This is a genomic window from Streptomyces sp. NPDC023573, from assembly GCF_055559735.1.
Window position 1 is genome coordinate 228,220 of record NZ_JBVHKB010000004.1, and the last position, 112,408, is coordinate 340,627.

Sequence of the window (112,408 nt, forward strand, 5' to 3'; positions counted from 1 at the left end):
TGGTGCTCGGACAGAAGCGGATGCAGGTCGTCAGCGACATGCTGCTCGGCTGGACCGAGGTCGACGGCCGGCCTTATCAGGTACGTCAGTTCAGGAACCGCAAGGGCAGCGTGGACCCGGCCGCACTCGCTGCGGACCAGGTGGACGACTACGGGCGGATGACCGGCGCCCTGCTGGCCCGGGCCCATGCGCACAGCGCCGACCCCCGGCTGCTCGCGGGTTACTGCGGGAAGAACTCCGAGCTGGACGCGGCGGTGGCAGATTTCGCCGTGACGTACGCGGACCGGACCGAGGCGGACCACGCCGAGCTCCTCCGGGCTGTCCGAGCCGGGCGAATAGCCGCTGAGCTCGGCGTCTGAGCGGAAGCGGCGGCCACCGCGTGTCTTCACAGCGCGGGCCGTGGCCATACGCTGGACGGGTGACCCACGAAGCCGCCGGGGTGCCGACCACCCGGAACGACGAAGACCGGCAGAACCAGGACCGGCAGGACGCGCCGCAGCACGCGCGGGATGTGCCGCGGCACGCCGAGGACGCGTCGCAGGGTGACGGCCTGCGGGCCGGCCCGGACGAGGCGGCGGAGGCGGGGCCCGCCTTCACCGGCGCGAATGGTGATCCGGCAGGTGGTGAGGCCGGCGGTGACGCGGTGGATGAGGGAGCGGCCCCTCGGCCCGAGGAGCGGCTCGCCAAGGCTGTGCGGGTGGCCGAGCAGGCGCTGATCGAGTTCGAGATCGCGGTGGAGACCTTCCGGGTCGAGGTGGAGAACTTCTCCCGGCTGCACCACCAGAAGCTCGGCCCGATGTACGCACGCCTCGATGAGCTCGACGCGCAGATCGCGGAGGCGCGGGCTGCGAAGAGCGGCGATCCGGAGGACCTGCGCAAGGCTCAGGAGGCACGGGCGATCGTCATGCCGATGCCTGGTGTCGAGGAGCTCTTCCACGACTGGATGGACTCGGACGGCCTGTCGCCCGAGGCCTCGGCCATGCTCACCGACCAGCCCGTCCGGCCGCCGAAGCGGGTCAGGCCGAGCGAGGAGGCGCGCAAGCTCTACCGGGAGCTCGCCCGTCAGGCACACCCGGACCTGGCGCCGGACGAGACGGAGCGGGCACGGCGGGACGAGTTCATCGCCCGGGTCAACGCGGCCTACGGGCGCGGCGACGTGGCTTTGCTGAAGGAGCTGGCCGCGGAGTGGGCGGCGGGGCCGGTGACGCCGGAGCTGCGGCTCAGCGAGAGCGAGGAGCTCTACGCACGGCTGGAGTGGCTCAGCCGCCGTAAGGAGCTGCTGACCGTTCTGGCCCAGGAGCTGGAGGAGAGCGCGATCGGTTCGATGCTGCGGATGGCACCGGATGACCCCGACCGGCTGCTGGACGACATCGGCGAGAAGCTTCTGGCGGAGGTGTCCCAGCGTGAGGGCGAGCTGGCAGGGCTGGTGCAGTAGCGTTCCGGATGACCCTGGCGTGTACGTACGAGAGAAGGCATACCCATGAATTTCCCTGCACTGCCCTCGGTGGACGTCGCGGCGATTCCGTCGGACGGCTTCGTGCTGGACGTCCGGGAGGACGACGAGTGGGCGGCCGGGCATGTCGAGGGTGCGCTGCACATTCCCATGAGCGACTTCGTGGGCCGCTTCGGTGAGCTGACCGAGGCGGCCGACGACGGTCGGCGTGTGCATGTGATGTGCCGCGTGGGAGGCCGGTCGGCCCAGGTCACCCAGTATCTGGTGCAGCAGGGCATCGACGCCGTGAACATTGAAGGCGGCATGCTCGCCTGGGACGGCGCCGGGCGCCCGATGGTCACGGACAACGGGAACTCGGCCTTCGTGCTCTGACGGCTTCCGCAAGGCCGTACGCAGCGCCCGTGCTGCTGGTAGGCACGCGACGGTCGTACGCACCGGCGCTGCCGGTGCGTACGGTTCCTGTCCGGCGAGGCCTTCTGTCGTCCTTGGCGGTTTCAGTGGCTGGGTGAGCTCGGCGGTTGGGCGGTCTCAGCGGTCGAAGTCGAGCTCGACCTCCGGGGTGACGGGGTGCGACTGGCAGGCCAGCACGAAACCTGCCCCGGTCTCCTCCGGTTCCAGGGCGAAATTGCGGTCCATCCGCACCTCGCCCGAGACCAGGAAGGCCCTGCAGGTCCCGCACACTCCGCCCTTGCAGGCATACGGAGCGTCCGAGCGGCTTCGCAGCACCGTGTCCAGCAGCGATTCGCCGTCCTGGACAGGCCAGCTGCCCGACCGGCCGTCGAGTGTTGCCGTGAGCCTGCTCTCGGAGGGCGCGGCCACCCTGGCGGCCGTCGGCATACCCGTCCCCTCGTCGGCGACGTGGAAGATCTCCTGGTGGATGCGTGACCGGTCGGCTCCGAGTGCGCGCAACGCCCCTTCCGCCCCCTGGACCAGGCCGAGCGGCCCGCACAGGAACCAGCCGTCCACGTCCGGAACGGACAGCAGCGCGGGCAGCAGGCCGGTGAGCCGCTCGCGGTCCAGCCGGCCCGAGGGGAGCCCGGCGGCCTGTTCCTCCCGGGACAGCGCGGTCACCAGCTGGAAGCGGTCCGGATAGCGGTCCTTGAGGTCAGCCACCTCGTCCAGGAACATCGTCGACGCAGCCGTCCGGTCGCTACGGATCAGACAGAAGCGCGCCGAGGACTCGCGTGCCAGCAGGGTCGCTGCCATCGACAGCACCGGGGTGATCCCGCTGCCGCCGACGATCGCGGCGAAGTGGCCGGGGCGCGGATCGAGGACGAAACGCCCCATCGGAGCCATCGCCTCCACCTGGTCCCCCACGGCCAGTTCCTTGAGGGCGTACGTCGAGAACGCGCCTCCGTCGACCATGCGGATGCCCACCCGCAGCAAGAGGTCGCCCGGCTGCTCGACGGCCGGGGCGCAGATCGAGTACGACCGCCGGATCTCCTCGCCGTCGACGCGGTAGCGCACGTTCAGGTGCTGGCCGGGGGCATGACGGAAGGTCTCGCGCAGTCCGGACGGCACGGCGAAGGTGACGGCCACCGCGTCGTCCGTGATCCGTTCGATCGCGCTGACCCGGAGCGGATGGAACATCTACAACTCCTTGAAGTGGTCGAACGGTTCGCGGCATGCCACACACCGGCGCAGTGCCTTGCAGGCCGTGGAGGAGAACCGGCTCAGCAGCTCCGTGTCCGTGGAACCACAGTGCGGACAGCGCACCGAGAGCGTCAGAGGAACCGGTCCGCCGGGCCCGCTCCCCGGCCGAGGGGGCGCTATGCCGAACTCCGCGAGCTTGCGGCGCCCCTCGTCGCTGATGTCGTCGGTGGACCAGGCGGGGGCGAGGACCGTGACCACGGACACCTCTCCGACACCGTGGTCATGCAGCACACGCTCGATGTCGGCGGACATGGCCTCGATGGCCGGGCAGCCGGTGTACGTCGGGGTGAGCCGCACAGTGACCTTGTCCGGGCCGTCGGCCCGCACCCCACGGAGCACGCCGAGCTCGTCCAGCGTGAGGACCGGAAGCTCGGGGTCGGGGACGGAGCCTGCCAACCGGTGGAGCTCCGCTTCCAGCGGGGTCTCGGTGGTCACCATGACGCCCCCGGGTGGCTGCGGTGCAGATGCTGCATCTCGGCGAGCATCCGCCCGAAAGGCTCCGTGTGCAGGCCCTGCCGGCCCGCTCCGGCCGCCCAGGCACCGGACTGCGGCCCCGTCGGCAGAGACAGGGTGGCCCGCTCCACCACGGAGGTGACCGCGGCCAGCCAGCCGCCGCGCAGGGCCTGCCGGTCGACGTCAACTCCTTCGACCGGTTCGAACAGCTCGCCGGTGTACCGCCACAGTGCGTCCAGCGCGAGCTGCATCCGCTCATGGCTTTCCGCGGTGCCGTCACCCAGCCGCAGGACCCACTGCTCCGCGTGGTCCCGGTGGTAGGCAACCTCCTTGACCGCCTTGGCCGCGAGATCCGCGAACTCGCCCTCGCCGGCGGCCAGCGCCTCGAAGAGCAGGTGTTGGTACACGGAGAAGTAGAGCTGGCGGGCGATGGTGTGGGCGAAGTCGCCGTTCGGCTGCTCCACCAGCTGGACGTTGCGGAAGGCTCGCTCCTCACGGAGGTACGCCAGCTGGTCCTCGTCCCCCACGAACGAGAGCAGTATGCGGGCCTGGCCGAGCAGGTCCAGGGCGATGTTGGCCAGAGCCACCTCCTCCTCCAGCACGGGAGCGTGGCCCGCCCACTCCCCCAGCCGGTGCGAGAGCACCAGGGCGTCATCGCCGAGGGCGAGAGCCGCGCTCACAGGTGCTTCACCCCTTCCGGGATCTCGTAGAACGTGGGGTGGCGGTAGGGCTTGTCCCCGGCAGGTTCGAAGAACGAGTCCTTCTCGTCCGGTGACGATGCCGTGATCGCCGTCGAGGGGACCACCCAGAGGGAGACGCCTTCCGAGCGGCGGGTGTACAGATCGCGGGCGTTGCGCAGGGCCATCTCGGCGTCCGGCGCGTGCAGGCTGCCCGCGTGGGTGTGGGACAGACCTCGCCGGGAGCGCACGAACACCTCCCACAGAGGCCAGTCGGTCGAGCTGCTCATGCGGTCGCCTCCACGGGCTGGGCGGCCGATCCGGCTGTGCCGGGCCGTGCCGCGTGCTTGTCTGCGTACGCCGCCGCCGCGTCGCGGACCCAGGCGCCCTCCTCGTGGGCCGTGCGCCGCTGGGCCAGCCGTTGTTCGTTGCAGGGGCCGTTGCCCTTGAGGACCTCCTGGAACTCGGTCCAGTCGATCGCCCCGTAGTCGTGCTGCCCCAACTCCTCGTTCCAGCGGATGTCGGGGTCGGGGAGGGTGAGTCCCAGCGCCTCCGCCTGCGGGACGCAGATGTCGACGAAGCGCCGGCGCAGTTCGTCGTTCGAGTGCCGTTTGATCTTCCAGGCCATCGACTGCGCCGAGTGGGCCGAGGAGTCGTCGGGAGGACCGAACATCATCAGGGAAGGCCACCACCAGCGGTTCACCGCGTCCTGGGCCATCTCGTGCTGTGCGGGAGTGCCCCGGCTGAGAGCGAGCAGCAGTTCGTATCCCTGGCGCTGGTGGAAGGACTCCTCCTTGCAGACCCTGACCATCGCGCGGGCGTACGGGCCGTAGGAGCAGCGGCACAGCGGCACCTGGTTGGTGATCGCGGCGCCGTCCACCAGCCAGCCGATCGCGCCGACGTCCGCCCAGGTCAGCGTGGGGTAGTTGAAGATCGAGGAATAGCGCTGCCGCCCGGCGTGCAGCTTGTCGAGCATCTCTTCGCGGCTGGTCCCCAGCGTCTCCGCCGCGCTGTACAGGTAGAGGCCGTGCCCCGCCTCGTCCTGCACCTTCGCCATCAGGATCGCCTTGCGGCGCAGCGAGGGCGCCCGCGTGATCCAGTTGGCCTCGGGCTGCATGCCGATGATCTCGGAATGGGCGTGCTGAGCCATCTGGCGGATCAGTGAGGCCCGGTACGCCTCGGGCATCCAGTCCCGCGGCTCGATCCGGTCGTCGGCCGCCACCGCGGCGTCGAAAGCCGCCAGACGCGCCTCGTCCGCCGCGTCCCCCGTGCCTGCTGTCCCCTGCGTCGTCTGGTCCGCAGTCACTGCCGCCATCCCGGGCTCCCTACCGACCGATCGTTCGGTTCATCGGCTTCAATGGTGAGCCGGAGGCCCGTAGGGTGTCAACCCTGTGGATAACTGAGTGGTGATCGACGGTGATCGGGGCGGAATGGACGGGGACCACGGTGGGCGCACCGGAAACGAGAAGAAGCTCGCCTGGCCCGGCGTGAAGAGCCGCCCGTCCGCAGATCAGGAGGGGGAGGCCGAACCCGCGGGAATACCGGACACCGGGGCGGCGGTCCGCGCCCCGGAGCAGACCCCGGACCCGCACGCGAGCCGGCATCCGGAGCAGGCCCCGGACCCGCACGCGAGCCGGCAACCGGACCCGGACCTGGACCCGCGTCCGCACCCTGACCCGGCCGCCGAGGCGCCGTCGCCGAACACCGCTTCCGCGGCCGGACCCGAACCCGGAGGGCCTGAGCCCGGTGCGGGTTCCGGAAGACCCGGACCCCTGCCGGCAGGACGCCGGCCGGGCGGCGGTATGGCGGCACTCTCGCTCCCGTACCAGGTCGTCGCGGCGCTCGCGCTGTCCGGCCTGGGGCTGCTGGCCTGCGTACACATAGCCATGATCTTTCTGCACGTCGCGCCGTCCAACACCCTCACGAAGCAGCACGGCGAAGTGGTCGACGACTGGGTCTATCCCGAGTTCGAGCAGAACTGGAAGCTGTTCGCCCCCAACCCGCTCCAGCAGAACATCTCCGTGCACGTACGCGCCGAGTTGGCCGACGACGGTGCCGACGGCAGCAAGGTCACGCGCTGGATCGATCTCTCGCGTGACGACGGCGAGGCGATACGCGGCAACCCCCTCCCCAGCCACGTCGACCAGAACGAACTGCGCCGTGCCTGGGACTTCTACTCCGGCTCCCACGACAGGGAGAACCGCCCCAACGGCCTGCGCGGTGAGCTGTCGGAGCGCTACATCCGCCGCATCGTCATGCTGCGTCTCGCCGAACACGGGTACGGCGGAAAGGTCGAGCGCATCCAGGTGAGGTCCGCCACGCGTTCCGTCGGTGCGCCTGCGTGGAGCGACGAGAACATCAGTACCCGGCCGAGGTACACGGAACTCCCGTGGTGGACGGTCACCCCGTCCGACCTCTCCGGTGCTGCCACGGCCGATCAGGCATCGAAGGCCGGAAAGGCGGAGCAGTGAGCGCCCCCGCCCCCGCCTCCGTCGGCCCTGTGCTCGCGCGCGCCGTCCAGCGCGTCACGGCCGCCCCCCTCGGCGCCTACCAGAGCGCCGTCGTCAGGATCGGTGTCTCCGCCACCTACCTGCTGTTCCTGCTGCGAGAGCTGCCCAACCGCCACGAGTTGTACGGTCCGGACGGTCCGTGGAGCTGGGACATGGCGCGTCGGCTCATCGCCAACAACGACGCCTTCACCGCCCTGATGTGGTCGGACTCCACGGTCTGGTTCGAGACCGTGTACGGGCTCACGCTGGTCTCGGCCGCGCTCCTGATGACCGGCTGGCGGACCCGGGCCATGTCCGTCCTGTTCATGGCCGGTGTCCTCTCCCTCCAGAACCGCAGCATCTTCATGGGCGACGGCGGTGACAACGTCATCCATCTGCTGGCCGTCTACCTGGTGCTGACCCGCTGTGCGCGGGTGTGGTCCCTGGACGCGCGCCGTGTGTCGCGGAACGCCGCACGTCTCGCGGCGGGCTCCCCGCCGGCGCGTGATGTCGCGGGGCCGGCCCTGTGGGTGGCCCTCGGCTGCGTTCTCCTGCCGGCCACCGTCATGCAAGGGCTCGGCGGCACATGGTGGCTGCAGGCCCTTCTGTGGGTTCTGTGGCTCGGAAACGGCGTTCGGTGGGCCCTGGACCGTCGCGCGCCGGACCATGAGCTGCGTGCCCTCCTCGACGTCCTGGCCAACCTCGCCCACAACGCCGCACTCCTCGTGATCATGGCGGAGGTGTGCCTGATCTACGCGACGGCCGGTTGGTACAAGATCCAGGGTTCTCGCTGGCAGGACGGCACCGCGGTCTACTATCCGCTCCAGCTGGACTACTTCACCCCGTGGGCCGGTCTCTCCGGACTGGCCGCGTCCAGCGCGCTGTTGATCATGGTGTTGACGTACGTCACGGTCATCGTTCAGGTCGCCTTCCCGTTCACCCTGTTCAACCGGCGGGTGAAGAACGTCCTGCTGATCCTCATGATCGGTGAGCACGCGGGGATCGCCGTCCTGCTGGGACTGCCCTTCTTCTCCCTGGCGATGATCGCCGCGGACGCCGTCTTCCTGCCGACGGTCTTCCTGGTATGGCTGGGGCACAGGGTGTCGCTCGGCCGGCAGCGGCTGTTCTCACGGACGGCCGGGCGGCTCACGCTCCCCGGGCAGCGGCGGGCAGGGCAGGACGACGAGGAGGCCGCGCGCGGCGCCGGTGGCGATGGCCATACGCTCGTCGGGTGACCAGCGAGACCGGCAGTGCAGAAGAGCCCGGGGCGGCAGCCGAGCCCGACCCCTCCGGGGAACCGATCCAGTACGACGACGGGTACGGCGTGATCGGGGTCGGTCCGCACCCGTTGCCCTGGCCCGAAGGGGAGCGCTACGACCCCGAACTCCTCGCCCATGGGGACCGGCGCAATGTGGGTGACGGCTACCGGTACTGGACACGGGAGGCGATCGTCGCCGATCTCGACCTGCGGCGGCACGACTTCCATGTGGCGGTGGAGAACTGGGGCCATGACTTCAACATCGGCTCGGTGGTGCGCACCGCCAACGCCTTCCTCGCGAAGGAGATCCACATCGTGGGCAGGCGGCGCTGGAACCGGCGGGGCGCCATGGTCACCGACCGCTACCAGCATGTGCGGCACCACCCGGACACTGCGGACCTGACGGCCTGGGCGGAGGCCGAGGAACTGCCGATCATCGGGATCGACAACCTCCCCGGGGCCGTGCCGCTGGAGCGGACCGAGCTGCCGCGCCGGTGTGTGCTGCTGTTCGGGCAGGAAGGGCCGGGACTGACGGAGGAGGCGCGCAAGCACGCCTCGATGGTCTGCTCGATCGCCCAGTTCGGTTCGACCAGGTCGATCAACGCCGGTGCGGCGGCCGCCATCGCGATGCACGCCTGGGTGCAGCGGTACGCGGACGTCCCGGACCCGCGCGACGGGTGACGGATGACGGAGCGGTGAAGTGCGGATCCCCGCGCGGGTCCACACTCCACCGGATACCGTCGGCCGGATCCGCCCTCAGGCCTGGCGGCGGACCTCCACCACCCGGAAGCGGTTGGAGACGAACGCGCCGTCGCACAGAGCCGCGTTGGCAGCCGGGTTGCCGCCCGAACCGTGGAAGTCGGAGAAGGCCGCCGTCTGGTTGACGTACACGCCGCCGGTGAGGTTCAGCGAGAGCTGAGCCGATTCGTCGAAGCAGACTTCCTCCACCGCGCGTTCCACCTCGGGGGACGTGGTGTACGCGCCGACGGTCATCGCGCCCTTCTCCCGGATCGTGCGGCGCAGCAGGTCCAGCGCGTCACCGGTCGAGTCGACGGCCACCGCGAAGGAGACCGGGCCGAAGCACTCCGAGAGGTAGGGCGCCCCGTCGTCGGGCTTCGTGCCGTCGAGTTTCACGAGGGCGGGTGTGCGGACCACGGCGTCGGGGAAGTCGGGGTTGGCCACCGGGCGCGAGGCCAGTGCGACGTCGCCCAGGGTCGCGGCCCCCTCCAGCCGGGCCTTCACGTCCGGGTTCACCAGGGCGCCGAGCAGCCCGTTGGCCCGGGCGTCGTCACCGAGCAGCCCGCTCACCGCGTCGGCGAGGTCCGCCACCACGTCCTCGTAGGACTTGGCGCCCGCGTCGGTCGTGATCCCGTCGCGCGGGATGAGCAGATTCTGCGGGGTGGTGCACATCTGGCCGCTGTAGAGCGAGAGGGAGAAGGCCAGGTTGGAAAGCATGCCCCGGTAGTCGGCGGTGGAGTCGAGGACGATCGTGTTGACGCCCGCCTTCTCCGTGTAGACCTGGGCCTGCCGGGCGTTGGCCTCCAGCCAGTCCCCGAAGGCGGTGGAACCCGTGTAGTCGATGATCTTGATCTCGGGGCGCACCGCCAGGCTCTTGGCGATGCCCTCGCCGGGCCGCTCGGTCGCCAGGGCGACGAGATTCGGGTCGAAACCCGCCTCGGTCAGCACCTCGCGCGCCAACTGGACCGTGAGCGCGAGCGGCAGCACCGCCCGCGGGTGCGGCTTGACCAGCACGGGATTGCCGGTCGCCAGCGAGGCGAAGAGGCCCGGATAGCCGTTCCACGTCGGGAAGGTGTTGCAGCCGATCAGCAGGGAGATACCGCGCCCCACCGCTGTGTACGTCTTGTTCAGCCGCAGCGGGTCGCGCTTCCCCTGGGGCTTCGACCAGTCGGCGCTGCGCGGCGTCCGCGTCTGTTCCTCGTACGCGTACGCCACGGCCTCCAGGCCGCGGTCCTGGGCGTGCGGGCCGCCCGCCTGGAAGGCCATCACGAACGCCTGCCCGCTGGTGTGCATCACGGCGTGGGCCAGCTCGTGCGTACGCGCGCTGATCCGGGCCAGGATCTCCACGCAGACCAGGGCCCGCGTCTCGGGGCCCGCCGCACGCCAGGAGCCCGTCGCGGCGCTCATGGCGGGGAGCAGGACGTCCGGGTCGGCGTGCGGATACTCGACGCCGAGCTCCGGGCCGTACGGCGAGACCTCCGCGCCGGTCCAGCCGTCGGTTCCGGGCTGGCCGAGGTCCAGCCGGGTGTTGAGCACGGCGTCGAACGCGGCCTTTCCCTCGGCCGCGCCGAGGCTGCCGGGAAGGCCTCCCTCGCCGTAGGCCTTGGGGTGCTCGGGGTGCGGGGACCAGTAGGCGCGTGTGCGGATCGCTTCGAGGGCCTGGTCGAGCGTCGGGCGGTGGATCTCGGACAGCTTCTCGGGGGAAAGCTCGGCGGCCATGACGGACCAACTCCTCGTCGAGCCGGGCAGGGACATGCTGACGGAGTTAGAGTAACCGAACGATCGGTCGGGACAAGGGGCCCCAAGGAACCTGTGGACAACTCATGGGGGAGGATCGCGGTCATGACCACGGCCAAGCGGGACACGTACACCCCGGAGACGCTCCTGACCGTTGCCGTCCGCGTCTTCAACGAGCGCGGCTACGACGGCACGTCCATGGAGCACCTCTCCAAGGCGGCGGGCATCTCCAAGTCGTCCATCTACCACCACGTGGCGGGAAAGGAAGAGCTTCTGAGGCGTGCGGTGAGCCGGGCGCTCGACGGGCTCTTCGGGATTCTCGACGAGGCGGGGGCCACCCGGGGGCGGGCGATCGCCCGGGTCGAGTACGTCACGCGCCGGACGGTCGAGGTGCTCATGGCGGAGCTGCCGTACGTCACGCTGCTGCTGCGCGTACGGGGCAACACGAAGACGGAGCGCTGGGCCCTGGAGCGCCGGCGTGAGTTCGACCAGCGGGTCTCCGAACTGCTGAAGGCCGCGGTGGCGGACGGCGACCTGCGTGCGGACGTGGACATACGCCTGGCGACCCGGCTCCTCTTCGGCATGGTGAACTCGCTGGTCGAGTGGTACCGCCCGCAGCCCGGCGGATCTCAGGAGGCGGAGCAGCTCGCGGACACCGTCGTCCAGCTCGCCTTCGAGGGGATGCGGGCCGGCTGACCGGGAAAGCCCTCAGCTGATCTCGGCCGTGCGGTCCGGGCGTGGGCCCAGGTCGGTCTCCTCGAACACCAGCAGGGTGCGGGTGGACAGCACCTCGGGTATGGCCTGGATCCTGGTCAGCACCAGCTCGCGCAGGGCCTGGTTGTCCGGGGTGTGGACCAGGAGCAGGACGTCGAAGTCGCCGCTCACCAGCGCGATGTGCGTCGCACCCGGCAGCGCCTGGAGCTGTTCGCGCACGGTACGCCAGGAGTTCTGGACGATCTTGAGCGTGATGTAGGCGGAGGCGGCCTGACCGGCCCGCTCGTGATTCACCCGTGCGCTGAATCCCCGGATCACGCCGTCCTCGACGAGCCTGTTGATCCGGGCGTACGCATTGGCCCGGGAGACGTGGACGCGCTCCGCGACGGCCCGTATCGAGGCGCGGCCGTCCGTCTGGAGGATGCGCAGGATGGCACGGTCGATGGAGTCCAGCGGCCGGGCGGGGGGAGTGCGGTCCTGGACGCCGCCCCCGTCGGCCATTTGTTCAGCTGCCATCTGCCCGCGCCTCCCTGTTGTGGACGACCTGCCTCTATCCCAGGCTGTGGAGAACCGTTTGTCCACAGGCTGAAGGCGCCTGTAGCCAAATTGCCCTCGCGACCGAACAATCGGTAGGTGAGGCACGCCACATCCGCGCCTTGCCCACGCCCGACATTCTGCAAATTTCGACACCCCTCGATATATCTCGATGCCAGGAGGTGCTTGTCATGACGGTCCAGGAGCTGCCCGGCGCAGCCGCCTACCGGCCCACGCCGCCCCCGGCCTGGAAGCCGCTCACCGATCCCGCGCCGCTGCTCCCGGACCCCGAGCCCCATTGCGTGCTCGGCACGGAGGCGGCGGCCGGGGCCGACCCCGAGCTGCTGCTGAGGCTCTACGCCGAGCTGGTGCGTGGCCGCCGGTACAACGCGCAGGCCACCGCGCTGACCAAGCAGGGCAGGCTCGCGGTGTATCCCTCGAGCACCGGCCAGGAGGCGTCCGAGATCGCAGCGGCCCTCGTGCTGGAGGACCGGGACTGGCTCTTCCCCAGCTATCGCGACACGCTCGCCGCGGTCGCGCGTGGTCTGGACCCGGTCGAGGCACTGACACTGCTGCGGGGGGACCGGCACACCGGCTACGACCCGCGGGAGCACCGCATCGCCCCGCTCTGCACCCCGCTGGCCACCCAGTTGCCGCACGCCGTGGGCCTTGCGCACGCGGCGCGCCTCAAGGGCGACGACGTGGTGGCCCTCGCGATGGTCGGCGACGGCGGGACGAGTGAGGGCGACTTCCACGAGGCGCTCAATTTCGCCGCTGTCTGGCGGGCCCCGGTGGTCTTCCTCGTACAGAACAACGGCTTCGCGATCTCCGTGCCGCTGGCCAAGCAGACCGCGGCGCCGTCCCTGGCGCACAAGGCCGTGGGCTACGGGATGCCGGGGCGCCTGGTCGACGGTAACGACGCGGTCGCGATGCACCAGGTGCTCAGCGAGGCGGTGGCCCGTGCCCGGCGGGGTGAGGGGCCGACGCTGATCGAGGCGGTCACGTATCGCATGGACGCCCATACGAACGCCGACGACGCCACCCGCTACCGCGGCGACAGCGAGGTGGAGGCATGGCGCGCGCACGACCCGATCAGGCTTCTGGAGCGGGAGCTGACCGGGCGGGGGCTGCTGGACGAGGACGGCATCGCGGCGGTGCATGAGGCGGCGGAGCGGATGGCGGAGGGGCTGCGGGAGCAGATGAACGCCGACCCGCCGCTCGACCCGATGGATCTGTTCGCCCATGTCTACGAGGAGCAGACCGGCCAGCTGCGGGAGCAGGCGGCGCGACTGCGGGCCGAGCTGGACGCGGGGAACGGTGCTCACGACGAGAGCGGCGCGGAGGAGGGGCGATGAGCACCGCTGCCGTGACGGCCGGTGAACGGACGGCGAGGGCCAAGCCGGCCACGATGGCGCAGGCCCTCGGACGGGCGCTGCGGGACGCGATGGCGGAGGATCCCACCGTGCACGTCCTCGGGGAGGACGTGGGCACGCTCGGTGGCGTCTTCCGCGTGACCGACGGCCTGGCGAAGGAGTTCGGCGACGACCGCTGTACGGACACGCCGCTGGCCGAGGCGGGCATTCTCGGCGCGGCCGTGGGCATGGCGATGTACGGGCTCCGGCCCGTGGTGGAGATGCAGTTCGACGCCTTCGCGTATCCGGCGTTCGAGCAGTTGGTCAGCCATGTCGCGAAGATGCGGAACAGGACCGGGGGTGCGATGCCTCTGCCGATCACGGTGCGTGTGCCGTACGGGGGCGGGATCGGCGGGGTCGAGCACCACAGCGACTCCTCCGAGGCGTACTACATGGCGACACCCGGGCTGCACGTCGTCGTGCCGGCCACGGTCGACGACGCCTACGGGCTGCTGAGGGAGTCGATCGCCTCCGACGACCCGGTGGTCTTCCTCGAGCCGAAGAGGCTCTACTGGTCCAAGGCCGACTGGTCGCCGGACGCGCCGTCCCGGGTCGAGCCGATCGGGCGGGCCGTGGTCCGGCGCCCAGGTCGCAGCGCGACCCTGATCACCTACGGCCCGTCCCTCCCGGTGTGCCTGGAGGCCGCCGAGGCGGCCACGGCCGAGGGGTGGGACCTCGAAGTGGTGGACCTGCGCTCGCTGGTGCCCTTCGACGACGGAACCGTCGCCGCGTCGGTGCGCCGCACGGGGCGTGCGGTGGTCGTCCACGAGTCGTCCGGGTTCGGCGGGCCGGGCGGTGAGATCGCGGCGCGGGTCACCGAGCAGTGCTTCCACCATCTGGAGGCGCCTGTCCTCCGCGTCGCCGGGTTCGACATTCCCTATCCGCCCCCGATGCAGGAGCGGCACCATCTGCCGGGCGTGGACCGGGTCCTCGACGCGGTCGCCCGCCTTCAGTGGGAGGCCGAGAGCTGATGGCGCAGGTGCTCGAATTCAAGCTGCCTGACCTGGGCGAGGGTCTGACCGAGGCCGAGATCGTGCGCTGGCTGGTGGAGGTCGGCGATGTCGTCGCCGTCGACCAGCCGGTCGTCGAGGTCGAGACGGCCAAGGCCATGGTGGAGGTGCCGTGTCCCTACGGGGGCGTGGTGACGGCGCGGTTCGGCGAGGAAGGTGCGGAGCTCCCGGTCGGCGCACCACTGCTGACGGTGGCAGTCGGCTCGATGGAGTCGGTGGACGGGCACGAGGTCCCCGCCGGTCCCTCCGGCGACGGTCCCGGAGGTGACGCGTCCGGCAATGTGCTGGTCGGTTACGGCACAGCCGCGCCGGCGGCGCGGAGACGCCGGGTCCGGCCCGCTCCGGTCTCGGCGCAGGCCCCTGCGGCGTCCGAGGAGGGGACAGCCTCGGGCCGGGCCCCGGCCCCGCAGCCGGCCCTTGCCGCAGCGGGGCAGCCGGCGCCTCCGACGGTGGCGCCTCCGGCGGGGCATGCTCAAGGGCCCGTCGCCGTCATCTCCCCGCTGGTCCGGAAACTGGCGCGACAGCACGGTCTCGACCTCCGGCAGGTCGTCGGTACGGGGCGGGACGGTCTGATTCTCCGTACCGACGTGGAGTGCGCGATCAGAGCCGCGGACGAGGAACGCGCCGCCGGCGCGTCCCCGTCCGTCCGTCCGGAGCCGGACCCATCGGCCGAGCGGATCGCGCTGCGCGGGGTCCGGGGAGCGGTGGCCGAGAAACTGTCCCGCAGCCGGCGTGAGATTCCCGATGCCACCTGCTGGGTCGATGCCGACGCCACCGAGCTGATGGCGGCGCGGGCCGCGATGAACGCCGCCGCGGGGCCCTCCGCAGGACCGAAGGTGTCGGTGCTCGCGCTGCTGGCCCGCATCTGCACGGCAGCCCTGGCGAGGTTCCCCGACCTCAACTCCACGGTGGATGCCGAAGCCCGGGAGATCGTGCGGCTGTCCGGGATCCATCTGGGGTTCGCCGCCCAGACGGAGCGGGGCCTGGTCGTTCCGGTGGTCCGGGACGCGCACACCCGTAACGCGGAGTCGATCGGGGCGGAGATCGCCCGGCTGACCGAGGCCGCCCGGGACGGGAAGCTGACCCCCGCGCAGCTCACCGGGGGGACGTTCACGCTGAACAACTACGGGGTGTTCGGCGTCGACGGTTCGACGCCGATCATCAACCACCCCGAGGCGGCCATGCTCGGCGTCGGCCGGATCGTGCCCAAACCCTGGGTGCACGAAGGGGAACTGGCGGTCCGACAGGTCGTCCAGCTCTCGCTCACCTTCGATCACCGGGTCTGCGACGGTGGCACGGCAGGCGGCTTCCTGCGCTACGTCGCCGACTGTGTGGAACAGCCGGCGGTGCTGCTCCGCACGTTGTAGCGAGCCGGCCGGTGCTGGGCCAGGGCCGGCATCGTGTGAGTTCGGTCCCCGGGGGCCCGTCATCGGCGGGCGGCCCTCATACTCAGGGGCATGACCACGTATGACGCCGTCGTGCTTGCCGGAGGGGCTGCGAAACGCCTCGGGGGGGCCGACAAGCCAGGGCTCCGCGTGGGCGGCCGCGCGCTGCTCGACCGGGTGCTCGCCGCATGTGCCGACGCCGGGTCGACCGTGGTGGTCGGCGGGCGCAGGCCCACCGTGCGTCCGGTCACCTGGACACGTGAAGTACCCGAGGGCGGCGGCCCCTTGGCGGCCCTCGGCGCCGGGGTCCGGCACACGGCCGCGGAGAGCGTGCTGGTGCTCTCCGCGGATCTGCCGTTCCTCGGGAAGCCGACGGTCCGCTCGTTGCTGACCGCGGCGGAGCAGGGAGACCGCGAAGGCGCCTTGTGCACCGACCAGGACGGCCGGGACCAGCCGTTGGTCGCGGTCTACCGGGCCGAGCCGCTCCGCCGGGAACTCGCCCTTCTCGCCACCGAACACGGCAGCCTGGCCGGTCTCCCCCTCCGGTTGCTGACCGCCGAACTGGATCTGGGCCGGGTCCAGGCAGGCCCGCTGGCCGCGTTCGACTGCGACACCTGGGAAGACATTGCCGCCGCCAGGGCCCGGATCAGGGAGCATGGGATCGTGCTGGACGAATGGATCACCGCAGTCAAGAACGAACTGGGCATCGAGCTCGACGTCGACACCGGCGTCCTGCTGGACCTCGCCCGAGATGCCGCGCACGGCGTGGCCCGGCCCGCCGCACCGCTGACCACCTTCCTGGTGGGGTACGCGGCGGCCATGGCGAGCAGCGGTAAGAGCCCGGAGGCCGCGGCTGGAGCCGTGGCTGAAGCCTCCCGCAAGGCCACCGCCCTCGCACTCCGGTGGGAGGAGGAAACGGCCGCGGGAAGCGGACCCGGCACGCCATGACCCCGCACGGACGCGACGCGCGCGCGGCCGAGGAGGAGCGTGCGGCCGAGGAGGAGCGGACGGCCGAGAGGAAGCGGGCGGCGGCCGAGGAGGAGCGGGCGGTCGAGCAGGCACTGGCCCTCGTGGGGCGGCAGCCGGGCACGCCGCATCGCGCACCGGACCGGCCCGGCGCGGGGGAGCCGCCCTCCAGGCCGGCACCGGCAGCGCCGGGCGTGCGCACCGGCCCGACTCCGGACGCCCCTGTGCCAGGAGGAGCGGAGCCGGGGGTCCCCGCCCCGGCCCCGAACCCGTCCAGTCACCGTGGACCGGCGCCGGCCCACGGTTCTCCCTCTCACGCCCACGGTTCTCCCCCTCACGCCCCCGGCTCCTCCTCCCGCGCCCACCGGGACGGTGCCACCACCTGGACCGCGGCGCGTGCCCTGGCCGACCGCCTCGGCCGGGCCACCCTCCCGGCCGCCCACCGGCTCCCTCTGGACCGGGCTCTCGGGCACGTCCTCGCCGAGGCCGTCGTCGCGCTCACCGACCTGCCGTCGTTCGACACCTCGGCCATGGACGGCTGGGTCGTCGCGGGGCCGGGGCCCTGGACCGTACGGGAAGGGGAAGGGCTGCTCGCCGGACGAGGCTCCGTGGAGCCGCTCCCCGACGGGCACGCCCTGCGGATCGCCACGGGCGCTCGCCTCCCGGCGGACGCCACCGCCGTGATCCGCAGCGAACACGCGCACTGTGACGAGGCCAAGGGGCTGCTGCACGCCACCCGCGAAGTGGTGCAGGGCCAGGACATCCGGCCCCGGGGCCAGGAGTGCCGGTCCGGCGACGAGCTACTGCCCGTGGGGACCGTGGTGACCCCACCCGTTCTCGGGCTGGCGGCTGCCGCCGGGTACGACGCCCTCGTCGCCGCGCCCCGGCCCCGGGTGGACGTCTTCGTCCTCGGTGACGAGCTCCTCACGGCGGGGCTCCCGCGGGAAGGCCTGATCCGCGACGCCCTCGGCCCCATGCTCGCCCCCTGGCTCCGTGCCCTGGGGGCGGAGGTCGCCGAGCCCAGGCGGCTCGGTGATGACGCCGACGCCCTCCGCCGGGCCCTCGTCTCCTCCGACGCCGACCTGATCCTCACCACGGGTGGCACAGCCGCCGGCCCGGTGGACCATGTCCACCCGGTCCTGGCCGAGATCGGGGCCGAGCTGCTGGTCGACGGGGTGGCCGTACGTCCAGGACACCCGATGCTCCTGGCGCGGCTCGCCGAGGGCGGCCCCTGCCTGGTCGGCCTGCCCGGCAACCCACTCGCCGCGGTGTCCGGACTGCTGACGCTGGCCGAGCCCTTGCTCCGAGGGCTCGCCGGCCGGCCCGCCCAGGACCTCTACCGCGCGCCCGTCCGCGAAGAGGTGCACGGACACCCACATGACACCCGGTTGATTCCCGTGGTCCATCGCGACGACAGCGTCGTGCCCCTGCACTACAACGGTCCCGCCATGCTGCGTGGGATCGCGGCAGCGGACGGGCTGGCCGTTGTGGGGCCCGGCGGGGTACGGTCCGGCACCGAGGTGGAGATCCTCGATCTACCGTGGGCCTCGGCATCGCCGTGGACGGAAGGGTGTTTCACGTGAAACTTCCCGGCCAGGACGCGATGGCCAGGCGGGCGGACGAACATGTCGTCCCGACCCGGGTGCTCCTGCCCCGGCGCGTCGTCGACAGGCCGCTGCGACAGGTGGCCAAGCGGCTGGCGATGGCTCTCACGGTGCTGGCCATCACGGTCTTCATCGTCTGGGCCGACCGGGACGGTTACCACGACAACGCCGACGAGAAGGTCGACTTCCTCGACGCCGTCTACTACGCGACGGTGACGCTGTCGACGACCGGCTACGGCGACATCGTTCCGTACAGCGACCCGGCCCGGCTCGTCAACGTGGTTCTGGTGACGCCGTTGCGGGTGCTCTTCCTCATCATCCTGGTCGGCACCACCCTCGAGGTCCTGACGGAACGGACCCGGGAGGACTTCCGGCTGAATCGTTGGAGAAGCAACTTGCGTGAACACACCGTGGTCGTCGGCTTCGGTACGAAGGGCCGCTCAGCCATCCAGACGCTCTGCGCCACCGGTCTGAGAAAAGACCAGATCGTCATCGTCGACCCGGCCGGCAAGGTGATCGAGGCGGCCAACGCTGAGGGCTTCGTGGGCGTCCTGGGTGATGCGACGCGCAGTGACGTGCTCTTGCGGGCCGAGCTCCAGAAGGCCCGCCAGATCATCATCGCCACCCAGCGCGACGACACCGCCGTACTGGTCGCCCTGACCGCGCGTCAGCTCAACCGGGGTGCGAAGATCGTGGCCGCGGTCCGCGAGGAGGAGAACGCGCCGCTGCTGCGGCAGTCGGGCGCCGACGCCGTGATCACCAGCGCGAGCGCGGCCGGACGGCTGCTCGGCCTGTCGGTCCTCAGCCCGAGCGCGGGCACGGTGATGGAGGACCTCATCCAGCAGGGCAGCGGGCTCGATCTCGTCGAACGGCCGGTGATAAAGGCCGAGGTGGGCAAGAGCGTCCGTGAGACCGATGACCTCGTGGTCAGCGTCCTGCGCGGCCACCGGCTGCTCGGTTACGACGATCCGGCGGCCAGCCCCCTGCAGCTGACGGACCGGGTGATCACCATCGTGCGCGCCTCACCGATCCACACGGCGCCGACGGGCTATCCGCAGCAGCCCAATCAGCGGCCGTAGGAGCGGGTCCCGGACACGACGCAGGCGGTTCCGCCTCCGTCCGGGACTCCGCACGGAGTAGCCTCGCGGCCATGTATGCGATCACGATCCCCGAACCCGGTGGCCCCGAAGCGCTCGTATGGGCCGAGGTCCCCGACCCCGTACCAGGCGAGGGCGAAGTTCTCGTCGAGGTCGTGTCCAGCGCGGTGAACCGGGCCGATGTCCTGCAGCGGCAGGGCTTCTACAACCCCCCGCCCGGCGCCTCCCCTTACCCCGGCCTGGAGTGTGCGGGCCGTGTCGCGGCGCTCGGCCCCGGGGTGACCGGTTGGTCCGTGGGCGACGAGGTGTGCGCGCTGCTCGCGGGCGGCGGATACGCGGAGAAGGTCGCTGTGCCGACCGGTCAGCTGCTGCCCGTGCCCGCCGGCGTGGACCTGGTCGATGCGGCGGCGCTGCCCGAGGTCGCGGCGACGGTCTGGTCCAACGTCTTCATGGTGGCCCACCTGCGCCCCGCCGAGACCCTGCTCGTCCACGGTGGTTCCAGCGGCATCGGCACGATGGCGATCCAGCTCGCCAAGGCCGTCGGCGCGCGCGTCGCGGTGACGGCGGGAGGCCCCGAGAAGCTGGCGCGCTGTCAGGAGCTGGGCGCCGACATCCTCATCGACTACCGCGAGCAGGATTTCGTGGAGGAGCTGCGGCAGGCGACGGACGGCGCCGGAGCGGACGTCATCCTCGACATCGTCGGAGCGAAGTATCTGGACCGGAACGTGCGTGCTCTCGCCGTGAACGGCCGTCTCGCCATCATCGGTCTCCAGGGCGGTGCCAAGGGTGAGCTGAACCTGAGCGCCCTGCTGAGCAAGCGGGCGGCTGTCACGGCCACCTCGCTCCGCGCACGACCGCTCGCGGAGAAGGCCGCGATCATCGCGGCGGTACGCGAGCACGTGTGGCCGCTGCTCGCGGACGGCGTCGTCCGGCCGATCGTGGACCGCACGGTGCCGATGGCGGACGCTGCGGAAGCACACCGGCTGATGGAGTCCAGCAGCCATATCGGCAAGATCCTCCTGGCCGCGCCGAAGGCCTGACGCGAGCGCCCAGGACCGAACAGCACGGACGCGGGGCCCGGCACACGGTGTGTGCCGGGCCCCGGTGCGTACCGCGGTCGGTGTGGGCTCAGGCCCCCAGAACCTTTCGTCCGGACGAGAGGCCTAGAGGTACGGGCCGGAGCGCGCCGGTCCGTGCGGGTCGACGCCGCCTTCCTCGTCCTCATGACCGACACCCGGAGGGAGGGCGCGGCGCATCTGCTCCAGCTGCGCACGGGCCGCCATCTGCTGGGCGAACAGCGCCGTCTGAATGCCGTGGAAGAGACCCTCCAGCCAGCCGACCAGCTGGGCCTGCGCGATCCGCAGCTCGGCCTCCGAGGGGACGGACTCCTCGGTGAACGGCAGCGAGAGCCGTTCCAGCTCCTCCACGAGCTCCGGCGCCAGGCCGTCCTCGAGTTCCTTCACCGAGCTCGCGTGGATCTCCTTGAGCCTGACACGGCTCGCCTCGTCGAGAGGAGCCGCCCTGACCTCCTCCAGAAGCTGCTTGATCATGCTGCCGATCCGCATGACCTTCGCGGGCTGCTCGACCATTTCCGTCACCGGCACCTCGCGCGACTCGTCGTCACCCCCACCGCCGCCGATGGCCATTCCGTCCTGCCCCACCACGAGGACTTGGGGGTGCTCCTGTGACCGTTCATTCCTCGGCATTTCCATGCCGACATTGTCTCCCACACCGGCTGTACAACACGGTGGTGCCCCCGGAAAGGCAAGATCCAACCTTTCCGGGGGCACAGGAGCAGCCGCTCATCTCACAAGGGGCTCACCCTGCGCGCCGCGCCAGGGCCAGCCGTGAGCCGGCGAAGGCGGCCGCCAGCAGCCCGGCCAGCACCGGTACGACCAGGGCCAGCAGCCCGATGGTCTCCCACGGCATCACGATGGGTGTGTACGCGGAGTCCATGGGCTCGGCACGCATCGCGTCCATCGCCGCCCGCAGGTCGACCAGACGCAGGGCCACCGCGGGAACGACTCCCGCGGCCGTGCCCAGCAGCACACCCGTGAGCGCGACGACCACGCACTGGAATCCGGAGAGTGAGCGCCGCACCCCGGGGGGTGCCCCCACCGCGCTGAGCGTGGTGAGGTCGGCCTCCGCGTCGGCCTTGGCGAGACCGGTGGTGATGGCGGCCGCGCCCAGGGTGACGACGCCCGCGAACAGCGCGAGGATCAGCAGGACCACATCCTCGTCGCGCGTCTCCTGCGGGTTCTCCGCCTGGAGGTAGACCCCGTTGCCGGCCTGGGTGAAAGCGGCCGCCACGGCCTGGCTCTCCGCGTCCGTCGGCGGATGCGTGACGGTGTAGACGCTTCCGTAGGCCGCGGTGTGCAGTCCGAGCCGGTCCGCGGTCTGCTGCGGCAGGATCATCCGGACCCCGGGGGTGGCGGCGAACTTCGCGGGAGCGACGTACACCTTCAGCCGGTCCGTGGTGGTCCTGGCCTTCCCCGGATGGAGCTTGCGGTTCTCCTTGTCGCGCTCGTTGTAGGTGTGTACCGCCTTGAGCGTGACCTGGCCTTCCTGCGCGTAGGCCGGGTTGAGCAGCACGGGAGTGCCGGCCGCGAGGGCTTCGGCCGCCGCCGGGTCGTCGAGTTTCACGTACGACCTGAGCAGTGCGGCGTCCCCTACGGCGATGTTGCTGTCACCCGTGGAGATCGCCTGCGCGCTGATGTACTCGTCGACGCAGGCGGGGGAACCCATCAGCTTCTTGTGCTCGTCGGCGGAGAGACTCTCGGCGAGCTTCTTGGCACCCGCCCCCTGGAGCGGGCAGCTGTGGCCCTTGCCGGTGGGCTTGACCAGTTCGAGCGTCCCGCAGCTGTTCTCCTCCTCGTAGTAGACCGTGCAGTCGGATCCGGCCCAGACCCGCCCTATGTCGGCGCGGCCGCCGCTGACCGCAAGATTCTGTTCCGCGGCGGTCCTGGCGAGGGGAAGCTGGTCCACGGCGTTCGGTTCGGAGGCCATGAGCGCGACCGTGCCCGGGGTGAGGGTGCGCACGTGGTCGTAGTCGTGTTCCGCCATGACGCTGGTGGTGTACGTGGCGATGGCGACGGTGCCCGCCACGGCCGCCATGACGGCGGCGACCGCCGGCGCCGTACGCCCTCGGTTACGCGCCGCGTCGCGCAGTGCCATGCGCGGGGAGAGGGGAAGGCGGGTGCCGAGCCGTCCGAGGAAGCCGACGATCACGGGAATGCAGGCGAGCACCCCGAGCTCGGCGACCACGGAGCCGCCGGCGACGAACCGGGTGTCGCCGGTCGTGCCGCCGAACACGGCGATCGCCACGCCGCCCGCCAGCGCCACGCAGCCCACGACGGGGAGGACGCGTGAGCTCCGGCGTGTTCCGCGACGCCCGGTGAGCGATTCGAGCACCGACTGCCGGCCGGCGACGATCGCCGGCGCCAGGGCCGCCAGGACTCCGGTGACGAGGCCGATGGCGGCGATGCCCAGCAGTTCCCAGGGGCGGATGTCGAACTCGCCGAAGCGGCTTCCCATCCAGCCCTCGATCATCGGGCGGAACAGGACGGTGAGGGCGAGCCCGGCGGCGACACCGGTCATGGCTCCCACCGCGCCGAGGACCAGGCCCCCCGACAGTACGACGGCCCGCACCTGGCCCCGGTCGCCGCCACAGGTGCCGACGAGGCCGAGCTGCCTGCGCGAGCGCCTGGCCCCCACGGCGAACGCGGGGCCCGCCAGCAGGACGATCTCCAGGACCGCCATGGCGACGACGGTGACGACCGCCGCGCTCAGCTCCGTGGAGCTCTCACCGTAGGAAGAGATGTCCTGGTGCGCGAGCAGCGGGACCTCGGAGTCCGGGGGCGGATCGAGAGCGACCTGGCGGGACAGCACCACGACACCCTTCTCGTTGGCCTCGAGCACATCCGGCCAGGAGATGCCGGCACCGGCGGGGCCGCGGACGAGCCAGGTCATGTCGCCCGGGTAGGGAGGGACGACCTTCTCGTCTCGCTCGGCCGCCGCCTTCCACGGGGCGAGCACCGCCCCCGGGTCGGCGTACAGGGCGCTCCTGTCGAGCTCCCCGGGCAGCTCGACGCTGCCGGTGATCGTGTACGTCTGCTCGGGTCCGCGCAGTGTCGTGCGGGAGCCGACACCGAGCCCGGCGGATTCCAGGAAGTGCTCGGTCGCGACGACCTCCCCCTCGCCGTCCGGGAACGCGCCGTCGACCAGGTCGAGCCTGCCCCGGACCGCCGGATCGGAGGTACGCAGCTCCACCATCTCGGTGTTGGCGACCCCGTGCCGCGTGGTGACCACGGCGGGTACGGACTGCTCGGTGAGATAGCGCGAACCCTTCGGGAACGTGGCTCGCACGTCGACGGGGTCGCGCTCGTCCTCGGCCGGGATCTCGGGACCGTCCTCGGGAGTGCCCCATGTACTGGCGTCCGGCATCTGTTCCAGCGGGACGGGTCCGATGCCGGGCGAACTGAACACGGCGTCCGCCGACCCCAGCTTGGCCGTCAGGTTCTCGGCGACGGTGGGCGCGGAACTGCGGTACGTCACGTCGGCGGCCGTCACACCGAGGACCGGCAGAGCGATCATCGCGACGACGAGAGCGCTGCGGCCCCTGGACCGCAGGGCATCACGCCGGGCGATCCTGAGGGCGGCGCGCCACCCGGTGAGGACGCTCACTCGGCACCTTCAGCGGCGAGCAGGGATTCGGCGGCGGTGGCCACCGTCTGGTCCACGATCGACCCGTCCCGGAGGAAGACCACCCGGTCCGCCCAGGCCGCGTACCGGGGCTCGTGCGTCACCATCACCCCGGCAGCGCCCTGGTCGCAGCGGTTACGGAGCAGGGCGAGCACCGCCTCACCGGTCTCGGAGTCGAGCGCTCCGGTCGGTTCGTCGGCGAGCACGAGGCGGCGGTCACCCACGAGGGCGCGGGCGATGGCGACGCGCTGCTGCTGGCCGCCGGACATCTCGTCAGGGAAGCGGTCGGCGACCTCCGTGAGGTGCATCTCCTCCAGCGAGGCCATGGCCTCCTTGCGCGCCTTGCGTACGGAGACGCCGTCGAGTTCGCGCGGCAGGGCGATGTTCTCCGCGGCGGTGAGGGCGGGGATCAGGTTGTAGTCCTGGAAGACGTAACCGACGCTGCGCCTGCGCAGCCGTGCGATGCCCTTGCGGCCGAGCGCGGAGATGTCCTGGCCCTCGATGACGACCTGGCCGCTGGTCGCGGTGTCCAGGCCGCCCGCCAGGGTCAGGAGCGTGGATTTGCCTGAACCGGAGGGTCCCATCACGGCGACGAGCTCGCCGGTGTGGACGGACAGGTTGATGCCGCGCAGTGCGTGGACCTCGGCGATGCCGGAGCCGTGGGTGCGGGTCAGGGCCCTCAGCTCGAGGACGGGAGCGTCCACGGAGAGACCGGTGGACGGTGTGGGGACGGACGAGGACATGGTGGGCTGTTCCCCCTGAGAACGATGTACGGAAAGGGGCCGCGGGCCGGAGTGGCGCGGGCCGGAGCGGCTGCCGTCGCCGGTGGTCAGCGGCGGGCGGACGGGCGCGCAGCGGTGGAGCGCGTGCTCCTGCGGCTCGTGGGCGCGGCGGGCTCGGTCGCGGCGGCCGCGGCGAGGCGCACGAGACGGGACTCGCAGTGGTCGAGCCAGCGCGCCTCCGCCTCGGCCTGGAAGATCAGCTGCTCCACCACGAGCAGCCAGGCGACCTCGTCACGGTCGGCGGGTACGTCGGCGAGGGCCTGGGCCTTCAGCCGGGTGTAGTCCTGCATCGCCTTCAGCGTGTGGCTCCGCTGGGACTGGATGACGGCGCGGATGTCGACGCCGGGCGCCCCGACCGCCATCGCGAGCTTGATCGCCAGCTCGTCGCGGGGCGGACTGCTGCGGTCGACGGGGGTCGCGAACCAGTTCCTCAGCTCGGTCCGCCCGTCGTCGGTGATCGAGTGGAGCGCGTGGCCCGCGTCGTCCTCACCGTCCTGGGTGACCATGCCGTCGCGCTCCAGACGGCTGAGTGTCGTGTAGACCTGCCCGACGTTCAGCGGCCAGGTGGAACCGGTGCGGGACTCGAATTCGGTGCGGAGCTGGGAGCCGTACCGAGGTCCCCGCTCAAGGAGGGCCAGCAGCCCGTGACGGATCGACATACTGAGTATGTATACCCAGTATGCTGCTCGGCGCAAGCGCCCCTCGGCCAAGGCGCCGACGGTCGGACGGGTCAGTTCGAGCGGCGCATGCGGAGGGCCAGGAATGCCAGTCCCAGCCCGACCAGGGCGATGCCGCTGCCCAGCGACACGTCCCGCACCTGCTCCAGCGCGGGCTCGTCAAGCGCCTGCCGCTGCCGCGCTGTCCCACCGGGCTCCGGGAACGCCTCGGGCGGTGGGGTGAAGGCAGGCACCTTCGCGGGATCCGGTTCCGGCGGCATCTCGTCCGCCGCGGCCTCGGACTCCGCGGCCTCCAGGGGGGAGAGGGACCTCCCCGGCCGCGCCCGCCCCTCCCCGGCCTGCCGCCCGGCCAGAGGCGATTCCCCGGCGGAGGCGGAGGGACTCGCGCTGGGCGAAGAGGGGCCCGAGGGCCTCACCGGAAGCGGAGCGGGAGCGAGAAGCGCAGCCGGAGCCCGATGCCCCGGGTGTGCCGACTGAGCCGGGTGTACGGACGCGACGCTCCCGTCTTCCGCGTAGGCCAGGGCGGGGAGCCCGAGGGCCACCCCGACCGCCGTCACCACACAGGCGACGCACCGTGACGACCGTGGAACCGGGAGTCCTGGAGGCATGGGATCAGCGTCACACGCACCGATATGTCCGGCATCCCGAGTGCGTCCGGACGCCGCACCTCACCCACCCCGGTCAGTGCGGGAGGACCAGGCAGCGGACGGAGGGGGGCGGGCGCCCGGTCAGGCCGGGTCGCCCGTCGCGATGCGCAGCTCGAAGTGGGCGCCCCGCTCGGCCACGGCCGCACCCGCGCTCGGGAACTGGTCGATGACCTGGTCCTCGGCGTAGGTGTTGCCCTCCACCTTGATCTCCTTGACCGTCCAGCCCGCGGCCATGGCGCACGCCTTCGCGGAGAGGATGTCCTTGTAGACGAAGTTCGGGGCCTGGACCTTCGCCGGGTCGTCCGAGTCCTCCGTGGCGTCGGTGCAGTCCTCCTCGTCCATCGTCCGGTTCCGCTCCGGCGGCTTGTGCTCGCCGGCCACGCTTGACTCGCTGGAAGTCGGGTCGCCGCCCTTGCCGTTCTCCGAGTCGCCACCCATGTTGAGGAAGGCGATCAGGCCGCCGATGGCGACCAGGGCGACCACGATCGAACCCACGACGACCGGCATGTTGCGCCTGGACCCGCCGCTGCCGCCCGCGCCCGTCGCGGTCTGCGGGGCCATCGTGTACGGCGGCGGGGTCTGGTGACCCAGCGGTGCCGGGGCGCCGTAGGGCTGGGCCGCCTGCGGGTAGCCGTAGCCCGGTGTGGGGGCGGGGGTCGGTACGCCGTAGGGGCCCGGCTGCTGGGGGTGCGGCTGGTACGGCGTCTGCACGCTGTGCGGCGCCGGGGTGGCCTGGTCGACGGGCGGGAAGACCGCCGATCCGACGCCCGAGCCGCTGTTCGCCGGGGCGCCGCCGCCGATGATCACCGGGGCGCCCGCGGGACCGCTCGCGTTCAGGACGCGGGTGATCTCGTCCTGCATCGCCGCGGCGCTCGGGAAGCGCTCGTTCGGGTTCTTTTTCAGCGCACGGGCGACGAGGGCGTCCATCGCGGGCGTGACCGACCGGTTGATGCCCGACGGGGCGCCCGGCTCCTCCTGCACATGCGCGTACGCGATGGCGAGTGCGGAGTCCGCGTCGAACGGGATGCGTCCCGTGAGCAGCTGGAAGAGCATGATGCCGACCGAATACAGGTCGGAGCGCGCGTCGACGCCGCGGCCGAGCGCCTGCTCGGGGGAGAGGTACTGCGGGGTACCGACGACCATGCCGGTCTGCGTCATCGAGGTGACGCCCGACTGCATGGCACGGGCGATACCGAAGTCCATGACCTTGACGACGCCGCGCTTGGTGATCATCACGTTGCCGGGCTTGATGTCGCGGTGGACCAGACCCATCTCGTGGCTGGTCTCCAGAGCGGCGAGCACGTCGGCCGTCACCTTGAGCGCCTTGTCGGCCGGCATCGCGCCGTACTGCTGGATGTCCGACTGGAGCACGGAGCCGAGCGGCTGCCCCTCGACGTACTCCATGACGATGTACGGCATCAGCGCGCCGCCGAGCTCGTCCTCGCCCGTGTCGAACACCGAGACGATGTTGGTGTGCTGCAGCTTCGCGACGGCCTGCGCCTCGCGCCGGAAACGCTCGCGGAAGGACTGCTCGCGTCCCAGCTCCGTGTGCAGCGTCTTGATGGCGACCTGGCGGTCGAGGGCCGAGTCGTACGCGAGATAGACGGACGCCATGCCGCCCTCGCCGAGCAGGTCGCGCAGCTGGTAGCGGCCGCCGGCCACGGAACCGCCCGCGTAGCGCCCCTGTGCGCCGTGTGCCCCGTCGTGGCTCATGACTTGCATCCCCCTCGGCGCCCGACGGACGCGATCATCCCTATTACGGGCCAAGTCTGCCCGAGGGGTACGACACGTCAAGCCGGGTGCCCGTTCCGTGACCCTACGCACAAGAAGCGTCTCGGAAGCGTTACAGGAAGCGCATGGAATTTGCGCGTACGGCACGCGAGCCGATTGGATGACCGGTCACTCTGGAAAACCGGTGTGCCGGACAGAGGCTGTAGCGTGACCTGGCAATGCAGCAAGGCACCGTGAGAACCCGCGGACGCGCGGACAGATACGACGGCGAGGACTGATGGCACCCGGATCCGAAGCAAACGGCGGCGGAGTTTCGGATGGCACCGACTCCTGGGGTGTCGGCGGTGTGGTCGGGGACGGCCGTTACCGCATGACCCACCGGCTCGGCCGCGGCGGCATGGCCGAGGTCTACGCCGCGGAGGACGTCCGTCTGGGCCGCACGGTGGCGGTGAAGCTGCTCCGTTCCGACCTTGCCGAGGACCCGGTCTCCAAGGCCCGCTTCACGCGTGAGGCGCAGTCGGTCGCGGGACTCAACCACCACGCGATCGTCGCCGTGTACGACTCCGGTGAAGACGTCGTGGGCGGTTCGACCGTGCCGTACATCGTGATGGAGCTCGTCGAGGGCAACACCATCCGCGATCTGCTGCTGGAGGCCGAGGCTCCGCCGCCCGAGCAGGCGCTGATCATCGTCTCGGGGGTCCTGGAGGCGCTGGCCTACTCCCACCAGCACGGCATCGTGCACCGTGACATCAAGCCGGCGAACGTGATCATCACGCACTCCGGCGCGGTCAAGGTGATGGACTTCGGCATCGCCCGTGCGCTCCACGGCGCACAGTCGACGATGACCCAGACCGGCATGGTCATGGGCACGCCCCAGTACCTCTCCCCCGAGCAGGCGCTCGGCAAGGCCGTCGACCACCGTTCCGACCTGTACGCCACCGGCTGCCTGCTCTACGAACTGCTCGCCCTGCGGCCCCCGTTCACGGGCGAGACCCCGCTCTCCGTCGTCTACCAGCACGTCCAGGACACCCCGGTGCCGCCCTCCCAGGCCGCCGGAGCCGTCCCGCCGGAGCTGGACGGGCTCGTCATGCGCTCCCTCGCGAAGGACCCGGACGACCGGTTCCAGAGCGCCGAGGAGATGCGCGGCCTCGTCCAGTACAGCCTGCAGATGCTGCAGGTCCAGGGTGGGCACACGGGCACGTGGAACACCGGCCCGGTCAACGTGCAGGACACCGGCCACACGGCGGCGATGAACGTCGCCGGCAGCACGGCGGCCATGAGCCACCCCATGCACGGGGACACCTCGCAGGGCCCGATCCTGCCGCCCATGAACCCCGACGACGGGGCGTACGCGGGTGGCAGTCATCGCGAAGGCGGCGGTCGCGGCAAGATGTGGCTGTTCGTCGTGCTGGCGCTGATCGCGATCGGCGCGGGCGTCGCCTTCGCCCTCCAGGCGGCCGACGACGACGGCGGCGAGAAGAAGGCTCCGGTCGCGCCCACCACGTCCTCCAGCCCGTCGCCGACCCCGTCATCGGCGGAGCCGACGGACGAGGAGACGGAGGAGACCGAGGAGCCGTCCGGCTCCACGGGCGGTCAGACGTGGCCCACCGAAGACCCGACGTGGACCCAGACGAACGAACCGACCGAGCCGACGCAGGAGCCGACGGTCACACCCACGACGCCGGCCCCGGGCACGGGCGGAACGACGGACGGCGGCACGACGACGGACGGCGGCACGACGACGGACGGCGGCACCGGCGACGACGGTGGCACCGGTGACGACGGTGGCACCGGCGATGACGGGGGAACGACCACGGAGGGAAGCACCACCGGCACCTCGGCCGGCGCCGCGGAGGGCGCCGCCGCAGGAGCTGCGGGCGCCACCACCGGCTGACCGAGGGCCTGGAGGCCGAGGGCCCTCACCCCGTGAAGGCCTCGCCGACCGCCTCGTACTCACGCGTCCACCACACCGCCAGGGCCGACACCGCAGGGAACTGCGGGTCGGCCCTGCGGTCGTGGAGGCGGTAGCGCCAGCGCAGTATCCAGAAGTCGTTGAGGCGCTCCCACCACACCCGGTGCACCGCGGCCGCCAGCTCGGCCGCCCCGGCGCCCGCCGACCGCCGGTAGGCGCGGGCGTACGCCCGGACCTTCTCCAGCGCCAGCTCGCCGTCCGGCCGGACGAAGAAGATCGCGGCCGCCCGTACGGCCTCCTCGGCGCGCGGCTGCACACCGAGCCTGTCCCAGTCCACGATGGCGACGGGATCGGCGCCCCGGTAGAGGAGGTTCAACGGGTGGAAGTCGCCGTGCACCCACCCCCTGGCAGAGCCCTCGGGCATGGGCGGGCGGCGGTGCGCGTGCTGCTCCAGCAAGGCGCGGCGCTCGACGAGACGGTGCACGGCGAGCTCGTCGAAGGCGTCCCGGGGGCCCATGTGCCGCGCGGCCGTCAGGAGCTCGTCGATCAGCGTGAACGTGTCGGCGGGATCAGGGCTCTGGCCGCGGACCGGTGGCGGTGGCGGGTCCGCCTCCATGACCTGCTCCAGGCCCGTGTGTACGGCGCCGAGGAGCGCCCCGAGCCGGCGCGACTGGGCGGTCGTCAGCTGGGCGCCGTCCCGGTGGAGGCCGTCCACCCACCGGTGCAGGGCATAGCGCTCCCCGTCGATCACCGTGACCGTGTCACCCTCCGTGTCCGAGAGCGGCGGGGCCACCGGTACACCTAGGGAGTGCAGCTGCTGGGTCGCCCGGTGCTGCCGGACGATCGTGGCGTGATCGCCGCTGGCGTCGTCGAGGTGGTGCTTGTCGAGGTGGTGCTTGAGGAAGTACGAGCCGCGGGTGGTGGACACGCGGTAACCGTGGTTGAGCAGGCCCTTGCCGATCGGTTCGCACGCGAGGGGCTCACCGGCGTCCGGGTAGCGGCGCAGGACCTCGACGACCGGAGGGACAGGCGGAAGGGTCACAGATGAGCGCAGCACTCGCCACATGTTAGGTGACGCTGAGTGGCCGGTTTTACGGACTTGCGTCGAAGGTCAGAGTGTGCATGTGGGAGAGGTGCGGATCGATCCTCAGATACACCGGATCGAAGTGCTCGCCGTTCACCTCGGCCGGGCCGTCCCCGAAGCGTTCGCACTGGTCGGAGGCGGGTTCCACGATCTCGGCGGGGCCTGTGAACTGCACCGACCAGAGGTCCTCCACGCCGCCCTGCGCGGGGGAGTCGAAGTTGTCCGCCCCGTAGGCGATGACGCTTCCGTCGCAGGACTCGTGGAAGCCGAGTCCCCTGTGCATCCGGAGGAGGACACCGCCCTCGATCACCAGGTGCCGGGCCACGGCCAGGAAGGGCAGGGCCCGCATGCTCATGGCCAGCCGGCCGTACCGGACACTGCCGAGCAGCTCGATGGCCCGGCGCTTGTCCGCCACGGAGGAGACGGAGGAGGCCGACGGACCGGAGGGGCCGAGGGCGCCGGAACCGGCCGCGGTACCGGAACCAGGCACGGTTCCGGTGTCGGAGGGGCGGGAAGAAAGCATGCCCCCCACTCTCCGCCACGGGTAGGAGCCGTGTAAGGGTCCGCCGCCCCCGGCGGCCAGGGACCAAAGTCCCCCCGCGGGCCAGGGGACCGACGACCCTGCCGGTGCCCCGTCAGCGCTTCTCGGCCTGGAGCCTCGCCACGTACGCCGCAGCCTGCGAACGCCGCTCCATGCCCAGCTTGGACAGCAGGCTGGAGACGTAGTTCTTGATGGTCTTCTCGGCGAGGTGCAGCCGCTCGCCGATGACCCGGTTCGTCAGCCCCTCGCCGATCAGGTCGAGGATCTTGCGCTCCTGCTCGGTCAGCCCGGCGAGCCGGTCGTCGCCCTTGCCGTCCTTGCCCTCCCGCAGCCGCTCCAGCACGCGGGCGGTGGCCGCAGGGTCCAGCAGGGACTTGCCGGCCGCCACGTCGCGCACGGCGCCGAGCAGTTCGTTGCCGCGGATGGCCTTCAGGACGTACCCCGAGGCGCCCGCCATGATCGCGTCGAAGAGTGCCTCGTCATCGGCGTACGAGGTGAGCATGAGGCACCTGATGCTCTCGTCCCGCGAGCGGACCTCGCGGCAGACCTCCACCCCGCTGCCGTCCGGAAGCCGGACGTCCAGGACGGCGACGTCGGGGCGGGTCGCCGGGATCCGTGCGAGCGCGTCCGCGGCCGTGCCCGCCTCGCCGACGACCTCGATGTCCTCCTCGGAGGACAGCAGCTCGTGGACTCCGCGCCGGACGACTTCGTGATCATCGAGCAGGAATACCGTGATTTTTCCTTCTTCGCGCACATTCGCAGTCTCACATACTCCTTGGTCGCCCGCCCTTCCCTGGGACTGCCGGCCGGGATAACGTGCCGTTGTTCCGGCCGCCTGCAAGGCTGTTACCAGTGCTGTGACCAGCGGGACTTGGCGATTTTCTGGATTTACTTGGAAATCCAAGCAAAATCGCAGGTCACAAGGTGTTTCGCAGTTATGCGATGCACTGGGTAACGTGCTTATGACAGGACGCTCGCCGGGGCACCTGTCACGCCTGTTCCCGGCCGAGTGGCACCCACCCCGTGCACGGGTCCGGACACAGGCGAGCCGCACTGGTTCCCGGCCATCCCGGGGGCCGGACCGACGGAGGAGCACGCACGTGACCGTGGAGAGCACTGCCGCGCGCAAACCGCGACGCAGCAGCAAGCGGACCAGCGCCGCGAAGACGCCCGCGAAGACGCCGGAGGGTTCCGACCCCCAGCTGGTACAGCTGCTGACGCCCGAGGGCGAGCGCGTCGAACACCCGGATTTCGAAATCGACCTGAGCGCGGACGAGCTCCGCGGTCTCTACCGGGACATGGTCCTGACCCGCCGCTTCGACGCCGAGGCCACCGCACTCCAGCGCCAGGGCGAGCTGGGCCTGTGGGCCTCGCTGCTGGGCCAGGAGGCAGCTCAGATCGGCTCCGGCCGGGCGCTGCGCGACGACGACTACGTCTTCCCGACCTACCGGGAGCACGGCGTCGCCTGGTGCCGGGGCGTGGACCCGACCAATCTGCTCGGGATGTTCCGCGGTGTGAACCACGGCGGCTGGGACCCGAACACCAACAACTTCCACCTGTACACGATCGTCATCGGCTCGCAGACCCTGCACGCCACCGGCTATGCCATGGGCGTCGCCAAGGACGGCGCGGACTCGGCCGTGATCGCGTACTTCGGCGACGGCGCGTCCAGCCAGGGCGATGTCGCGGAGGCCTTCACCTTCTCCGCCGTCTACAACGCCCCCGTCGTGTTCTTCTGCCAGAACAACCAGTGGGCCATCTCCGAGCCCACCGAGAAGCAGACCCGAGTGCCGCTCTACCAGCGTGCGCAGGGCTTCGGCTTCCCGGGTGTCCGGGTCGACGGCAACGACGTACTCGCGTGCCTCGCCGTCACCAAGTCGGCGCTGGAGCGGGCCCGGCGGGGCGAGGGGCCCACCCTCGTCGAGGCGTTCACCTACCGGATGGGTGCCCACACCACCTCCGACGACCCGACGAAGTACCGGGCGGACGAGGAGCGGGCGGCCTGGGAGGCCAAGGACCCGATCCTCCGGCTGCGTACGTACCTGGAGAAGCAGGACCTCGCCGACGCGGCGTACTTCACCGCGCTGGAGGAGGAGAGCGAGACCCTCGGCAAGCGGGTCCGCGAAGCGGTGCGGGCCATGCCCGACCCGGACCGGCTGGCGATCTTCGACCACGCCTACGCCGACGGCAACCCGCTCGTCGACGAGGAGCGTGCCCAGTTCGCCGCCTACCAGGCATCGTTCGCCGAGGAGGGCAACTAGCCATGGCCGCTGAGAAGATGTCCCTCGCGAAGGCGCTCAACGAGTCGCTGCGCAAGGCTCTCGAGACCGACCCCAAGGTCCTCATCATGGGTGAGGACGTCGGCAAGCTCGGCGGGGTCTTCCGCATCACGGACGGGCTCCAGAAGGACTTCGGCGAGGGCCGGGTCATCGACACCCCGCTCGCCGAGTCCGGGATCGTCGGTACGGCGATCGGCCTGGCCCTGCGCGGATACCGCCCGATCGTCGAGATCCAGTTCGACGGCTTCGTCTTCCCCGCGTACGACCAGATCGTCACGCAGCTCGCGAAGATGCACGCCCGGGCCCTCGGCAAGATCAAGATGCCCGTCGTCATCCGCATCCCGTACGGCGGCGGCATCGGTGCCGTGGAGCACCACAGCGAGTCGCCGGAGGCGCTGTTCGCGCACGTGGCGGGGCTGAAGGTCGTCTCGCCGTCCAACGCGAGCGACGCCTACTGGATGATGCAGCAGGCCGTCCAGAGCGACGATCCGATCATCTTCTTCGAGCCCAAGCGGCGCTACTGGGACAAGGGGGAGCTCGACACCGAGTCCATCCCCGGCCCGCTCCACAAGGCCGCGGTGGCCCGCGAGGGCTCCGACCTCACGCTCGTCGCGTACGGCCCGATGGTGAAGGTCTGCCTGGAGGCGGCAGCCGCGGCGCAGGAGGAGGGCAAGTCGGTCGAGGTCCTGGACCTGCGGTCGATGTCCCCGATCGACTTCGACGCCGTACAGACCTCGGTCGAGAAGACCGGCCGGCTCGTGGTGGTCCACGAGGCGCCGGTGTTCTACGGCTCCGGGGCCGAGATCGCGGCCCGGATCACCGAGCGCTGTTTCTACCATCTCGAAGCGCCGGTGCTGCGGGTCGGCGGCTACCACGCCCCTTACCCGCCGGCCCGGCTCGAGGACGAGTACCTGCCGGGGCTCGACAGGGTGCTCGACGCCGTCGACCGCTCGCTGGCGTACTGAGGAGAGGGTCGTGACGACGATGACCGAAACGTCCGCGCGTTTCCGTGAGTTCAAGATGCCCGACGTGGGCGAGGGACTGACCGAGGCGGAGATCCTCAAGTGGTTCGTCCAGCCCGGCGACACCGTCACGGACGGCCAGGTGGTCTGCGAGGTCGAGACCGCCAAGGCCGCCGTCGAGCTGCCGATCCCGTTCGACGGGGTGGTGCACGAGCTCCGCTTCCCGGAGGGCTCGACCGTCGACGTCGGCGAGGTGATCATCGCGGTGGACGTGGCGCCGGGCAGCGGTGACGCCCCCGCCGCGCAGGAAACCCCTGCGGAAACCGTTCAGCAGCCCGTGCCGGAAGCCGGACAGGAGCCCGAGGCGGAAGCGCCCAAGGGCCGTCAGCCGGTGCTCGTCGGCTACGGGGTGGCGGAGAGCTCCACCAAGCGCCGGGCCCGCAAGGGGGCCGAGGTCCCCGGACCGGCCGCCGCCGCCATCCAGGCGGAGATCAACGGCCACGGTGCGAAGGCCGGCCACGGTGCGAAGTCCGCGGAGAGCCGCCCCCTGGCCAAGCCGCCGGTACGCAAGCTGGCGAAGGACCTGGGCATCGACCTCGCCACGGTCACCCCGACCGGGGAGGGCGGCGTGATCACCCGCGAGGACGTCCACGCCGCTGTCGCCCCGGCGCCCGCCGAGGCCCCCGCACGGGCGGAGGAGGCCGCCCCGGCCCCCGTGGCGGTGCCGGTGGACCGGGCGGGCCGCGAGACCCGCATCCCCGTCAAGGGCGTACGCAAGGCCATCGCGCAGGCCATGGTCGGCAGTGCCTTCACCGCGCCGCACGTCACCGAGTTCGTGACCGTCGACGTCACGCGCACGATGAAGCTCGTGGCGGAGCTCAAGGAGGACAAGGAGATGGCGGGGGTCCGGGTCAATCCCCTCCTGATCATCGCCAAGGCGCTCCTGGTCGCGATCAAGCGCAACCCCGAGGTCAACGCCGCCTGGGACGAGGCCGGCCAGGAGATCGTCCAGAAGCACTACGTCAACCTGGGCATCGCCGCCGCCACCCCGCGCGGTCTGATCGTGCCGAACATCAAGGACGCGCACGAGAAGACCCTGCCCCAGCTGGGTGCGGCACTGGGCGAGCTGGTCACCACCGCACGCGACGGGAAGACGTCCCCCGCCGCCATGGCGGGCGGCACGGTGACCATCACCAACGTCGGCGTCTTCGGCGTCGACACCGGTACGCCGATCCTGAACCCGGGCGAGTCCGCGATCCTCGCGGTCGGGGCGATCAAGCTCCAGCCGTGGGTCCACAAGGGCAAGGTGAAGCCCCGACAGGTCACCACGCTGGCGCTCTCCTTCGACCACCGCCTGGTCGACGGCGAGCTCGGCTCCAAGGTCCTCGCGGACGTCGCGGCGATCCTGGAGCAGCCGAAGCGGCTGATCACCTGGGCGTAGGCATGTGAGAGGGGCCCGCGCAGTGCGTGCGCGGGCCCCTCCGCATGTGCTCCGATGGTCCGTGCGACTACTCTGCGGCCAGGACGTGTCACCCGACGCAGTCACCCGAGGAGGCGCCCCGTGCCATCGAGCTGCGACCCCCAGTACGCTCCCGCAGGCGATGTGGGCGGGGCGCTGATGATGATCGACTCCCGGCTCAGGGAGATTCACGACGGCAACGCCGTGAGCGACCTTGAGCAGAGGGCACTGGCGGAACAGGTCGTCGCGTCCCTGGGCCCCGGCGGTGCCGAGGACATCCTGGACGGCACGTGCACGATCATCTACATGTTCATGAGCTGGCTGCGGCAGGCGCATGAGGCCCAGGACAAGGACGTCATCGAGTACGTGGTGCCGACCCTCGTGGCCTCGATGCGCCAGATGCCCAGGAGCATCCCACCCGAGGCCATCCCCACCATGGCCGGCCTGGTCGTCGCCGCGGGCATGGGCCTCAGCCCCAACCTGTGGCGCAAGCAGTACGGGGACTGGACCGAGGAGGAGATGAACCCCTTGGAGGCCACCGCCTTCCTGCTCGCGGAACACATCAACCGCATCACGGACGACCCGGACTTCGCCACCCGCACGATCGCCGATGCGCTGTCCCTCTCGGAGGAGGGGGCCTGAGCCGCCACCCGTTCCGCGGTCATCGCACGTCGAGTTCGGCGAACACGGTCTTGCCGACGGTGCGAGGCTCGACACCCCAGCGGTCCGCGAGCCGGGCGACGACGAGCAGCCCACGCCCGTAGCAGTCATCGGAGCCGACTTCACGCAGCCCGGGCAGCCGCTCCCCGCGGGGATCGCTGACCTCGATGCGCAGGGCGGTGCCGGTGAGGGTGAGATGCACCCGGAAGAGCCGGCCGCGCATGCAGCCGTGCAGCAGGGCGTTGGTCGCCAACTCGCTGACGAGCAACGCGGCTTCATCGGCGCGGCGGGGCTGCCCCCACTCCGCGACGAGGCGCGCGGCCCGTCGGCGGCAGAGGGAGATGCTACGGGCGGTCGGGGTGTAGTCGAGACGGTCCTCGTGCAGTACGGGGCAGGGACTGGGTTCCTCTTGGGCTGCGGTCATGGGCGCGTGCCTCCGGTGGATGCGGGCGGTGGCTGTGCCGGTACCTGCGCACGGCAGGGCGGTGCACTTCCGCCGGGCGGTGCCGCGCTGGGAGCGGCGGTTCGGCGAACGTAGCGAGCCCGGGCTCACCGGGGCAAGTGAAACGGGGACAAGTGTCTCCAACGAGTGACGGTGGTCGACGACCCGGACCGTGAGGCGGGACACTGAGGTGGTGAATCGAGCGACTCAGCAAGGCAACAGGTCGTCAACTGTGCTGGCACGCAGACTCGGTAACGAGCTCCTGCGCCTGAGGGACGCGTCCGGGAAGACGCAACAACAGGCAGCGCAGGTCATCAGCGCGACCAACTCGAAGATCGTGAAGATGGAGCGGGGCTGGGTTCCGATGAGGGACCCGGACGTGCGCAGCCTCTGTGAGTTCTACGGTGTCGAGGACACCAAGTTCGTCAGCGGCCTGCTGGAGGTGGCCCGACTGGATCGGGAGCGCCGCAAGGCGAAGGGCTGGTGGAACCAGTACCCGGAGCTGCGCTCGCTGGTTGAGTACGTCGCGCTCGAAGACATCGCTACGGCGGTCAGGACCTGGCAGGGGGCCTTCGTGCCGGGTCTGCTCCAGACGCCGGACTACGCTCGGGCGCTGGCGGTCGGCAACGCGGACTGGGACGACCCGGACGAGATCGAGCGCTTCGTCGAGGCGAAGATCGCCCGACAGGTGCGCCTTGCCGACAGCACCCCACTCGCGCTGTGGGCGATTGTCGGCGAAGGGGCGTTGCGGCAACTGGTCGGCGGTCGCGAGGTAATGCGCGCGCAACTGGATCATCTGGCGGCGGTTGCCTCCGAGCCAAATGTCACTGTGCAGGTTGTCCCGTTTCTGGCGGGGTCCCACCCGGGCATGACCAGCGCTTTTAGCGTTGTTTCGTTCGCCGAGCCCGGCGCGATGGACGTGGTCTACATGGACACCACGTCGTCTACGCTGTGGCTGGAGAGTGAGAGGGACGCCGCCCGTCACAACGTCACGTTCAGTCGTATCGCCCGATGCGGCCTCGCTCCCCACGATTCCATTGCCTTGATAGGGCGTATTCGCAAGGAGTTGTAGTCGTGCGTTGCTTCGAGTTCGTCAAGTCCAGCTACAGCAGCGGCAACGGCGAGTGCCTCGAAGTGGCCCGCAACGTTCCCCGCGTCGTCGCCGTCCGCGACAGCAAGTGGTCCGACAGCCCCTTCCTCGTCGTCGCCCCCGCCGCCTGGGACCGCTTCATAGCGGATCTGCGCCGGCAGGCGTAGGGCGACCGAGGGCCCCGCCCGCGCGTCGCGCGAGCAGGGCCCACCTCCGAGCCGCGGCTCTACTTCTTGAAGCCGTAGTCCAGGAGCTTCTTCGCGTCGGACGTCCGGGTGGTCGCGGACGTCGAGGTGAGGACGGTCCCGATGACCGTCTTGCCCTTCCGGGTCGCCGCGAAGACCAGGCAGTACTTCGCCGACGGGCCCGAGCCGGTCTTCACGCCGATCGCGCCGCTGTAGCTGCCCAGCAGCGGGTTGGTGTTCGACCACGACATGTAGCGGTAGCCGCCGCTCTTCGTCGTGACCTTCTGCTTGGTCGACTTCGTCTTCACGATCGTGCGGAACGTGGAGCTCTTCATCGCGCTGGCGGCGATCTTCGTCAGGTCGCGCGGTGTGGAGTAGTTCGAGCCGCTGCCGATGCCGTCGAACGAGTCGAAGTGGGTGTTCTTCAGGCCGAGGCTCTTCGCGGAGGAGTTCATCTTGCCGATGAAGGACTTCACCCGGGCCGCCCGGGTGGAGCCGGAGCCGAACTTGTCGGCGAGGGCGTACGCGGCGTCGCAGCCCGAGGGCAGCATCAGCCCGTACAGGAGCTGGCGGACCGTGACCTTGTCGCCGACGATCAGCCGGGCCGACGAGGCGGTGTTCTTGACGATGTAGTCGCTGTACGCCTTCTGCACCGTGACCTTGGAATCGAGGTTCAGGTTCTTCTGGGCCAGCACCACCTTGGCGGTCATGATCTTCGTGGTGGAACCGGTGGAGCGGCGGGTGTCCGCGGCCTTTCCGTAGAGCGTCTTCGCCGTGCCGCTGTTCATCACGAAGCCGCCCTTGGCGGCGATCGAGGGCGTCGGCGGGGCCGCGGCCTGAGCCGTGGAGGCGAACGCGCTGCCCGCGAGGACGGCGCCCGCGGTGAGAGCGACGAGGGCGGCAGCGCTTACGCGGTTCATGCCCTGGGGACCAGTTTTCAAGTCGAACGCTCCAAATACACCTGAAATGCGGCTACATGGGGTGCCGCTCGGTGGTGAGACTCGCGAGACGTCCGGATGGATGTCTCCTCGTACGAGTGATTTCACACCCCGTCGGAGCATGGTCGGACACCAGGGTCGAACGTCTGCTCCCCGGGTCCGGATCGCGGACGGGGGAGCGGACGCACCCATCTTGTATCTATGCTGTGTGCATGCCTGCCGCACCTATCGTCGAACCGGCCGCCGGCAAGGCGGCTCCCAAGCCTCCGCCCGCAGCCGAGCGCGTCTACACCCACATCAAGGAAGCCGTCCTCGACCGCCGTTACGAAGGCGGCACGCTCCTCACGGAGGGCGACCTGGCCGAGGCCGTCGGAGTCTCCCGGACCCCGGTGCGGGAGGCGCTGCTCAGGCTCGAGGTCGAAGGGCTGATCAAGCTCTACCCGAAGAAGGGCGCGCTGGTGCTCGCGGTCTCCGCGCAGGAGATCTCCGATGTGGTGGAGACCCGGCTGCTCGTGGAGGAGTTCGCCGCGCGGAAGGCCGTGCCCGCGTCGGCGCGGCTGATCGCCCGGCTGGAGCAGCTTTTGGCCGAGCAGCGGGAGCTCGCGGAGGCGGGAGATCTGGCAGCGGTCTCCGTCAAGGACCGGTGTTTCCACGCCGAGATCGTGAAGAACGCGGGCAACGAGATCCTCTCCCGCCTCTACGACCAGCTCCGTGACCGGCAGCTGCGCATGGGCGTGGCCGTGATGGAGGCGCACCCCGGCAGGATCGCCGCCAACATCACCGAGCACGGCGCGCTGCTGGACGCCATCAGGGCCGGCGACGCCGACGGCGCGGCACAGGTCGTGCGGCACCACGTCAGCCGGGTCAAGGTGCTGGTCCGGGGTGATGACCGATGAGCTCCGCGTCCCCCACCCTCTCCCTGCCCGGAGACCCGCCCGGCGGCCGGCGTGCCGCATGGATCTGGGGCATCGGTGTCGCCGTCTACTTCGTCGCCATCATCTTCCGCACGAGTCTGGGCGTCGCCGGACTCGACGCCGCCGAACGGTTCGAGGTCAACGCCTCGGCCCTGTCGACGTTCTCCATCCTGCAGCTGCTCGTGTACGCCGGCATGCAGATACCCGTGGGCCTCATGGTCGACAGGCTCGGCACCAAGAAGGTCCTCACCATCGGGGTGGTGCTCTTCACGCTGGGGCAGCTGGCCTTCGCGCTCTCCCCCTCCTACGGCATGGCACTCGCGTCCCGCGCGATGCTCGGCTGCGGCGACGCGATGACGTTCATCAGCGTGCTGCGGCTCGGCGCCCGGTGGTTCCCGGCCCGGCGCGGGCCGCTGATCGGGCAGGTCGCCGCGCTCTTCGGGATGGCGGGCAACCTCATCTCGACCCTCGTCATCGCCCGCGCGCTGCACGGCTTCGGCTGGACCGCGACCTTCGTCGGCAGTTCGCTGGCCGGAGTGGTGGTGCTGATACCGCTGCTGCTCTTCCTCAAGGACCACCCCGAGGGCCACGAGCCCCCGCCCGCCGAACACGCCGGAGCGGCGTACGTGCGGAAGCAGATCGCCGCTGCCTGGCGGGAGCCGGGCACCCGGCTGGGCATGTGGGTGCACTTCACCACGCAGTTCCCCGCCATGGTCTTCCTGCTGCTGTGGGGCATGCCGTTCCTGGTCGAGGCGCAGGGGCTGAGCCGGGGCACCGCCGGTGAGCTGCTCACCCTGGTGGTGCTCTCCAACATGGTGGTGGGGCTCGTCTACGGCCAGATCATCGCCCGCCACCACGCGGCGCGCGCCCCGCTGGCCCTCGGGACGGTCGCGATGACGGCGCTGCTCTGGGCGTCGACGATCTTCTACCCCGGCGACCACGCGCCGATGTGGCTCCTGATCACCCTGTGCGTGGTGCTCGGTGCCTGCGGGCCGGCCTCGATGATCGGCTTCGACTTCGGCCGGCCGGCCAATCCGCCCGAACGCCAGGGCACCGCCTCCGGCATCGTCAACATGGGCGGCTTCGTCGCCTCGATGACGACACTGTTCGCGGTCGGCGTCCTGCTGGACGCGACCGGGGACAACTACCGCGTCGCGTTCGCGTCGGTCTTCGTCCTGGAAGCGCTCGGCGTCGTACAGATCCTGCGGCTGCACGCCCGCGCCACCCACAGGGAACGCGACCACCACGTCGTCAGCCGGGTCGAAGCCGTGCACGTCCCCGCCTGACGGCGGACCCGGCGGCGCGCCCGTCCCGGTCTCTCCACGGGCGGGCGCCGCCGGTCACGGGGTCACGGGGTCACGGGATCACGGGATCACGGCGAAGTGACGCAGGATCTCGGCCGCCAGCTCCTGGTCACCGTCGATCTTGATCCGGTCCTCCACGGCCCCCGCCCGGACCCGGCCGCAGGCCAGCCGGTAGTACGTCTCCCAGTCCATCGCCAGGGTCGCGGCAGGGCCCAACGACGGCGCGCCGTCGACCGAGCCGTGGCCCTCGCCGTCGACCCTGACCGTGCGCAGGAACTCCAGCGGGCCGTGCACATCGAAGACCACGGCCGAATTGGGCGGTGCGCCCGCGTCCTTGGCGACCACCTTCGGCAGCCCGGCCAGCAGCGTGTCCCGGACGACGAGGGCGCCGGGGGAATCCAGGTTGCCGGGCTGTCCGAGCGTGGCGCGCAGGTCCTGCTCGTGCACCCAGACGTCGAACGCCCGCATCCGCAGTGCCAGTTCCAGCGTCTGCTCGGCGCCGAGGGGCGCCCGGACCATGGTCTCGGGGGCGCGCGTCTCGTTGCGCAGCTGACGCATGCGCCGGATGAGCGTGTACTCCAGCTCCGAGGTCATCTCCGGCGCGGTGTGGTGGCGCCGGACGTCGACCTGCATCTCCATGTAGCGCTGGTGGTCGTTCTGCACGTGGTAGAGGTCGCGTGGCAGCGTGTGGATCGGGCGGGGGTCGCCGAGCTGCTCGCACTCCATGCCGATGACGTGCGAGACGATGTCGCGTACCGACCAGCCGGGGCAGGGCGTCCGGCGGTTCCACTCCCCCTCGACGAGCGGCTTGACCAGCTCGGATATCGACTCGACGGAGTGGGTCCAGGCATCGGCATAGGTCTGGAGGCTGGGATGGACGGTCACGGGACCCCTCGTGCGGTTCTGCGGTGCATGGGCTGGAGAGCAGGGAGTGCCGGACGGGACGGCCGGCACCGACGGTGCGGTCTGCGGTCTGCGGTCTGCGGGCTGCGTGGGGAGTTCGCTCGCTAAGTTACGCTGCGAGCAGGCACCCCGGCAGTGCTTTCGTGTGACGATCGTAGGCCCGCGTTGACGGCTTCCATGCCAGGACGGTGGTAGTGTGCACGCCTCCCTCATCCAGATCGCAGTAAACCCGGATGAATCGGTCAATTCCCGTAGAGAGCGCGCGGCTTCACTGGTCGTGGCCCAGCGGGGCGCGGACCTGGTCGTCCTTCCTGAGCTCTGGCCGGTCGGTGCCTTCGCCTATACCGCGTTCGCCGATGAGGCGGAGCCCTTGGAGGGCCCCACCCACGACGTCATGGCGAAGGCGGCCGCCGAGGCCGGGGTCTGGCTGCACGCCGGGTCGTTCGTCGAGCGTGCCGAGGACGGCACCCTCTACAACACCTCGCTGGTCTTCTCGCCCGAGGGTGAGCGGGCCGCCGCCTACCGCAAGATCCATCGCTTCGGCTTCGACAAGGGCGAGGCGGTACTCATGGGCGCCGGGGAGGAACTCGTCACCGTCGCCCTGCCGGAGACCGTGGTCGGCCTCGCCACCTGCTACGACCTGCGCTTCCCCGAGCAGTTCCGGGGGCTCGTCGACGCGGGAGCCGAGACCCTGGTCGTCGCGGCCGGCTGGCCGGAGCGCCGTCGGTCGCACTGGACCCTGCTGGCGCAGGCCCGCGCGGTCGAGAACCAGGCGTACGTCCTGGCGGTCGGGTCGTCGGGCACCCACGCGGGGGTCGAGCAGGCGGGCCACAGCATCGTCGTCGACCCCTGGGGCGAGGTGCTCGCCGAGGCGGGGGCCGGCGAGGAGGTGCTCACCGTGGAGTTCGACCCGGCGAAGGCCACCACCACCCGGGAGCAGTTCCCGGCCCTCAAGGACCGCCGCCTGGGCCTCGCGCCACGGCGCCTGGCCTGACCCGCACGCGAACGCCTCGGGGGCCCGGTTTCACGTGAAACCGGGCCCCCGAGGTCCGGTCCTGAGGCCGTTCAGTCGTCTTCGTGCTCCTTGTCCGCGAGGACGATGACGCACACCGCCACGGCGAGAAGCAGCGGCACATCGGCGTCCTCCCGCACGATGTCGACGCCGTAGGTGTCGCGGACGGTCAGCCAGCGCCGGGAGACCTGTGCGAGGAGCTCACCGTCGTAGTCGATGGCGAACTCGCGGTCCAGGATCTTGCCGCTGACGTCCAGCTCGGTGCCGTCCACCAGGGTCACCCGGTAGTGGTCGCGCAGGAGCGAGAGCCGCTTCCGCTTGATCTTGGCGAGGTCCTCGCCGTTCCGCTCGATCAGCATCGTGTCGCGCAGGCTGATCAGCTTCTGCCGGATCTCCACCAGCACCTGGCCGTTCGTGTCCTTCAGCTCGAAGGTGTCACGGAGCCGCATGGCCTTGCCGTCGACGAGGAAGAGCTTCCGCCCGTCCGCGTCCTCGATCCAGTAGTCGTCGCCGACGCCGAACACTCGCTCACGTACGAGAAGTCTCATGGATCACAGGTTCCCCGACGACCTGACGGAATGCGCGCAGGCCACGGTGCTGTTGACTGTTGGCATGACAGCACGTGCACGTGTCCGCGCCCCCGAACTGATCGGCAAGGGCGGCTGGCTCAATACAGGCGACCGGCAGTACACCCTCGCTGACCTGCGGGGACGCATTGTCATTCTGGATTTCTGGACATTCTGCTGTGTCAACTGTCTGCACGTGCTCGACGAGCTGCGTGAGCTGGAGGAGAAGCACCGCGACACCGTGGTGATCATCGGTGTCCACTCCCCGAAGTTCGTGCACGAGGCGGAGCACCAGGCCGTGGTCGACGCCGTCGAGCGGTACGAGGTGCACCACCCGGTCCTCGACGACCCCGAGCTCGCCACCTGGAAGCAGTACGCCGTCCGCGCCTGGCCCACGCTCGTCGTCGTGGACCCCGAGGGCTACGTCGTCGCACAGCACGCCGGGGAGGGCCACGCGCACGCCATCGAGAAGCTGGTCGAGGAGCTGGAGGCCGAGCACGCCGCGAAGGGCACCCTGCACCGAGGTGACGGCCCCTACGTCGCTCCGGAGCCCGTGGCCACACACCTGCGGTTCCCCGGCAAGGCGCTCGCCCTCCCGGACGGTGGCTTCCTGGTCTCGGACACCACCCGGCACCGCCTGGTGGAGCTGGCCGCCGACGGCGAGACCGTGCGGGGTCACTTCGGCGCCGGTGAGCGCGGCTTCGCGGACGGCGGCCGCGACGAGGCCCGGTTCAGCGAGCCGCAGGGCCTCGCCGTCCTGCCCGACGGCCGGGTGGCCGTCGCGGACACGGTGAACCACGCGATCAGGGCGCTCGACCTCGCGACGGGCGTGACGACCACGCTCGCCGGGACCGGACGCCAGTGGTGGCAGGGGTCCGCGACCGGCGGCCCGGCCACGGAGGTGGACCTGTCGTCGCCGTGGGACATCGCATGGTTCGGCGACCGGCTGTGGATCGCGATGGCCGGGGTCCACCAGCTCTGGACGTACGACCCCGGGCAGGGCACGGTGCGCGTCGCCGCGGGGACGACCAACGAGGGGCTGGTCGACGGGCCCGGGGACGAGGCGTGGTTCGCGCAGCCGTCCGGCCTGGCCGCGGCCGGTGACCGGCTCTGGGTCGCCGACTCCGAGACCTCGGCGCTGCGCTACGTGGACCGGGAGGGCGTCGTCCACACCGCCGTCGGCACGGGTCTCTTCGACTTCGGCCACCGCGACGGCCAGGCCGGCCAGGCACTTCTTCAGCACCCGCTGGGCGTCACGGCCCTCCCCGACGGCTCCGTGGCCGTGAGCGACACCTACAACCACGCGCTGCGACGGTACGACCCGGAGAGCGGCGAGGTCACCACGCTGGCCACCGATCTGCGGGAGCCGAGCGACGCGGTCCTGGTGGACGGCGATCTGGTCGTCGTCGAGTCCGCACGGCACCGGCTGACCCGGCTGCGGCTTCCCGAGGAGGCCGTGCGGGTCGCGGACCGGGCCCACCGCACCCGGCGCGCGGCCACCGAGGTCGCCGCCGGCACGCTGAGGCTGGACGTGGTCTTCCAGGCGCCCGCCGGGCAGAAGCTCGACACCCGGTACGGCCCCTCCACCCGGCTGCTGGTCTCCTCGACCCCGCCGGAACTGCTGGCCGGGGGATCGGGCCAGGGGACTGATCTGGGGCGTGACCTGGTCCTCGCGGACGGGGTCACCGAGGGCGTCCTGCATGTGTCCGCGATGGCGGCGTCCTGCGACGACGACCCGGACAACGAGTACCCGGCCTGCCATGTGCACCAGCAGGACTGGGGCGTCCCCGTGAGCGTCACCGCCGCGGGTGTGTCCAGGCTCCCGCTGGTGCTGGCCGGGATGGACGAGCAGGGCTGACGGCGCACAGGCGGCGCCGCGCCACGAGCTCTCAGGACCCGTGCCGGCGCCATGCCGCCTGTCGGGACGTCAGCTCACCGGTGGCGGGCGCTCGCCCTACGGGACGACCGTGTCACTGGTAGCGGCGCTCGTCCTCCGAGACGACCGTGGTGGTGGGCGGCACGACCATGCGGCGGCGCCGCGCGATGCTCACGTAGACGAAGACCCCGACGAGGCCGACGAGCATCATGATCCAGCCGACCAGGTCGACGTTGACGGTATCCATTTCCCAGTCGGTGGCGAACGCCAGGATCGCCCCGGCACCGATCAGGAGAATGCATCCTCCGAGTCCCATGATTTCCGCCTCCTCGACGGCCCGGTGAGTCCGGGCCGGTGTACGGGTCGCGTACCCGGCCCGGCAACAACCATGTCCACCGGGGCGGTTGGGACGGTGGAGGGATCAGCCCGTGAGGAACGCAGCGAGCGCGTTGGCCAGGAGATACGGGTCGTCGGCGCCGCAGAGTTCGCGCGCACTGTGCATCGACAGGATCGCCACACCGATGTCGACGGTCGTGATCCCGTGCCGGGCCGCGGTGATCGGGCCGATCGTCGTGCCGCACGGCATCGAGTTGTTGGAGACGAACGTCTGCCACGGCACGCCGGCCTTCTCGCAGGCCGCGGCGAACACGGCGCGGCCGCCGCCGTCGGTCGCGTAGCGCATGTTGACGTTGACCTTGAGGATCGGCCCGCCGTTGACGACCGGGTGGTGCGTCGGGTCGTGCCGCTCGGCGTAGTTGGGGTGGACGGCGTGGCCGGTGTCCGAGGAGAGGCAGACGGTTCCGGCGAAGGCCCGGGCCCGGTCCTCGTACGAACCGCCGCGGGCGAAGACGGAGCGCTCCAGGACCGTGCCCAGCAGCGGGCCGTCGGCGCCGGTGTCGGACTGGGAGCCGTTCTCCTCGTGGTCGAAGGCGGCCAGCACGGGGATGTACGGCATCTCGCCGTCAGGCTGCCCGGCCACGGCGGCCAGCGCGGCCGTCGCGGCGTGCACCGAGAGGAGGTTGTCCATGCGCGGCCCGGCGAGCAGCTCGCGGTCCCGGCCGAGGTAGGCGGGCGGCTCGACGGGGTGCGGCATGAGGTCCCAGCCGGTGATCTCCGTGGCGTCGACGCCCGCCGCGTCGGCGACGAAGCGGATGAGGTCGCCCTCCTCGACGTCGCCGAGGCCCCAGATCGGCTGCATGTGCTTCTGGCGGTCGAGCTTGAGGCCGTCGGGGTTGGCGGACCGGTCCAGGTGCACGGCCAGCTGGGGGACCCGCAGCAGGGGCCGGTCGATGTTCACCAGCCGGTGCGTGCCGTCCCGCAGGGAGACGCGTCCGGCGAGACCGAGGTCCCGGTCGAGCCAGGTGTTCAGAAGCGTCCCGCCGTAGATCTCGACGGCGATCTGGCGCCAGCCGTACGCGCCGGTGTCGGGCAGCGGCTTGACCCGCAGGTTCGGGGAGTCGGTGTGGGCGCCCACGATCCGGAACGGGGTGTGGGCCGTGGCGCCCTCCGGCACGTACCAGGCCACGATGGCGCCGCCCCGCAGGACGTACTTCCCGCCGGTGGAGCCGTCCCACGCGTCCGTCTCCTCGACCTGCCGGAACCCGGCCTTCTCCAGGCGCGCGGCGGCCGCGGCCACGGCGTGGTACGGGGAAGGGGCCGCCATCAGGAAGGCCATCAGATCGTCGGTGTGCCCGCGGTCGAAGCGGAGGGGAGAGCTCATGTTCTTCACTGTAACGACGGCGGCCCGAGACGTTTAACGGTGTACGACGGCGGGCCGCAGCCGTGTCCGGAAAGTTGCCCCGCGCAGGTCGACGCCGCCACCCGGAGAGATCCGGACGGCGGCGTCGTCAGGGGCGGGGCGGGGCGTGGACTAGAACGCGGCCTCGTCCAGCTCCATCAGCGAGTTGTCGACGGCCTCGGCGAGCGCCCGCTCGCCGGAGACGCCCGGCAGGACGTTCGCGGCGAAGAACTTCGCAGCGGCGATCTTGCCCTGGTAGAAGGCGGCGTCCTTGGCGGAGGCGTTGCGCAGCTTCTCGGAGGCCACGACCGCGCCCTTGAGGAGCAGGTAGCCGACGACGACGTCGCCCGACGCCATCAGGAGGCGGGTCGTGTTGAGACCGACCTTGTAGATGTTCTTGACGTCCTCGCCCGTGGCGGTGAGGTCGGTGATCATCGTGCCGACGATCGCCTCCAGGTCCACCGCGGCCTTGGCGAGGTTGTCCAGCGAGCCGGACAGCTCCTCGTCGCCCTGGGCGCTCGCGAGGAACTTCTTGATCTCCTCGGAGAGGGTGTTCAGCGAGGCACCCTGGTCGCGGACGATCTTCCGGAAGAAGAAGTCCTGGCCCTGGATCGCCGTCGTGCCCTCGTACAGGGTGTCGATCTTGGCGTCACGGATGTACTGCTCGACCGGGTACTCCTGGAGGTATCCGGAGCCGCCGAAGGTCTGGAGCGACTGCGCGAGCTGCTCGTAGGACTTCTCCGAGCCGTAGCCCTTCACGATCGGCAGGAGCAGGTCGTTGAGGCCGTTGAGCGCCTGGGCGTCCTCGCCCGCGGCCTCCTTCACCTGGATCGCGTCCTGGACGGAGGCGGTGTACAGCACGAGGGAGCGCATGCCCTCGGCGTACGCCTTCTGCGTCATGAGGGAGCGGCGCACGTCGGGGTGGTGCGTGATGGTGACCTTGGGGGCCGTCTTGTCCATGAACTGCGACAGGTCGGTGCCCTGGACGCGCTCCTTGGCGTACTCCAGCGCGTTGAGGTAGCCCGCGGAGAGGGCCGCGATGGCCTTCGTGCCGACCATCATGCGGGCGAACTCGATGATGCGGAACATCTGGCGGATGCCGTCGTGCTTGTCACCGATCAGCCAGCCCTTGGCGGGGTGCTGGTCGCCGAAGGTCATCTCGCAGGTGTTCGACGCCTTGAGGCCCATCTTGTGCTCGACGTTCGTCGCGTACACGCCGTTACGCGCACCGAGCTCGCCGGTGGTCCAGTCGAAGTGGAACTTCGGTACCAGGAAGAGCGAGAGGCCCTTGGTGCCCGGGCCGGCGCCCTCGGGGCGCGCCAGGACGTAGTGGAGGATGTTCTCGGACATGTCGTGCTCGCCCGAGGTGATGAAGCGCTTCACACCCTCGATGTGCCAGGAGCCGTCCTCCTGCTCGACCGCCTTCGTGCGGCCGGCGCCGACGTCCGAACCGGCGTCCGGCTCGGTCAGGACCATCGTCGAGCCCCACTGCTTCTCGACGGCGATCTCCGCGACCTTCTTCTGCGCCTCGTTGCCCTCGTCGAAGAGGATGCCGGCGAAGGCGGGGCCGGAGGAGTACATCCAGACCGCCGGGTTCGAGCCGAGCAGCAGCTCCGCGTAACCCCAGATCAGGGAGCGCGGCGACGTCGTGCCGCCGATCTCCTCGGGCAGGCCCAGGCGCCAGTACTCGGAGTCCATGAAGGCCTGGTAGGACTTCTTGAAGGAGGCCGGGACGGGTGCGGTGTTCGTCCGGGGGTCGAAGACCGGCGGGTTGCGGTCCGCGTCGGCGTACGAATCGGCGAGCTCGTTCTCCGCGAGGCGGGTCACCTCGTCCAGGATGCTCTTCGCGGTGTCGACGTCCATCTCCGCGAACGGACCGGTGCCGTACAGCTTGTCGCGCCCGAGGACCTCGAAGAGGTTGAACTCGATGTCGCGGAGATTCGACTTGTAGTGCCCCATGGGAAGGCTCCGTAATCAATAGCAGTGGCGCGCAGCGCCCCGTGGAGGAGTGAGGATCGGGCGACGGACGGCCGGGCGTGGGTATATCAACCTGACCCCTACGATGATGCTACCCGTCAGTAATAAGGCGCAACCCCTCAAGGCGCAGATGTGTCCGATTACTCTTTGCGGCATGTATGGCTACGACCAGAACCAGGGCGCACAGCAGCAGATGGGCGGCGGCTACGGCGAGCAGCCGTTGTACCCCGAGCCCTCGCCGCCGTCCCTGGCCGACGCGGTTCGGGCCTTCACGACCGGTTCGCTGTCCGCGGAGGACTTCCAGCAGATCTTCGCCACGGCGAAGGTCTACTGCCCGCGCGGTGACAACCCCGGCTTCCTGGCGCTCCACAACACCCAGCAGCCGGTGATCCCCATGTTCACCACGCTCAAGGAGCTCCGGAGGTACGCCGGCAAGGAGTCCAAGTACTTCGTGATCACGGGCGCCGAGGTGATCGACCTGCTGCCGACCGGCTACGGGTTCGTCCTGGACATGGAGGGCGATCACCGCATGGTCTTCGACGCCAAGGCGGTGGAGCAGATGGTGGACTTCGCGATGCGTCGTATGTACGGCTGAGTCCGGTCCCGCACCGGACGGCGACGAGGGTCCGCACCGAACCGGTGCGGGCCCTCGTCGCTGTCCGGAGGGGGCGGGAATGAATGCCGCCTTGCTAGATGTTCATCGTTCAACTAAATTGGGATCAGAAGACTCCCGGAGGTGGCTCCCATGCCCGCAGTGACCGTCGAAAACCCGCTGACCCTGCCGAAGGTCGCGGCCCAGGCCGAGGCCGTGGCCCGCCCTGTGCTGACCGTCACCACCGCGCCCAGCGGTTTCGAGGGCGAGGGGTTCCCGGTGCGGCGCGCCTTCGCCGGGATCAACTACCGGCACCTCGACCCGTTCATCATGATGGACCAGATGGGTGAGGTGGAGTACGCGGCCGGCGAGCCGAAGGGGACCCCCTGGCACCCGCACCGTGGCTTCGAGACCGTCACCTACATCATCGACGGGAGCTTCATCCACAAGGACAGCCACGGCGGCGGCGGTGCCATCGAGAACGGCGACACCCAGTGGATGACCGCCGGCAGCGGGCTGCTGCACATCGAGACGCCGCCCGAGGCGCTCGTCGTGTCCGGCGGCCTCTTCCACGGCCTCCAGCTCTGGGTCAACCTCCCCAAGGCCGACAAGATGATGGCCCCGCGCTACCAGGACATCCGTGGTGGCCAGGTCCAGCTCCTCGCCTCCCCGGACGGCGGCGCGCTGCTGCGGGTCATCGCCGGTGAGCTCGACGGCCACGAGGGCCCGGGCATCACGCACACGCCGATCACCATGGTCCACGCGACGGTCCGGCCGGGTGCCGAGGTGACGCTTCCGTGGCGCGAGGACTTCAACGGCCTCGCGTACGTACTCGCCGGGCGCGGCAGCGTCGGCGAGGAGCGCCGCCCGGTCCGCACGGGGCAGACCGCGGTGTTCGGCAAGGGCTCCTCGCTGACCGTCCGCGCCGACGGGACGCAGGACGGCAACACGCCGGACCTGGAGGTCGTGCTGCTCGGCGGGCGCCCGATCCGTGAGCCGATGGCGCACTACGGGCCGTTCGTGATGAACACCCAGGACGAGCTCAAGCAGGCCTTCGAGGACTTCCAGGCCGGCCGCCTCGGCAAGGTCCCCGCGGTCCACGGCATGTGACCTGCCACTGCTGTCCGGGCGTACGGTGACGGACCGTCACCCATACGCCCGGACGGAGGGGACACCGCTCCCGGCCCGTGGTCGGGTGGGAGGGTGCCTACCCGGAAGCCACTCCTGCCCGAAGCCGCGCGGCGGACGGCCGCCTGGTGCGGTGTCCTGCTCCTGGCCGCCGGTGTCGCGGCCGTGGCCGTCTGGCTGTGCGTGGCGCTCAAGACGGCGGTCACCCCGGTCCTGCTGGCACTTCTCGGCACGGCACTGCTCGGCCCCGTCCACCGCTGGCTGACCGCCCACAAGGTGAACAGATCGGTGGCGGCCGGACTCACCTGCGCCGCGCTCGTCGCGGTGGTGGGCGGCGCCGGATACATCGTCGTCACGGCACTGGTGGACACCGGCGGCCAGATCGTGGCCTCGCTCAAGGAAGCCGCGCAGTGGGTCATCGACCACTTCGACATCGCGGGCGTCGCCGACGTCGACGACCTGGCGGACAACGCCAGGACCCTCTTCGAGAAGTTCGGTGCGAGCGCCGCGGGCGGACTGCTCACCGGGATCAGCCTCATCGGATCGCTCGTGGCCACCGCGGTCCTGGCCCTGCTGCTGACGTTCTTCTTCCTGCGTGACTCGGACCGCGCCGTCCACCTCGCCCACACCGTCGCCCCGCGCGGCACGGGCGACATCGTGGAGGCCATGGGGCGCAGGGCCTTCGAAGCCGTCGAGGGATTCATGCGCGGCACCACCTTCATCGCCCTGATCGACGCGCTGTGCATCACGGTGGGCCTGCTGATCCTGGGGGTGCCCGGGGCGGTGGGGCTGGGCGCGCTGGTCTTCGTCGGCGCCTACATCCCGTATCTCGGGGCCTTCATCTCCGGTGCCGTCGCCGTGCTGGTGGCGCTCGCCGACCGGGGCATCGTGATCGCGCTCTGGGTGCTGGGAGTGGTGCTCGCCGTCCAGGTGCTGGAGGGGCACGTGCTTCAGCCCGTCATCCAGAGCCGTACGGTCCAGATGCACCCCGCCACGATCCTGATCGCGCTGACCGCGGGCGCGGGTGTCGCGGGGCTGCTGGGCATGCTGCTGGCGGTGCCGGTCTGTGCCGCGGTGTTCGGCGTGATCGGCGAGCTGCGGAAGGGCTACGAGGCCGGAGGCCGGGAAGGCACGGCACCCGGCAGCTCATGAGCCGGTGACGCCCAGCTCCGCCGGCTCCGCGGACTCGTACAGCTCGAACCAGATCGACTTCCCCTCGCCCCTCGGGTTCACCCCCCAGGCGTCGGCGAGCATCTCCATCAGCACCAGTCCCCGGCCGCTGGACGCCATCTCCCCCGGACGCCGCTTGTGCGGCAGCTCGTCGCTGGCGTCGGCCACCTCGACCCGCAGCCGCCGCTCGCCCCGCTCGCCCGTCACCTCCGAGACGAGCAGCGCGTCCCCGTCCGTGTGGACGAGCACGTTCGTGGACATCTCGGAGACCATCAGCTCCGCGGAGTCGACCTGTTCGGTGTCCGCCCAGTCGTGCAGCAGCTCCCGCAGCTGCTGCCGGGCGGCCGCGACGCGCTCGGGCTCAGCCTGGGCGATGGTCATGGCCGAGCGCCGCCCCGGGGTCCTGCGCGTCCGTTCGGCCTCGCGGCGCAGCACCAGGAGTGCGATGTCGTCCTCACGGCGGTCCACCAGCGGCCCCGTCGTGTAGTGGGAGCCGGGGCCGTGCACCGTCTGCACGAGGGCGTCCGCGAGCTCCTCCAGATCCTCGACGGGCTTCTCCAGGACCGGCCTCAGCCTGGTCCACCCGGTGGCCATGTCGTGTCCGCCGGTCTCGATGAGCCCGTCCGTGCACAGCATGATCGTCTCGCCGGGGCCCAGGACGACGCGGGTCGTCGGATAGTCGGCGTCCTTCTCGACGCCCAGGGGCAGGCCCCCGGCGGTCTGCCGGATCACCGCGGTGCCGTCGACGCTGATGACCACCGGGTCCGGGTGGCCGGCGCGGGCGACGTCGAGGGTCCCGTTCTCGGGGTCGGCCTCCGCGTACAGGCAGGTCGCGAAGCGTGTCGCGTCGGACCGGTCCTCGCCGTCGTCGAGGTCGTACGTCTCGGTCAGTCCGGACAGGAAGCGTGAGGCCCGGGAGAGCACGGCGTCAGGGCGGTGTCCCTCGGACGCGTACGCGCGCAGGGCGATCCGCAGCTGGCCCATCAGACCCGCCGCCCGTACGTCATGGCCCTGTACGTCACCGATGACCAGGGCGATTCGGCCGTTGGGGAGCGGGATCACGTCGTACCAGTCGCCGCCGACCTGGAGCCCTCCTCCCGTCGGGATGTAGCGTGCCGCCACCGTCAGACCGGGCACGTCGGGGCCCAGGGACGGCCTCATCGCCCGCTGGAGACCCAACGACAGCTCGCGCTCGGTCTCGGCGGCACCCGCGCGGGTCAGCGCCTGCGCGAGCATCCTGGCCACCGTGGTCAGCACGGAACGCTCGTCCGGCGAGAAGGCCACGTTGTGCCGGAATCCCGCCATCCAGGCGCCCATGGTGTGCCCGGACGAGATCAGCGGCAGGAAGGCCCAGGACTGGCGGCCGAACTCCTGGGCGAGGGGCCAGGTGGCAGGGAAGCGGCGCCGGTACTCCTCGGGGGACTCCAGGTAGATCGCCTGGCCGGTCCGCACGACCTCGGCGGCCGGGTAGTCCGTCTGCAGGGGCATGTCGATGAACGGTTTCTCGTCGCCGATGTTGTGCCCGTGGTGCCCGATGACCGTCAGCCGCTCGCCGGAGACCCCGAAGACGGCGAGGCCGTCGGGTGAGAAGCCGGGCATGGAGAGCGAACCCGCGACCCGCAGGACCTCCTCGGTGGACACCGCCTCGGCCAGCGCACGCCCCGCGTCCAGCAGGAACGCCTCCCTCGACCGACGCCAGTCGCCCGTGAGCGGGGTCTTCGCCGCGGTGTCCTCCGGCGGCTGGGCGACCTCCTGGAGAATGCCCTTCAGCACGTAGGTGTGGCGGCCCGGGGTGTCCAGCGGGACCGGCTTCGACCGGGTGCGCACCGTGCGCAGGACCGCGCCGTTCTCGTCCAGGATCCGCATCCTGGCCTCGGCCACCGTGCCCTCGGCGATCGCGAAGGCCACGATGCCGTCGATCTCGTTCCAGTCGGCCGGGTGGAAGCGGGGGCGCACTTCCGCTCCGGGGCGGACCGTGGCCTCGGCGGGCAGTCCCACCAGCCGCGCCGCCTCGGCGTCGAGCGCGACCGTGCCCGTCGAGCTGTCCCAGCTCCACAGCCCGGTCCCGATCGCAGCCAGGATCTCCTCGGTGCGCATTGCCCCACTTTAGGAAGATGTTCTCCGCGGTCGCCACCGAGGGAGAGCGCCCGCCGGAGGCCGCCGGGCGGGTCTCGGACAGCCGTGCGCCGACAATGCCAATGAAGCGGTGCGTCCACGGGCGGTAGCCTGGGGTGTCAATCCACCCCGACCGCGAAGACTGGATGAACGACGATGCATCGGTACAGGTCCCACACCTGCGGCGAGCTCCGCGCCTCTGACGTCGGCACCGACGTCCGGCTGAGCGGCTGGCTGCACAATCGTCGAGACCTGGGCGGCATCCTCTTCATCGATCTGCGCGACCACTACGGTCTGGTGCAGCTCGTCGCCCGCCCCGGCACCCCCGGCAACGACGCCCTGGCGAAGCTGACCAAGGAGACCGTCGTCCGGATCGACGGCAAGGTCTCCGCGCGCGGCTCCGACAACGTCAACCCGGAGCTCCCGACCGGCGAGATCGAGATCGAGGTCACCGAGGTCGAGGTGCTGGGCGAGGCCGGCCCGCTGCCCTTCACGATCAACACCGAGGACGGGGTCAACGAGGAGCGGCGCCTGGAGTACCGCTTCCTCGACCTGCGCCGCGAGCGCATGCACCGCAACATCATGCTGCGCTCGGCCGTGATCGCCTCCATCCGCTCCAAGATGGTGGCCCTCGGCTTCAACGAGATGGCGACGCCGATCCTCACCGCGACCTCCCCCGAGGGCGCCCGTGACTTCGTGGTCCCGTCCCGGCTGAACCCGGGTAAGTTCTACGCGCTTCCCCAGGCGCCGCAGCAGTTCAAGCAGCTGCTGATGATCTCCGGCTTCGACCGCTACTTCCAGATCGCGCCGTGCTTCCGCGACGAGGACGCCCGCGCCGACCGTTCGCCCGGCGAGTTCTACCAGCTCGACGTCGAGATGTCGTTCGTCGAGCAGGAGGACGTCTTCCGGCCGATCGAGAAGCTGATGACCGAGCTCTTCGAGGAGTTCGGCAACGGCCGCCACGTCACCTCGCCGTTCCCGCGCATCCCGTTCCGCGAGTCGATGCTGAAGTACGGCAACGACAAGCCGGACCTGCGCGCCAAGCTGGAGCTCGTCGACATCTCGGACGTCTTCGCCGACTCCGGTTTCAAGGCGTTCGCCGGCAAGCACGTCCGCGCGCTGCCGGTCCCGGACACCGCGGGCCAGTCCCGGAAGTTCTTCGACGGCCTCGGTGAGTACGCCGTCGAGCACGGGGCCAAGGGCCTCGCCTGGGTCCGCGTGGGCGAGGACGGCACGCTGGCCGGACCGATCGCGAAGTTCCTCACCGAGACGGACGTCAAGACCCTCACCGAGCGGCTGTCCCTGGTCCCCGGCCACGCGGTCTTCTTCGGCGCGGGCGAGTTCGACGAGGTCTCCAAGATCATGTCCGCCGTCCGTGTGGAGGCCGCCAAGCGCGCCGGTCACTTCGAGGAGGGCGTCTTCAGGTTCTGCTGGATCGTCGACTTCCCGATGTACGAGAAGGACGAGGACACCGGCAAGATCGACTTCTCGCACAACCCCTTCTCGATGCCCCAGGGCGGCCTGAAGGACCTGGAGGAGAAGGACCCGCTGGACATCCTCGCCTGGCAGTACGACATCGTCTGCAACGGCATCGAGCTGTCCTCCGGGGCCATCCGTAACCACGAGCCCGAGCTGATGCTCAAGGCCTTCGAGATCGCCGGCTACGACCGCGAGACCGTCGAGCACGAGTTCGCGGGCATGCTCCGAGCCTTCCGCCTCGGCGCCCCGCCGCACGGTGGCATCGCCCCGGGTGTCGACCGCATCGTGATGCTGCTGGCCGACGAGCCCAACATCCGCGAGACGATCGCCTTCCCGCTCAACGGCAACGCCCAGGACCTGATGATGGGCGCCCCGACCGTGCTGGACGAAACCCGGCTGCGCGAGCTGAACATCCAGCTCCGCAAGCCCGTCGCGGCCGCGAAGGACAAGGCCGACGTCACGGACGCCGTGGCGCGGGACACCGGCGCGAAGTAGACCTCACCGGTTCCGCTTCGGTTCCACGTGAAACAGTCCCCGGCCACCGGCCGGGGGCTGTTTTTTGTGAAAACGGTGGCAGGGCCCGCGACCATCGCGGTTCCGGTTCTTCGCGTGCGTACGGGTGGACCGTGCGGAACTCCCGGACCTCGGGTAGACGAACCGGGTACATCCGGATGGCCCCGGTTCCGGTTCGGCGCCGTCGGGCCCGGCAAGGACTGGCACGGGAAGTGCTCGTCCGCCCCCACCGAGGAGTTCCGCACCGTGTCCGTCCCGCGCCGCTCGTACGTCCTGATCGTCGCCCTGTTCCTGCTGGTCATCGGCTGCTCCGCCGGGGCGGTGCAGACCACCGACCCCTCCGCGCCCCGCGGCGCGGCCGGCCCGGAGTCCTCCGCCGCCCCGCCCCGCGCCGTGGAGAGCCTCCGTCCCCCGGCGGAGATCCCGGGGCTCGGCCCGCAGACCCGGGCGCAGATCCCGGCAAACGCCCGGCAGGCCGTCGTGGTGACCGGGCAGGGCCCCGATTCCAACCGCTCCTCGGTCATGCTCCACAGCCTCGACGACCCCGCTCTCGGATGGAGACCCGGGGCGGGCCCCTGGCCCGCCCACAACGGCATGGAGGGCTGGACGGACCACCATCTCGCGGATGACCTCCGCTCACCCGTCGGAGTGTTCGGCCTCACCGACGCGGGCGGCCGGCTGCCCGACCCGGGCGCGCTGCTCCCGTACGACGAGCAGGACCGCTTCGCGGTGAGCGGCGAGGGCTTTCTGGGGGAACCCCTCGAAGGCTCCTTCGATTACGTCGTCGCCATCAACTACAACCGCACCCCGGGCACCAGCCCGCTGGACCGCACCCGGCCGCTCGGCGCGGAGAGGGGCGGCGGCATCTGGATCCACGTGGACCACGGGGGACCGACCCAGGGCTGCGTCTCGCTGACCGAGGACCGGATGCGCGAGCTCCTGCTCACGCTCGATCCCGCGAAGCACCCGGTGATCGTGATGGGGGACGCCGCGTCGCTGGCCCGGTGAAACGCGGAACGGGCGTGGATGCATGCCCGTAGGCTGGATCCGTCGCCCAGTTCCCGAGGAGGCTGCCATGACCGTTGGTGAGGACTCCGTGCTGACCCAGGACGTGTTCGAGGATCTGGCCCGTCACGCCGTACGCGCGGAGGAAGCGCTGCGGCTGGAATTCGTGAACGGGAAACTGGGGGTCAAGGCTGTGCCGGACGGGGATCACGGGCGGATCATCGAGTGGTTGACGCGCCTGTGTATTCAGGCTGATCCATCCCGGTGGCTGTATGCGGAACAGGGGCTGCGGATCGAGACGTACCGGAAGGGCAACGCCCGCCCGGACGGCGCTTTCGCACGCAGTGGCGCTTTCGCCGGCCAGGGTGAGTGGGCCGACCCCGACGGCGTGCTCATGGTGGTCGAGGTGACGTCGTACGACGAGGACACGGACCGCCGTGACCGGGTCGAGAAGCCGCGTGCGTACGCCGAGACCGGCATCCCCGTGTACCTGCTGATCGACCGTGACACCTGCGAGGTGAAGGTCCACTCGCAGCCCGACGGTGTGCGGTACGAGCAGGTGGTCACCGTGCCGTACGGCAAGACTGTGACACTCCCCGACCCCGTGGGGATCGAGCTGGACACCGAGCCGCTCAAGAACTGGACGCGCTGAGGGATCACGCGGAGGAGCCCGGGTCCCGATGTGGTCGGGTCCCGGGCTCCTCCTCGTGTACGCCGCTTACGCGGGCTTCTCCTCCAGGCGCGGGAACAGCACCGCGCCCTTCGTCACCGTCGCGCCCGCGGGGAGCTGGCCCCAGCGGCCCGCGTCCTGCACCGGCTGGTCGGCCAGGGCGCCCAGGGACGCCTCGGCGCCCAGGGACTCCCACAGCTTCTGCGAGGTGTCCGGCATGACGGCGTTCAGCAGGACCGCGACACCGCGCAGTGAGTCGGCCGCCGTGTACAGGATGGTCGCGAGGCGTGCCTGGCCCTCCGGGGAGGTGTCCTTGGCGACCTTCCAGGGCTCCTGCTCCGTGATGTAGCCGTTGACCTGCTTCACGAAGTCGAAGACCGCCAGGATGCCCCCCTGGAAGTCCAGCTCCTCGCCGATCTTCCGGTCGGCCGAGGCGACGGCCGCGGCCAGGCCCTCCTGGACCGCCCGCTCCGCGTCACCGGCGGCCGTGGCCTCCGGGAGCGCACCGCCGAAGTACTTGCCGACCATGGCCGCGACGCGCGAGGCGAGGTTGCCGTAGTCGTTGGCGAGCTCGGAGGTGTAGCGGGCGCTGAAGTCCTCCCAGGAGAACGAGCCGTCGCTGCCGTACGCGATGGCCCGGAGGAAGTACCAGCGGTACGCGTCCACGCCGAAGTGCGAGGTCAGGTCCTGCGGCTTGATGCCCGTCAGGTTCGACTTGGACATCTTCTCGCCGCCGACCATCAGCCAGCCGTTGGCGACGACCTTGCCGGGCAGCGGCAGGCCCTGCGCCATCAGCATGGCCGGCCAGATGACCGAGTGGAAGCGCAGGATGTCCTTGCCGATCAGGTGCACGTCGGCCGGGAAGGTGCCGTCGAACTTCTCCTGGTTGGCGCCGTAGCCGACCGCCGTCGCGTAGTTGAGCAGCGCGTCGATCCACACGTAGATGACGTGCTTCGGGTCCCACGGCACCGGGACGCCCCAGTCGAACGTGGAGCGCGAGATCGACAGGTCCTGGAGGCCCTGCTTGACGAAGTTCACGATCTCGTTGCGGGCGGACTCGGGCTGGATGAAGCCCGGGTTGGCCGCGTAGAACTCCATGAGCTTCGGGCCGTACTCACTCAGCTTGAAGAAGTAGTTCTCCTCCTTGAGGAGTTCCACCGGCTTCTTGTGGATCGGGCACAGCTTCGTGCCGTCCTCGGCCTCGATCAGGTCGCCGGGGAGCTTGTACTCCTCGCAGCCCACGCAGTACGGGCCTTCGTAGCCGCCCTTGTAGATCTGGTCCTTGTCGTACAGGTCCTGCACGAACTCCTGCACACGGTCGGTGTGCCGCTTCTCCGTCGTACGGATGAAGTCGTCGTTCGCGATGTTCAGGTGCTCCCAGAGGGGCTTCCAGGCCTCATCGACGAGCTTGTCGCACCAGGCCTGGGGGGTGACGTCGTTGGCCTCGGCCGTGCGCAGGATCTTCTGGCCGTGCTCGTCCGTGCCGGTGAGATACCACACCTTCTCGCCGCGCTGGCGGTGCCAGCGGGTGAGCACGTCGCCTGCGACGGTCGTATAGGCGTGCCCCAGGTGAGGAGCGTCGTTGACGTAGTAAATGGGGGTCGATACGTAGAAACTCTTCACGCCGTCGCCCCCTTGCTTCTCGGATCCAGTGGCCGCCATGGTCGAAATCCTAACGGTCCGTGGGAGATCCACTCACATCGATCGGGGCCGCCCCGGCCGCGGAGAGCTTTGCGAAACATCCTTTCCCGTACCAAAGACGCATCCTGGGAGGAGTGGGCTCACGTGCACGAGGCAGGGGACAACACGATGCGGGTACTGGTCGCCGAGGACGAGGAGATCCTGGCCGAGCTGGTGGCGACCGGGCTGCGGCGGGCGGGATTCGCCGTCGACACCGTCTACAGCGGGGACGCCGCGCTCGCCTACCTGGGGCTGCACGACTACGACGTCGTCGTCCTGGACCGTGATCTCCCCCGGGTGCACGGCGACGACGTGGCCCGCAGGCTCGTGTCCGACGGCTCACGGACCAGGATCCTGATGCTCACCGCCTCCGGGACCATGGAGGACCGGGTGGAGGGGCTGGACCTCGGCGCCGACGACTACGTGAGCAAGCCCTTCGAATTCCCCGAGCTGGTGTCCCGGGTGCGTGCCCTGCGGCGCCGCAGCGCCCGGCCCGTGCCGCCGCAGCTGGAGCGGCACGGCATCCGTCTGGACAGCGTGCGCCGGGCCGCCACCCGCGACGGGCGGGACCTGGACCTGTCGCCGAAGGAGTTCACGGTGCTGCAGCTGCTGCTGGAGGCCGACGGCGCCACGGTCAGCGCGGAGGAGCTGCTGGAGCGGGCCTGGGACGCCAACGCCGACCCCTTCACGGGCGCCGTCCGTGTCTGCATGAGCAAGCTCCGCGCCAAGCTGGGGGAGCCGGTGCTGATCCGCACCGTCCAGGGCGTCGGGTACGCCCTGTGAGCCGGCTGCTGAGGCTGGTACGGGCGACCGGGACGGCGCAGGTCCGGCACTCGACGATCCGGATGCGGATCGCCCTCGTGTACGGCGGGGTCTTCCTGGTCCTCGGCACGGCACTGCTCGCCACGGTCAATCTGGCGTCGCGCGCCGGTACGGACTCGCAGGCGCGGGCCATCGCCACGTCCGCCGCGGTCGCCCAGCCGGGCTTCGCGGTCAACGGCCCCCTGCACGCACGGGGCCGCCTCGGTCCGCCCACGGTCTACGACGTCACCGACGACGTCAGCGACGCCGCGAGCCGGGAGCTCCTGTACTGGTCGGGCGCGGCGCTGCTCGTCATGACGGGCTGCGCGGTCGGTGTGGGCTGGTGGACCGCAGGGCGGGTGCTGCGGCCCGTCCACGCGATGACGGCGAAGGCACGGCGGCTCTCCGAGCACACCCTGCACGAGCGGATCGCTCCGAGCGGCCCGGACGACGAGCTGAAGGAGCTGGGGGAGACGCTCGACGCGCTGCTGGCGCGGCTGGAGACGGCCTTCGACAGCCAGCGGCGCTTCATCGCCAACGCGTCGCACGAACTGCGGACGCCCCTGGCCACCCAGCGGGCGGCGATCCAGGTGGGGCTCGACGACCCGTCGCCGGAGGACCTCGTACGGACCCGGCAGACGCTGCTGGACAACAACCGGCGCAGCGAGCGGCTCATCGAGGGACTGCTGGTGCTGGCGCGCAGCGAACGCGGGCTGGCGCAGAGCGAGCGCGCGGAGGTCGACCTGGCGCAGGTGGTGGCGGAGGAGTCCGCCCGGCCCTTGGCATCACCCGGCCCGGACGTGACGGTCACGGCCGAGCCCTGCGTCGTACGGGGGAACCGGCAGCTGCTCGCGCAGCTCGTGGCGAATCTGCTGTCCAACGCGGTGCGGTACAACGTGTCCGGCGGCCGTGTGGAGGTGTCATTGGCGGCGGACGGGGTCCTGGTGGTCCGCAACACCGGCCCGGTCGTGGCCGAGGAGGACATCGCCGGGTTCTTCCAGCCGTTCCGGCGCGGGGAGGGGCGGGACCGGATGGGGCAGGGCTCGGGCCTCGGGCTGTCGATCGTACGTTCCATCGCGATGGCCCACGGCGGTACGGTCACGGCGGTACCCGGCCCGGAGGGCGGGCTCGCCGTGACCGTACGGCTGCCGGTGGATCAGTCCTCCGCGACGACTCCGCGGGCGGTGGCCCAGGCAGGCAGTGCGGCCAGGACCTCCCGGTAGAACGCCGCGTCGGGGACCTCGCGCGGGGCGGGGCCCGCGTGGAAGAACCCGGCGTTCTCGACGTCCAGCTTGCGCAGGAAGTCGAACGCCTTCGCGTCCTCGTCACCGAACGCGACGAACTGGAAGAACAGCGGCAGCCGCGCCGCGTCCGCCAGGGCCTGCTTGGCCGCCACCTTGGCGTCAGGCGCACCGTCCGTCTGGAAGACGACCAGCGCCGGACCGTCGGCGCCGGACTTCTCGTAGTGCGCGACGACCTCCTCGACGGCCCGGTGGTAGTTCGTCCGGCCCAGGCGGCCGAGGCCGGCGTTCAGCTCGTCGATCCGGCCCTCGTGGGCGGTGAGGTCGATCGCCCCGGTGCCGTCGATGTCGGTCGAGAAGAAGACGACGGGCACGGTGGCGTTCGGATCGAGGTGGGCCGCGAGGGCCAGGGTGCGGTCGCCCAGGTGCTGGGCGCTGCCGTCCTTGTAGAACGGCCGCATGGAGCCGGACCGGTCGAGCACCAGATACACGGTGGCCCGGAGCCCGGTCAGCCCGTGCGCCTTGAGCCCGGCCTGCGCGGCCTTGTACGGGGTCACGAGCGCGGGTGCCGCGGCCTTGACCCGGGCGAGAGTGACGGCGGGCTTGCCGGCGGAGGCGGCGGACTTGGCCACGGGGGCGGCTTCCGCCTCGGCGGCGGGCGCGGGCGCGGTTTCCGGCGCGGGTGCGGCGGGTTCGGGTGTGGCGTCCGGCTCGGGTGCCGTCTCCGGAGCGGCGTCGGCGACGACCGGCTCCGCCTTCGGCGGCTCGGGCGCGGCTTCCTGCTCCGGCGGGGCTTCCTGCTCCGGCGCGGCGACGGGCTCGGCTTCGGCGACCGGCTCGGGCGCGGCTTCCTGCTCCGGCGGGGCTTCCTGCTCCGGCGCGGCGACGGGCTCGGCTTCGGCGACCGGCTCGGGCGCGGCGGCGGGTTCCGGGGCGGCTTCGGCGACCGGCTCGGGCGCGGCGGCGGGTTCCGGGGCGGCTTCGACGACCGGCTCGGGCGCGGCGACCGGCTCCTGCGCGGCTTCGACGACCGGCTCGGGCTCGACAACCGGCTCGGACTTCTCGGAGACGATCGGCTCGGCCGCCTTCTCGGCGGCCGTCTCCGCCTTCTCCTCGGCAGCGGAAGGCTGCTCGGCCTCCGGCTCCGGGTCCATGTCGATCGTGATCGGTGCGGCGGCTTCCGGCTCTGCCGCGGCGGCGGTCTCCGCGACCGCAGCCGTGTCCGCAGCCGCGACCGTCTCCGAGCCGGCGTCCTTCCCGGCGTCCGCGGACGCGGACGGCTTCGCCTCCGGGTCCGACCCCTGGGCCGGAACCCGGGGAGCGGAGGTGGAGGCCGGAGAGGTCGTGGCCGCCTTGTCGAAGGCCGCCGCGACCAGGTCCGACGCCTGTCCGCTGTCGTCCCCGGTGCCGGCGGACCGGTCCGACGAGGAGGCCGGGGCCGGTACCGAGGCCTTCGCGGGCTCGGCCGCCGAAGTGGCGGTCTCCGGCTCCGGCTCCGTGGGCTGGGTGCGCTCGGCCTGGGGAGGGACGGTGGCCGTGGTCGGCTCGTCCTGCTCCGTCCGGCCGAACACCTTGCGCAGCAAGCTCCGAATGCCCATGGGCGAGGCCTTTCGCATGAGTTGGGTGCGATTAATGTCCGTACTGCGGGAATTGATCCCTGGCCAGGGCGGATACGTAAGGTTAGCGGCCGGATCCGGCCGTTCGGCTGCGCGGCCCGCCCCTGCGTCAACCGAGCTCCAACCGAGTCGTGACCGAGTCCTGAACGGGGGCCAGGGCAAAGGGAAGAGGAGCGGTGTCCCGGACTTCACCCTCCGTTCACCGGCAGTCCCACGAACGGCGTGGATGCGCACCTACCGTCACGCGTGACACACAGACGGAGGGACGAAAACGTGCGTGATCTGCTGCCGCTCATCGGCTCGCACCAGGGCGGGCGCTCTGCGCTGACCTGCCGCTACCGCTGCGGTGACGCCTGCTTCCAGGAGGTCCCGAACACCAGCGAAAACGAGTACGCCGGCGACATCATCGCCGGTGCCCTGTCACGCCGGTCGATGATGCGCGCCGCAGCCGTGGTGACCGTGGCAGCCGCAGCCGGAACCACCGCTCTCGCCGGTCCCGCTGCCCCGAGCGCCGAGGCCGCGCCCCTCGCGGGCCGTACGGGCGGGAAGCCGAAGCCCACCGTCTCGGGGGCCAGGGGTCTGCGCTTTTCGGCGGTCGAGCCCAACAAGGACGACAGGGTCACGATCCCCGAGGGATACGGCCAGAACGTCGTGATCCGCTGGGGCGAACCGATCCTGCGCGGCGCTCCCCGCTTCGACCCCGACAACCAGTCGGCGAAGGCGCAGGCAGGCCAGTTCGGCTACAACAACGACTTCCTCTCCCTGCTCCCGCTGCGCGGTGAGCGCGGGCGTCAGGTGCTGGTCGCCAACCACGAGTACACGGACGAGATCCTGATGTTCCGTGGATACGATCCGGCCGACCCGACCCGTGAGCAGGTCGAGATCGCCTGGGCGGCGCACGGACTCTCCGTGGTCGTCGTCCAGGAGGAGAACCGCACCGGCAAGCTCGCGCCGGTCAACCGTCACCCGCTGAACCGCCGACTCACCGCGACGAGTGAATTCCGGGTCACCGGGCCGGCCGCCGGAAGCCCGTTGCTCCGTACATCCGCCGACCGCACCGGCCGCAAGGTGCTGGGCACCCTGAACAACTGTGCGGGCGGCACCACCCCGTGGGGCACCACGCTGCACGGCGAGGAGAACTTCAACCAGTACTTCGCCAACGGCTCCAGCGACACCGACAAGCGCTACGGCATCGGCACGGCCGCCACCGAGCGCAAGTGGGAGCGGTTCGACAAGCGCTTCGACCTGGCGCAGGAGCCCAACGAGGCACACCGCTTCGGCTGGGTCGTCGAGCTCGACCCGTACGACCCCGACTCCACGCCCCGTAAGCGGACCGCGCTCGGCCGCTTCAAGCACGAGGCGGCGCAGCCCCGGCTGACCGCGGACGGCCGCCCCGTGGTCTACATGGGCGACGACGAACGCTTCGACTACTTCTACAAGTTCGTCTCCAGCAAGCGGATGAAGAAGGGCAACTCCCGCGCGGCACGCGAGCACAACCTCACGCTGCTGGACGAGGGCACGCTGTACGTCGCCAAGCTGACCGGCGACTCCCCGGCCGCCGAGTTCGACGGCACGGGCAAGCTTCCCTCCGACGGGGAGTTCGACGGCAGTGGTGTCTGGATCCCGCTCGCCACGGGCACCACCTCGCACGTGCCGGGCATGACGGCCGACGAGGTGTACGTCTTCACCCGCCTGGCCGGTGACAAGGTCGGCGCGACGAAGATGGACCGCCCCGAGGACGTCGAACCCTCGCCGCGCACCGGCCGGGTCTACATCGCGCTCACCAACAACACCGACCGGGGCAAGGCGGGCAAGGCCGGCGCCGACGAGGCCAATCCGCGCAACGCCAACAAGCACGGTCAGATCCTGGAGCTCGCGGAGAACTGGGACGACCCGGCGGGCGACGGCTTCGCCTGGCGGCTGTTCCTCGTCGCGGGCGACCCGGAGGACCCGGCGACGTACTTCGCCGGGTTCCCGAAGGAGAAGGTCAGCCCCATCTCCTGCCCCGACAACGTGGCCTTCGACGACCACGGCAATCTGTGGATCTCCACGGACGGCGCCCAGCTCGGCTCGCACGACGGTCTGTTCGGCGTCGCGACCCAGGGCGAACGGCGGGGTGAGCTCAAGCAGTTCCTCACCGTGCCGAAGGGCGCGGAGACCTGTGGCCCGGTGATCCAGGACCGCCGCGTCCTCGTCGCTGTGCAGCACCCGGGCGAGATCGACGGCGCCTCCGTCGAGAACCCCGCCAGCACCTGGCCGGACGGCCCCGGCCGGATGGTCCGCCCCTCGGTCGTAGCCGTCTGGCGCAAGGACGGCAGCGACATCGGCGTCTGAGCCGGTCGGTGGGAGGTCACGGACAGAGGAGTCGGGCATATCGGCAAAATTTCTGTCCGTAACCTCCCACCGGCCATTAGGGTCGTACGCATGGGTTCCGCTGAGGTGACGCCGCAGGCTGAGGGAAGCGTCCGGGTCGATGCCTGGGTCTGGGCGGTGCGGTTGACGAAGACGCGGTCGCAGGCGGCTGCCGCCTGCCGCGCGGGACATGTCCGGGTCAACGGCGAGCGCGCGAAGCCCGCCCAGGCCCTGCGGACGGGCGACGAGGTGCGGCTGCGGCATGCCGGCCGGGACCGGATCGTGGTCGTCTCCAAGATCGTGAAGAAGCGGGTGGGCCCGCCGGTCGCCGCCGAGTGCTTCGTCGACAACAGCCCGCCCCCGCCGCCGCGCGAGACGGCGATCCAGGTCCCGGTCCGCGACCGGGGCGCGGGCCGCCCGACCAAGCGGGACCGCCGCGAGATGGAGCGCCTCCAGGGCCTCCACGGCAGGGGGCCGGACGCCGGCTAGGCGGTCCGCCGCACTCCTCAGCTCTCGTAGCCCTCCACCTCGTCGGCGGGGCGTACCCGCGCCTGCGAGGGGTCCTCGCCGAATTCGCTGAGCGCGCGCCGCTGGCGCAGGAGGTCCCAGCACTGGTCCAGCTGGACCTCCACCTCGCGCAGCCGTGACCGTTCCTCGGCGGAGAGGCCCAGCTCCGCCGTGGAGCGGGCGCGCAGGGAGCGCTCCTCGGTGATGAGTCCGTCGATGTTCTCGAAGATGTCCTGCTCGGCCATGAGAGCTCCCGGTCGGTGCTGGGGGACGTGTCCTTCAGATGACGAAGACGGTCTTGCCGCGTGCCCCGCCCGCGCGGTTCTGGGCGAGCGCCTGCGGCGCCTTCTCCAGGGGCAGTTCCATGTCGACGGGCACCTCCAGCTCCCCCCGCGCCACCGACGAGGCCAGCTCCTCCAGCACCGGGGCGGTCGGGACGATCCGGAAGTCGGACCGGGTGATGCCCGGCGGCGCCGCCACGCCCCGGGTGGTGACCGCGACCCCGCCGTCACGCACCAGGGTGGCGTACGCCGCGAACGAGGCGGTGTCCGCCGAGACGAGGTCGACGACGGCGTCGACGCCGTCCGGGTACAGATCGCGCACCGCGGCTTCCAGCGCCTCGGGGCCCATGGCCGTATCGACGGTGGCTGTGGCGCCGAGCGCACCCATCCGCCGCTTCTCGTCGCCCCGCACGGCGGCGACGACCGCTGTCCCACGGGCCGCCGCGAGCTGGGTCAGGAAGCTGCCGACGCCCCCCGTCGCCCCGACGACCAGCAGGCTCAGCCCGCTGCGCACGGCCGCGCTCGACAGGATCTGCGCGGCGGCCGTCCCGGCCGTCGGGAGTGCCGCCGCGAGCTGGAGCGGCATGTCGCGGGGGACGAGGGCGATCGGGGAGTCCTGCGGGACGCACACGTATTCGCCGTACGCCCCGCAGCGACCGAGGGGCGGGGCCGTCGCGCGGCCGAAGACCGGGTCACCGACCCGGAAGCGGTTGTCGCCGCTGCCGATCATGTCCACCCGGCCGGCGAAGTCGGTGCCCAGGACGAGGGGGAACACACTGTCCGGAGCGCCGTCGGCGGTCTGCCAGTCGAGCGGGTTCAGCGCCGCGTACTCGACCTTGACCCGGACCTCGCCCGCCCCCGGGTCGGGCTTCGGTACCTCGACGGGACAGGGCTCCGCACGGGACGCGCTGACGGCGATGGCTCGCATAGGGCAGACCTCTCACTCGCCCCCGGCTCTCACGCATCCCACTGTCGCCCGGCCCACGCACCCGCGCACGTCGGGCCCGGGACGCCGGATCACCCGTCGTAGGGCCGCCCTCGCGGGGCCGGCTCATGCCGGAGGCCCTGCCCGCGCCGTGCCGCCACCACCCGTCCGACGACGCCGCCGGCCACCAGGACCGCCCCCACGAGCAGCACGATCCACACCGTCGTCCGCAGGGACGCGGTCAGCGCGTCGTACACCGCGGCGGCCCCGTCCCTGTCGGTCCCCGGCACCTGGTCGAGCACCCGGCCGCGGCCGACGGCGACCACGATCCGCAGCAGGACCGCGCCGAGGACCAGCCCGCCGCCGGCCACGGCCGCGGCCGTCAGACCGGCGCGGAGGCCGCCGCGTACGAGCGTGAGACCCAGCACGAGGACGAGCAGCACCACGGTCGCCACGGCCGGCCGGACGCCGCAGTATCTGAGCCACTGGAACGAGGAGCGCAGTTCGTCGGCGCGGTCGGCGGACAGCACGGTGATGGAGGCCTCCCGCACCGGGATCCGGTCGGCGAAGGGCACCCCGCTGTCGACCAGTTCCTTCTTGACCTCCTCGATCACCGGAGCCAGATCGATGGTCACCGCCTGCCCGTCCTCACCGTGCAGCGAGGCGGTCACGGCCTGGTGCGCCGTGCGGTTCGCGCCGTCCCAGGCCCGCTGGAACGCCTCGGTCGTGGTGAACGACCGGGCGGACTCGTGCAGGAACTGCTCGACGGTGTCCTGGAGCGGGCCGACGTCGATGTTCTTCATCGCCTCGTCGGTGACCAGCGTGGCGACGGTGTCCTGTACGTCGGCGTCGGAGGCCAGGGGCGAGACGGCGGCGAGATAGCGGTCGGTGTCGTCCAGCTCCAGATCGACCCACGCCGAGAGCGCGCTCACCGGGACCAGCACGGCCAGCACGACGAGCAGCACCGCCGAGAGAGCCGCTGAGAGACAGGTCCGCACAGGCACCAGCCAATCCCCTGCGGCGGCGGGGCGCTCCGGGCCGTGGGCCATTCGAGTTGCCGGGCGGCCCGGCCGGGTGTGCGCTGGAGGAACACAGGGACGGACGGGGGCGACGGAAGGAGCTGTGCGCCATGGCCACACACGCGACGATGCCGACGCGCCGACGGACGCAGGCCCGTGCCCCCGCTCCCGTCCGCCAGGAGCACCGGCACACGGCGCTCGCCTGGGCGGTGCCCCTCGTGCTGGGCGTGATCCTCGGCTTCTGGGCCTTCTTCATCAACCGGGACGGCGGAGCGACCACCGGCGGGCAGATCTGGCTCGGAGTCGTCTCCGGAGTGGTCTTCGCCGCGCTCTGCTACGTGCTCGCACGGGTCCGGTGGGCCCTGCCGCGTGAACTGCGGGCGGCGGCCTTCGGCGTGCTGGCCGGGGGCGCGGTCGGCTTCCTGTCCAGCCTGAACGGCAAGAGCGTGCTGATGTCGGGGTTCATCGGGCTGGTGGTCGGCGCGGGGATGTTCTGCACGATGTTCTACGCCTACTACACGCGCGAGGAGTGATCCGGCCGTCCTTCCGGATTCCGGAGGAAGGGCGCGGCGGCCGGAGCCGATCCGGCCGCCGCGCCCTTCCCGTTCCGTCCGATCCGCCCCGCCACCGGCGTGCCCCGTGCCATGGTTGCCCCGTATCCGCCCTCGACAGAGCCGACAGGGAAGGGACCATGAGTACTGAACTGGCCATCGAGACCACGGGGCTGGTGAAGGTCTTCGGTGAGAACCGTGCGGTGGACGGCGTCGATCTGGCCGTGCCCTCGGGCACCGTCTACGGAGTGCTGGGCCCCAACGGGGCGGGGAAGACCACCACCGTGAGGATGCTGGCGACCCTGCTGCGACCGGATGCGGGCCAGGCGCGGGTCTTCGGCCATGACGTCGTGAAGGACGCCGACACGGTCCGCAGCCGGGTCAGCCTCACCGGGCAGTACGCCTCGGTCGACGAGGACCTGACCGGTACGGAGAACCTGGTGCTGCTGGCCAGGCTCCTCGGCCACTCCAAGCCCGCCGCCAGGACCCGGGCCGCGCAGTTGCTGGAGGCGTTCGGGCTGAGCGAGGCGGCGGGCAAGCAGGTGAAGAACTACTCCGGAGGGATGCGGCGCCGGATCGACATCGCCGCGTCCATCCTGAACACCCCGGACCTGCTCTTCCTCGACGAGCCGACGACCGGGCTCGACCCGCGCAGCCGTAACCAGGTGTGGGACATCGTGCGGGCCGTCGTCGCGCAGGGCACGACGGTCATGCTGACCACCCAGTACCTCGACGAGGCCGACCACCTGGCCTCCCGCATCGCCGTGATCGACCACGGCAAGGTGATCGCGGAGGGCACGAAGGGTGAGCTGAAGGCCTCCGTCGGGGCGGGGTCCGTCCATCTGCGTCTGCGCGACCCCGGGCAGCGTCCCGAGGCCGAGCGGGTGCTGGCGCGCGCGCTCGACGCGACGGTGCAGCTGGACCACGACCCGGTGGCGCTGACCGCCACGGTCGGGGGTCACGGCACCGACAAGGGGGCGGCCGAACAGGCCGCGCGGGCACTGGCGGAGCTGGCCCGGTGCGGCATCCACGTGGACAACTTCTCGCTGGGACAGCCCAGCCTCGACGAGGTCTTCCTGGCGCTCACGGACAAGAAGGGGGTGGCGGCATGAGCACCGCGCCCACCACGGCCGAACGCGACGACGCCGAACTCACCGCACCGGACGCCGAGACCCTCGCCTCCCTGCTGGTCGGCCGGAAGCGGCCGCACCGGCCCAGCGCGCTGTCGGCGTCGCTGACCTTCGGATGGCGGGCCATGCTGAAGATCAAGCACGTGCCGGAGCAGCTGTTCGACGTGACGGTCTTCCCGATCATGATGGTGCTGATGTTCACCTACCTCTTCGGCGGGGCGCTGGCCGGCTCCACCGAGGACTACATCCAGTTCCTGCTGCCCGGGATCCTGGTCATGAGCGTCGTGATGATCACGATGTACACGGGCGTCGCGGTGAACACCGACATCGCCAAGGGCGTGTTCGACCGCTTCCGCACCCTGCCGGTCTGGCGGCCGGCGCCCATGGTCGGCTACCTCCTCGGCGACGTCGTGCGCTACCTCCTGGCCTCGGCCGTGATGCTCGTCGTCGGCATCGTCATCGGCTACCGGCCGGACGGCGGACCGCTCGGGGTCCTGGCGGGCGTCGCGCTGCTGCTGGTGTTCGCCTTCGCCTTCTCCTGGGTCTGGACGATGTTCGGCCTGATGCTGCGCAGCGAGAAGTCGGTGATGGGCGTCAGCATGATGGTGATCTTCCCGCTGACGTTCCTGAGCAACGTCTTCGTGGACCCCAGCACCATGCCCGGCTGGCTGCAGGCGTTCGTGAACAACAGCCCGGTGACACATCTCGCCGCCGCCGTACGGGAGCTGATGGCCGGCAACTGGCCCGCGACGGACATCGCCTGGTCGCTGGGCTGGTCGGCGCTGTTCGTGGTGGTCTTCGGAGCGGTGACGATGCGGCTGTACAACCGGAAGTGACTGCGGCGGACGGGCGGGCCTCCGGCGTACCGGAGGCCCGCCCGTCGGTGTGCGCCGGGGCCCGCCGGCTCAGTCGTGGACGACGGTGACCGGGCAGGCGGCGTGCTGGGTGACGTGGAGGCTGACCGAGCCGAGCAGCGTCGCCTTGAAGCCGCTGTAGCCACGGGCGCCCACGACCAGCAGGTTCGCTCCCCTGGCACGGTCCAGCAGGGTCTGGGCGGGGTTGCCGATCACCACGACCTTCTCGACCGCCGCCGCGCCCTCCGCGCCGAGTGCCTCCTCCAGCGCCTCGGTGAGCGCCACGGTCGCCACCTCCTGCGGGTCGAAGTCCTCCGGCATGCCCGGCATCATGGACGCCCAGCTGGTCGCGGGGTACTCCCAGCTGTTGACCGCCTCGACGGTGTCGCCGGTCAGCTCGGCCTGGCGCACGGCCCAGCGGAGCGCCTTGATCGACGCGTCCGATCCGTCCACGCCCACGACGATCCTGCCCATGTCTGCCTCCGGTGTGTTCAACATTTACGGCATACAGGGAGCAACTGTAGTCAAGGTGGGCATCGGGGGCCGGGCAGGCCCCCGACGCCCGGAGTCAGCCGGCCCGCAGGCCGGCGAGCTGCTCCTCGAACGGGACGACCGCGTCCTCGCCGTCGTCGAGGGTGAGGGCCCGGGAGGCACCGGAGACGGTCCGCCCGGTGACGGCGGAGGCGAGCTCGCCCCCGGCGCGCCGGATCCGGGAGGGCAATCCCTCGGTGTACTCGTCGCCGTTCGATCCCCAGTCCTCGGACGCCGCGTACACGGAGGTCGGCAGGACGACCGCTCGCAGATAGGCGAAGAGCGGGCGCATGGCGTGCTCCAGGACCAGCGAGTGCCGGGGCGTTCCGCCGGTCGCGGCGATGACGACGGGCTTGCCGGTCAGCGCGGTGTTGTCGATCAGGTCGAAGAACGACTTGAACAGCCCGCTGTACGAGGCCGTGAAGACGGGCGTCACGGCGATCAGCCCGTCCGCTCCGGTCACCGCGTCTATCGCCTTCTTCAGGCCGGCCGGCGGGAAGCCGGTGACCAGGTGGTGGGCGATGTCCACGGCGAGATCGCGCAGCTCGACGACGGAGACCTCGACGCGGCGGTCCTGGTCCGCCGCGAGCCGCTCACGCGCGGCCTCGGCGAGCCGGTCGGCCAGCAGCCGGGTGGACGAGGGACTGCTGAGCCCCGCCGCGACGGCGACGATCCTCAGGGGGACGGTGGCGGGCACGGTCATCGGAGCTCCTTCGGGTCGGTGGCGGTGGCGGCGCGGGCGGCGGCGACGGCCGGGTGGACGGGGGCGTCCGGCACTCCGGCCGGGCGCAGGCGGGCGAATTCCTTGCGCAGCACGGGCACGACCTCCTCGCCCAGGATGTCGAGCTGTTCCAGGACGGTCTTCAGCGGCAGTCCCGCGTGGTCCATCAGGAAGAGCTGGCGCTGGTAGTCACCGACGTCCTCCCGGAAGGAGAGGGTCCGCTCGATGACCTCCTGCGGGGAGCCGACGGTCAGCGGGGTCTGCTGGGTGAAGTCCTCCAGGGAGGGCCCGTGCCCGTAGACCGGCGCGTTGTCGAAGTACGGGCGGAACTCCCGCACCGCGTCCTGCGAGTTCTTCCGCATGAAGACCTGGCCGCCCAGGCCCACGATCGCCTGCTCGGCGGTGCCGTGCCCGTAGTGGGCGTAGCGGCGCCGGTAGAGGTCGACCATCTTCCTGGTGTGCTCCATGGGCCAGAAGATGTTGTTGTGGAAGAAGCCGTCGCCGTAGTACGCGGCCTGCTCGGCGATCTCCGGGGAGCGGATCGAGCCGTGCCAGACGAACGGCGGGACACCGTCCAGCGGGCGGGGGGTCGCGGTGAAGGACTGCAGCGGGGTGCGGAACTTCCCCTCCCAGTCGACGACGTCCTCGCGCCACAGCTTGTGCAGCAGCGCGTAGTTCTCGATCGCGAGCGGGATGCCCTGCCGGATGTCCTTGCCGAACCAGGGATAGACCGGCCCGGTGTTGCCCCGGCCCATCATCAGGTCGACGCGGCCGTCGGCCAGGTGCTGGAGCGTGGCGTAGTCCTCGGCGATCTTCACCGGGTCGTTGGTGGTGATCAGCGTGGTCGAGGTGGAGAGGATCAGCTTCTCGGTGCGGGCGGCGATGTAACCGAGCGTGGTCGTCGGGGAGGACGGGACGAACGGCGGGTTGTGGTGCTCACCGGTCGCGAAGACGTCCAGGCCCACTTCCTCGGCCTTGAGCGCGATCGCGAGGGTCGCCTTGATCCGCTCGTTCTCGCTCGGTGTCGTACCGGTCGTGGGGTCGGTGGTGACGTCCCCGACGGTGAAGATCCCGAACTGCATGGCGCCCGCCTCCAAAGGTGTTGAGCGGAAGTTGTTGAAGCTTGAACTATGTGGACACACCCTACAACGGGGTGCCCCTCCTCCCTATTCCAGCCCTCCCGGGACGCCCGGCCCGGCAGGTAAACGGCCCGCGCTCCGGGACCGGTGCGCGATACACTCGGCCCATGACCTCCGTACCGTGCCGTAACTGGTGGCGCTTCTCCTAGGAGCGGCCACCTTCTCCGCACGGAACCAGGGCCGTTCGATCTTCGGACGGCCCTTCTCGTTGCCCCGGTGCCCCATGACGGGCCGTCCTCCACGCGCAGACCACCAGCGAGGAGACCCCCGTGACCATGACCACCGACCTCGACGCCGGCCCCGGCCCCGCCGTGCGCCGCAGTGCCGAGCTGGAACGGCAGCTCGCCGGGGACCCCGGCCGTTTCCGTGTCCTCACCGGCGACCGGCCCACCGGAGCCCTGCACCTCGGGCACTACTTCGGCACCCTCCACAACCGGGTGCGCCTCCAGGACCTCGGCGTGGAGACCTTCGTGCTCATCGCCGACTACCAGGTCCTCACCGACCGGGATGTCGCCGAACGGCTCACCGAGCATGTGGAGGGGCTGCTCCTGGACTATCTCGCCATCGGGATCGACCCATCCCGCACGACGGTCTTCAACCACAGCGCGGTCCCCGCCCTGAACCAGCTGCTGCTGCCCTTCCTGTCCCTCGTCTCCGTCGCGGAACTCGGGCGCAACCCCACCGTGAAGGACGAGATCGCGCACTCCAGGCAGTCCGCCGTCAGCGGCCTCATGTACACCTACCCGGTGCACCAGGCCGCCGACATCCTGTTCTGCAAGGGCAACCTCGTCCCCGTCGGGATGGACCAGCTGCCCCACCTGGAGATCACCCGCACCGTCGCCCGCCGCTTCAACGAGCGGTACGGACACGTCTTCCCCGAGCCCGACGCGCTGCTCTCCGCCGCGCCCCTCCTGCTCGGCACCGACGCCACCAAGATGAGCAAGAGCAGGGGCAACTCCATCGCCCTGGGCGCCGACGCCGACGAGACCGCCCGGCTGATCAAGGGCGCCACCACCGACGCCGACCGGCACATCACCTACGACCCCGAGCTGCGGCCCGGTGTGTCGAGCCTGGTGCTGCTGGCCGCGCTCTGCCTCGACCGTGACCCGCACGAGGTCGCCGAGGAGACCGGGAACGGCGGCGCGGCCGGTCTCAAGCGGACCGTGACGGAGGCCGTGAACGCCCGCATGGCCCCGATCCGGGCCCGCCGGGCGGAGTACGCCCGGGACATGGGGTACGTACGGGGCGTGCTGCGCGCCGGCAACGAGCGGGCGAACGCCGTGGCCGAGGCGACCCTCCAGGAGGTGCGAGACGCGATGGGCACCCTCCGTTAGCCGGCCTCAGCGACGCGCCGCCGAGCGCTGCCCGCGCAGCATCTCGGCCAGTCCGCGCCGGGTCGCGGCTATCACGACCCGGTCCTCCGGCCGCAGCACATAGCCCGGGTGCAGGTCCCAGACCAGCCCGGAGGGCCGGTCCGGGCCCCCGGGGCCGGGCGGGTCGAGGGGGTCGTACGGCGGTACGGCCGCGAGGTCCGGGAGACGGTCGGCCGGCGGGGTGGCGTCCAGGGCCAGGACCCGCCAGGCGCCCGCCCGGAACGCCTGGTCGACGGTGCGGCCCTCCAGGTGCGGATTGCCCGCCACCTCCAGGGCGGCGAAGAGCATGACCTTGCGCTCCACCGGGACCGCGCCCAGGATCTGCCGGCCCATCATGGCGACGGCGAACGACGGTGCGGCCAGGTGCGACACGGAGCGGGAGCGGGTCAGGGCTCCCGGGTGGGCCGTGCGCAGGGTGCGGTAGACGGCGGTGGCGAACTCGTCGTCGTACAGGCGCAGGGCCACCCGCAGGCCCGGCTTGACCGAGCGGGCGTACAGCGCGGCTTCGAGGTTCGTCGTGTCGACGCTGGTCAGGGCGAGCAGCGCGCGGGCGCGGCGGATCTTGGCCGCCTCCAGGACGCCCTCCTGGGTCACGTCGCCGAGGACCGTCGGCACGTGCAGGCTGCGGGCCAGCGGGATGCCTCGCGCCTCCGGGTCCTCCTCGACGACCACCACGGGTATGTCCAGCTCGCGGAGCCGCACCAGGACCCTCGTGCCGATCTTGCCGAGTCCCAGCAGGACCACATGGCCCGACAGACCGCGCGGCGGACGGCGCAGGGAGGACGCGGTGCGCAGCGTGCCGAAGGCCTCCAGGACGGCGGCGACCAGCAGGGGCAGCAGCAGGAGCCCGGCCATGCCGGAGAGCAGCTGGATGACCTGGCGGGAGTCCGAGTCGGTGTCCTCGACGGCGGGGTCACCCATCGCCAGCAGGTCGAGCAGAGTCAGATAGGCGGCGTGCACCGGGCTGTCGCCCGTGGTGATCACCGAGGCGACGGCCAGGGCGACGACGGCCGCCGCGACGCCCAGCGCCGACCAGCGCAGCCGCCGGGAGAAGACCTGGCCGAGCGGAGCGCCCCTGCCTCCCATGCGTGCGGGTCCCCGGTCGGGCCCCGCCTGGCTGATGGCCTCCAGGACGATCGTGCCCCGGCCCGTGGCGGCGTTCACCGTCGCCAGGTCGGGCAGGAGCTGAGGCCCTTCCGCACCGCTGCTGTCGGAGCCCTCGCTGCCGGCCGGGTCCTGGCTGGTGGAGGAGAGGAGCGCCAGCGTGCACAGCCCGGGGTCGGCGAGCTCGCCCGGGCGGGGCGGGGTGCGCTCCACGGCGCGCAGGAGCAGGCCCTCGGCCTGGATGACCTTGCTGCTGCCGGTCAGCGCGGTGGCGGCCAGGGCGGGGGCCGCGGTGTCGGCGTCGGACAGGACGGTGGTGGAGGTGTCCAGGGCGGCCGGGTCGAGACCGGGCATGGCGACGGCGGCCGCCTGGTCGAGCAGCGTCTCCAGATGCTGGCCCAGCTTGCGGTTGTAGAGCCGGATGACGAGGCGCAGACGTGGATTGAGCCGGCGGGCCGTCAGGGCGGCCCGGATGTTGAGCTCGTCGTCGTCGTAGACGAGCGCCAGCGCGGCGGCCCGGTCGACACCCGCCTCCTCCAGCACCTCGTCGGACGGCTCGTGCGCCTCCATGATGCGGACGGCCTCGACCCCGGCGTTCGTGTCGCCGCTCCCGTTCGAACCGCCCGCGCCGTTGCGGTTCATCGCCGCCGACATCCGCCCGAACAGGGCGCCGGCCCGGGCCCGTTGGGTCAGGGGCACGTCCGGTCTGCTGGGCTCCCGGCCCGGCGGGACGAGGAGCGTGACCCGCTCCCCGTACACGTAACGCAGCTCCACGGCGAGCCGGCGGCCGAGGGTGTCGTCGCCGCAGACCACCATGTGGCCGCTGCTCGCGGGTCGTTGGGGCTGTGGCGGAAGTGAGGACACATGACCCAGCATGCCTTGCTCCCTCCGGTTCAGTCGGGCGTGTCGGTGATCATCGCGTGACGGGGGCGTGGGCCCGCGTCCGCGTTGTGGGGTGCCACCGCCCTGTCGATGGCCGCCTCGACCGCCGCGATCCGATCCGCGAGCAGGCCCAGCGCACCGACCGCGCGGGAGGCGGGGTCGCCGCCGGGGCCGCCGAGGGCCTGCGTACGCACATAGGCGGAGGCGATCGCCGACCGGCGCTCCGCCTGGGCCGGGGTGAGCGTGCCCCGGAGGGCGGCCAGTTCCAGGAGGTTCGACTCGGCGCCGGTGGTGAGCGTCTGGGCCTCGCCCGCGTAGTGGTCGTCGACGACGGCGGACAGCTCGGCGTCGTTCATCACGGGCACGATCCGCTCGGCGATCCTGTTCATGTTGCGGTAGGAGCCCTGCAACCGGAACGGCGGCCCGGTACGCGTCGCGTCGGTCCGTGCCGCCGACGCGATGTACGCCGCGTTCACCGCGAGGACGGTCTCCCGGGCGGTGAGGAGATGGCGCAGCACCGCCACGATCCGGTCCAGCTCGGCCGGCGCGTACGCGTGCTCCAGCTGGTCGGCGCGGGCCACGGCGCCCGTCCCGGACGCCATGCGCACGAGCAGCGCGAGGTCGGTGCGGGAGCGCCCCGCGAGCGGGGCGAGGACCGGGTTGGCGGTCAGGGCGTTCTCCACGAAGCTCAGCGCGAAGACGTCCTCCCGGCCGCTCAGCACCTCGCCGAGATTCCATACGTCGGCTCGGTTGGCGAGCATGTCCGGAATCCTGAACCGGTCCCCGGACTCCGTGTACGGGTTGCCCGCCATGACCACCGCGAACCGCTTGCCCCGCAGGTCGTAGCTGCGCGGCTCGCCGTCCCTCACCCCCTCGACGCGGCGGGTGGCGTCGCAGAGCGGGATGAACTTCTGGAGGAGCTCCGGCGAGGTGTGCTGGATGTCGTCGAGGTAGAGCAGGGTGTTGTTGCCCGACTCCAGGGCGAAGTTGATCTTCTCGACCTCGTGCCGGGCGGTCGTGCCGCGTGCCTGCGCCGGGTCCAGCGAGGTCACGTCGTGACCGAGGCCGGGGCCGCTGACCTTGACGAGGACCATGCCGAGCCGGTCGGCGACGTACTCCATGAGGGTCGTCTTGCCGTAACCGGGCGGGGAGACGAGCAGCAGCAGACCCTGCGAGTCGGTGCGCCGGTCCGCGTCGGCGGTGCCGAGCTGCTTGGCGAGGCTGTCGCCGATCAGCGGCAGGTACACCTCGTCCAGCAGTTGGTTGCGGACGAACGCCGACATCACGCGCGGCCGGTGGTCGTCCAGCCGCAGCCGGGCCCGCTCGGAGTCGACGAGCGTGGTGCGCAGCCGCTGGTAGGCACGGAACCCGGGCACGCCGACGGCCCGGAAGGCGGCGGTACGGGCGAGGAGTTCGTCCAGCCGGACGGTCAGCGTCCCCCGGTCCACCCGGGGGTGGTCGCCGAGCAGCCCCTCCACGGTCGCGGTGAGCGGGGCGTCGCAGTCGTACCGTGCCAGATCCGGGCACAGCTCCACGGCTGCGGCCTCCGCCAGGTCCCCGGCGTCCGCATCGGCGCCGCTCGCGGTGGCGTACGGGCCGAGCCAGCCCTCGACCAGCTGGCGCCGGGCGGGGAGGTCGTCGGAGAGCGCCGTCAGGTCGTCGTCGTACGCCGAGGTCCCGGTCGCCCGGCGGAACTTCTCCAGGAGGGTGCGGGTGGCCGTGCTCGTGACGAACCCGGCGGGGCCGCTCGTCAGCTCCTCGAAGAGGTACGCGGCGGCCGCGTCACCCGCCCTCATCGCCGCCGCCCACTCCTCCTGGAGGACGCCGATCGCCGGGGCGAGCCCGAAGGTGTCCCGGGCCCGCGCCAGCGACACGGCCCGGCGTGTCCAGGAGGCGCGCAGGGCCTCGTCGGCCTCGTGCGCCCAGAACAGCTGCGCGGCGGCGCGCACGGAGGGCTCGTATCGCAGCAGCCCGGCGCCGGCGTGCAGCCGCAGCAGCGTGGTCAGGATCGCGGTGGCGTCCTCGTCGTGGACACCCCGCTGGTGCCCTTCGTCGTAGGCCGCCGCCGCCGCCTCCCGGACGAGGGCCGCCAGGTCCCGCGCGCCGGCCAGCGCGTCGGCGCCGTGCTCGTCCAGCAGCCGGGCGGCCAGGTGCTCGGCGCGGTAGACGTCCGGTGACTCCGAGGGCAGCAGCCGGTCCCAGTACGGGCGGGTCGCCGCGAAATCCGGGTCGGTGACCGGGGCCCGGTAGTCGGTGCCGGTCAGCGCGAAGGCGAGCCCGTCCCCGTACGGGACCAGGGTCAGGTCGAAGGGCTGGGTGTTCACCGCGAAGCGGTGCCGGCCCAGCTTGAGCACCGTGCCGCCGTCCGCGTACAGCTCGCCCCGGTCCCGCAGCGCCCGGCCGGCCTCCTGGCGGGCCGCCTTCAGCCGCCCGTCGAGCTCCTCCGCGCGCACCGGGTCGCCCAGCTCGCGCAACTCGTCGGCGGTGCGCCGCACCTTGGCGACCATCGGGTCGGACGCGAAGTACGTGTGGACGGCGTCCAGGTCCTCCAGCGCCGCGAGGCGCCGGGTGACCGTCTCCAGCACCCGGGCGGCCGAGTCCGCGAGGCGCTCGGCCCGCCGGGCACGGGCGTCCTGGAGGGTCTGGCGGCGGGCCGAGAAGGCCTCGTGGATCTCGGTCCTGCGCTCGGCCAGCCGGCCGAGGAAGTCGTCGGACTCCGCGAACCGGGACTCCAGGTTCTCCAGCTGGAGCAGCAGCCGCGCCAGCTGCTCGTCGCAGGCGCCGGGGGAGTCGGCGGCGGCCAGCGCCCCCGTGACGGCCTGCCCGAGCAGCGCGAACTCTGCGGCGAACTCGGCCCTGCCCTCCTGCGCCAGCAGCTCCCGGCGGCGGGCGTCGAGGGTGGCGCGGGCCCGGTTGGCGTCGCCCAGCACCCCGGCGATCCGCTCCAGGATCGACGTACGGACGGTGGCGTCACCGATGTCGAGCCCCGCCACCACGTCCGTGACGGTCGCCAGTGACTCGGTGATCTCCGTCAGCCGGTCGGCCACCTCGGAGGCGCCCGCGGCGGCGGTCAGCGCCCCGGCGGCCCCGGTGAGGGCGGTGAGCTCCTCGTGGTAGCCGGTGAAGGCGTCCTCGCGGGCGAGGAAGGACACGGCCCGCCGGGCGGCCGACGCCAGGTCCTCCTCGGCCTCGGCGGACAGCTCGGCGATCCGCCCGGTGTCGGCGTACCGCATCTCGGCGAGCGTCGCCAGGTGACCGTGGGTGCGCCGCAGTTCGGTCAGCTGGTCCACCCAGGCGGCGGCGGACCGCGGGGCCTCGCCCCGGATGCGCCGGACCAGCGCGGTGAGCCGGGCTGCCGTCCCGTCGAGGGCCTCGGCGGCCTGCCGGGTCAGCTCCTGCACCGCCTCGAACTCGGCGAGCACCTGCCGGGCGGTCCGGCCGATCTCGTCCAGGGGCTCGGCGAGCAGGCCCAGACCGGTATCGGCGAGCCAGTGGTACCGGTCGGCCGCCCGCGCGCAGTCGGCGACGAGCCGGGCGTACACGGCGGCGGTCGGCGTCATGTCGCGCACGCCGTGCGCCAGGGCGAGGCAGTCGGAGATCCCGCGCACGAGGTCGGCGTTGCCGGTCCTGGCGAGCGGGCCCGTGCCGGCGGGACGCGAGGCGGCGTAGGTGTCGGAGACGTACGGGGTCTGCCAGCGCTGCAGCGGGTGCACGCGCGCGGGCCCGTCCTCGCCGCCTTTCAGCAGCACGAGGGTGCCGTCGTCCAGGAGCGCGTGCCCCCGGCCGAGCAGCGGGGTGGCGACCTCCTGGCGGATCAGGTTGTACGGCAGGAGCAGGGTGCGGCTCTCGTCGCGGGACCGGAAGACGTACAGCACGTCCTCGCCGTTGGGCGAGCGGACCGCGCCCTCGAAGACCGGGTCGGTGAGCTCCTCGGCGGTGTCGAAGGTCTTGGCCGCGCCGGTCGTGAGGTAGTAGCCGCCGGGGAAGATGATCCCCTGGTCCTCGGGGAGCCGGTGGCACGACGGCCCGATCGCGTCCAGCCGCCGGACCCGGCCGAGCAGCGTGTTGAGGACCAGGTGGCGCCAGGCGTCCTCCTTGTACGGGCGTACCCGCAGCAGGACCAGGGGCCCTGCCCTGGCGTACTCGACGTCGGCGTCCGCGAGGGACTGCAAGGGCTCGTCGACGGGCTCCTCGTAGATCCCGTCGGGGGTGGTGGTGTCGTCCTCGGTCTTGACCGTGAGCGTGCCGCCCAGGGTGTCCACGAAGAGCGCGCCGTCGGCCACGGCGATGTGCGGGTGCCGGCCGGGGCGGTGCGACTCCCGGCCCGCGGGGGTCCAGTCGAAGTCGTGCGAGGGCGGGAAGACGTGGTCCCGCTCGCCCCGTGCGTCCAGGAACTCACCGGGAGTCCCGTCCGGCCCCAGGGCCCACCGCAGGACACGGACGTCCTCGGCGCTCTCACCGGTACGGAACACGGCGATCAGCCGGCCGCCGACCGTGCGCAGACGCAGCAGCCGGGCGTCGCGGAAGTAGCGGTGCAGGCCCGCGAACTCCCGTACGAACGCCTCGTCGGCCAGCGGTCCTTCGCCCGCGACCTCTTCCAGTCCGGGCTCCCGGAGGACGAGGACGTCACCTACCCCGGCCTCGCCGGCGGCCCCCGGCCCGCGCTCGAAGCCGAACAGCAGCCGGCCACCGACCGCCACGAGGTCCCGGGCGAGCGAGGGGCGCCCGGTGTGCACCTGCTCGGTGGCCAGGAGCCGCAGGCCGGTCGACCCGAACTCCTCGGTCCGCCGCGCGTTGAGCGCCTCGGCGCGCCGGACGAGCTCGTCGGCCTGCGCCCCGAGCCGCCGCCGGAGCACCTCGTAGGCACCGCCATCGGTGGGTGTGGCGTCACGGTCCATGCGTACGGCTCCCTACGAGAAATCACTCACTACAGCGCCCCGCCCCCCTGGGGCCGGGGCGACAGAACCCAGCCCGCGGCAGGGGTGCTGGACGCCGGATTCAAGCCCGTCCGGCGTTCGAGGACGGAACCCTCGCGCCGCCCGGGCGGAACCCACGGCCCGGCTCGGGCCCGCCCAGCGGCATCCCCGAGTCCAGGTGGCTACGCCACCCCTGCGGCCCCGTTCAGCGACGGCTCCGCCGAACCCGTACCGCCGCCCTCCGTCAGCGACGACACGGTCATGCCCGCCAGCCCCAGCTCCTCCGCCGCCGCCAGCAACTGCCGCACCTGCCCCGATGCCGCCCCCGACGTCCCCCGCATCAGCCGCATCAGCAACGCGGACACCGTCAGGTTCTGCACGTCCCCCGAGGTGACGGACCCGAGCATCCGGGTCAGGTCGTCGGTGAAGGACCCGCTGCCGTCCAGCCACGGCCCGGCAAGGGCCTGCGCGGTCCTGGAGTTGTCCATGAACCCGTCCACGCTCCGGCCCAGCGAGATCGACGAGACCAGCCGGTCGAAGAAGACCGAGTCCCCGCCGACGATGTCGATGTCAGCGTTCTCGAGACCCGTCGCCAGGATTGTCGCCTGTGCCTCGGCCACCTGCCGCTGCACGTCGAACTCCGCGAGGCGGATCTCCTTCTCCGCGGCCAGCCGCAGCCGGTACTCCTCGTGTCCGCGCGACGCCTCGTCCAGCGCGGCCATCGCCGCCGCCTTCTCCGTGAGCCCCTCGGCCTCGGCCTTCAGCCTCTCGCCGATCACCGCGGCGTCCGCGGTCGCCTGGGCCTGCGTGCCCTCGGCGGCCGCCAGCGCCTTGAGCCGCGCGCCCTCCGCCTCGGCCCTGAGCCGGGCCTCGGTGGCCTGCGCCTCCGCGCGGCCGGCCTTCTCGGTGACCTCGGCCTCCGCGTCCCTGACCTGGACGTCCGCCAGCCCGGCCGCCGCGGACTCGGCCTGGATGCCCTCCGCCAGCCGCAGCTTCGCCTGCGCGTCGAGGTCGGCCGTCTTCAGCCGGGCGTCCGCGAGCGTCAGCTGCTCGGCCGCCAGGTGGACCGCGGCCGACTCCGCGGCCTCGGCCGCCTTGATGTCCTTGACCAGCTTCTCCTGCGCCTCCGCCTCGGCCGCGATGATCACGGACCTGCGGGTGCGCTCCGACTCCTCGACGGCCCGCAGCGTCAGGATCGACTCCTCCTGCTCGGCGACCGTACGGTCCACCGCGATCCGCTCCCGGATCACGTCCGCGACCTCACGGCGCTCGGCCTCGACCTCCTTCGTCGCGGCGATCCGGTTCAGCTCGGTCTCCCGCTCGCGCCCGATGACCTCCAGCATCCGGTCCTTCTCGATGCGCTCGTTCTCCACCGCGATGACCCGCTCACGGTTCTTCTGCGCGACGGCGACCTCGCGCGCCTGGTTCTCCCGCTGGATGCCGAGCTGCTCCTCGGTGCGGATGAAGGCGCTCTGCGAGCCGAGCCGCTCCTCCTCCTGCACCCGTGCGGTGGCCGACTCCTCACGGGCCCGCAGGGTCTCCACCTCGCGGCGCTGCTTGATCTCCGCCTCGGCCTGCCGGCGCTCCAGCTCCAGGATGGTCTCGCGGGCGTCGACGTCCTGCCGGGTGATCTCCTTCTGCTCGGTGCGCTGGAACTCGTTGGTCCGCACGTGCTCGATCGCCGTCAGCTCGGTGATCTTTCGGATTCCCTGCGCGTCCAGGATGTTGGCGCCGTCGAGCTGCGCCATCGGCGTCTGCTCGAGGAAGTCGATCGCGGCGTCGTCGAGGTGGTAGCCGTTCAGGTCGGTCCCGATGACCCGGATGATCCGGTCCCGGAACTCCTCGCGCTTGGTGTACAGGTCGACGAAGTCGAGCTGCTTGCCGACGGTCTTGAGCGCTTCGGAGAACTTCGCGGCGAAGAACTCCTGGATGGCGGCCTTGTCGCTCGCCCGCTCCGTGCCGATGGCCTGCGCGACCTTGATGACGTCCTCGACGGTCTTGTTGACGCGGACGAAGAAGGTGATGTGGATGTCGGCGCGGATGTTGTCCTGGCAGATCAGGCCCTCGCGCCCGGTACGGCGGATCTCGATGGTCTTCACCGAGATGTCCATGGTCTCGGCCTTGTGCAGCACGGGGAGGACCACCGCACCGGTGAAGGTGACGTCGACCTTCTTGGTTTTGGAGATGATCAGGGCCTTCCCCTGCTCGACCTTTCGGAAGAGCCGGGTGATGACGAAGACCAGAGCGATGGTGATGAGCAGGACAACGGCGATCATCACGCCGATGCCCCAGGAGATGGCATCCATGTCAGTCCTAGACGTACGAAGAGGAGGAGCGCCCCGGATCACGGCGCGCGGAACCACGGGCCCGGGGCCCGGAAGAAGAGGTGCGGGTCAGACGGCCTTGCGCGGCAGCGGGCGCGGGGCGAGCGAGGCGTCGTACGGCGAGACCCAGAAGAACTCGCCGTCGGCGTCGTACGCGTAGAGCAGGCCCGTGCTGCCGGAGGTGAACTCCTCACCCGGCGCGGACGGCGTGAGCGGCTGCCGCACCTGCACGATCGCGGTCGAGCCGTCGGCGGCGGCGACCTCGGCCTGCCCGAAGTCGGCGCTGACGGATCCCGTACGGATCGTGCAGACCTGACCCACGAAGTCCTGGCGGGATGGAGGAGGTTCCGCGGGGAAGAACCGGCGGAAGCGGCGTACGAGCATGCGGACCACCCCCCAGGCGATCAGGAGCGCCCCCGCCAGCACGGCGAGGTGCATCAGGGCCCGCAGGGTGCCGGTGGCTCCGCTGCGGAGGACGAGGACCGAACCGACCAGGCCGGTGAACCAGGAGACGGCGATGAACAGCGACACCGACACGGACACGGGCACCCCGCCGAAGCCGACGGCCTCGGTGTCGAGGTCGGTGTCGAAGGAGTCGTGACCCGCCGCTCCGACCAGCACCAGCAGCCAGAAGCAGACGACGACCACCAGCGCACCGCCGAAGACGACCGCCGGGAACGCGAGTGCTGCGGAAAAGAATTCGGTCATCCGGTCCCCCCCTGCGACGCCGTGCGGCCCGGGGAACCGGGCGGCGTCGGGTGGGACGGGGGACCGGCGCTGCGACACCGCGAACACGGCCTCGCAGCAACCGGTTTCTTCCCCCGTGATCCCCCGTGACCCCCGTTGTTCCCCCGTGTGTTGCTGAACAGATCGTGTCAGCCGGGCGGGTTCTGGCGCACTGCCGGAATCCGGCAGCCTTTACGGGACCGGCCTGCCGGGCACCGGCACCGGCCTCCGTGCGTTGACGGGATGACGAGGCCGGCGATGTGTGGAGGAGTGCGAGTGGCGGAGCCCGAGATCCCCGAACGGTTCCTGGAGGGCTATGCCCGGATCCTGGCCGAGGTCGCGGACACCGGCCGACGCCTCACCCGGGACGAGCTGGAGACGCGGCGCGCGCTCGGCCGTGAGGCGGCGGAGGCCGGGCACCAGCTGCGGGCCCTGGTGCGGCGCCACCTCGCGGAGACCCGCGCCGCCTGGCCGCCCGGCCCGCAGGGCGCGGTCGCCGCCGATGCCGTGCTGGCCGCCGTGGAGCAGACGGTCGACGCCTTCGCGGAAGGTTTCGAGCGGGCGCAGCGCATCACGGTGCGGCGGGAGGAAGCGGCGCGGCGGGAGTTCATCGACGACCTGCTGTACGGGCGCAGCGACCTGGGCCGGCTCGCGGAGCGCGCCACCAGGTTCGGGCTGCGGCTCTCGCGGGCCCACGCCGTCGCGGTGGCGGCGGGCCCCCAGGCCTACACCGAGTCCGACGCGGTGCCCCGCGGCGTGGAGGCTGCCCTGCTCGCCCGTTTCGGCGGCCGGAAGATCCTGCTCACCACGAAGGACGGGCGGCTCGTCTGCATAGCCCCCGGCAGCCAGCCCGACGTCCTGCGCTACTTCGCGAAGCAGGCCCATGCCGCGACGGACGGCGGGCAGGTCGCGGTCGGCCGCCCGCACCGGGGCCCCGGCGGGGTGGTCCACTCGTACGACGAGGCGCTCGACGCCCTCGATCTGGCTCAGCGGATGGGCCTCGACGACCCCGTGCTGTACGCCGCCGACCTGCTGGTCTATCCGGTGCTGACCAGGGACCGGCAGGCGATGGCCGACCTGGTGCGGAGCGAGCTCGGCCCGCTCAAGGAGGCACGGGGCGGCGCGGAGCCCCTGCTGCGCACGCTGTCCGTGTACTTCGACGCGGGCTGTGTCGCCGCGGAGACGGCCCGTCGGCTGTCGCTGAGCGTGCGCGCGCTGACGTACCGGCTGGAGCGGATACACCAGCTGACCGGCTCCGACCCGTCCGATCCGCTGCACCGCTACACGCTGCAGACCGCGGTGATCGGCGCCCGGCTGCTGGACTGGCCGACGACGGAGCTCTGAGGTGCCCCGGCGCGTACGGCCCGAGGGCCCGGGCCGTACGCGCCGGGAGTCGGCGCCCTACAGGTCGAACTCGTGCGGCGGCAGGTCCAGCGCGAAGCACGCCTCGCGCACGACGGCCTGCTCCGACTTGTCGAAGTCGCCGTCGGCACCGCCGATCACGATGCCGATCTGGATGACGGCACGCGCCTCGGAGGACTTCTTCTTCGCCTTGGCGATCTCCTGGAGCACGCTGACCTTGCCGAACGCGAAGTCCGCCGTCAGCTTGTCCACGTAGTCGTTGAACCGGCGCTGGAGGTCGTCCGCCGGGAAGTTCCGCAGCACGTCGTTCGTGGCGATCAGCGAGGCGACACGCTGCCGCTCGGACGGGTCGATGGAACCGTCGGCCGCGGAGACGAGGGCACACATGGCCATGCTCGCGTCCCGGAACGCCCCGCTCTTCAGGTCGTTCTTCTTCGCTTCCAGCTGCGTCTGCATCGTCGACGCGGATTCCTTGATCCGATCCCAAAGGGCCATGACGTCTCCATACGTTGCGTTGCCTGTGGTGCGGGAACCAGGCAGATTCTACAACCGTGTAGAAGTACGGCGGGTGGCCGCCGGGGGCACGGTCGCCGACGCGCACCACCCGGCCACTCAGTAGGATGCCGCGGATGGACAGGCCCACAGGCACGGAAGACGGCTCCACCCGGGACGGCCCACCGCTGCCCAGGCGCGGCCAGGGACAGCTGGAGTCCCAGGTCCTGACCGTGCTGCGCTCGGCGGGCGGGCCCGCGACGGCCGGGTGGGTGCGGAAGCACCTCGACGGCGACCTCGCCTACACCACGGTCATCACGATCCTCTCCCGCCTCTACGCGAAGAAGGCCGTGACCCGCACCCGCCAGGGCCGTTCCTACCTCTGGACCCCGGCCTCCGACGAGGCCGGCCTCGCCGCCCTCCGCATGCGCCGCGTCCTGGACGGCGAACGCGACAGGGAGGCCGTCCTCGCCCGGTTCGTCTCCGCGCTGTCCCCCGGCGACGAGGCGAGACTCCGCGCACTGCTCGCCCGCGCGGCCGACGACCCCGACGACGACCCCGCCGGTCCGGAAGGCCGATAGCCACGACGATGGGCGTCTTCGTCTACCTGCCACTCGTGCTGCCGCTGACCGCCCTGCCCATGGCGCGTCTCGCGGAACAGCACCTGCACCCCAGGAGCGCCACCCGGCTGCTGGCCGCCGTGGGTTCGACGCTGGCCCTGTGCAGCACGCTGTGCCTGGCCCTGCTCATGGTGGTGGGCACGGCCCAGCTCCCCGGCAACCCGCTGCCCGACGGCTGGTCGGACCCGGAGGTGCGCGCCGCGCTGCCGTACGAGGAGAAGGCGGGCCTGATCGCCATCGGAGTCCTGGGGGCGGTGCTGGTGGCCTGGGGCGGCACCCTCCTGCGGCACACCCGGACCCGGATCCTGGCCGCCCGCGCCCTGCCGGCCCAGGACGGCTCGGGGGCCGCGGGGGACCTCGTGGTGGTCCCGTCCCCCGACCCGTACGCCTACGCCCTGCCGGGAGGGCGCGGCCGGGTCGTCGTCTCCACGGCGATGATGGACTGCCTGGACGCCCGTGAACGCCATGCGCTCGTCGCCCATGAACGCGCGCACCTGACCGGCCGGCACCACCGCTATCTGCTGGTGACACAACTGGCGGCCCGCGCCAACCCGTTCCTGCTCCCCCTGCGCACGGCGGTGGCGTACAGCACCGAACGCTGGGCGGACGAGGAGGCGGCGTACGCGGTCGGCAGCCGCCGGACCGTCGCCACGGCGGTCGGCAAGGCGGCGCTGTTCTCGCACCGCCCGGCCGGCCCCGCCGTGCTTCCCGCCTTCGCGGCTTCCTTGCCGACGGGTCCTGTGCCGCGCCGGGTGGCGGCGCTGCTCGACCCCCGGCCCCCGGCCGGACTCTGGCCCCCGGCCTCACCGCATCTGGCCCTCGCGGCGGTGACCGCGACGGCGGGGACGGCGGCCTCGGCGCTGTCGTCGCTCAACGCGACGGTGACGCTCGTCGGCATCCTCCACGCGGCCACCCCGCTCTGACCGCCGTCCGGCGGATCCGTCAGTCGGAGTCGCGCCCCGCGTGCTCCGGCGTGAGGTCGTCGTGCGACGGCATCGGCGGGTCAGCCACCACGGCCGGCTTCTTCCGCTTCCCGGCCAGAGCGGCCTGGAGCTTCGAGGCGACCGGTTCCGTCCAGCGGGCGGTGAGCGGCCCGACGATCACCAGGATCAGCACGTACGCGGTCGCGATGGGCCCGATCCGCGGCTCGGTGGCCACGGCCAGACCGGCGATGACGATCGAGAACTCCCCGCGCGCGACGAGCGTGCCGCCCGCGCGCCAGCGGCCCCGCGGCCCGATGCCGGCCCGCCGGGACGCGTACCAGCCGGTGCCGATCTTCGTGAAGACCGTGACGACCGCCAGCAGCGCCGCCGGAAGCAGCACGGGCGGGATCTCCGCCGGGTCGGTGGACAGACCGAAGAACACGAAGAAGACGGCGGCGAACAGATCCCGCAGCGGCGTCAGCAGCTTGCGCGCACCCTCCGCGACCTCGCCGGACAGGGCGATGCCCACGAGGAAGGCGCCTACGGCCGCGGAGACCTGGAGCTGCTGGGCGACGCCGGCCACCAGGACGGTGAGCCCGAGGACGACGAGCAGCAGCATCTCCGGGTTGTCGGAGGACACCGCGCGGCTGATGAGCCGGCCGTGGCGCAGCGCGAGGTACAGCACGAAGCCGACGGTCCCGAGCGCGATCAGCAGGGCGATGCTGCCGCCGGCCAGACCGACGCCGGCCAGCATCGCGGTGAGCAGCGGCAGGTAGACGGCCATGGCGAGGTCCTCGATGACGAGGACGCCGAGGATCACGGGCGTCTCGCGGTTACCGAGCCGCCCCATGTCGGTCATCACCTTGGCGATCACGCCCGAGGACGAGATCCACGTGACCCCGGCCAGCGCGACGGCCCCCACGGGCCCCCATCCGAGTATCAGACCGGCGGCCGCGCCGGGTGTCGCGTTGAGCACGAAGTCGACGGCCCCGGACGGGTACTGCGTCTTGAGGCTGGTGACGAGCTCCGAGGCGCTGTACTCGAGACCGAGCAGGAGCAGCAGCAGGATGACGCCGATCTCCGCCCCGATGGCGGTGAACTCCTCGCTGGCGCCGAGCGGCAGCAGACCGCCCTCACCGAACGCGAGCCCGGCCAGCAGGTAGAGCGGGATCGGCGAGAGACCTATCCGCCCGGCGAATCTTCCGATGATGCCGAGCCCCAGAATGACGGAGCCCAGCTCCACCAGCAGTGCGGTCGTGTCGTGCACGGTCAGCCCTCCGCAATGATCTCGGAGAGCGTGTCGACGCCCTCACGCGTTCCTACGACGACGAGTGTGTCCCCGATGGCCAGCCGGAAGTCCGGCCCGGGCGACGGATGCGCACTGTGCGTACGCAGCACGGCCACGATCGAGGCCCCGGTCCGCGTCCGCGCCCGGGTGTCCCCGAGCAGCCGCCCGCCGTACGGGGAGCGGGTCCCGAGCGGGATGTGCTCGGTGACCAGGTCGATCCCCTCGGTCCGTACGGCGTCGATCGGCGCCGCGTCGATGAGGTGCGCGAGCCCGGTGGCCTCGGTGGTCGTCAGGGGTACGGAGAGCACGCATGAATCTGGGTCGTCCTTCTCGTAGAACCCCAGGAACCGCCGCCCGTCGTGATGCACGACCACGGAGATGTGCTGCCCCGATTCGGTGGTGTAGTCGTACTGGACGCCGACTCCCGGCAGTGACGTGCGGCGCGTTCCCATGGCTTCCTCCCGAGGAGCGCGCGGCGGAACGGCGCGCTTTTGATCAGCTTTTTATCTGCCCATTACCCTAACCGGAGCGCGGTTTCGACCCGGGGGGCCGGCGTTTTCGAGCTGCGCCGTGCCTGTGTCGCGGTTCGAGGGCGGGAGTGAACTCACCTCGTACAGGGCGCCGGCCTGACAGACTCGCTCGCATGCCCGAACAGCTCGCCGGCGACACGGCGCCGAACGATCCCATGCACGAGTACGTGGCGCTGTACCCCGAGGTCGTCCGGGCGGGGTCCTTGCAGAATGCCCTGCAGGCGGTGGCCGATCTGGCGAGCTACGGGCTTGCGGTCGAGCTGACGTCCTCACCGGGCTGGCGCCGGGTGGCCGCACGGGTGGAGGCCGACGGCCGCTCGGCGAATGCACTGATAGAAGCTGCTGCTCACGCACGGGTTCCTGCACGAGTGGCGGGAGCAGGGCGGGCGTGGGTTCTGGACGACCGAGCAGCTCCTCGCGAACGTGGCCCTTCACCCGGAAGAGGCGACGGCGGCCCGGGGCGGAAGCCCGGTGCCTGCGGCAGCGTCTCCGAGTGAGCGGAATCCGACGGTCGGCCGGCCGGGGAGTCGCGTAGTCGGTGGCTATACACCGGTAGACGAAGAACAGGGGAAGAACTCTTCCCACCCACCCTCCGAACCGGAGCCGCAGGAAGTCGCGTTGGCCGGACCCGAGCCGGAAGCTGCCGAGGCCGAGCGGGTGTTGCTGTCCCTGCGGCATGCGCACCGCTCGCTGCACCTGGGCGTCGCGGAGGCCCGGAAGCTGGTGAAGCTCGCCGTGGCATGGCTGCGGCGCGGGGTCACCGCCGACGACATACGGCGGGTGCTGGTCAGTGATCTGCCGGTGGGCGGGGTGCGTTCGGCCGTGGGATTCCTGCGGCACAGGCTCGTGCACAAGCTGCCCGAGGAGGCGGCGCCCGTGCCGCCGCCCCAGCCGGAGCCTCCCGTAGCGCCGTTGGTGGTGTGCACCGGGCCCGGGGAGGAGCATCTCTTCCGGCCGGGGCCCGCCGACGAGGACGGTGGGACGCGGTGCGGGCCGTGCCGCCGGGAGGCCGCCCGGGCGGCATGGGAGGAGGCCAGGAGCGCCCGGCTCACCCTGACGGAGGACGAGGATCCCTACGCCCATACGCCCTGGCGGGAGAGGGTGGCCGCCGTCCGGACCGCCGGTGCGCCCGGCCGGTAGCGGACACCGGTCCGGGCGCGGGGAGGGGCCTGGTCAATCCTTGATCTCGATCTTCTCGCCGTTCGCGGCGGGGGCCGGGACCGCCGGTACGGACTCCGTGCCCGCGGTCTTGCTCTGAAGGTTCCGCAGCAGCGCGCCCAGGTCGACGCCCGTGGTGGAGTTGAGGAGCTCCAGGCCCTGGGCGACGTTGTCGGTCACCGTGCGGGACAGCTGGCTCGCGCCGTCCGTCGAGATGACCGTCAGCTTGTCGATGGCGCTCAGCGGCTCGGACGCCTTGGCGACGACCTGGGGCAGCACCTCGACCAGCATCTGAAGGACGGCCGCGTCGCCGTACTGCGCGAAGGCGTCGGCCTTCTTCTGCATGGCCTCGGCCTCGGCTGCGCCCTTCGCGGCGATCGCGGCCGCCTCGGACTCACCCTCGATGCGTACGGCGTCGGCGAGGGCGGAGCGGTGGAGCTTCTCACCCTGACCGGTGAGACGGGAGCGCTCCGCGTCGGCCTCGGCCTCCTTGACCTGGGCGATGCGTCGGGCCTCCGCCTCCTGCTCGGCCTGGTAGCGGGCGGCGTCGGCGGGCTTGCGGACCTTGGTGTCGAGCTCACGGTCCGTCAGGGCGGCCTGGCGCTCGGCGACCTTCTCCTGCTCGCTGAGGACTTCCTGCTGGCGGGCGGCCTCGGCGAGGGGACCCGCCGCGTTGGCCTTGGCCGCCGCGGCTTCGGTCTCCGCCTTGATCTCGGCCTGCTTGAGGTAGAACGTCCGCTCGGCGATGGCGATCTCCTCCGCAGCCTTCAGCCGGGCCTGCTCGGACGCGCGCCGGGCGATCGCCTCCGCGATGTCCGCCTCCTGCTTGGCGCGGGCTGCCTCGGGACGGCCGAGGTCCTCCAGGTAGGAGCCCTCCGTGGTGATGTCCTGGATCTGGAAGGCGTCCAGGATGAGGCCCTGGCCGGAGAGGCTGGCCTCGGCCTCCTCGGCGACCTGCCCCGCGAACGCGGCGCGGTCGCGGATGATGTCCTCGACCGACATGCGGCCGACGATGGCGCGGAGGGCCCCGGAGAGCACTTCCTGGGTGAAGCCGACGATGCCGTTCTGCTGCTGGAGGAAGCGCTGGGCCGCGGCACGGATCGCGTCCTCGCTCCCGCCGACCTTGACGATCGCCACACCCTCCAGGTTGGACTTCACCCCGCGCAGGGTGACGGCGCCGCGTACGGCGACGGGGATGTGGCGGCTGGAGAGGTCCAGGGTGAACTTCTGCTGGACGAAGGGCACGACGAAGACGCCGCCGCCGACCACGACCTTCTGGCCGCTGTTGTCGATGCTGGTGCGGCCGGTCACCGGGTCGGTGGACTTCTTGCCCCGGCGCCCCGTGATGATGAAAGCCTGGCTGGGACCCGCGACCTTGTACCTGGTGATCACGGCGAGGGCCAGGAGTACGACGAGTACGACGATGCCGATGATGGCGATGACTACTGGGCTCATGAGAGGTGTCCCCCTTGCCCTCCCCACGGAGTTCCCGGCGGGACGGCGGTCTGTTCGGCTGTACGGGTTTCGGACAGGCGTGTGACTCTGTGGTGGTCAGCGCTCGACGGGGCGGACCGTGACCGAGGTGGTCGAGAGGGTGGCCTCCACCCAGATCTCGGCACCGCGTTCGACCGGTACGGCGCTCTTCGCGGAGAACTTCACGGTCTGGCCGGCGAGCCGGAGCAGGACCTCGCCGTACCCGTCGGCCGGGATCGGGGTGACCACCGAACCCGAGGTGCCGACGAGGTCGTCCCCGCGTGGTGTGGCCGTGGTCTGATCCCGCATCAGGGCCTGGCTGAACTTCCATGTCAGCCAGGCCGCGACGACGCCCGCGGCCGCTCCGGCCGTGAGGGCGAGGGGGATTCCGGCCCCGGTGGTGCCGAGGACGATCGCTCCCCCGAAGCCGAGCATGGACAGGAAGCCGGCGATGACGGGCAGGGAGAGCAGGCCGTCGAAGAAGCCGTTCAACAGCCCGCCCAGAGCGTCACCGAGGAGCCCTTCGAGGATCCCGTCGAAGATCAGGGAGAGGGCGAGAAGCGCGACCCCCGCAATGCCGAGACCGAGGAGAACGGTCACGTGATCACTCCCCCGTTTGTTCGCTGTCCCCCGAAGAACTTCCGTCGAACCGACTGAATGGTCCCACGGAGGGCCCTGCGGCGGCACTGCCGGAGCCCGGCAGTCTTTACCGGCTGCCGATGCCGGAAAGCTGCTGGGCGAGCGTGTCGAGCGACTGGAAGGTGGCACCGAGCAGGGCGACGTGCTTCCACCGCACCACACCGTCCGGCCCGATCAGGAAGACGGAACGGCGTACGCCGATGCCGGGTGCGGCGACCCCGTAGGCCCGGGCGGTCTCCCGCCCCGTGTCGGCCAGCAGGGGCATGCGCAGGCCGTGACCACGGGCGAAGGACTCATGACTGTCCACACCCTGTGGACTGATTCCCCAGACCTCGGCGTCGAGGTTCTCGAAGGTCTCGAGGCCCGAGGAGTAGGAGCAGAGCTGCTTGGTGCAGACGGCCGTGTCGTCACCGGGGTAGAAGGCGAGGACGACGGCCCGGCCGCGTGCGGCGGAGAGCGTGTAGTCGCGCCGCGTGAATGTGTCCTCCGTGAGAACGCCTCCGGACAGGGTGAAGTCCGGGGCGGGTTGGCCGATTCGAGGTCCTGACGCCATGTCGGCGGCTCCTTGGGTCGCGTACGGGAACGGTCCGTGCGTCCCCCAGTGAACGGCACTTTCCACACATCGACACGTTCGACCCATCCGTCGGCCCTCCGGCACCGAACATGGGGTGTGCGGGCGTCGGCCCGCGACCCCGATCTGGAGGTACGTGTGGCCGGAAGACCGCCGTCGGCAGCAGTGCTCGTCCTCCACGGCGGCTACGAGACGGGCATGGCCGCGCCGGCACCCGGCGCCCTGAACCTGCCGGGTCTGCGGATGCTGCCGGTGGCGCGTGCGGTGGCGCGTGCGGTGCGCGGTGAGCCCGGTGTGCGCGTGCAGCGGGTCCGTTACACGCACCGGGGCTGGAACGGCTCCCGCGAGGACCCGCTGCACGACACGTTGCGGGTGCTGGACGGCCTGCGGCGGGAGGCGGGCGACATCCCCGTGGTCCTCCTCGGCCACTCCATGGGAGCCCGCGCCGCCCTCCACGCAGCGGGCCACCCACTGGTCCGCTCGGTGGTGGGCCTCGCGCCGTGGTGCCCGCCCGGCGACCCGGTGACGCAGCTCGCGGGGCGGGACGTCGTCCTGCTGCACAGCACGCGGGACCGGGTGACGAGCCCCCTGGCGTCCCAGTCGCTCACGGCCAGGGCACGCCGGGCAGGAGCCCGGACCTGTCTCGTCACGATCCCGGGCAGCGACCACGCGATGATCCGCCGGGCTCCGGCCTGGCACCACCTGGCGGGCCTGCTGGTGACCGGGCTGCTGGGCCTCGCCCCGGTGCCGAAACGGGTCGAGGCGGCGCTCGGGCTGCCGCGCGGCGCGGCGGCCTCCGAGGGGACCCTGACGCTGGACGGACTCGACGCCGGCCGGCCGGGCGCGCGGAGATGCGGGGCGGGGCGGGGCGGCGGAGGATGAGGGGCCGGGTGCTCGGTGGCCCGTGAAGGCCGCGCGCTCCGCACCCGCCAGGCACGAACCCTCCGGAGGCTCCGTTGCAGGCCGAAGAGCACGCCCATCCGCCGCCCTTCGCCATGACGGCGCTGGCCGCGCTGATCGGCGGCAGCCCGGCGGGGGTGGCGGTCTTCGACACCGAGCTGCGCTACGCGTACGTGAACCCGGCACTCGAACGGCTCAACGGCGTGCCCGCCGCCGCGCACCTGGGCAAGGGCGTCGGCGAGGTGCTGCCGGACATGCACGTGCGGACGGACGTGATGCGCCAGGTGCTGGCCGACGGCCGTCCCCGGGAGATCACCACCAGCGGGCGGACCTGGGTGGACTCCGTCATCGAGCGGAGGTACTGGCGTGTGGCCCTGCACCGGTTCGAGGAGGACGGACGGGTGCGCGGCCTCATCGGCATCATTCAGGAGGTCACCGCGACCCAGGAGCAGCGCGAGGAGCTGCTGCGGGCCAGGAGCTATCTGACGCTCCTGGACAACGCGGCCGGCGACATCGGCACGACGCTCGACGTGGAGACCACCTGCCAGGAACTCGCGGAGTTCGTGGTGCCGGTGATGGCCGACGTCGCCGTCGTCGAGATGATCCCGGAGGACGACGGGCGCCCCCGGCGTGAACCCCCGTCCGGGGTGCTGCGGCTGCGGAGGGCCGGTGTGGCCTCCATTCCGGAACTCGCCGACCCGATCGCCCAGTTCGGCGGACCCGGTACGGACATCGACTACCAGGAGGACGCGGCCGTGCCCCGCTGCCTGGCCGCCGACGAGCCGGTGATCGAGAACCTGCGGGGCGACGAACAGCTCAGCCGTGCGGCGCCCGCCCCCGAACGGGTCGCCGCCTACCGCGCCATCGGCCTCCACTCGGTCGCCGTCGTGCCGCTCAGCGCGCGCGGACGCCCGCTGGGGGTGCTCAGCCTGCTGCGGGCCGGAGACTCCCCTCCCTTCACGGAGGGCCTGGACGTGGTCGTCGCCCGTACGCTCGCGGGCCGCGCCGCCGTCGACGTGGACCACGCCCACCGCTACACGCGTGAGCACCGCGTCGCCCGGGAGCTCCAGCGCTCCCTGCTCTCCGAGCCGCGCGGGCCGAGCCCGGGCATCGAGATCGCCTCCCTCTACCTGCCCGCGGGCGCGGGGGCCCTCGTGGGCGGGGACTGGTTCGACGCCATCCCGCTGCAGGGAGGACGGCATCTCAAGGTGATGGGCGATGTGATGGGTCACGGGGTGGAGGCCGCCGTCGCCATGAGCAACTACCGCTCGATGCTGCGCATCATGGCCGACGACGACCAGTCGCCGCACCGCATTCTCGAACGGCTCGACAAAGCCGTGGACCGTTCCGGCCTCGACCGGGCGGCGACCTGCCTGGTCGCCGTCGTCGACCGGAAGGAAGGGGTCTGCGAGGTGGCCAGCGCGGGACATCCGCCGCCGGTGTTCATCGACCCCGGAGCATCCGGGGCGCGGGTGGCACGCATGCCCGTGGGGCCGCCGCTCGGTACGGGCTTCGGTGGATACCGGACATCGGTGCTGCCCTGCGGTCCCGGAACGGTGCTGTTCATGTACACCGACGGCCTGGTGGAGCGCCGGGGCGAGGACATCGACGTCTCCATCGAGCGGCTCGCACGGCTCACCATGCCGGTGAGCGGGCGGCTCCAGGACCTGCTGGGCGAGGTCGTGGAACGCTTCGCCGAAGGGGCCGAGGACGACATCGCGGTGCTCGTCTCCCGGAGCCGGGGCTACTGACCGTCCTCCGCAAGGGCGTTGTCAGTGGCCGGTGCGAGGATTCACGGCATGGAACCTCTGCTGCTCACCGACATCGAAGACGCCGTCCGCAGCAGCTGGGACGCGGACACCACCACACCCACGCACCGGGCCCAGTGGGATCCCGGGAACCCGGCCCGCGACCAGTGCGGCGTCACCGCTCTGGTGATCAACGATCTGCTGGGCGGCGAGCTGATCCGCGGAGAGGTGCGGGTCGACGGTGTCCGGGTCGACTACCACTGGTGGAACCGGCTGGGCCTGGGGATCGAGATCGACCTGACGCGGGAGCAGTTCGCCCCGCACGAGCTGGTGTCCGGGGGCGTGGCCGTCGAGCGTCCGGCGGAGATCGTGCGGCTCCGCGAGGAGTACGAGCTGTTGAGGGCCCGGGTGCTGGAGAGGCTGCGGGGGCGGATACGGGCCGGGGCGGCCTGAGCGGTTGTCCCGCGGGCGCCGCCGGTTCAGCCGGCGTGCTGCCGGGAGTGCCCGCGCAGCCGGCGCAGGACGATCAGGGCGGACGTGACCAGGGGGAGCAGCCCCGCCACGGTGTTCGCGGCGGTCAGCTTGTCCTGGGTGCCTCTGGCCCGGCGCATCTGCTTGACGGTGCGGACGACGGCGATCGCACTGCTGCCCAGGCTCAGGAGCAGGCCGACCTTGGAATTCGCGGGTTTCCTGGGCATCTGCGTGCCTCCCGGTGACATCGCTGCACGGCCCCTCCGTCCACGTAACCGGCTCCGGGCCGGGTCCGCAATCGGGGAGGACGCCGGGCGACACGGTCGGCCGCGCGCGTGAATGTAGCCCTTCACGACGGGGGATGCGTGAAGGGCTACCCGAGCAGTATGACCGTTCACAGGTCTGCCGACAACTGACCGGTCGGTCAGCCTTGTCGGGGTGGTCGCCCGGGTACGGAGGGCTCCGGCCAGGCGTTCCCCCGGTCGGCGGCCGGGCGCGGGTGACGCCGGGGACCGAGGAAACCTGTTCCGGCGGCAATAGACATGGCCTACCCGTACGCCTAGGGTTTCTTGTGTAGCCAGGCCATATCGGTGGCCGGTGCGCAGCAGAAGAAGGTGCAGATGCCCCCGGAGTCCCCGTCGCATGCCACGGACCGTCTCGACGACGACGACTACCCCGCGTACACGATGGGGCGGGCCGCGGAGATGATCGGTGCGACGCCCGGCTTCCTCAGGGCCATCGGTGAAGCCCGCCTGATCACGCCGCTGCGCTCCGAGGGAGGCCACCGGCGCTACTCCCGCTACCAACTGCGCGTCGCGTCCCGGGCCCGGGAGCTGGTGGACGGCGGCACGCCGATCGAGGCGGCCTGCCGCATCGTCATCCTGGAGGACCAGCTCGAGGAGGCCCTGCGTCTCAACGAGGAACTGCGGAGGCCCGCCCCCGGCCGGAGTGGCGTCGATTCCTGACCGGCGACGGGCGTATATCTGTTTCGGTCGGCATAGAAATACGCGCAATCAGCGGTGAGGGTTTATGCCGTGAACGGTGGAGTGACTCGGTAGTGATATGGCGTACAGCTCGCTTGTGCCCGAATCGTGCTACTGTTGATCTCAGTTGCAGTTGTGGTTCCCAAAACTTCAAGTGCACTCACCGTTTTCACTCCGGTGGGCGCACTTTTGTATTTCCGGTTTCTTCCGGTCGGGGCAATCATTTGCGGCGACGTAGGGCTCGCACAGTGTGAGCCCACGGGCAACGCCCCGAAGGAGATATGACATGGCTACTGGCACCGTGAAGTGGTTCAACGCGGAAAAGGGTTTCGGCTTCATCGAGCAGGAGGGTGGCGGCGCTGACGTCTTCGCCCACTACTCGAACATCGCCGCCCAGGGCTTCCGCGAGCTGCAGGAAGGCCAGAAGGTGAACTTCGACGTCACGCAGGGCCAGAAGGGCCCGCAGGCGGAGAACATCACCCCCGCCTGATCGCTCAGACGTACGGCGCAGCTGGGGCCCGCACCTTGGGGTGCGGGTCCCAGCTCGTTGTGTTTTCCCGGCCGCTGGCGAGGCCGTCGCACCGGTGGAGTAATTCCTGGTGAGGGCGGGCCGGAGCACGGCGGTTATCTGCAGTCATATGGAGTGCCGAATCCTGCTGGTTCATCCGGCGGACGGACTTCGTTTTTCGATATTTCATCGGCTCGTTCTTGCGATTCTTGGCGCCGTACATGGCTGCAGCCGCCCGGAAAGAATCCCTCGATACGTGCCATTCGAGGGAAGGGTTCTTCTTTGAACCGCGATCGCACAGCTCGCACGAACGACCGATTTTCCCGGACGCGCTCCGGCGGGCCCGCAGGCAGTCGTACCGCCAACGGATTCCGCGGGACGGCATCCGGCAGGCAGGGCGCCCCGGGTTCGGGGGGCCGCTCCGGTGGACCCAAGCGCTCCGGTGGCTACGGCCGCCGCTCCTCCTCCGTCTCGGGTGAATTCGCCCTGCCGGTGACCATCACCCCCGCCCTCCCCGCCGCCGAGTCCTTCGCGGACCTGGACATGCCCGCGCCCCTCCTGGAGGCGCTGGCTTCCGAGGGCATGTCCGTGCCGTTCCCCATCCAGGCGGCCACCCTGCCGAACTCGCTCGCCGGGCGGGACGTCCTGGGCCGCGGTCGCACCGGTTCGGGCAAGACGCTCGCCTTCGGCCTGGCCCTGCTCGCCCGCACCGCGGGCAACCGCGCCGACGCCCGCCGTCCGCTGGCCCTGGTCCTCGTCCCCACCCGGGAGCTGGCCCAGCAGGTCACCGACGCGCTCACCCCGTACGCCCGTTCCCTGAAGCTCCGGCTGGCCACGGTCGTCGGCGGCATGTCGATCGGCCGCCAGGCCAGCGCACTGCGCGGCGGCGCCGAAGTCGTGGTCGCCACCCCGGGCCGGCTCAAGGACCTCATCGAGCGCGGCGACTGCCGGCTGGACCGGGTCGCCATCACCGTCCTCGACGAGGCCGACCAGATGGCCGACATGGGCTTCATGCCCCAGGTCACCGAGCTGCTGGACCAGGTCAACGCCGAGGGACAGCGGATGCTGTTCTCGGCCACCCTGGACCGCAACGTGGACCTCCTGGTCCGCCGCTACCTGCACGACCCGGTCGTCCACTCGGTGGACCCCGCGGCCGGTGCGGTGACGACGATGGAGCACCACGTGCTCTACGTCCAGGGCGCCGACAAGTACGCCACGACCACCGAGATCGCCGCCCGCGAGGGCCGGGTGATCATGTTCCTGGACACCAAGCACGCGGTGGACAAGCTCACCGACCACCTGCTGCACAGCGGTGTCCGGGCGGCCGCGCTGCACGGCGGCAAGTCGCAGCCCCAGCGCACCCGCACCCTCGACCGGTTCAAGACCGGTCATGTCACGGTGCTGGTCGCCACGAACGTCGCCGCCCGCGGCATCCACGTCGACAACCTCGACCTGGTCGTCAACGTGGATCCGCCCAGCGACCACAAGGACTACCTGCACCGCGGCGGGCGTACCGCGCGGGCCGGGGAGTCCGGCAGCGTCGTCACGCTCGTGCTGCCCAACCAGCGCCGCGAGATGACCCGGCTGATGGCGGACGCCGGCATCACGCCGCAGATCGCCCAGGTCCGCTCCGGCGAGGCGGAGCTCAACCGCATCACCGGAGCCCAGGCGCCGTCGGGTGTGCCCGTCACGATCACCTCACCGGTGTCGGAGCGCGCCAAGGGCGGCGGTTCCGGTCCCCGCGGCCGGCGCGGCGCGCGTCCCGGCCAGGGGCGCCGTTCCAACGCCAACACGGCGACGCCGCAGGCACGTGCCGCGGCGGCGCAGCGCCGGTCCAACAAGGCCGCGTAGTCATCCGGCCGGGAGCCCGGCCGACCCTGTCCGGCTTTCTCCACGACCACCCCTGTTGAGGCACCATGCGCTGTGTCATCGCCCGCTTCCCCTTCGACCTCTTCAAGCACGAGGTCGAGGACTCGATGAAGGGCGTCAAGCCCGAGCCCGTCACCGGTGACGCGGTGGTGGTCAACCGCCGCGTCTACCCCGTCAAGCAGGTCGGCGAGATCATCACCCGGCAGGACCGCCGGGACTTCTCCGCCGGCGAGGTGACCAGGGCGCTGACGCGTCTCGGCTTCACCTGCCGCCCGGCGGAGGTGCCCGCTCCCGCGGTGCCCCTCACCCCGCTGGAGAACGCGTCCGCCATGCTCGGAACGCCCGGCGAGGCCTGAGCAGCCCGCTCCCGCGCATCCGCACCCCCGAGCCCTCCGGGCCCGGGGGTGCGGTGCGTCCGCGTCCGGGAGCCGAGCGCTCAGGGAGTGAGGATCAGCTTCCCGGTGGTCCTGCGTGCGAGCAGGTCCTCATGGGCGCGCCGGGCCTCGGCCAGCGGATAGCTGCCGCCGGTCACGGGCCTGAGACGGCCTTCGGCGACCAGGGTGAAGAGCTCCTTCAGGGGGCCGCTGACCCCGCCCGGTGCCGAGAGCGCGGGGCGCAGCCAGAACCCGACGACGGAGGCGTTGAGCCGGCCCAGCCGCCCGGGGTCGACGGGGGTGAAGCCGTCGCGGGCGGCGTTTCCGTAGGTCACCAGTCGTCCGAACGACGCCAGGGAGTCCAGGGCCTGGTCGAACAGCTCCCCGCCCACGGCGTCCAGGACGACGTCCGCCTTCTCCGCGAGGGGATAGGTGATCACCGCGTCCGCGCCGAGGTCCAGGGCGAGCCGCTCCTTGCCCGGGGTGGAGGCCTGGGCCAGCACCCGGCCCGCTCCGAACTCCCTGGCCAGCTGGACGGCCAGGCTGCCGACCCCGCCCGCCGCGGAGTGCACGACGACGGTCTCGCCGTCGCGCAGCCGGGCCGCGGACCGCAGCAGGTGCCAGGCGGTCAGGCCCTGCATCATGAGGGCGAGTGCCTGGGCCGCGCCGAGGTCCTCGGGGATCTCCACGACGCCGGACTCCTTGGCGGTCACCTGCTCCGCGTATCCGTGGGAAACCCGCGCCAGCACCCGCCGGCCGTCCTGGGTGCGGCCCACGACCTCGCTGCCGGGGACGTACGGCAGGGCGTCGGCGGCGAGGTAGGAGCCGTCCACCTGGTGGGTGTCCGCGAAGTTCACCCCGGCGGCCTCGACGGTGAGGAGCACCTCTCCGGGACCGGGTACGGGAGCGGCCAGTTCCACGGGGCGGAGTACGTCAGGACCGCCGAAGCGGTCGAACTGGATGGCGAGCATGCCGCAGATTACCGCGAGGCCCGCCGGACGGGCGGGGGGCTCCCGCTGTCGGAAACCGGTGGGATGAGAGATGAAAACAGGACATTCGGTATGTTATGGGTGCGGCCCAGGAGTCCCTGGCAATTGTCGGGGGAGACGGCCATGGCCGGGGACCGCGGTGCCTGCCAGACTGCCGCCATGAGCGATCTTCTCCACGACAGAGTCGTCCTGATCACCGGGGCGAGCAGCGGTATCGGCGCGGCGGCGGCACGGGTGTTCTCCGAGGAGGGCGCGACGGTGGTCCTGGCCGCGCGCCGGGAGGACCGACTGGCCTCGCTGGTCGCGGAATTGAGGGACAAGGGGGCCCAAGCCTCGTACGTCGTCTGTGATGTCACCGTGGCGGAGGATGCCGCACGCGCCGTCGACTTCACGGTCGACACCTACGGGCGTCTGGACTCGGCCTTCAACAACGCGGGCCTCGGCGGCGACCGGACCCCCCTCCACCTCATGGGCGACGACGTCTACGACGCGGTCATGGACACCAATGTGCGGGGTGTCTGGAACTGCCTCCGCCACGAGATCGCGGCCATGCTGCCCAACCCCAGGGGCTGTTCCATCGTGAACAACAGCAGTGTGGGCGGGCTGGTGGCCATACCGGCGGCCGCGCCCTACATAGCGGCCAAGCACGCCGTCGTCGGCCTCACCAGGGCCGCCGCGGACGAGTACGCCCAACAGGGCATCAGGGTCAACGCGGTGGCGCCCGGCACGACCCGCAGCGAGATCACGGCCGACTGGTTCGGGCGCAATCCCGGACTCGAGGAGATGGTCAACGGCCTCACTCCGCAGGGGCGTACGGCCGAGCCCGAGGAGATCGCCAATGCGGCTGCCTGGCTGCTCAGCGACCGCTGCCCCTTCCTCACGGGCACGGTCATGCCGGTGGACGGCGGCTTCGTCAACCAGTGAGCCGCGTCAGCCGCAGGGACCTGTCAGCCGGCTCCGGAAGACCGTTTCCCCGTCCTGTTCCGTCGTGACCAGTACCGAGGACTCTCCGGGGGCGGCAGGCAGGATCTCGGCGGTGACCCAGCAGGGGCTGTCGAACTCGGCGTACCGTTCGAACGTGCTCGTGACGGCGGTCGGTTCGAAGCGTGCGGGGTGAAGGGCCCCGCGCGCGGCCTGGTCGGCAGCCTCCATCAGAGCGAGGCCCGGGACGTGGTCGACGGGGTGGTCGTAGAGCACGGTGTTGTCCACGTCGTTGCGCAACTGCCACTGACGGGGCCGGTGTCCGGCAGCCAGGACCACGTCGGCCGGGGCGGCCCGGCCGACGGTCCGGGGGTCGACCGGGGCGGGCAGCGGCCATGCGTTCCAGTCGACGGTGAAGTGTTCGCCGCGAAGCCGTCGGTAGACGCGCGTGGGGAGCCAGCCGAACTCGGATTCCGCGCGGACCACCACGCTGCCACCCTGGAGGATGCGGAACTCCATGTCGAGCGAAGTGACTTTCCTGCCGCGCTCCTTGGTGCTCTTGACCGTGACCTCGACCGTGAGGGGGCTGGGCTCCCCGGATGGCACCTCGAACCCGGGGGCGACGGTGAAGTCGAAGTAGTTCAGCAAGGTGTGATCGGAGAGGGGCGCGCCGTACGCTGCGTGCGCGATGGTCAGGCCGCTCTGCCGGACGGTCTGCGTGAGCATCCGCGGGTCGTAGGGGAGGCCGGCGGCAGGAGCCGGCCATGTCGCGGACAGCGAGAACTCGCCATCTTCCTCGCGCCGCCAGGACGTGAGGAGGACCATGTCGGAACGTCCGAGGTGGACGTACTCCTTGCGGATGCCGTTCCGTCCCTCGGCCGCAGTGAGCGGCGGGCACGGAACAGCGGGTATGTCGGGCACGGTCCTCCCGGACATGGCGCAAAATGGGCATTACGGCGCTGATATGATACCGGTTCACCGGTACTTTTTGAAGTAGCGTCCTGCAACGTTCAAAGGGGAGCGCGAGTTGGCACGACAGCAACGGGCGATCCGCACGCGCCGGATCTTTCTCGAGGCGGCCGCCGAGGTCTTCGACGAGCACGGTTACGACGCCGCCACCATCGCCGCGATCCTCGACCGGGCAGGTCTCACGCGGGGTGCCCTCTACTTCCACTTCACGTCGAAGGAGGAGCTGGCCCGTGGCGTCCTCCTGGAGGCGGTGACGTCGGACGGGGTGACCCCGCAGACCTTCAAGCTGCAGGAGTGGGTGGACATGGCCCTCCTGCTCGCCTACCGGCTGCCACGGGAACCCCTGCTCAGTGCCTCGATCCGGCTGTCCGTGGATCCGCGTGCGCGCGGGCTCTTCGGCACCCGCTGGCCTGACTGGATCGCTCTCGGGACGGAGATGCTGACCGAGGCCAAGGAACGCGGCGAGCTCCTTCCGCACGTCGATCCGGAGGTCACATCCCGGCTGGTCGTCGGGGCGTGGACCGGGGTCCAGCTGGTGACCGAGTCCATGGCCGAGCCCCCGGACCTGGTCGCCGAGATATCCGCGCTCTTCGAGCTCATCCTGCCCAACAACGCGGTCCCGGGTGTCCTGGCCCGGCTCGACACCTCCCCCCACCGCGCCGCACGCATCATCGAGCAGCAGCAGGCGGTCGCCGTCTCCTGACCGGCAGGACGGTGCGCGGGCCGGGCCGGCGCGGGGTCACCCGACTGGGCGTGGGCGCCTGCGAAGCCGCTGGTCAGCCCGCATGGTGGCCCTATGTGGCTTCGCCGAACCGCCGTGGGCGCCATGGTCGTGCCGCTGGCGTTCCTGGTCCTCCGGGATGCGCCGGTCCGCCTTGCCGCGCCCGATCGGGCCACCGCGAAGCCCGCCGCGCAGCCCGCCGCCCCCCGGCCCGCGATCGTCAGCCGGGCCGAGTGGCACGCGGACGAGAGCCTGGTGAAGGAGGACGCGGTGTACACGGGGACGGTGAATGCCGTCTTCGTCCACCACACCGGTCACACCAACAGCTACGACTGCGCCGACGCCCCCAGGATGCTCCGGGCGATGGAGGAGATGCACGTCCGGGGCGAGGGCTGGGACGACATCGGCTACAACTTCGTCGTCGACCGCTGCGGGACCGTGTACGAGGGCAGGGCGGGCGGTGTCGGGCGTTCCGTGCGCGGGGCACACACCACCGGGTTCAACGCGCACAGTGTGGGCATCGCGGCCCTCGGCACCTTCGGCCCCGGCGTGCCGGTGCCGAAGGCGCTCATCGAGGGGATCGCGAAGGTCGGCGCGTGGAAACTGGACCGGGCCGTCGACCCGCGGGGCTTCGTTCGACTGGTATCGACGAACGACGACAGCCTCTACCGGCGCGGTGAGGTGGTCCACCTCCACGCCGTGGCCGGCCACCGCGACACCTTCTCGACGTACTGCCCGGGCGAAGCGCTCTATGCCCGGCTGCCCGCCATCCGGGCCGAAATGGCCGTGCTGCGGGACCGGGCTAGCGCGCGACGTACTGGGTGAGGACGGCCTGCACCTCGTAGATGTCGACGCCCTTGGTGAACGTCTTCTGGATCGGTGTCGCGGACCCGGATATCCAGATCTTGAGCTCGGCGTCCAGATCGAAGGTCCCCGCCGTCTCCACCGCGAAGTGCGTGATGCTCCGGTACGGGACGGAGTGGTACTCCACCTTCTTGCCGGTGATCCCCTGCTTGTCGATGAGGACGAGCCTGCGGTCGGTGAAGAGGATCGTGTCGCGGATCAGGAGATACGCGGCGTGCACCTGCTCCCCCTGGCCGAGAAGCCGGGCGTAGTCACGCTGCGCGGCCGCCGGATCGACGGTGTGCGCGTTACCGAACAGTGCCATGAAGGACCCTCCACCCGAGTGAATGTGCGGGCGTTGAACGCGTCAAAGCCCAAGGAAAAGAATATCGGCGGCTTATCTGTTCGTGCCCTTGCACACCTTCCGGAGCACAGCGGAGGAAATACCGTCATGCCGGCATCACCCCTCGCCAAGCGGCCCGTCGAATCGGTGCTCGCCCTTCTGCTCGTCCTCCTGAGCGTGCTCGGCCTCGCCGGCCGCAGCGCCGCCGACGCCCCCGCCCAGGCACCTGCCCAGGCACCCGCCCAGGCCGTACCGGCGCAGGCCGCCCCCGCCCGGGCCGTCATCGCGCCGACCGTCACGGCGGGTACCGACTGGGACCGCATCGCCGAGTGCGAGAGCAGCGGGCGCTGGGACATCAACACCGGCAACGGCTACCACGGCGGCCTCCAGTTCTCCCCGTCCACCTGGCGGGCCTACGGTGGCGCGAAGTACGCACCCCGCGCCGACCTCGCAACGAAGGCCGAGCAGATCGCCGTCGGTGAACGCGTCGCCCGCGGGCAGGGAATGGGCGCCTGGCCCACCTGCGGACGCCTCGGCGCCGGCGGTACGTCGAGTTCCTCGTCCGGCAGCGGCGCCAGTGGCGGTGTCGACGGGAACGACACGGCGCAGGCGGCCCCTGAGCGCCAGTCGAGCGGTAGTTCGAACAGCGGCTCGTCCGGCAGCACGTCGTCCGGCAACACGTCGTCCAACAGCACCTCATCCGGGAACACGTCGTCCGGGAACACGTCGGGCAGCACGCAGGACAGCGACGACAGCACCGCCGGCGACAGCGGCAGGACGCACTACGACGAAGACCTCGCCGACGCGGAGACGTACGTCGTCGAGCCCGGTGACTGCCTCTCGGTGATCGCCGAGCGTGCGGACGTGTCCGGTGGCTGGCCCGCGCTGTACGAACTGAACCGCGACGCCCTGGACCACGGCCCGCACCTCATCTTCCCCGGCCAGCACCTCCGACTGGACGCCTGAACCATGACGACCGCGGTGATTCAGCGACCCGGCAGGGCCGGAACGTCCTCGGGAAGCAGCCGGCGCAGCACGTCGAGAGCCGGCGAGTCCAGTACGGAGAGCCTGCGTGCCTGGTGCGTGGTCATGCGGTCGAGGATCTGCCGCGAGGTACGCGCGTTGCCGAACGAGGCGTCACGCGGAAGCGCGTCCACATAGCTGTGCAGGGCCTTGAGCGTGTCGTCCGGGCAGTCGTATCCTGAGTCCGCGGCGTGCCGGGCCATGATGCCGACGAGTTCGTCGGTGCTGTAGTGCTCGAATTCCACGGTGCGCGAGAAGCGTGAGGCGAGACCCGGGTTGGAATCCAGGAAGCGCCGCATCTCGTGGGTGTAGCCGGCCGCGATGACGACGACGTCGTCACGGTGGTCCTCCATCAGCTTGAGCAGAGTCTCCACGGCCTCTCGGCCGAAGTCGGAGGTCGCCCCCTCGGGAGTGAGGGTGTAGGCCTCGTCGATGAACAGCACACCACCCAGGGCGCTTTCGAAGACCTCCTTGGTGAGCTGCGCGGTGTGGCCGACGTAACGTCCGACCAGGTCCGCGCGTGCCACCTCGACGAGCTGGCCCCGGGGAAGTACCCCCAGAGAGTGCAGGAGCCCGGCGTAGAGGCGGGCCACGGTGGTCTTACCGGTGCCGGGAGGCCCGGAGAAGATCAGGTGGTGGCTGACCTTGGGTGTCGGCAGACCGGCCGCCTTGCGGCGGCGGGAGGAGTCCAGGAGGGACACCAGGTCGTTGACCTCGCGTTTGACCGCTGCAAGACCGACCATCGAGTCGAGCCGGGAGAGGAGTTCGGTGGAGTCCGACGCACCACTCGCGGGATCGGCGGGCGGAGCCACATCGTCCGGCAGGAGCATCGACAGGTCGCTCTCGGCGGGTTCGGCCATGCTGCTCAGCCGGAAGGCCTGGCGGTCGACCATCTCCTCGAAGACACGGCGGGCGGCCCGGCCGTTGCCGAAGGAGGCGTCACGGGTCATGGACGTGTAGTGCGCGGCGAGGGCGTCGAGCGTGCGCGGGTCCAGCTCGTAGCGGTGGGTCTCACACATGGACTCGGTGATGGTGACGAGTTCTTCGACCGAGTAGTTGGCGAATTCTACGGTGCGGGTGAAGCGGGAGGCCAGACCGGGGTTGGACGTGAGGAAGGAGTCCATCTCGCCGGTGTAGCCGGCGGCGATGACGACGACGTCGTCGCGGTGGTCCTCCATGAGCTTGAGCAGCGTGTCGACGGCTTCCTTGCCGAAGTCGGCGCCGGACCCCTTGCTGTCGGAGAGCAGGGTGTACGCCTCGTCGATGAACAGGACCCCGCCGAGGGCCTCGTTGAAGGCCTCGGTCGTCTTGATGGCGGTGCCGCCGATGATCTGTGCCACCAGATCGGCGCGGGAGACCTCCACCAGGTGTCCTGAGCGCAGGACGCCGAGGTCGGTGAGGATCCCGCCGTAGAGCCGGGCGACGGTGGTCTTGCCGGTTCCGGGCGGGCCCGAGAAGACCAGGTGGCGGCTCATGGGCGGGGCAGGCATGCCGAGGCGGGCACGCCGCTGGGCCAGCTGGTTGAGGTGGACGAGGGTGCGGACCTGGTGCTTGACGTCGGAGAGGCCGATCAGTGACTCCAGCTCCTCCAGGGGGCCGGCCGGTGGCGGGGGCGAGGCCTTGCGCCCGGTTGCGCCGGCCTGACCCGGTACGGTGCCGTCCGATTCGCCCCAGGAGTCGGGGAGCGCGTTGTCGGCACTGATCAGGTGCTCGACGACGAGCCGGTCACCCGGCGTGGTCCGGCGCAGGCCCGCGCCGCGGTTGTCGCGTACGGCGCAGCCGGTGACGGTGACCGCTTCGGCGGTGTCGACGCGGATGCCGTCGCCCACGTTCGCGTCGGCCCGGCAGTCGTCCAGGGATGCCCGCGCCCCGGCCGCCAGCAGCACGCCGTGCGCGCCCGAGCCGGTGAAGTGGACGCGCAGGGCGTTCAGTTCGCCGCCGTTCTCGACGAGGACGCCGGACGCGGCGGAGGACCGGACGCTGCCGTCCCGCAGGGTGACGGCCGCCTGCGGGCCGACGAGGACGCCTGCCTCACCACTGGCCTCCACGGTGGTGTCGCCGAGCTCCGGCCGGCCTCCTTCGGCGGCCCGGACCCCGGCCTTGCCCGCACCACGGACCTCGCAGGACTCCAGCCTGCCGCGGCCGTCCTCCACGACCTCGACCCCGTGGCCACCGGGCGAGGTGATCCGCGCCCGGCGCAGCAGCGGCTGGGCGCCGGAGCGGATCAGGATGCCCGTCCCCACCGGGTCCGTGACGTCGAGTCCGTCGAACTCCGCCAGCGAGTCGTCCTCCAGGACGACCGCCCCGGAAGTGCCGGTGCCCGCCGCGCAGTCGCGGACGGCCGTGGTCGTGAACATCGGGGTGCTCGACCCGCGTACGAGGACGGCGGGTGCGGCCGAGGCGTCGAAGTCGCAGCCGTCGAAGGTGCCCCGGGAGCGCTCCGAGACGGCGAGACCGCCGCCCCCGGTGCGCTGGGTCCGGCAGCGGCGCAGTTCGGGGTCGGCGCCCGAGGCGAGGGCGATCCCGAGCCCCGTGGTGTCCAGGACGGTCACCTCTTCGAGGGCGGGGCGGGCGTCGCTGGTGATGTAGACGCCGACGGCCGTGTCGTGCACGGTCGTCCGGAGGACCTGGGTCGAGCTGCTGCCCTCCAGGGCGACGGCGGGCTTGCGCGCACCGGAGATGTCGCAGTGTTCGACGACCCCCTGCGCCGAGCCGTTGGCGAGGACGCCGTTGCCCCGGGTGTCGCGGATCCGGCAGCCGCGCACCGTCGTACGGGCCTCTTCGCTGAGGACCACACCCGAGGTCCCCAGGTTCTCCACGACGCAGTCCGCGACGACGCTGCCCGCGGGGGACATGTCCACGATGCCCGCGCCCGCCGGGTTGGTGATGCGGCAGCCCCGCAGGGCGAGCGCTCCGGTCTCCCTCGCCAGGACGGCGGTCCACCCCGACCCGTGGACGGTGCAGCCGTCCATGCCGAGCTGGCCGCGCGGCGCGTCCACGACGGGGAGGTCGTCGGCGCCGCCGCGCAGAGTGAGGTCGGTGAGCATCACCGCGTCGGCGACGAGGACGAGGGCGCTGCCCCGGCGCGGGCATATCTCCACGCTGCCGGGGTCCCCGTCGGCGACGAGGGTGACCCGGTTGCGTACGGTCAGGCTCTCGGGGTAGCGGCCTGGGGCGATCTGGATCACCGCTCCGGTGCGCGCCGCGGCCAGGGCCTCACCGATCGTCCGGAAACCACCGTTCGGTCGTTCCGGTGACACCGTGAGCAACTGCCGTGACACGCCCTGAACCCCCTCGCTTCGCCGCCGCGTCCGATACTTCCGGACGCCGGGGGACGGGACGGGAGGGCCTCGGTGTGCGCCGGGTGAAGCCTGGGAGAACGGCGGGTGTCACGACGGGCGTTGCCGGTGGCGCCGCTGTGCCGTACGCGTCGCCCCGACGTCATCTGCGGTGCCTAGCGTGGGCGCCATGCGACGAGCCTGCTGCCACCGTGCGTCCGCGAGGCCGGGAGCGACGGCGGCTCTCACCGCCGCGGCCGCCCTGCTGACAACGGCGTTCGCCACGCCTGCGGTTGCCGCGGACACCGTCGAACTACCCGTCGTACGAAGCCTTCTCGCGCCGGGTGAGGCGTGTGCCGCCGCGTCCGGTCGCAGCGCCGAGGCGGAGCCCTGGACCGTGCGGGCGCTGGGGCTGTCCCGGGCGTGGACGCTGGACGAGGGCGCCGGGGTGACCGTGGCCGTGGTCGACACCGGGGTGGGGGCGGACGTTCCGGGGCTCGCCGGACGGGTCCGTGCCCTGGGGGACGCGGGCGAGGACTGCGTGGGCCACGGGAGTTTCGCCGCCGGGATCATCGCCGGTGCGCGCATCGAGGGGGTGGGCCCGGCGGGCGTCGCGCCCCGGGCACGGATCCTGGCCGTACGCGGCACCGACGAGCGGGGGGCCGCCACGCCGGGCCGGGTGGCGGCGGGCATCAGGGCGGCCGTGGACGCGGGGGCCGGGGTCGTCTACGTCGGGCAGGCGCTCGCCACGGGGAAGAAGGAGCTGACCGAGGCGGTCGCCCATGCCACCGCCGGGGACGCCCTGGTCGTCGCCCCCGCCGCGCCGGACGCGCTCGCCGAGGACCGGGACGAGCCGGGCGGCTACGCGCCGGCGGCGCCCTGGTACTGGCCGGCGGCGGTCCCGGGGGTCGTCGCGGTCACCGACTTCGGTCCGGACGGCGGGCGTCCGGCGAACGCCCCGGGGGTGCGCGGGGCGGACCTCGCCGCGCCGGGTGACGCCGTGGTCAGCGTCGGGCCGAAGGGCGCCGGGCACTACCTCGGCTCGGGAGCCTCGCTGGCCGCCGCCCAGGTCGCTGGGGCGGCCGCGCTCGTCCGGGCGCAGCACCCCGGGATGACGGCGGCCGGGACCGCACGCCAGCTCACCGGGGCGGCGTATCCGGCGACGCCGCCCAGGCTCGACCCGTACGCGGCGATGACCGCGGTGCTGGACGGCGGCCCCGGCGGTGTACCGGAGGCGGCGCCCGCCCAGGTGGCGGCGCCGGCGTCCGACGGACCCCGCGACCGGGCGCTGCTCGTCGCCGGGATCTGCGGCGGGCTGGTCCTGCTGCTGGCGGGGGTGGGCGTGACGCTGCCCCGGGGCCGGGCGCGGCGCTGGCGCCCGGCCGGGGACGAGTAGCTCAGGGGGCGTCCAGCAGGGCCGTCTGCATCTGCACCGTCCTGCGGCGGGCGATCCGGGTGGCGCGGCCGGGCGGGAGGTTGCGTCCCTTGACGTTGCCGAAGACGTAACCCTCCGAGGGTGGGCACGACAGCAGCAGCCCGGGGGTGTTGACCTCCTGGAGCCTGCGCAACAGGTGGTCGCTGAGGCCCCGGCCCGCCCCGGCCGCGGAGCGGGCGACGACCAGGTGCAGCCCGACCTCCCAGCCGAGCGCCAGCTGGTCCAGGAGCGGGTCGAACGGGGCGTTCATCGGACCGGTGCCGAGCATGTCGTAATCATCGACGAGGACGAACAGCCGCGGGCCCGTCCACCAGTCGCACAGCTTCATCCGGGCGGGCGCGATGTCGGGGCCCGGTACCCGGGTGCGGACCGCGCGGGCCGCGCCGTCGACGAGGTCCTTGAGCGCGTCGATGGAGACGGCGTGGCCGAGCCGGTAGGCGTCGGGGACCACCTCCACCAGCTCGCGGCGGTAGTCGACCACCATGATCCTGGCCTCGGCCGGGGTGTAGCGGGCCATGACGGCCTCGGCCGTCAGCCGCAGCAGATTGGTCTTGCCGCTCTCGCTGTCGCCCACCACGATCATGTGGGGGCTCTCGCTGAAGTCGTGCCAGACCGTGGAGAGTTCCTCCTGCTCCAGACCGAGCGCCATACGGAAGTCGCCTTCGGCCGGAGGGAGTTCCGAGGAGGGCAGTGCGGCCGGCAGCATCCGCACGGGCGGGGCGGGCGGCCCGGACCAGGACTCCTGGAGGGCGGCGACCAGACCGGTCACTCCCTCGGCGAGGTCGTCGGCGCCCTCCACCCCGTCGATGCGGGGCAGCGCCGTCAGGTAGTGGAGCTTGCCCTCGCGGGTCAGGCCCCGGCCGGGGGTGCGGGGGACCGTGGCGGCCCGGCGCATGTCGATTCCGGAGTCCATGGGGTCGCCCATCCGCAGCTCCAGATGGGTGGCCGCCTGGTCGCGTACGGCCGAGGACAGCTCCACCCAGCGGGCGGTGGTGACGATGAGGTGGATGCCGTAGTTCAGTCCGCGCGCCGCTATCGCGTTGAACGTGCTGATGTGGTGGTCGTAGTCCTG

General features: G+C 71.4%; 104 protein-coding genes (2 of these 104 running past the window's edge). 56 read left to right on the plus strand and 48 right to left on the minus strand.

Annotated elements, in window-relative coordinates; translation table 11 throughout:
* The 3 genes in view from ACZ32T_RS14970 to ACZ32T_RS14980 are tightly spaced (at most 59 nt apart) and all read left to right on the plus strand, a layout consistent with a single transcriptional unit that may run on beyond the window.
* Positions 1–359: the end of a DUF2252 domain-containing protein gene (locus tag ACZ32T_RS14970; protein ID WP_467367167.1), read on the plus strand. 1,111 nt of this gene lie to the left of the window's left edge; only the last 359 of its 1,470 coding nucleotides appear in the window; its start codon lies off the left edge, out of view; it ends in the stop codon at positions 357–359.
* A gap of 59 nt (positions 360–418) precedes the next feature.
* A complete protein-coding gene (locus ACZ32T_RS14975) occupies positions 419–1,435 on the plus strand; it encodes a J domain-containing protein (RefSeq protein ID WP_467266347.1) in 1,017 nt (338 codons plus the stop codon).
* A 45-nt stretch (positions 1,436–1,480) separates the two neighbouring features.
* The gene (locus tag ACZ32T_RS14980) at positions 1,481–1,825 is read left to right on the plus strand and encodes a rhodanese-like domain-containing protein (protein ID WP_467266349.1); all 345 of its coding nucleotides are present in this window, start codon (positions 1,481–1,483) and stop codon (positions 1,823–1,825) included.
* Positions 1,826–1,981: 156 nt separating this feature from the next.
* On the opposite strand, the gene ACZ32T_RS14985 is transcribed toward ACZ32T_RS14980, so the two are convergent.
* Genes ACZ32T_RS14985 through paaA form a run of 5 tightly spaced genes read right to left on the minus strand, consistent with a single transcriptional unit; the run spans position 1,982 to position 5,551 of the window.
* Positions 1,982–3,043, minus strand: a complete 1,062-nt coding sequence (locus tag ACZ32T_RS14985) for a 2Fe-2S iron-sulfur cluster-binding protein (protein ID WP_467367169.1) — start codon at positions 3,041–3,043, stop codon at positions 1,982–1,984.
* Positions 3,044–3,544 carry a 1,2-phenylacetyl-CoA epoxidase subunit PaaD gene (paaD, locus tag ACZ32T_RS14990; RefSeq protein WP_467367171.1) on the minus strand — a complete coding sequence of 167 codons (501 nt, stop codon included), beginning with the start codon at positions 3,542–3,544 and terminating at the stop codon, positions 3,044–3,046. It abuts the gene before it with no gap.
* On the minus strand, positions 3,538–4,239 hold the full coding sequence (paaC, locus tag ACZ32T_RS14995) for a 1,2-phenylacetyl-CoA epoxidase subunit PaaC (RefSeq protein ID WP_467367173.1): 702 nt from the start codon (positions 4,237–4,239) through the stop codon (positions 3,538–3,540). Before paaC ends, paaD begins: the two co-directional genes overlap by 7 nt.
* Positions 4,236–4,526, minus strand: coding sequence for a 1,2-phenylacetyl-CoA epoxidase subunit PaaB (paaB, locus tag ACZ32T_RS15000; protein WP_069171673.1), 291 nt, complete (start codon positions 4,524–4,526; stop codon positions 4,236–4,238). Before paaB ends, paaC begins: the two co-directional genes overlap by 4 nt.
* The gene (gene paaA, locus ACZ32T_RS15005; protein WP_467367175.1) at positions 4,523–5,551 is read right to left on the minus strand and encodes a 1,2-phenylacetyl-CoA epoxidase subunit PaaA; all 1,029 of its coding nucleotides are present in this window, start codon (positions 5,549–5,551) and stop codon (positions 4,523–4,525) included. The genes paaB and paaA overlap by 4 nt, the downstream gene beginning before the upstream one ends.
* A gap of 91 nt (positions 5,552–5,642) precedes the next feature.
* Here paaA and ACZ32T_RS15010 point away from each other — a divergent pair, with 91 nt between their 5' ends.
* From ACZ32T_RS15010 to ACZ32T_RS15020, 3 genes are read left to right on the plus strand one after another with little or no spacing between them, the layout of a single operon-like run.
* Positions 5,643–6,707 (plus strand): DUF5819 family protein, encoded by a 1,065-nt coding sequence (locus ACZ32T_RS15010; RefSeq protein ID WP_467367177.1) that lies wholly within the window; start codon positions 5,643–5,645, stop codon positions 6,705–6,707.
* Positions 6,704–7,960, plus strand: a complete 1,257-nt coding sequence (locus tag ACZ32T_RS15015; protein WP_467367179.1) for an HTTM domain-containing protein — start codon at positions 6,704–6,706, stop codon at positions 7,958–7,960. Before ACZ32T_RS15010 ends, ACZ32T_RS15015 begins: the two co-directional genes overlap by 4 nt.
* Positions 7,957–8,664, plus strand: a complete 708-nt coding sequence (locus ACZ32T_RS15020) for a TrmH family RNA methyltransferase (RefSeq protein ID WP_467266363.1) — start codon at positions 7,957–7,959, stop codon at positions 8,662–8,664. Before ACZ32T_RS15015 ends, ACZ32T_RS15020 begins: the two co-directional genes overlap by 4 nt.
* Positions 8,665–8,739: 75 nt before the next feature.
* On the opposite strand, the gene paaN is transcribed toward ACZ32T_RS15020, so the two are convergent.
* Positions 8,740–10,440, minus strand: coding sequence for a phenylacetic acid degradation protein PaaN (paaN, locus tag ACZ32T_RS15025; RefSeq protein WP_467367181.1), 1,701 nt, complete (start codon positions 10,438–10,440; stop codon positions 8,740–8,742).
* 123 nt (positions 10,441–10,563) lie between these two features.
* Here paaN and ACZ32T_RS15030 point away from each other — a divergent pair, with 123 nt between their 5' ends.
* Positions 10,564–11,154: a TetR/AcrR family transcriptional regulator gene (locus tag ACZ32T_RS15030; RefSeq protein WP_467266367.1), complete on the plus strand. Its 591-nt coding sequence runs from the start codon at positions 10,564–10,566 to the stop codon at positions 11,152–11,154.
* 12 nt (positions 11,155–11,166) lie between these two features.
* Here ACZ32T_RS15030 and ACZ32T_RS15035 read toward each other — a convergent pair whose 3' ends face one another.
* Positions 11,167–11,688, minus strand: coding sequence for an Lrp/AsnC family transcriptional regulator (locus tag ACZ32T_RS15035; protein ID WP_467266370.1), 522 nt, complete (start codon positions 11,686–11,688; stop codon positions 11,167–11,169).
* 209 nt (positions 11,689–11,897) lie between these two features.
* Here ACZ32T_RS15035 and pdhA (ACZ32T_RS15040) point away from each other — a divergent pair, with 209 nt between their 5' ends.
* The 7 genes from pdhA (ACZ32T_RS15040) (at position 11,898) to ACZ32T_RS15070 (ending at position 20,220) form a co-directional block, all read left to right on the plus strand.
* Complete coding sequence (pdhA, locus tag ACZ32T_RS15040; protein WP_467367183.1) at positions 11,898–13,061, plus strand: pyruvate dehydrogenase (acetyl-transferring) E1 component subunit alpha; 1,164 nt, start codon at positions 11,898–11,900, stop codon at positions 13,059–13,061.
* The gene (locus tag ACZ32T_RS15045) at positions 13,058–14,089 is read left to right on the plus strand and encodes an alpha-ketoacid dehydrogenase subunit beta (RefSeq protein ID WP_467266374.1); all 1,032 of its coding nucleotides are present in this window, start codon (positions 13,058–13,060) and stop codon (positions 14,087–14,089) included. The genes pdhA (ACZ32T_RS15040) and ACZ32T_RS15045 overlap by 4 nt, the downstream gene beginning before the upstream one ends.
* Positions 14,089–15,495, plus strand: a complete 1,407-nt coding sequence (locus ACZ32T_RS15050) for a dihydrolipoamide acetyltransferase family protein (protein ID WP_467367185.1) — start codon at positions 14,089–14,091, stop codon at positions 15,493–15,495. Before ACZ32T_RS15045 ends, ACZ32T_RS15050 begins: the two co-directional genes overlap by 1 nt.
* A gap of 90 nt (positions 15,496–15,585) precedes the next feature.
* Positions 15,586–16,461 carry an NTP transferase domain-containing protein gene (locus tag ACZ32T_RS15055; RefSeq protein WP_467367187.1) on the plus strand — a complete coding sequence of 292 codons (876 nt, stop codon included), beginning with the start codon at positions 15,586–15,588 and terminating at the stop codon, positions 16,459–16,461.
* The gene (locus tag ACZ32T_RS15060; protein WP_467367190.1) at positions 16,458–18,062 is read left to right on the plus strand and encodes a molybdopterin molybdotransferase MoeA; all 1,605 of its coding nucleotides are present in this window, start codon (positions 16,458–16,460) and stop codon (positions 18,060–18,062) included. The genes ACZ32T_RS15055 and ACZ32T_RS15060 overlap by 4 nt, the downstream gene beginning before the upstream one ends.
* Positions 18,020–19,162 carry a potassium channel family protein gene (locus ACZ32T_RS15065; RefSeq protein WP_467266383.1) on the plus strand — a complete coding sequence of 381 codons (1,143 nt, stop codon included), beginning with the start codon at positions 18,020–18,022 and terminating at the stop codon, positions 19,160–19,162. The genes ACZ32T_RS15060 and ACZ32T_RS15065 overlap by 43 nt, the downstream gene beginning before the upstream one ends.
* Positions 19,163–19,233: 71 nt before the next feature.
* A complete protein-coding gene (locus ACZ32T_RS15070; protein ID WP_467266385.1) occupies positions 19,234–20,220 on the plus strand; it encodes an NAD(P)H-quinone oxidoreductase in 987 nt (328 codons plus the stop codon).
* Positions 20,221–20,343: 123 nt separating this feature from the next.
* On the opposite strand, the gene ACZ32T_RS15075 is transcribed toward ACZ32T_RS15070, so the two are convergent.
* From ACZ32T_RS15075 to ACZ32T_RS15100, 6 genes are all read right to left on the minus strand, one after another.
* Positions 20,344–20,892, minus strand: a complete 549-nt coding sequence (locus ACZ32T_RS15075) for a bacterial proteasome activator family protein (RefSeq protein ID WP_104787326.1) — start codon at positions 20,890–20,892, stop codon at positions 20,344–20,346.
* Between the two features lie 106 nt (positions 20,893–20,998).
* On the minus strand, positions 20,999–23,863 hold the full coding sequence (locus ACZ32T_RS15080) for an FtsX-like permease family protein (protein ID WP_467367192.1): 2,865 nt from the start codon (positions 23,861–23,863) through the stop codon (positions 20,999–21,001).
* A complete protein-coding gene (locus tag ACZ32T_RS15085) occupies positions 23,860–24,624 on the minus strand; it encodes an ABC transporter ATP-binding protein (RefSeq protein ID WP_467266390.1) in 765 nt (254 codons plus the stop codon). The genes ACZ32T_RS15080 and ACZ32T_RS15085 overlap by 4 nt, the downstream gene beginning before the upstream one ends.
* 86 nt (positions 24,625–24,710) lie before the next feature.
* The gene (locus tag ACZ32T_RS15090) at positions 24,711–25,322 is read right to left on the minus strand and encodes a PadR family transcriptional regulator (RefSeq protein ID WP_467266392.1); all 612 of its coding nucleotides are present in this window, start codon (positions 25,320–25,322) and stop codon (positions 24,711–24,713) included.
* 71 nt (positions 25,323–25,393) lie between these two features.
* A complete protein-coding gene (locus tag ACZ32T_RS15095; RefSeq protein ID WP_467266394.1) occupies positions 25,394–25,600 on the minus strand; it encodes a hypothetical protein in 207 nt (68 codons plus the stop codon).
* Between the two features lie 468 nt (positions 25,601–26,068).
* Positions 26,069–27,700 carry a protein kinase domain-containing protein gene (locus tag ACZ32T_RS15100; protein ID WP_467266396.1) on the minus strand — a complete coding sequence of 544 codons (1,632 nt, stop codon included), beginning with the start codon at positions 27,698–27,700 and terminating at the stop codon, positions 26,069–26,071.
* Between the two features lie 295 nt (positions 27,701–27,995).
* Here ACZ32T_RS15100 and ACZ32T_RS15105 point away from each other — a divergent pair, with 295 nt between their 5' ends.
* Positions 27,996–29,612: a protein kinase domain-containing protein gene (locus tag ACZ32T_RS15105; protein ID WP_467266398.1), complete on the plus strand. Its 1,617-nt coding sequence runs from the start codon at positions 27,996–27,998 to the stop codon at positions 29,610–29,612.
* Between the two features lie 25 nt (positions 29,613–29,637).
* Here ACZ32T_RS15105 and ACZ32T_RS15110 read toward each other — a convergent pair whose 3' ends face one another.
* The 3 genes from ACZ32T_RS15110 to ACZ32T_RS15120 form a co-directional block, all read right to left on the minus strand.
* Positions 29,638–30,696 (minus strand): phosphotransferase, encoded by a 1,059-nt coding sequence (locus ACZ32T_RS15110; protein WP_365930930.1) that lies wholly within the window; start codon positions 30,694–30,696, stop codon positions 29,638–29,640.
* 25 nt (positions 30,697–30,721) lie between these two features.
* Positions 30,722–31,237 (minus strand): pyridoxamine 5'-phosphate oxidase family protein, encoded by a 516-nt coding sequence (locus ACZ32T_RS15115; RefSeq protein ID WP_467367194.1) that lies wholly within the window; start codon positions 31,235–31,237, stop codon positions 30,722–30,724.
* A 112-nt stretch (positions 31,238–31,349) separates the two neighbouring features.
* Positions 31,350–32,009, minus strand: a complete 660-nt coding sequence (locus ACZ32T_RS15120; RefSeq protein WP_467266402.1) for a response regulator — start codon at positions 32,007–32,009, stop codon at positions 31,350–31,352.
* 346 nt (positions 32,010–32,355) lie between these two features.
* On the opposite strand from ACZ32T_RS15120, the gene pdhA (ACZ32T_RS15125) reads away from it, so the two are divergent.
* The 4 genes from pdhA (ACZ32T_RS15125) (at position 32,356) to ACZ32T_RS15140 (ending at position 36,597) form a co-directional block, all read left to right on the plus strand.
* Complete coding sequence (pdhA, locus tag ACZ32T_RS15125; RefSeq protein WP_467367196.1) at positions 32,356–33,516, plus strand: pyruvate dehydrogenase (acetyl-transferring) E1 component subunit alpha; 1,161 nt, start codon at positions 32,356–32,358, stop codon at positions 33,514–33,516.
* Positions 33,517–33,518: 2 nt separating this feature from the next.
* Entirely contained in the window at positions 33,519–34,499 is a 981-nt protein-coding gene (locus ACZ32T_RS15130; RefSeq protein WP_467266407.1) for an alpha-ketoacid dehydrogenase subunit beta, read from the plus strand.
* A 10-nt stretch (positions 34,500–34,509) separates the two neighbouring features.
* On the plus strand, positions 34,510–35,937 hold the full coding sequence (locus ACZ32T_RS15135; RefSeq protein ID WP_467367198.1) for a dihydrolipoamide acetyltransferase family protein: 1,428 nt from the start codon (positions 34,510–34,512) through the stop codon (positions 35,935–35,937).
* A gap of 120 nt (positions 35,938–36,057) precedes the next feature.
* Positions 36,058–36,597: a hypothetical protein gene (locus ACZ32T_RS15140; protein ID WP_467266411.1), complete on the plus strand. Its 540-nt coding sequence runs from the start codon at positions 36,058–36,060 to the stop codon at positions 36,595–36,597.
* A 19-nt stretch (positions 36,598–36,616) separates the two neighbouring features.
* On the opposite strand, the gene ACZ32T_RS15145 is transcribed toward ACZ32T_RS15140, so the two are convergent.
* On the minus strand, positions 36,617–37,039 hold the full coding sequence (locus ACZ32T_RS15145; RefSeq protein WP_467266413.1) for an ATP-binding protein: 423 nt from the start codon (positions 37,037–37,039) through the stop codon (positions 36,617–36,619).
* 211 nt (positions 37,040–37,250) lie between these two features.
* Between ACZ32T_RS15145 and ACZ32T_RS15150 the strand changes: the two genes are divergently transcribed.
* Both ACZ32T_RS15150 and ACZ32T_RS15155 read left to right on the plus strand, forming a co-directional pair.
* Entirely contained in the window at positions 37,251–38,129 is an 879-nt protein-coding gene (locus ACZ32T_RS15150) for a helix-turn-helix domain-containing protein (RefSeq protein ID WP_467266415.1), read from the plus strand.
* Positions 38,130–38,131: 2 nt separating this feature from the next.
* Positions 38,132–38,314, plus strand: coding sequence for a DUF397 domain-containing protein (locus ACZ32T_RS15155; RefSeq protein ID WP_467266417.1), 183 nt, complete (start codon positions 38,132–38,134; stop codon positions 38,312–38,314).
* Between the two features lie 59 nt (positions 38,315–38,373).
* On the opposite strand, the gene ACZ32T_RS15160 is transcribed toward ACZ32T_RS15155, so the two are convergent.
* On the minus strand, positions 38,374–39,252 hold the full coding sequence (locus ACZ32T_RS15160; protein WP_467266420.1) for a D-alanyl-D-alanine carboxypeptidase family protein: 879 nt from the start codon (positions 39,250–39,252) through the stop codon (positions 38,374–38,376).
* A 230-nt stretch (positions 39,253–39,482) separates the two neighbouring features.
* Here ACZ32T_RS15160 and ACZ32T_RS15165 point away from each other — a divergent pair, with 230 nt between their 5' ends.
* On the plus strand, positions 39,483–40,166 hold the full coding sequence (locus ACZ32T_RS15165) for a GntR family transcriptional regulator (protein ID WP_467266421.1): 684 nt from the start codon (positions 39,483–39,485) through the stop codon (positions 40,164–40,166).
* Positions 40,163–41,470 (plus strand): MFS transporter, encoded by a 1,308-nt coding sequence (locus ACZ32T_RS15170; protein WP_467367200.1) that lies wholly within the window; start codon positions 40,163–40,165, stop codon positions 41,468–41,470. The genes ACZ32T_RS15165 and ACZ32T_RS15170 overlap by 4 nt, the downstream gene beginning before the upstream one ends.
* A 78-nt stretch (positions 41,471–41,548) precedes the next feature.
* On the opposite strand, the gene ACZ32T_RS15175 is transcribed toward ACZ32T_RS15170, so the two are convergent.
* On the minus strand, positions 41,549–42,373 hold the full coding sequence (locus tag ACZ32T_RS15175) for a maleylpyruvate isomerase family mycothiol-dependent enzyme (protein WP_467367203.1): 825 nt from the start codon (positions 42,371–42,373) through the stop codon (positions 41,549–41,551).
* Between the two features lie 214 nt (positions 42,374–42,587).
* Between ACZ32T_RS15175 and ACZ32T_RS15180 the strand changes: the two genes are divergently transcribed.
* On the plus strand, positions 42,588–43,385 hold the full coding sequence (locus ACZ32T_RS15180; RefSeq protein WP_467266426.1) for a carbon-nitrogen family hydrolase: 798 nt from the start codon (positions 42,588–42,590) through the stop codon (positions 43,383–43,385).
* 71 nt (positions 43,386–43,456) lie between these two features.
* On the opposite strand, the gene ACZ32T_RS15185 is transcribed toward ACZ32T_RS15180, so the two are convergent.
* Complete coding sequence (locus tag ACZ32T_RS15185) at positions 43,457–43,951, minus strand: LURP-one-related/scramblase family protein (protein WP_467266429.1); 495 nt, start codon at positions 43,949–43,951, stop codon at positions 43,457–43,459.
* Between the two features lie 64 nt (positions 43,952–44,015).
* Between ACZ32T_RS15185 and ACZ32T_RS15190 the strand changes: the two genes are divergently transcribed.
* Positions 44,016–45,827, plus strand: a complete 1,812-nt coding sequence (locus tag ACZ32T_RS15190) for an NHL domain-containing thioredoxin family protein (protein ID WP_467266432.1) — start codon at positions 44,016–44,018, stop codon at positions 45,825–45,827.
* 112 nt (positions 45,828–45,939) lie between these two features.
* Here ACZ32T_RS15190 and ACZ32T_RS15195 read toward each other — a convergent pair whose 3' ends face one another.
* The 3 genes from ACZ32T_RS15195 to ACZ32T_RS15205 all read right to left on the minus strand — a co-directional run bounded on the left by ACZ32T_RS15195 (position 45,940) and on the right by ACZ32T_RS15205 (position 49,542).
* Positions 45,940–46,161: a DUF6458 family protein gene (locus tag ACZ32T_RS15195; protein ID WP_124277833.1), complete on the minus strand. Its 222-nt coding sequence runs from the start codon at positions 46,159–46,161 to the stop codon at positions 45,940–45,942.
* A 105-nt stretch (positions 46,162–46,266) separates the two neighbouring features.
* Positions 46,267–47,565: a M18 family aminopeptidase gene (locus ACZ32T_RS15200; protein WP_467266435.1), complete on the minus strand. Its 1,299-nt coding sequence runs from the start codon at positions 47,563–47,565 to the stop codon at positions 46,267–46,269.
* A 150-nt stretch (positions 47,566–47,715) separates the two neighbouring features.
* On the minus strand, positions 47,716–49,542 hold the full coding sequence (locus tag ACZ32T_RS15205; protein WP_467367206.1) for an acyl-CoA dehydrogenase: 1,827 nt from the start codon (positions 49,540–49,542) through the stop codon (positions 47,716–47,718).
* A gap of 172 nt (positions 49,543–49,714) precedes the next feature.
* On the opposite strand from ACZ32T_RS15205, the gene ACZ32T_RS15210 reads away from it, so the two are divergent.
* The 3 genes from ACZ32T_RS15210 (at position 49,715) to ACZ32T_RS15220 (ending at position 52,432) form a co-directional block, all read left to right on the plus strand.
* On the plus strand, positions 49,715–50,155 hold the full coding sequence (locus ACZ32T_RS15210) for an SseB family protein (RefSeq protein ID WP_356709218.1): 441 nt from the start codon (positions 49,715–49,717) through the stop codon (positions 50,153–50,155).
* 150 nt (positions 50,156–50,305) lie between these two features.
* Positions 50,306–51,262 (plus strand): pirin family protein, encoded by a 957-nt coding sequence (locus tag ACZ32T_RS15215; protein ID WP_467266440.1) that lies wholly within the window; start codon positions 50,306–50,308, stop codon positions 51,260–51,262.
* Between the two features lie 93 nt (positions 51,263–51,355).
* A complete protein-coding gene (locus tag ACZ32T_RS15220) occupies positions 51,356–52,432 on the plus strand; it encodes an AI-2E family transporter (RefSeq protein WP_467266442.1) in 1,077 nt (358 codons plus the stop codon).
* On the opposite strand, the gene ACZ32T_RS15225 is transcribed toward ACZ32T_RS15220, so the two are convergent.
* Positions 52,427–54,547 (minus strand): ATP-binding SpoIIE family protein phosphatase, encoded by a 2,121-nt coding sequence (locus ACZ32T_RS15225; protein ID WP_467266444.1) that lies wholly within the window; start codon positions 54,545–54,547, stop codon positions 52,427–52,429. The two genes, ACZ32T_RS15220 and ACZ32T_RS15225, sit on opposite strands and share 6 nt — an antisense overlap.
* Before the next feature lie 174 nt (positions 54,548–54,721).
* Here ACZ32T_RS15225 and aspS point away from each other — a divergent pair, with 174 nt between their 5' ends.
* The 3 genes from aspS to ACZ32T_RS15240 all read left to right on the plus strand — a co-directional run bounded on the left by aspS (position 54,722) and on the right by ACZ32T_RS15240 (position 58,214).
* Positions 54,722–56,539, plus strand: coding sequence for an aspartate--tRNA ligase (gene aspS / locus ACZ32T_RS15230; protein ID WP_467266446.1), 1,818 nt, complete (start codon positions 54,722–54,724; stop codon positions 56,537–56,539).
* Between the two features lie 264 nt (positions 56,540–56,803).
* Complete coding sequence (locus tag ACZ32T_RS15235; protein ID WP_467266449.1) at positions 56,804–57,565, plus strand: hypothetical protein; 762 nt, start codon at positions 56,804–56,806, stop codon at positions 57,563–57,565.
* Positions 57,566–57,632: 67 nt separating this feature from the next.
* Positions 57,633–58,214, plus strand: a complete 582-nt coding sequence (locus tag ACZ32T_RS15240; RefSeq protein WP_467367208.1) for a Uma2 family endonuclease — start codon at positions 57,633–57,635, stop codon at positions 58,212–58,214.
* Positions 58,215–58,280: 66 nt separating this feature from the next.
* Here the strand turns inward: ACZ32T_RS15240 and metG are convergent, their stop codons facing one another.
* Positions 58,281–59,894 carry a methionine--tRNA ligase gene (gene metG, locus ACZ32T_RS15245; protein WP_467367210.1) on the minus strand — a complete coding sequence of 538 codons (1,614 nt, stop codon included), beginning with the start codon at positions 59,892–59,894 and terminating at the stop codon, positions 58,281–58,283.
* Positions 59,895–60,041: 147 nt separating this feature from the next.
* Here metG and ACZ32T_RS15250 point away from each other — a divergent pair, with 147 nt between their 5' ends.
* Together ACZ32T_RS15250 and ACZ32T_RS15255 are read left to right on the plus strand one after the other, a co-directional pair.
* Positions 60,042–60,695 (plus strand): response regulator transcription factor, encoded by a 654-nt coding sequence (locus ACZ32T_RS15250; RefSeq protein WP_467266761.1) that lies wholly within the window; start codon positions 60,042–60,044, stop codon positions 60,693–60,695.
* A 62-nt stretch (positions 60,696–60,757) separates the two neighbouring features.
* Positions 60,758–61,936 carry a sensor histidine kinase gene (locus ACZ32T_RS15255; RefSeq protein WP_467266763.1) on the plus strand — a complete coding sequence of 393 codons (1,179 nt, stop codon included), beginning with the start codon at positions 60,758–60,760 and terminating at the stop codon, positions 61,934–61,936.
* Here ACZ32T_RS15255 and ACZ32T_RS15260 read toward each other — a convergent pair.
* Entirely contained in the window at positions 61,870–63,552 is a 1,683-nt protein-coding gene (locus ACZ32T_RS15260) for a VWA domain-containing protein (RefSeq protein WP_467367212.1), read from the minus strand. The two genes, ACZ32T_RS15255 and ACZ32T_RS15260, sit on opposite strands and share 67 nt — an antisense overlap.
* A 291-nt stretch (positions 63,553–63,843) precedes the next feature.
* Here ACZ32T_RS15260 and ACZ32T_RS15265 point away from each other — a divergent pair, with 291 nt between their 5' ends.
* Both ACZ32T_RS15265 and ACZ32T_RS15270 read left to right on the plus strand, forming a co-directional pair.
* The gene (locus ACZ32T_RS15265) at positions 63,844–65,904 is read left to right on the plus strand and encodes a PhoX family protein (protein WP_467367214.1); all 2,061 of its coding nucleotides are present in this window, start codon (positions 63,844–63,846) and stop codon (positions 65,902–65,904) included.
* A 90-nt stretch (positions 65,905–65,994) separates the two neighbouring features.
* Complete coding sequence (locus ACZ32T_RS15270; RefSeq protein WP_467367217.1) at positions 65,995–66,411, plus strand: RNA-binding S4 domain-containing protein; 417 nt, start codon at positions 65,995–65,997, stop codon at positions 66,409–66,411.
* A 17-nt stretch (positions 66,412–66,428) separates the two neighbouring features.
* Here the strand turns inward: ACZ32T_RS15270 and ACZ32T_RS15275 are convergent, their stop codons facing one another.
* The 3 genes from ACZ32T_RS15275 to ACZ32T_RS15285 form a co-directional block, all read right to left on the minus strand.
* On the minus strand, positions 66,429–66,674 hold the full coding sequence (locus ACZ32T_RS15275; protein WP_356709242.1) for a DUF2630 family protein: 246 nt from the start codon (positions 66,672–66,674) through the stop codon (positions 66,429–66,431).
* Positions 66,675–66,708: 34 nt separating this feature from the next.
* Positions 66,709–67,638, minus strand: a complete 930-nt coding sequence (locus tag ACZ32T_RS15280) for an NADP-dependent oxidoreductase (RefSeq protein ID WP_467367219.1) — start codon at positions 67,636–67,638, stop codon at positions 66,709–66,711.
* An 89-nt stretch (positions 67,639–67,727) separates the two neighbouring features.
* Positions 67,728–68,633 (minus strand): hypothetical protein, encoded by a 906-nt coding sequence (locus ACZ32T_RS15285; RefSeq protein ID WP_467367588.1) that lies wholly within the window; start codon positions 68,631–68,633, stop codon positions 67,728–67,730.
* Positions 68,634–68,764: 131 nt separating this feature from the next.
* Here ACZ32T_RS15285 and ACZ32T_RS15290 point away from each other — a divergent pair, with 131 nt between their 5' ends.
* The 3 genes from ACZ32T_RS15290 (at position 68,765) to ACZ32T_RS15300 (ending at position 71,171) form a co-directional block, all read left to right on the plus strand.
* On the plus strand, positions 68,765–69,187 hold the full coding sequence (locus ACZ32T_RS15290) for a hypothetical protein (RefSeq protein WP_467266465.1): 423 nt from the start codon (positions 68,765–68,767) through the stop codon (positions 69,185–69,187).
* 158 nt (positions 69,188–69,345) lie between these two features.
* Positions 69,346–70,317 (plus strand): ATP-binding cassette domain-containing protein, encoded by a 972-nt coding sequence (locus tag ACZ32T_RS15295; RefSeq protein ID WP_467274364.1) that lies wholly within the window; start codon positions 69,346–69,348, stop codon positions 70,315–70,317.
* Positions 70,314–71,171 (plus strand): ABC transporter permease, encoded by an 858-nt coding sequence (locus ACZ32T_RS15300; protein WP_467274362.1) that lies wholly within the window; start codon positions 70,314–70,316, stop codon positions 71,169–71,171. Before ACZ32T_RS15295 ends, ACZ32T_RS15300 begins: the two co-directional genes overlap by 4 nt.
* Positions 71,172–71,240: 69 nt before the next feature.
* On the opposite strand, the gene ACZ32T_RS15305 is transcribed toward ACZ32T_RS15300, so the two are convergent.
* The 3 genes from ACZ32T_RS15305 to ACZ32T_RS15315 form a co-directional block, all read right to left on the minus strand.
* The gene (locus ACZ32T_RS15305; RefSeq protein ID WP_356709256.1) at positions 71,241–71,663 is read right to left on the minus strand and encodes a universal stress protein; all 423 of its coding nucleotides are present in this window, start codon (positions 71,661–71,663) and stop codon (positions 71,241–71,243) included.
* A 94-nt stretch (positions 71,664–71,757) separates the two neighbouring features.
* Positions 71,758–72,423: an FMN reductase gene (locus ACZ32T_RS15310; RefSeq protein WP_467367221.1), complete on the minus strand. Its 666-nt coding sequence runs from the start codon at positions 72,421–72,423 to the stop codon at positions 71,758–71,760.
* Entirely contained in the window at positions 72,420–73,523 is a 1,104-nt protein-coding gene (locus ACZ32T_RS15315) for an LLM class flavin-dependent oxidoreductase (protein WP_467274359.1), read from the minus strand. Before ACZ32T_RS15315 ends, ACZ32T_RS15310 begins: the two co-directional genes overlap by 4 nt.
* 332 nt (positions 73,524–73,855) lie before the next feature.
* On the opposite strand from ACZ32T_RS15315, the gene trpS reads away from it, so the two are divergent.
* A complete protein-coding gene (trpS, locus tag ACZ32T_RS15320) occupies positions 73,856–74,914 on the plus strand; it encodes a tryptophan--tRNA ligase (RefSeq protein WP_467367590.1) in 1,059 nt (352 codons plus the stop codon).
* 6 nt (positions 74,915–74,920) lie between these two features.
* On the opposite strand, the gene ACZ32T_RS15325 is transcribed toward trpS, so the two are convergent.
* From ACZ32T_RS15325 to ACZ32T_RS15340, 4 genes are all read right to left on the minus strand, one after another.
* Positions 74,921–76,933 (minus strand): NAD-binding protein, encoded by a 2,013-nt coding sequence (locus tag ACZ32T_RS15325; protein WP_467367223.1) that lies wholly within the window; start codon positions 76,931–76,933, stop codon positions 74,921–74,923.
* Between the two features lie 17 nt (positions 76,934–76,950).
* Complete coding sequence (locus tag ACZ32T_RS15330) at positions 76,951–81,837, minus strand: DNA repair ATPase (protein ID WP_467367225.1); 4,887 nt, start codon at positions 81,835–81,837, stop codon at positions 76,951–76,953.
* Between the two features lie 200 nt (positions 81,838–82,037).
* A complete protein-coding gene (locus ACZ32T_RS15335; RefSeq protein ID WP_467274355.1) occupies positions 82,038–84,161 on the minus strand; it encodes a flotillin family protein in 2,124 nt (707 codons plus the stop codon).
* A gap of 87 nt (positions 84,162–84,248) precedes the next feature.
* The gene (locus ACZ32T_RS15340; protein WP_467274353.1) at positions 84,249–84,887 is read right to left on the minus strand and encodes a hypothetical protein; all 639 of its coding nucleotides are present in this window, start codon (positions 84,885–84,887) and stop codon (positions 84,249–84,251) included.
* A 294-nt stretch (positions 84,888–85,181) separates the two neighbouring features.
* On the opposite strand from ACZ32T_RS15340, the gene ACZ32T_RS15345 reads away from it, so the two are divergent.
* Positions 85,182–86,249 carry a PucR family transcriptional regulator gene (locus ACZ32T_RS15345; RefSeq protein ID WP_467274351.1) on the plus strand — a complete coding sequence of 356 codons (1,068 nt, stop codon included), beginning with the start codon at positions 85,182–85,184 and terminating at the stop codon, positions 86,247–86,249.
* 57 nt (positions 86,250–86,306) lie between these two features.
* On the opposite strand, the gene ACZ32T_RS15350 is transcribed toward ACZ32T_RS15345, so the two are convergent.
* Complete coding sequence (locus tag ACZ32T_RS15350) at positions 86,307–86,762, minus strand: tellurite resistance TerB family protein (protein WP_467272037.1); 456 nt, start codon at positions 86,760–86,762, stop codon at positions 86,307–86,309.
* Positions 86,763–86,896: 134 nt separating this feature from the next.
* Between ACZ32T_RS15350 and ACZ32T_RS15355 the strand changes: the two genes are divergently transcribed.
* Together ACZ32T_RS15355 and ACZ32T_RS15360 are read left to right on the plus strand one after the other, a co-directional pair.
* The gene (locus ACZ32T_RS15355) at positions 86,897–87,340 is read left to right on the plus strand and encodes a BlaI/MecI/CopY family transcriptional regulator (protein WP_467367227.1); all 444 of its coding nucleotides are present in this window, start codon (positions 86,897–86,899) and stop codon (positions 87,338–87,340) included.
* A gap of 8 nt (positions 87,341–87,348) precedes the next feature.
* On the plus strand, positions 87,349–88,302 hold the full coding sequence (locus ACZ32T_RS15360; protein WP_467367230.1) for a M56 family metallopeptidase: 954 nt from the start codon (positions 87,349–87,351) through the stop codon (positions 88,300–88,302).
* A 19-nt stretch (positions 88,303–88,321) separates the two neighbouring features.
* Here ACZ32T_RS15360 and ACZ32T_RS15365 read toward each other — a convergent pair whose 3' ends face one another.
* Entirely contained in the window at positions 88,322–89,569 is a 1,248-nt protein-coding gene (locus ACZ32T_RS15365; RefSeq protein ID WP_467272043.1) for a cation:proton antiporter, read from the minus strand.
* 2 nt (positions 89,570–89,571) lie between these two features.
* Positions 89,572–90,042, minus strand: coding sequence for a cation:proton antiporter regulatory subunit (locus ACZ32T_RS15370; RefSeq protein ID WP_467272045.1), 471 nt, complete (start codon positions 90,040–90,042; stop codon positions 89,572–89,574).
* 191 nt (positions 90,043–90,233) lie between these two features.
* On the opposite strand from ACZ32T_RS15370, the gene ACZ32T_RS15375 reads away from it, so the two are divergent.
* Both ACZ32T_RS15375 and ACZ32T_RS15380 read left to right on the plus strand, forming a co-directional pair.
* Positions 90,234–90,617 (plus strand): hypothetical protein, encoded by a 384-nt coding sequence (locus tag ACZ32T_RS15375; RefSeq protein WP_467367232.1) that lies wholly within the window; start codon positions 90,234–90,236, stop codon positions 90,615–90,617.
* A gap of 121 nt (positions 90,618–90,738) precedes the next feature.
* Positions 90,739–91,260 (plus strand): hypothetical protein, encoded by a 522-nt coding sequence (locus tag ACZ32T_RS15380; RefSeq protein ID WP_467367234.1) that lies wholly within the window; start codon positions 90,739–90,741, stop codon positions 91,258–91,260.
* Positions 91,261–91,293: 33 nt separating this feature from the next.
* On the opposite strand, the gene ACZ32T_RS15385 is transcribed toward ACZ32T_RS15380, so the two are convergent.
* The 3 genes from ACZ32T_RS15385 to ACZ32T_RS15395 form a co-directional block, all read right to left on the minus strand.
* Positions 91,294–92,733, minus strand: coding sequence for a flotillin family protein (locus ACZ32T_RS15385; RefSeq protein WP_467272051.1), 1,440 nt, complete (start codon positions 92,731–92,733; stop codon positions 91,294–91,296).
* A gap of 96 nt (positions 92,734–92,829) precedes the next feature.
* A complete protein-coding gene (locus ACZ32T_RS15390) occupies positions 92,830–93,351 on the minus strand; it encodes a hypothetical protein (RefSeq protein ID WP_467367236.1) in 522 nt (173 codons plus the stop codon).
* Between the two features lie 106 nt (positions 93,352–93,457).
* Positions 93,458–93,943, minus strand: coding sequence for a peroxiredoxin (locus ACZ32T_RS15395; RefSeq protein ID WP_467367238.1), 486 nt, complete (start codon positions 93,941–93,943; stop codon positions 93,458–93,460).
* A gap of 156 nt (positions 93,944–94,099) precedes the next feature.
* Here ACZ32T_RS15395 and ACZ32T_RS15400 point away from each other — a divergent pair, with 156 nt between their 5' ends.
* The 3 genes from ACZ32T_RS15400 to ACZ32T_RS15410 all read left to right on the plus strand — a co-directional run bounded on the left by ACZ32T_RS15400 (position 94,100) and on the right by ACZ32T_RS15410 (position 97,062).
* Complete coding sequence (locus ACZ32T_RS15400; protein WP_467367240.1) at positions 94,100–94,843, plus strand: alpha/beta fold hydrolase; 744 nt, start codon at positions 94,100–94,102, stop codon at positions 94,841–94,843.
* Positions 94,844–94,917: 74 nt separating this feature from the next.
* A complete protein-coding gene (locus ACZ32T_RS15405) occupies positions 94,918–96,612 on the plus strand; it encodes a SpoIIE family protein phosphatase (RefSeq protein ID WP_467367242.1) in 1,695 nt (564 codons plus the stop codon).
* A 48-nt stretch (positions 96,613–96,660) separates the two neighbouring features.
* The gene (locus tag ACZ32T_RS15410; protein WP_467272061.1) at positions 96,661–97,062 is read left to right on the plus strand and encodes a YunG family protein; all 402 of its coding nucleotides are present in this window, start codon (positions 96,661–96,663) and stop codon (positions 97,060–97,062) included.
* A 26-nt stretch (positions 97,063–97,088) separates the two neighbouring features.
* Here the strand turns inward: ACZ32T_RS15410 and ACZ32T_RS15415 are convergent, their stop codons facing one another.
* A complete protein-coding gene (locus tag ACZ32T_RS15415) occupies positions 97,089–97,307 on the minus strand; it encodes a hypothetical protein (RefSeq protein WP_356709296.1) in 219 nt (72 codons plus the stop codon).
* Positions 97,308–97,700: 393 nt separating this feature from the next.
* Between ACZ32T_RS15415 and ACZ32T_RS15420 the strand changes: the two genes are divergently transcribed.
* The 4 genes from ACZ32T_RS15420 (at position 97,701) to ACZ32T_RS15435 (ending at position 100,796) form a co-directional block, all read left to right on the plus strand.
* Positions 97,701–98,045: a MerR family transcriptional regulator gene (locus tag ACZ32T_RS15420; protein ID WP_467272064.1), complete on the plus strand. Its 345-nt coding sequence runs from the start codon at positions 97,701–97,703 to the stop codon at positions 98,043–98,045.
* A gap of 304 nt (positions 98,046–98,349) precedes the next feature.
* Complete coding sequence (locus ACZ32T_RS15425; protein WP_031090619.1) at positions 98,350–98,553, plus strand: cold-shock protein; 204 nt, start codon at positions 98,350–98,352, stop codon at positions 98,551–98,553.
* Between the two features lie 300 nt (positions 98,554–98,853).
* Positions 98,854–100,422 carry a DEAD/DEAH box helicase gene (locus ACZ32T_RS15430; protein WP_467367244.1) on the plus strand — a complete coding sequence of 523 codons (1,569 nt, stop codon included), beginning with the start codon at positions 98,854–98,856 and terminating at the stop codon, positions 100,420–100,422.
* A gap of 65 nt (positions 100,423–100,487) precedes the next feature.
* Positions 100,488–100,796 carry an SCO5918 family protein gene (locus tag ACZ32T_RS15435; RefSeq protein WP_467272069.1) on the plus strand — a complete coding sequence of 103 codons (309 nt, stop codon included), beginning with the start codon at positions 100,488–100,490 and terminating at the stop codon, positions 100,794–100,796.
* A gap of 80 nt (positions 100,797–100,876) precedes the next feature.
* Here the strand turns inward: ACZ32T_RS15435 and ACZ32T_RS15440 are convergent, their stop codons facing one another.
* On the minus strand, positions 100,877–101,785 hold the full coding sequence (locus tag ACZ32T_RS15440; RefSeq protein ID WP_467272071.1) for a quinone oxidoreductase family protein: 909 nt from the start codon (positions 101,783–101,785) through the stop codon (positions 100,877–100,879).
* A 177-nt stretch (positions 101,786–101,962) separates the two neighbouring features.
* On the opposite strand from ACZ32T_RS15440, the gene ACZ32T_RS15445 reads away from it, so the two are divergent.
* A complete protein-coding gene (locus ACZ32T_RS15445; protein ID WP_467367246.1) occupies positions 101,963–102,727 on the plus strand; it encodes an SDR family oxidoreductase in 765 nt (254 codons plus the stop codon).
* A 6-nt stretch (positions 102,728–102,733) separates the two neighbouring features.
* On the opposite strand, the gene ACZ32T_RS15450 is transcribed toward ACZ32T_RS15445, so the two are convergent.
* The gene (locus tag ACZ32T_RS15450) at positions 102,734–103,645 is read right to left on the minus strand and encodes a ScbA/BarX family gamma-butyrolactone biosynthesis protein (RefSeq protein ID WP_467272075.1); all 912 of its coding nucleotides are present in this window, start codon (positions 103,643–103,645) and stop codon (positions 102,734–102,736) included.
* Between the two features lie 106 nt (positions 103,646–103,751).
* Here ACZ32T_RS15450 and ACZ32T_RS15455 point away from each other — a divergent pair, with 106 nt between their 5' ends.
* Positions 103,752–104,396 (plus strand): ScbR family autoregulator-binding transcription factor, encoded by a 645-nt coding sequence (locus ACZ32T_RS15455; protein WP_356709313.1) that lies wholly within the window; start codon positions 103,752–103,754, stop codon positions 104,394–104,396.
* A 93-nt stretch (positions 104,397–104,489) separates the two neighbouring features.
* Positions 104,490–105,239: a peptidoglycan recognition protein family protein gene (locus tag ACZ32T_RS15460; RefSeq protein ID WP_467272078.1), complete on the plus strand. Its 750-nt coding sequence runs from the start codon at positions 104,490–104,492 to the stop codon at positions 105,237–105,239.
* Here the strand turns inward: ACZ32T_RS15460 and ACZ32T_RS15465 are convergent.
* Complete coding sequence (locus ACZ32T_RS15465) at positions 105,217–105,582, minus strand: PH domain-containing protein (RefSeq protein WP_356709317.1); 366 nt, start codon at positions 105,580–105,582, stop codon at positions 105,217–105,219. The two genes, ACZ32T_RS15460 and ACZ32T_RS15465, sit on opposite strands and share 23 nt — an antisense overlap.
* A 126-nt stretch (positions 105,583–105,708) precedes the next feature.
* On the opposite strand from ACZ32T_RS15465, the gene ACZ32T_RS15470 reads away from it, so the two are divergent.
* A complete protein-coding gene (locus tag ACZ32T_RS15470) occupies positions 105,709–106,566 on the plus strand; it encodes a transglycosylase family protein (RefSeq protein ID WP_467367248.1) in 858 nt (285 codons plus the stop codon).
* A 20-nt stretch (positions 106,567–106,586) separates the two neighbouring features.
* Here the strand turns inward: ACZ32T_RS15470 and ACZ32T_RS15475 are convergent, their stop codons facing one another.
* Positions 106,587–109,904 (minus strand): right-handed parallel beta-helix repeat-containing protein, encoded by a 3,318-nt coding sequence (locus ACZ32T_RS15475; RefSeq protein WP_467367250.1) that lies wholly within the window; start codon positions 109,902–109,904, stop codon positions 106,587–106,589.
* Between the two features lie 187 nt (positions 109,905–110,091).
* On the opposite strand from ACZ32T_RS15475, the gene ACZ32T_RS15480 reads away from it, so the two are divergent.
* Positions 110,092–111,297: a S8 family serine peptidase gene (locus ACZ32T_RS15480; protein ID WP_467367252.1), complete on the plus strand. Its 1,206-nt coding sequence runs from the start codon at positions 110,092–110,094 to the stop codon at positions 111,295–111,297.
* 1 nt (position 111,298) lies between these two features.
* Here ACZ32T_RS15480 and eccCa read toward each other — a convergent pair whose 3' ends face one another.
* Positions 111,299–112,408, minus strand: partial view of a type VII secretion protein EccCa gene (eccCa, locus tag ACZ32T_RS15485; RefSeq protein WP_467367592.1) — the 3' portion only. It continues 2,844 nt past the right edge of the window; only the last 1,110 of its 3,954 coding nucleotides appear in the window; its start codon lies beyond the right edge, outside the window; its stop codon occupies positions 111,299–111,301.

Bases quoted from the DNA above. Each gene is read 5' to 3' on its own strand.
- ACZ32T_RS15205 (WP_467367206.1), bottom strand. From the start codon at position 49,542: ATGGGGCACTACAAGTCGAATCTCCGCGACATCGAGTTCAACCTCTTC.
- ACZ32T_RS15130 (WP_467266407.1), top strand. From the start codon at position 33,519: ATGGCCGCTGAGAAGATGTCCCTCGCGAAGGCGCTCAACGAGTCGCTG.
- ACZ32T_RS15340 (WP_467274353.1), bottom strand. From the start codon at position 84,887: ATGACCGAATTCTTTTCCGCAGCACTCGCGTTCCCGGCGGTCGTCTTC.
- ACZ32T_RS15110 (WP_365930930.1), bottom strand. From the start codon at position 30,696: ATGTGGCGAGTGCTGCGCTCATCTGTGACCCTTCCGCCTGTCCCTCCG.
- ACZ32T_RS15330 (WP_467367225.1), bottom strand. From the start codon at position 81,837: ATGGACCGTGACGCCACACCCACCGATGGCGGTGCCTACGAGGTGCTC.
- pdhA (WP_467367183.1), top strand. From the start codon at position 11,898: ATGACGGTCCAGGAGCTGCCCGGCGCAGCCGCCTACCGGCCCACGCCG.
- ACZ32T_RS15075 (WP_104787326.1), bottom strand. From the start codon at position 20,892: ATGGAAATGCCGAGGAATGAACGGTCACAGGAGCACCCCCAAGTCCTC.
- ACZ32T_RS15145 (WP_467266413.1), bottom strand. From the start codon at position 37,039: ATGACCGCAGCCCAAGAGGAACCCAGTCCCTGCCCCGTACTGCACGAG.
- ACZ32T_RS15445 (WP_467367246.1), top strand. From the start codon at position 101,963: ATGAGCGATCTTCTCCACGACAGAGTCGTCCTGATCACCGGGGCGAGC.
- ACZ32T_RS15055 (WP_467367187.1), top strand. From the start codon at position 15,586: ATGACCACGTATGACGCCGTCGTGCTTGCCGGAGGGGCTGCGAAACGC.
- ACZ32T_RS15480 (WP_467367252.1), top strand. From the start codon at position 110,092: ATGCGACGAGCCTGCTGCCACCGTGCGTCCGCGAGGCCGGGAGCGACG.
- ACZ32T_RS15115 (WP_467367194.1), bottom strand. From the start codon at position 31,237: ATGCTTTCTTCCCGCCCCTCCGACACCGGAACCGTGCCTGGTTCCGGT.
- ACZ32T_RS15470 (WP_467367248.1), top strand. From the start codon at position 105,709: ATGCCGGCATCACCCCTCGCCAAGCGGCCCGTCGAATCGGTGCTCGCC.
- trpS (WP_467367590.1), top strand. From the start codon at position 73,856: ATGACCACCGACCTCGACGCCGGCCCCGGCCCCGCCGTGCGCCGCAGT.
- ACZ32T_RS15165 (WP_467266421.1), top strand. From the start codon at position 39,483: ATGCCTGCCGCACCTATCGTCGAACCGGCCGCCGGCAAGGCGGCTCCC.
- ACZ32T_RS15275 (WP_356709242.1), bottom strand. From the start codon at position 66,674: ATGGCCGAGCAGGACATCTTCGAGAACATCGACGGACTCATCACCGAG.
- ACZ32T_RS15225 (WP_467266444.1), bottom strand. From the start codon at position 54,547: ATGCGCACCGAGGAGATCCTGGCTGCGATCGGGACCGGGCTGTGGAGC.
- ACZ32T_RS14985 (WP_467367169.1), bottom strand. From the start codon at position 3,043: ATGTTCCATCCGCTCCGGGTCAGCGCGATCGAACGGATCACGGACGAC.
- ACZ32T_RS15440 (WP_467272071.1), bottom strand. From the start codon at position 101,785: ATGCTCGCCATCCAGTTCGACCGCTTCGGCGGTCCTGACGTACTCCGC.
- ACZ32T_RS15050 (WP_467367185.1), top strand. From the start codon at position 14,089: ATGGCGCAGGTGCTCGAATTCAAGCTGCCTGACCTGGGCGAGGGTCTG.
- ACZ32T_RS15240 (WP_467367208.1), top strand. From the start codon at position 57,633: ATGACCGTTGGTGAGGACTCCGTGCTGACCCAGGACGTGTTCGAGGAT.
- paaB (WP_069171673.1), bottom strand. From the start codon at position 4,526: ATGAGCAGCTCGACCGACTGGCCTCTGTGGGAGGTGTTCGTGCGCTCC.
- ACZ32T_RS15465 (WP_356709317.1), bottom strand. From the start codon at position 105,582: ATGGCACTGTTCGGTAACGCGCACACCGTCGATCCGGCGGCCGCGCAG.
- ACZ32T_RS15195 (WP_124277833.1), bottom strand. From the start codon at position 46,161: ATGGGACTCGGAGGATGCATTCTCCTGATCGGTGCCGGGGCGATCCTG.
- paaD (WP_467367171.1), bottom strand. From the start codon at position 3,544: ATGGTGACCACCGAGACCCCGCTGGAAGCGGAGCTCCACCGGTTGGCA.
- ACZ32T_RS15395 (WP_467367238.1), bottom strand. From the start codon at position 93,943: ATGGCGTCAGGACCTCGAATCGGCCAACCCGCCCCGGACTTCACCCTG.
- ACZ32T_RS15090 (WP_467266392.1), bottom strand. From the start codon at position 25,322: ATGTCGATCCGTCACGGGCTGCTGGCCCTCCTTGAGCGGGGACCTCGG.
- ACZ32T_RS15100 (WP_467266396.1), bottom strand. From the start codon at position 27,700: ATGAGCCACGACGGGGCACACGGCGCACAGGGGCGCTACGCGGGCGGT.
- ACZ32T_RS15270 (WP_467367217.1), top strand. From the start codon at position 65,995: ATGGGTTCCGCTGAGGTGACGCCGCAGGCTGAGGGAAGCGTCCGGGTC.
- ACZ32T_RS15425 (WP_031090619.1), top strand. From the start codon at position 98,350: ATGGCTACTGGCACCGTGAAGTGGTTCAACGCGGAAAAGGGTTTCGGC.
- ACZ32T_RS15095 (WP_467266394.1), bottom strand. From the start codon at position 25,600: ATGCCGCCGGAACCGGATCCCGCGAAGGTGCCTGCCTTCACCCCACCG.
- ACZ32T_RS15435 (WP_467272069.1), top strand. From the start codon at position 100,488: ATGCGCTGTGTCATCGCCCGCTTCCCCTTCGACCTCTTCAAGCACGAG.
- ACZ32T_RS15420 (WP_467272064.1), top strand. From the start codon at position 97,701: ATGCCCCCGGAGTCCCCGTCGCATGCCACGGACCGTCTCGACGACGAC.
- ACZ32T_RS15250 (WP_467266761.1), top strand. From the start codon at position 60,042: ATGCGGGTACTGGTCGCCGAGGACGAGGAGATCCTGGCCGAGCTGGTG.
- ACZ32T_RS15260 (WP_467367212.1), bottom strand. From the start codon at position 63,552: ATGGGCATTCGGAGCTTGCTGCGCAAGGTGTTCGGCCGGACGGAGCAG.
- ACZ32T_RS15160 (WP_467266420.1), bottom strand. From the start codon at position 39,252: ATGAACCGCGTAAGCGCTGCCGCCCTCGTCGCTCTCACCGCGGGCGCC.
- metG (WP_467367210.1), bottom strand. From the start codon at position 59,894: ATGGCGGCCACTGGATCCGAGAAGCAAGGGGGCGACGGCGTGAAGAGT.
- ACZ32T_RS15370 (WP_467272045.1), bottom strand. From the start codon at position 90,042: ATGGGAACGCGCCGCACGTCACTGCCGGGAGTCGGCGTCCAGTACGAC.
- ACZ32T_RS15415 (WP_356709296.1), bottom strand. From the start codon at position 97,307: ATGCCCAGGAAACCCGCGAATTCCAAGGTCGGCCTGCTCCTGAGCCTG.
- ACZ32T_RS15105 (WP_467266398.1), top strand. From the start codon at position 27,996: ATGGCACCCGGATCCGAAGCAAACGGCGGCGGAGTTTCGGATGGCACC.
- ACZ32T_RS15030 (WP_467266367.1), top strand. From the start codon at position 10,564: ATGACCACGGCCAAGCGGGACACGTACACCCCGGAGACGCTCCTGACC.
- ACZ32T_RS15210 (WP_356709218.1), top strand. From the start codon at position 49,715: ATGTATGGCTACGACCAGAACCAGGGCGCACAGCAGCAGATGGGCGGC.
- ACZ32T_RS15280 (WP_467367219.1), bottom strand. From the start codon at position 67,638: ATGCGAGCCATCGCCGTCAGCGCGTCCCGTGCGGAGCCCTGTCCCGTC.
- ACZ32T_RS15035 (WP_467266370.1), bottom strand. From the start codon at position 11,688: ATGGCAGCTGAACAAATGGCCGACGGGGGCGGCGTCCAGGACCGCACT.
- ACZ32T_RS15295 (WP_467274364.1), top strand. From the start codon at position 69,346: ATGAGTACTGAACTGGCCATCGAGACCACGGGGCTGGTGAAGGTCTTC.
- ACZ32T_RS15070 (WP_467266385.1), top strand. From the start codon at position 19,234: ATGTATGCGATCACGATCCCCGAACCCGGTGGCCCCGAAGCGCTCGTA.
- ACZ32T_RS15190 (WP_467266432.1), top strand. From the start codon at position 44,016: ATGACAGCACGTGCACGTGTCCGCGCCCCCGAACTGATCGGCAAGGGC.
- ACZ32T_RS15310 (WP_467367221.1), bottom strand. From the start codon at position 72,423: ATGACCGTGCCCGCCACCGTCCCCCTGAGGATCGTCGCCGTCGCGGCG.
- ACZ32T_RS15355 (WP_467367227.1), top strand. From the start codon at position 86,897: ATGGACAGGCCCACAGGCACGGAAGACGGCTCCACCCGGGACGGCCCA.
- ACZ32T_RS15410 (WP_467272061.1), top strand. From the start codon at position 96,661: ATGGAACCTCTGCTGCTCACCGACATCGAAGACGCCGTCCGCAGCAGC.
- ACZ32T_RS15350 (WP_467272037.1), bottom strand. From the start codon at position 86,762: ATGGCCCTTTGGGATCGGATCAAGGAATCCGCGTCGACGATGCAGACG.
- ACZ32T_RS15200 (WP_467266435.1), bottom strand. From the start codon at position 47,565: ATGAGCTCTCCCCTCCGCTTCGACCGCGGGCACACCGACGATCTGATG.
- ACZ32T_RS15060 (WP_467367190.1), top strand. From the start codon at position 16,458: ATGACCCCGCACGGACGCGACGCGCGCGCGGCCGAGGAGGAGCGTGCG.
- paaA (WP_467367175.1), bottom strand. From the start codon at position 5,551: ATGGCGGCAGTGACTGCGGACCAGACGACGCAGGGGACAGCAGGCACG.
- ACZ32T_RS15085 (WP_467266390.1), bottom strand. From the start codon at position 24,624: ATGTCCTCGTCCGTCCCCACACCGTCCACCGGTCTCTCCGTGGACGCT.
- paaN (WP_467367181.1), bottom strand. From the start codon at position 10,440: ATGGCCGCCGAGCTTTCCCCCGAGAAGCTGTCCGAGATCCACCGCCCG.
- ACZ32T_RS15215 (WP_467266440.1), top strand. From the start codon at position 50,306: ATGCCCGCAGTGACCGTCGAAAACCCGCTGACCCTGCCGAAGGTCGCG.
- ACZ32T_RS15170 (WP_467367200.1), top strand. From the start codon at position 40,163: ATGAGCTCCGCGTCCCCCACCCTCTCCCTGCCCGGAGACCCGCCCGGC.
- ACZ32T_RS14980 (WP_467266349.1), top strand. From the start codon at position 1,481: ATGAATTTCCCTGCACTGCCCTCGGTGGACGTCGCGGCGATTCCGTCG.
- ACZ32T_RS15290 (WP_467266465.1), top strand. From the start codon at position 68,765: ATGGCCACACACGCGACGATGCCGACGCGCCGACGGACGCAGGCCCGT.
- ACZ32T_RS15360 (WP_467367230.1), top strand. From the start codon at position 87,349: ATGGGCGTCTTCGTCTACCTGCCACTCGTGCTGCCGCTGACCGCCCTG.
- ACZ32T_RS15325 (WP_467367223.1), bottom strand. From the start codon at position 76,933: ATGCTGGGTCATGTGTCCTCACTTCCGCCACAGCCCCAACGACCCGCG.
- ACZ32T_RS15305 (WP_356709256.1), bottom strand. From the start codon at position 71,663: ATGGGCAGGATCGTCGTGGGCGTGGACGGATCGGACGCGTCGATCAAG.
- ACZ32T_RS15385 (WP_467272051.1), bottom strand. From the start codon at position 92,733: ATGAGCCCAGTAGTCATCGCCATCATCGGCATCGTCGTACTCGTCGTA.
- aspS (WP_467266446.1), top strand. From the start codon at position 54,722: ATGCATCGGTACAGGTCCCACACCTGCGGCGAGCTCCGCGCCTCTGAC.
- ACZ32T_RS15300 (WP_467274362.1), top strand. From the start codon at position 70,314: ATGAGCACCGCGCCCACCACGGCCGAACGCGACGACGCCGAACTCACC.
- ACZ32T_RS15335 (WP_467274355.1), bottom strand. From the start codon at position 84,161: ATGGATGCCATCTCCTGGGGCATCGGCGTGATGATCGCCGTTGTCCTG.
- ACZ32T_RS15045 (WP_467266374.1), top strand. From the start codon at position 13,058: ATGAGCACCGCTGCCGTGACGGCCGGTGAACGGACGGCGAGGGCCAAG.
- ACZ32T_RS15460 (WP_467272078.1), top strand. From the start codon at position 104,490: ATGTGGCTTCGCCGAACCGCCGTGGGCGCCATGGTCGTGCCGCTGGCG.
- ACZ32T_RS15375 (WP_467367232.1), top strand. From the start codon at position 90,234: ATGCCCGAACAGCTCGCCGGCGACACGGCGCCGAACGATCCCATGCAC.
- ACZ32T_RS15255 (WP_467266763.1), top strand. From the start codon at position 60,758: ATGCGGATCGCCCTCGTGTACGGCGGGGTCTTCCTGGTCCTCGGCACG.
- ACZ32T_RS15185 (WP_467266429.1), bottom strand. From the start codon at position 43,951: ATGAGACTTCTCGTACGTGAGCGAGTGTTCGGCGTCGGCGACGACTAC.
- ACZ32T_RS15315 (WP_467274359.1), bottom strand. From the start codon at position 73,523: ATGCAGTTCGGGATCTTCACCGTCGGGGACGTCACCACCGACCCCACG.